This window comes from Halodesulfovibrio sp., assembly GCF_025210605.1.
Taxonomy (GTDB): Bacteria; Desulfobacterota; Desulfovibrionia; order Desulfovibrionales; family Desulfovibrionaceae; genus Halodesulfovibrio.
Window position 1 is genome coordinate 1 of record NZ_JAOARI010000032.1, and the last position, 115,343, is coordinate 115,343.

At 43.6% G+C, this 115,343-nt stretch carries 106 protein-coding genes and 3 tRNA genes (1 of these 109 running past the window's edge); 52 read left to right on the forward strand and 57 right to left on the reverse strand.

From position 1 onward, the window contains the following. Positions 1–127: 127 nt before the first annotated feature. The 5 genes from N4A56_RS12265 to N4A56_RS12285 all read right to left on the reverse strand — a co-directional run bounded on the left by N4A56_RS12265 (position 128) and on the right by N4A56_RS12285 (position 5,636). Positions 128–685 (reverse strand): BON domain-containing protein, encoded by a 558-nt coding sequence (locus tag N4A56_RS12265; protein WP_295547673.1) that lies wholly within the window; start codon positions 683–685, stop codon positions 128–130. A gap of 24 nt (positions 686–709) precedes the next feature. Then, entirely contained in the window at positions 710–1,924 is a 1,215-nt protein-coding gene (locus N4A56_RS12270) for a replication-associated recombination protein A (RefSeq protein ID WP_295547675.1), read from the reverse strand. Between the two features lie 13 nt (positions 1,925–1,937). After that, on the reverse strand, positions 1,938–2,669 hold the full coding sequence (locus N4A56_RS12275; protein WP_295547677.1) for a 16S rRNA (uracil(1498)-N(3))-methyltransferase: 732 nt from the start codon (positions 2,667–2,669) through the stop codon (positions 1,938–1,940). 94 nt (positions 2,670–2,763) lie between these two features. Next, a complete protein-coding gene (gcvT, locus tag N4A56_RS12280; RefSeq protein WP_295547679.1) occupies positions 2,764–3,852 on the reverse strand; it encodes a glycine cleavage system aminomethyltransferase GcvT in 1,089 nt (362 codons plus the stop codon). Between the two features lie 50 nt (positions 3,853–3,902). After that, a complete protein-coding gene (locus N4A56_RS12285; protein WP_293669638.1) occupies positions 3,903–5,636 on the reverse strand; it encodes a hypothetical protein in 1,734 nt (577 codons plus the stop codon). Between the two features lie 326 nt (positions 5,637–5,962). On the opposite strand from N4A56_RS12285, the gene N4A56_RS12290 reads away from it, so the two are divergent. The 3 genes from N4A56_RS12290 to N4A56_RS12300 are packed head-to-tail and all read left to right on the forward strand — an operon-like array spanning position 5,963 to position 8,859. Beyond that, positions 5,963–7,018, forward strand: a complete 1,056-nt coding sequence (locus tag N4A56_RS12290; protein ID WP_293669637.1) for a GAF domain-containing protein — start codon at positions 5,963–5,965, stop codon at positions 7,016–7,018. After that, a complete protein-coding gene (locus tag N4A56_RS12295; protein WP_293669636.1) occupies positions 7,019–8,041 on the forward strand; it encodes a rod shape-determining protein in 1,023 nt (340 codons plus the stop codon). It begins immediately after the preceding gene. A 44-nt stretch (positions 8,042–8,085) separates the two neighbouring features. After that, positions 8,086–8,859, forward strand: a complete 774-nt coding sequence (locus N4A56_RS12300; RefSeq protein WP_295547683.1) for an inositol monophosphatase family protein — start codon at positions 8,086–8,088, stop codon at positions 8,857–8,859. Between the two features lie 18 nt (positions 8,860–8,877). On the opposite strand, the gene N4A56_RS12305 is transcribed toward N4A56_RS12300, so the two are convergent. Then, positions 8,878–9,429, reverse strand: coding sequence for an NUDIX domain-containing protein (locus tag N4A56_RS12305; protein WP_295547686.1), 552 nt, complete (start codon positions 9,427–9,429; stop codon positions 8,878–8,880). Here N4A56_RS12305 and rimI point away from each other — a divergent pair. The 4 genes from rimI to N4A56_RS12325 all read left to right on the forward strand — a co-directional run bounded on the left by rimI (position 9,419) and on the right by N4A56_RS12325 (position 11,169). Continuing rightward, a complete protein-coding gene (gene rimI, locus N4A56_RS12310) occupies positions 9,419–9,922 on the forward strand; it encodes a ribosomal protein S18-alanine N-acetyltransferase (protein ID WP_293669632.1) in 504 nt (167 codons plus the stop codon). The genes N4A56_RS12305 and rimI overlap by 11 nt on opposite strands. A 17-nt stretch (positions 9,923–9,939) precedes the next feature. Beyond that, positions 9,940–10,689: a triose-phosphate isomerase gene (gene tpiA, locus N4A56_RS12315; RefSeq protein WP_295547689.1), complete on the forward strand. Its 750-nt coding sequence runs from the start codon at positions 9,940–9,942 to the stop codon at positions 10,687–10,689. A 40-nt stretch (positions 10,690–10,729) separates the two neighbouring features. Next, positions 10,730–11,032, forward strand: a complete 303-nt coding sequence (secG, locus tag N4A56_RS12320; RefSeq protein ID WP_293669629.1) for a preprotein translocase subunit SecG — start codon at positions 10,730–10,732, stop codon at positions 11,030–11,032. A 51-nt stretch (positions 11,033–11,083) separates the two neighbouring features. Beyond that, positions 11,084–11,169, forward strand: a tRNA-Leu gene (locus N4A56_RS12325). A 124-nt stretch (positions 11,170–11,293) separates the two neighbouring features. On the opposite strand, the gene N4A56_RS12330 is transcribed toward N4A56_RS12325, so the two are convergent. Further along, positions 11,294–12,598, reverse strand: coding sequence for a phenylacetate--CoA ligase (locus N4A56_RS12330; protein WP_293669628.1), 1,305 nt, complete (start codon positions 12,596–12,598; stop codon positions 11,294–11,296). Positions 12,599–13,035: 437 nt separating this feature from the next. On the opposite strand from N4A56_RS12330, the gene rsfS reads away from it, so the two are divergent. From rsfS to N4A56_RS12345, 3 genes are read left to right on the forward strand one after another with little or no spacing between them, the layout of a single operon-like run. Then, positions 13,036–13,419, forward strand: a complete 384-nt coding sequence (gene rsfS, locus N4A56_RS12335; RefSeq protein WP_293669627.1) for a ribosome silencing factor — start codon at positions 13,036–13,038, stop codon at positions 13,417–13,419. A gap of 11 nt (positions 13,420–13,430) precedes the next feature. Next, on the forward strand, positions 13,431–14,963 hold the full coding sequence (gene gpmI / locus N4A56_RS12340) for a 2,3-bisphosphoglycerate-independent phosphoglycerate mutase (protein WP_293669625.1): 1,533 nt from the start codon (positions 13,431–13,433) through the stop codon (positions 14,961–14,963). Positions 14,964–14,965: 2 nt separating this feature from the next. Next, positions 14,966–15,208, forward strand: a complete 243-nt coding sequence (locus N4A56_RS12345; RefSeq protein ID WP_295547694.1) for a hypothetical protein — start codon at positions 14,966–14,968, stop codon at positions 15,206–15,208. A 75-nt stretch (positions 15,209–15,283) separates the two neighbouring features. On the opposite strand, the gene N4A56_RS12350 is transcribed toward N4A56_RS12345, so the two are convergent. Continuing rightward, positions 15,284–15,709, reverse strand: a complete 426-nt coding sequence (locus tag N4A56_RS12350) for a hypothetical protein (protein ID WP_295547696.1) — start codon at positions 15,707–15,709, stop codon at positions 15,284–15,286. Between the two features lie 507 nt (positions 15,710–16,216). On the opposite strand from N4A56_RS12350, the gene N4A56_RS12355 reads away from it, so the two are divergent. Next, positions 16,217–17,701: a sodium-dependent transporter gene (locus N4A56_RS12355; protein WP_295547697.1), complete on the forward strand. Its 1,485-nt coding sequence runs from the start codon at positions 16,217–16,219 to the stop codon at positions 17,699–17,701. 22 nt (positions 17,702–17,723) lie between these two features. Next, positions 17,724–17,825, forward strand: a complete 102-nt coding sequence (locus N4A56_RS12360) for a MetS family NSS transporter small subunit (protein ID WP_293669619.1) — start codon at positions 17,724–17,726, stop codon at positions 17,823–17,825. Between the two features lie 244 nt (positions 17,826–18,069). Here N4A56_RS12360 and rho read toward each other — a convergent pair whose 3' ends face one another. The 15 genes from rho to N4A56_RS12435 all read right to left on the reverse strand — a co-directional run bounded on the left by rho (position 18,070) and on the right by N4A56_RS12435 (position 31,639). Further along, entirely contained in the window at positions 18,070–19,494 is a 1,425-nt protein-coding gene (gene rho, locus N4A56_RS12365) for a transcription termination factor Rho (RefSeq protein ID WP_293669617.1), read from the reverse strand. A gap of 215 nt (positions 19,495–19,709) precedes the next feature. Beyond that, complete coding sequence (locus N4A56_RS12370) at positions 19,710–20,219, reverse strand: CarD family transcriptional regulator (RefSeq protein WP_293669616.1); 510 nt, start codon at positions 20,217–20,219, stop codon at positions 19,710–19,712. A 96-nt stretch (positions 20,220–20,315) separates the two neighbouring features. Next, a complete protein-coding gene (gene pth / locus N4A56_RS12375) occupies positions 20,316–20,921 on the reverse strand; it encodes an aminoacyl-tRNA hydrolase (protein WP_293669615.1) in 606 nt (201 codons plus the stop codon). An 82-nt stretch (positions 20,922–21,003) separates the two neighbouring features. Further along, positions 21,004–21,588, reverse strand: coding sequence for a 50S ribosomal protein L25 (locus N4A56_RS12380; RefSeq protein WP_293669614.1), 585 nt, complete (start codon positions 21,586–21,588; stop codon positions 21,004–21,006). Between the two features lie 57 nt (positions 21,589–21,645). Next, entirely contained in the window at positions 21,646–22,593 is a 948-nt protein-coding gene (locus tag N4A56_RS12385; protein ID WP_293669612.1) for a ribose-phosphate pyrophosphokinase, read from the reverse strand. 41 nt (positions 22,594–22,634) lie between these two features. Then, positions 22,635–22,710, reverse strand: a tRNA-Gln gene (locus N4A56_RS12390). Between the two features lie 4 nt (positions 22,711–22,714). Then, positions 22,715–23,599 (reverse strand): 4-(cytidine 5'-diphospho)-2-C-methyl-D-erythritol kinase, encoded by an 885-nt coding sequence (ispE, locus tag N4A56_RS12395; RefSeq protein ID WP_295547702.1) that lies wholly within the window; start codon positions 23,597–23,599, stop codon positions 22,715–22,717. 1 nt (position 23,600) lies between these two features. Further along, positions 23,601–24,140 (reverse strand): ATP-dependent protease subunit HslV, encoded by a 540-nt coding sequence (hslV, locus tag N4A56_RS12400; protein ID WP_293669608.1) that lies wholly within the window; start codon positions 24,138–24,140, stop codon positions 23,601–23,603. A 99-nt stretch (positions 24,141–24,239) separates the two neighbouring features. Beyond that, the gene (locus tag N4A56_RS12405) at positions 24,240–25,703 is read right to left on the reverse strand and encodes a M48 family metallopeptidase (protein WP_295547704.1); all 1,464 of its coding nucleotides are present in this window, start codon (positions 25,701–25,703) and stop codon (positions 24,240–24,242) included. A 2-nt stretch (positions 25,704–25,705) separates the two neighbouring features. After that, on the reverse strand, positions 25,706–27,163 hold the full coding sequence (cysS, locus tag N4A56_RS12410) for a cysteine--tRNA ligase (protein ID WP_295547705.1): 1,458 nt from the start codon (positions 27,161–27,163) through the stop codon (positions 25,706–25,708). A gap of 16 nt (positions 27,164–27,179) precedes the next feature. Beyond that, positions 27,180–27,614, reverse strand: coding sequence for a ribose 5-phosphate isomerase B (gene rpiB / locus N4A56_RS12415; RefSeq protein WP_293669602.1), 435 nt, complete (start codon positions 27,612–27,614; stop codon positions 27,180–27,182). Positions 27,615–27,650: 36 nt separating this feature from the next. Next, positions 27,651–27,959, reverse strand: a complete 309-nt coding sequence (locus tag N4A56_RS12420; RefSeq protein ID WP_293669600.1) for a hypothetical protein — start codon at positions 27,957–27,959, stop codon at positions 27,651–27,653. 91 nt (positions 27,960–28,050) lie between these two features. After that, positions 28,051–28,854, reverse strand: a complete 804-nt coding sequence (locus N4A56_RS12425; protein ID WP_295547706.1) for a hypothetical protein — start codon at positions 28,852–28,854, stop codon at positions 28,051–28,053. Then, positions 28,855–30,531, reverse strand: a complete 1,677-nt coding sequence (locus tag N4A56_RS12430; protein ID WP_295547707.1) for a tetratricopeptide repeat protein — start codon at positions 30,529–30,531, stop codon at positions 28,855–28,857. A 46-nt stretch (positions 30,532–30,577) separates the two neighbouring features. Then, positions 30,578–31,639, reverse strand: a complete 1,062-nt coding sequence (locus tag N4A56_RS12435; protein WP_293669595.1) for an RNA polymerase factor sigma-32 — start codon at positions 31,637–31,639, stop codon at positions 30,578–30,580. Between the two features lie 227 nt (positions 31,640–31,866). Between N4A56_RS12435 and N4A56_RS12440 the strand changes: the two genes are divergently transcribed. From N4A56_RS12440 to N4A56_RS12475, 8 genes are all read left to right on the forward strand, one after another. After that, positions 31,867–34,281, forward strand: coding sequence for a homocysteine S-methyltransferase family protein (locus tag N4A56_RS12440; RefSeq protein WP_295547708.1), 2,415 nt, complete (start codon positions 31,867–31,869; stop codon positions 34,279–34,281). A 5-nt stretch (positions 34,282–34,286) separates the two neighbouring features. Then, positions 34,287–34,778: a redoxin domain-containing protein gene (locus N4A56_RS12445; protein ID WP_295547709.1), complete on the forward strand. Its 492-nt coding sequence runs from the start codon at positions 34,287–34,289 to the stop codon at positions 34,776–34,778. Beyond that, complete coding sequence (locus N4A56_RS12450) at positions 34,778–35,269, forward strand: N-acetyltransferase (protein WP_293669590.1); 492 nt, start codon at positions 34,778–34,780, stop codon at positions 35,267–35,269. The genes N4A56_RS12445 and N4A56_RS12450 overlap by 1 nt, the downstream gene beginning before the upstream one ends. Continuing rightward, entirely contained in the window at positions 35,269–35,799 is a 531-nt protein-coding gene (hpt, locus tag N4A56_RS12455) for a hypoxanthine phosphoribosyltransferase (protein ID WP_293669588.1), read from the forward strand. The genes N4A56_RS12450 and hpt overlap by 1 nt, the downstream gene beginning before the upstream one ends. Positions 35,800–35,829: 30 nt before the next feature. After that, the gene (locus N4A56_RS12460) at positions 35,830–36,642 is read left to right on the forward strand and encodes a DUF3426 domain-containing protein (protein ID WP_295547710.1); all 813 of its coding nucleotides are present in this window, start codon (positions 35,830–35,832) and stop codon (positions 36,640–36,642) included. Positions 36,643–36,648: 6 nt separating this feature from the next. After that, positions 36,649–37,998 carry a DNA repair protein RadA gene (gene radA / locus N4A56_RS12465; protein ID WP_295547712.1) on the forward strand — a complete coding sequence of 450 codons (1,350 nt, stop codon included), beginning with the start codon at positions 36,649–36,651 and terminating at the stop codon, positions 37,996–37,998. Positions 37,999–38,155: 157 nt separating this feature from the next. Beyond that, positions 38,156–39,979, forward strand: a complete 1,824-nt coding sequence (locus N4A56_RS12470; protein ID WP_295547714.1) for a chemotaxis protein CheW — start codon at positions 38,156–38,158, stop codon at positions 39,977–39,979. Positions 39,980–40,321: 342 nt separating this feature from the next. Beyond that, positions 40,322–40,972, forward strand: a complete 651-nt coding sequence (locus tag N4A56_RS12475) for an NAD(P)/FAD-dependent oxidoreductase (protein ID WP_293669583.1) — start codon at positions 40,322–40,324, stop codon at positions 40,970–40,972. Between the two features lie 58 nt (positions 40,973–41,030). On the opposite strand, the gene N4A56_RS12480 is transcribed toward N4A56_RS12475, so the two are convergent. Continuing rightward, positions 41,031–41,372 carry a DUF190 domain-containing protein gene (locus N4A56_RS12480; protein ID WP_293669581.1) on the reverse strand — a complete coding sequence of 114 codons (342 nt, stop codon included), beginning with the start codon at positions 41,370–41,372 and terminating at the stop codon, positions 41,031–41,033. A gap of 9 nt (positions 41,373–41,381) precedes the next feature. After that, the gene (locus N4A56_RS12485; RefSeq protein ID WP_293669580.1) at positions 41,382–41,756 is read right to left on the reverse strand and encodes a CrcB family protein; all 375 of its coding nucleotides are present in this window, start codon (positions 41,754–41,756) and stop codon (positions 41,382–41,384) included. A gap of 44 nt (positions 41,757–41,800) precedes the next feature. Between N4A56_RS12485 and N4A56_RS12490 the strand changes: the two genes are divergently transcribed. The 4 genes from N4A56_RS12490 (at position 41,801) to aat (ending at position 45,910) form a co-directional block, all read left to right on the forward strand. Beyond that, a complete protein-coding gene (locus N4A56_RS12490) occupies positions 41,801–42,400 on the forward strand; it encodes a class IV adenylate cyclase (protein ID WP_295547715.1) in 600 nt (199 codons plus the stop codon). Positions 42,401–42,478: 78 nt separating this feature from the next. After that, a complete protein-coding gene (locus N4A56_RS12495) occupies positions 42,479–42,790 on the forward strand; it encodes an ATP-dependent Clp protease adaptor ClpS (RefSeq protein ID WP_293669577.1) in 312 nt (103 codons plus the stop codon). Position 42,791: 1 nt separating this feature from the next. Further along, positions 42,792–45,077, forward strand: coding sequence for an ATP-dependent Clp protease ATP-binding subunit ClpA (gene clpA / locus N4A56_RS12500; protein ID WP_295547716.1), 2,286 nt, complete (start codon positions 42,792–42,794; stop codon positions 45,075–45,077). A 128-nt stretch (positions 45,078–45,205) separates the two neighbouring features. Continuing rightward, entirely contained in the window at positions 45,206–45,910 is a 705-nt protein-coding gene (aat, locus tag N4A56_RS12505; protein WP_295547719.1) for a leucyl/phenylalanyl-tRNA--protein transferase, read from the forward strand. Positions 45,911–46,067: 157 nt separating this feature from the next. On the opposite strand, the gene N4A56_RS12510 is transcribed toward aat, so the two are convergent. Then, positions 46,068–46,559: a hypothetical protein gene (locus tag N4A56_RS12510; protein WP_293669572.1), complete on the reverse strand. Its 492-nt coding sequence runs from the start codon at positions 46,557–46,559 to the stop codon at positions 46,068–46,070. A 165-nt stretch (positions 46,560–46,724) separates the two neighbouring features. Here N4A56_RS12510 and uvrB point away from each other — a divergent pair, with 165 nt between their 5' ends. The 5 genes from uvrB to N4A56_RS12535 all read left to right on the forward strand — a co-directional run bounded on the left by uvrB (position 46,725) and on the right by N4A56_RS12535 (position 55,082). Next, positions 46,725–48,743 (forward strand): excinuclease ABC subunit UvrB, encoded by a 2,019-nt coding sequence (uvrB, locus tag N4A56_RS12515; protein WP_293669570.1) that lies wholly within the window; start codon positions 46,725–46,727, stop codon positions 48,741–48,743. Positions 48,744–48,757: 14 nt separating this feature from the next. Then, complete coding sequence (locus N4A56_RS12520; RefSeq protein WP_293669569.1) at positions 48,758–49,804, forward strand: TrkA family potassium uptake protein; 1,047 nt, start codon at positions 48,758–48,760, stop codon at positions 49,802–49,804. A 386-nt stretch (positions 49,805–50,190) separates the two neighbouring features. Next, a complete protein-coding gene (gene ligA, locus N4A56_RS12525) occupies positions 50,191–52,560 on the forward strand; it encodes an NAD-dependent DNA ligase LigA (protein WP_295547721.1) in 2,370 nt (789 codons plus the stop codon). Positions 52,561–52,647: 87 nt separating this feature from the next. Then, a complete protein-coding gene (dapB, locus tag N4A56_RS12530) occupies positions 52,648–53,433 on the forward strand; it encodes a 4-hydroxy-tetrahydrodipicolinate reductase (protein WP_295547724.1) in 786 nt (261 codons plus the stop codon). After that, the gene (locus N4A56_RS12535; protein ID WP_295547727.1) at positions 53,433–55,082 is read left to right on the forward strand and encodes an NAD+ synthase; all 1,650 of its coding nucleotides are present in this window, start codon (positions 53,433–53,435) and stop codon (positions 55,080–55,082) included. Before dapB ends, N4A56_RS12535 begins: the two co-directional genes overlap by 1 nt. 122 nt (positions 55,083–55,204) lie before the next feature. On the opposite strand, the gene N4A56_RS12540 is transcribed toward N4A56_RS12535, so the two are convergent. From N4A56_RS12540 to bcp, 5 genes are all read right to left on the reverse strand, one after another. Continuing rightward, a complete protein-coding gene (locus N4A56_RS12540) occupies positions 55,205–57,127 on the reverse strand; it encodes a molybdopterin-dependent oxidoreductase (protein WP_295547731.1) in 1,923 nt (640 codons plus the stop codon). A 167-nt stretch (positions 57,128–57,294) separates the two neighbouring features. After that, positions 57,295–57,723, reverse strand: coding sequence for an ACT domain-containing protein (locus N4A56_RS12545; protein WP_293669560.1), 429 nt, complete (start codon positions 57,721–57,723; stop codon positions 57,295–57,297). Positions 57,724–57,980: 257 nt separating this feature from the next. After that, positions 57,981–58,481 carry a phage holin family protein gene (locus N4A56_RS12550; protein ID WP_295547732.1) on the reverse strand — a complete coding sequence of 167 codons (501 nt, stop codon included), beginning with the start codon at positions 58,479–58,481 and terminating at the stop codon, positions 57,981–57,983. Between the two features lie 94 nt (positions 58,482–58,575). Next, positions 58,576–59,619 carry an AI-2E family transporter gene (locus tag N4A56_RS12555; RefSeq protein WP_293669557.1) on the reverse strand — a complete coding sequence of 348 codons (1,044 nt, stop codon included), beginning with the start codon at positions 59,617–59,619 and terminating at the stop codon, positions 58,576–58,578. A 154-nt stretch (positions 59,620–59,773) separates the two neighbouring features. Next, positions 59,774–60,250: a thioredoxin-dependent thiol peroxidase gene (gene bcp / locus N4A56_RS12560; protein WP_295547735.1), complete on the reverse strand. Its 477-nt coding sequence runs from the start codon at positions 60,248–60,250 to the stop codon at positions 59,774–59,776. A 191-nt stretch (positions 60,251–60,441) separates the two neighbouring features. On the opposite strand from bcp, the gene N4A56_RS12565 reads away from it, so the two are divergent. Beyond that, on the forward strand, positions 60,442–61,698 hold the full coding sequence (locus N4A56_RS12565) for a histidine-type phosphatase (protein ID WP_295547738.1): 1,257 nt from the start codon (positions 60,442–60,444) through the stop codon (positions 61,696–61,698). Positions 61,699–62,007: 309 nt separating this feature from the next. Here the strand turns inward: N4A56_RS12565 and N4A56_RS12570 are convergent, their stop codons facing one another. The 3 genes from N4A56_RS12570 to N4A56_RS12580 all read right to left on the reverse strand — a co-directional run bounded on the left by N4A56_RS12570 (position 62,008) and on the right by N4A56_RS12580 (position 64,611). Beyond that, entirely contained in the window at positions 62,008–62,370 is a 363-nt protein-coding gene (locus N4A56_RS12570) for a hypothetical protein (RefSeq protein WP_295547741.1), read from the reverse strand. A 187-nt stretch (positions 62,371–62,557) separates the two neighbouring features. Next, positions 62,558–63,874: a M23 family metallopeptidase gene (locus N4A56_RS12575; RefSeq protein ID WP_293669551.1), complete on the reverse strand. Its 1,317-nt coding sequence runs from the start codon at positions 63,872–63,874 to the stop codon at positions 62,558–62,560. 311 nt (positions 63,875–64,185) lie between these two features. Next, positions 64,186–64,611 (reverse strand): CBS domain-containing protein, encoded by a 426-nt coding sequence (locus N4A56_RS12580; protein ID WP_293669550.1) that lies wholly within the window; start codon positions 64,609–64,611, stop codon positions 64,186–64,188. A 181-nt stretch (positions 64,612–64,792) separates the two neighbouring features. Between N4A56_RS12580 and N4A56_RS12585 the strand changes: the two genes are divergently transcribed. From N4A56_RS12585 to N4A56_RS12650, 14 genes are all read left to right on the forward strand, one after another. Beyond that, positions 64,793–65,437 carry a protein-L-isoaspartate(D-aspartate) O-methyltransferase gene (locus N4A56_RS12585; RefSeq protein ID WP_293669548.1) on the forward strand — a complete coding sequence of 215 codons (645 nt, stop codon included), beginning with the start codon at positions 64,793–64,795 and terminating at the stop codon, positions 65,435–65,437. A gap of 4 nt (positions 65,438–65,441) precedes the next feature. Beyond that, positions 65,442–66,026: a VTT domain-containing protein gene (locus N4A56_RS12590; RefSeq protein WP_293669547.1), complete on the forward strand. Its 585-nt coding sequence runs from the start codon at positions 65,442–65,444 to the stop codon at positions 66,024–66,026. A 78-nt stretch (positions 66,027–66,104) separates the two neighbouring features. Next, positions 66,105–67,007 (forward strand): Mrp/NBP35 family ATP-binding protein, encoded by a 903-nt coding sequence (locus N4A56_RS12595; protein WP_293669545.1) that lies wholly within the window; start codon positions 66,105–66,107, stop codon positions 67,005–67,007. 234 nt (positions 67,008–67,241) lie between these two features. After that, positions 67,242–67,796, forward strand: coding sequence for a CDP-diacylglycerol--glycerol-3-phosphate 3-phosphatidyltransferase (gene pgsA, locus N4A56_RS12600; RefSeq protein WP_295547748.1), 555 nt, complete (start codon positions 67,242–67,244; stop codon positions 67,794–67,796). A gap of 66 nt (positions 67,797–67,862) precedes the next feature. Beyond that, positions 67,863–68,135 carry a hypothetical protein gene (locus N4A56_RS12605; RefSeq protein ID WP_293669541.1) on the forward strand — a complete coding sequence of 91 codons (273 nt, stop codon included), beginning with the start codon at positions 67,863–67,865 and terminating at the stop codon, positions 68,133–68,135. A 2-nt stretch (positions 68,136–68,137) separates the two neighbouring features. Beyond that, positions 68,138–68,449 carry a septum formation initiator family protein gene (locus tag N4A56_RS12610; protein WP_293669540.1) on the forward strand — a complete coding sequence of 104 codons (312 nt, stop codon included), beginning with the start codon at positions 68,138–68,140 and terminating at the stop codon, positions 68,447–68,449. Further along, a complete protein-coding gene (locus tag N4A56_RS12615; RefSeq protein ID WP_293669538.1) occupies positions 68,446–69,351 on the forward strand; it encodes a hypothetical protein in 906 nt (301 codons plus the stop codon). Before N4A56_RS12610 ends, N4A56_RS12615 begins: the two co-directional genes overlap by 4 nt. Positions 69,352–69,374: 23 nt before the next feature. Then, positions 69,375–70,148, forward strand: coding sequence for a hypothetical protein (locus N4A56_RS12620; RefSeq protein ID WP_293669536.1), 774 nt, complete (start codon positions 69,375–69,377; stop codon positions 70,146–70,148). 276 nt (positions 70,149–70,424) lie between these two features. Then, positions 70,425–71,447, forward strand: coding sequence for a class 1 fructose-bisphosphatase (fbp, locus tag N4A56_RS12625; RefSeq protein WP_295547752.1), 1,023 nt, complete (start codon positions 70,425–70,427; stop codon positions 71,445–71,447). Positions 71,448–71,481: 34 nt separating this feature from the next. After that, positions 71,482–72,567 (forward strand): tRNA (adenosine(37)-N6)-threonylcarbamoyltransferase complex transferase subunit TsaD, encoded by a 1,086-nt coding sequence (tsaD, locus tag N4A56_RS12630; RefSeq protein WP_295547755.1) that lies wholly within the window; start codon positions 71,482–71,484, stop codon positions 72,565–72,567. Between the two features lie 164 nt (positions 72,568–72,731). Beyond that, a complete protein-coding gene (trxA, locus tag N4A56_RS12635; protein ID WP_020001787.1) occupies positions 72,732–73,055 on the forward strand; it encodes a thioredoxin in 324 nt (107 codons plus the stop codon). Next, the gene (gene trxB / locus N4A56_RS12640) at positions 73,055–73,978 is read left to right on the forward strand and encodes a thioredoxin-disulfide reductase (RefSeq protein ID WP_293669528.1); all 924 of its coding nucleotides are present in this window, start codon (positions 73,055–73,057) and stop codon (positions 73,976–73,978) included. Before trxA ends, trxB begins: the two co-directional genes overlap by 1 nt. Beyond that, positions 73,971–74,702 carry an outer membrane protein assembly factor BamD gene (locus N4A56_RS12645; protein WP_295547760.1) on the forward strand — a complete coding sequence of 244 codons (732 nt, stop codon included), beginning with the start codon at positions 73,971–73,973 and terminating at the stop codon, positions 74,700–74,702. The genes trxB and N4A56_RS12645 overlap by 8 nt, the downstream gene beginning before the upstream one ends. Positions 74,703–75,026: 324 nt before the next feature. Next, complete coding sequence (locus N4A56_RS12650) at positions 75,027–75,359, forward strand: multidrug efflux SMR transporter (RefSeq protein WP_293669524.1); 333 nt, start codon at positions 75,027–75,029, stop codon at positions 75,357–75,359. 412 nt (positions 75,360–75,771) lie between these two features. Here the strand turns inward: N4A56_RS12650 and N4A56_RS12655 are convergent. The 11 genes from N4A56_RS12655 to N4A56_RS12705 all read right to left on the reverse strand — a co-directional run bounded on the left by N4A56_RS12655 (position 75,772) and on the right by N4A56_RS12705 (position 87,732). Then, a tRNA-Gln gene (locus N4A56_RS12655) sits at positions 75,772–75,847 on the reverse strand. A 552-nt stretch (positions 75,848–76,399) separates the two neighbouring features. After that, complete coding sequence (locus N4A56_RS12660; protein WP_295547761.1) at positions 76,400–77,050, reverse strand: S24 family peptidase; 651 nt, start codon at positions 77,048–77,050, stop codon at positions 76,400–76,402. A gap of 282 nt (positions 77,051–77,332) precedes the next feature. Continuing rightward, positions 77,333–77,776, reverse strand: coding sequence for a hypothetical protein (locus N4A56_RS12665; RefSeq protein ID WP_295547763.1), 444 nt, complete (start codon positions 77,774–77,776; stop codon positions 77,333–77,335). Continuing rightward, complete coding sequence (mutS, locus tag N4A56_RS12670; RefSeq protein WP_295547765.1) at positions 77,763–80,474, reverse strand: DNA mismatch repair protein MutS; 2,712 nt, start codon at positions 80,472–80,474, stop codon at positions 77,763–77,765. Before mutS ends, N4A56_RS12665 begins: the two co-directional genes overlap by 14 nt. A gap of 134 nt (positions 80,475–80,608) precedes the next feature. Then, complete coding sequence (locus N4A56_RS12675) at positions 80,609–81,700, reverse strand: tetratricopeptide repeat protein (RefSeq protein WP_295547768.1); 1,092 nt, start codon at positions 81,698–81,700, stop codon at positions 80,609–80,611. Between the two features lie 29 nt (positions 81,701–81,729). Beyond that, positions 81,730–82,104, reverse strand: a complete 375-nt coding sequence (locus N4A56_RS12680; RefSeq protein ID WP_293669517.1) for a LapA family protein — start codon at positions 82,102–82,104, stop codon at positions 81,730–81,732. 22 nt (positions 82,105–82,126) lie between these two features. After that, positions 82,127–82,612 (reverse strand): HIT domain-containing protein, encoded by a 486-nt coding sequence (locus N4A56_RS12685; RefSeq protein WP_293669515.1) that lies wholly within the window; start codon positions 82,610–82,612, stop codon positions 82,127–82,129. Between the two features lie 8 nt (positions 82,613–82,620). Then, positions 82,621–83,100, reverse strand: a complete 480-nt coding sequence (locus tag N4A56_RS12690) for a TIGR00725 family protein (protein ID WP_295547772.1) — start codon at positions 83,098–83,100, stop codon at positions 82,621–82,623. Between the two features lie 142 nt (positions 83,101–83,242). Then, entirely contained in the window at positions 83,243–85,915 is a 2,673-nt protein-coding gene (locus tag N4A56_RS12695; RefSeq protein ID WP_295547774.1) for a DHH family phosphoesterase, read from the reverse strand. A gap of 2 nt (positions 85,916–85,917) precedes the next feature. Further along, on the reverse strand, positions 85,918–86,835 hold the full coding sequence (xerD, locus tag N4A56_RS12700) for a site-specific tyrosine recombinase XerD (RefSeq protein ID WP_293669510.1): 918 nt from the start codon (positions 86,833–86,835) through the stop codon (positions 85,918–85,920). 15 nt (positions 86,836–86,850) lie between these two features. After that, complete coding sequence (locus tag N4A56_RS12705; protein ID WP_295547776.1) at positions 86,851–87,732, reverse strand: sulfite exporter TauE/SafE family protein; 882 nt, start codon at positions 87,730–87,732, stop codon at positions 86,851–86,853. Between the two features lie 264 nt (positions 87,733–87,996). On the opposite strand from N4A56_RS12705, the gene N4A56_RS12710 reads away from it, so the two are divergent. The 4 genes from N4A56_RS12710 (at position 87,997) to N4A56_RS12725 (ending at position 91,733) form a co-directional block, all read left to right on the forward strand. Further along, a complete protein-coding gene (locus N4A56_RS12710; protein ID WP_295547778.1) occupies positions 87,997–89,553 on the forward strand; it encodes a methyl-accepting chemotaxis protein in 1,557 nt (518 codons plus the stop codon). 206 nt (positions 89,554–89,759) lie between these two features. Further along, the gene (locus tag N4A56_RS12715; RefSeq protein WP_293669505.1) at positions 89,760–90,926 is read left to right on the forward strand and encodes an LL-diaminopimelate aminotransferase; all 1,167 of its coding nucleotides are present in this window, start codon (positions 89,760–89,762) and stop codon (positions 90,924–90,926) included. 8 nt (positions 90,927–90,934) lie between these two features. Further along, positions 90,935–91,411, forward strand: a complete 477-nt coding sequence (gene folK, locus N4A56_RS12720) for a 2-amino-4-hydroxy-6-hydroxymethyldihydropteridine diphosphokinase (protein ID WP_295547922.1) — start codon at positions 90,935–90,937, stop codon at positions 91,409–91,411. Between the two features lie 22 nt (positions 91,412–91,433). Beyond that, positions 91,434–91,733: a transcriptional regulator gene (locus N4A56_RS12725; protein ID WP_293669504.1), complete on the forward strand. Its 300-nt coding sequence runs from the start codon at positions 91,434–91,436 to the stop codon at positions 91,731–91,733. An 843-nt stretch (positions 91,734–92,576) separates the two neighbouring features. On the opposite strand, the gene N4A56_RS12730 is transcribed toward N4A56_RS12725, so the two are convergent. The 3 genes from N4A56_RS12730 to N4A56_RS12740 are packed head-to-tail and all read right to left on the reverse strand — an operon-like array spanning position 92,577 to position 95,896. Continuing rightward, positions 92,577–93,488, reverse strand: a complete 912-nt coding sequence (locus N4A56_RS12730) for a lysophospholipid acyltransferase family protein (RefSeq protein ID WP_366519920.1) — start codon at positions 93,486–93,488, stop codon at positions 92,577–92,579. Between the two features lie 9 nt (positions 93,489–93,497). Then, positions 93,498–94,130, reverse strand: coding sequence for a lysophospholipid acyltransferase family protein (locus N4A56_RS12735; RefSeq protein WP_295547782.1), 633 nt, complete (start codon positions 94,128–94,130; stop codon positions 93,498–93,500). After that, a complete protein-coding gene (locus tag N4A56_RS12740) occupies positions 94,130–95,896 on the reverse strand; it encodes an ABC transporter transmembrane domain-containing protein (RefSeq protein ID WP_293669501.1) in 1,767 nt (588 codons plus the stop codon). Before N4A56_RS12740 ends, N4A56_RS12735 begins: the two co-directional genes overlap by 1 nt. Before the next feature lie 122 nt (positions 95,897–96,018). Here N4A56_RS12740 and yedF point away from each other — a divergent pair, with 122 nt between their 5' ends. Both yedF and N4A56_RS12750 read left to right on the forward strand, forming a co-directional pair. Continuing rightward, positions 96,019–96,621, forward strand: coding sequence for a sulfurtransferase-like selenium metabolism protein YedF (gene yedF, locus N4A56_RS12745; protein ID WP_293669499.1), 603 nt, complete (start codon positions 96,019–96,021; stop codon positions 96,619–96,621). A gap of 3 nt (positions 96,622–96,624) precedes the next feature. Then, positions 96,625–98,388: a pseudouridine synthase gene (locus N4A56_RS12750; protein WP_295547786.1), complete on the forward strand. Its 1,764-nt coding sequence runs from the start codon at positions 96,625–96,627 to the stop codon at positions 98,386–98,388. Between the two features lie 37 nt (positions 98,389–98,425). On the opposite strand, the gene lolA is transcribed toward N4A56_RS12750, so the two are convergent. From lolA to N4A56_RS12770, 4 genes are all read right to left on the reverse strand, one after another. Beyond that, positions 98,426–99,052 carry an outer membrane lipoprotein chaperone LolA gene (gene lolA / locus N4A56_RS12755; protein ID WP_295547788.1) on the reverse strand — a complete coding sequence of 209 codons (627 nt, stop codon included), beginning with the start codon at positions 99,050–99,052 and terminating at the stop codon, positions 98,426–98,428. Positions 99,053–99,067: 15 nt separating this feature from the next. Next, complete coding sequence (locus N4A56_RS12760) at positions 99,068–101,416, reverse strand: DNA translocase FtsK (protein WP_295547926.1); 2,349 nt, start codon at positions 101,414–101,416, stop codon at positions 99,068–99,070. A gap of 261 nt (positions 101,417–101,677) precedes the next feature. Then, on the reverse strand, positions 101,678–102,241 hold the full coding sequence (gene efp, locus N4A56_RS12765; protein ID WP_293669496.1) for an elongation factor P: 564 nt from the start codon (positions 102,239–102,241) through the stop codon (positions 101,678–101,680). Positions 102,242–102,284: 43 nt separating this feature from the next. Continuing rightward, on the reverse strand, positions 102,285–102,740 hold the full coding sequence (locus N4A56_RS12770) for a type II 3-dehydroquinate dehydratase (RefSeq protein ID WP_293669495.1): 456 nt from the start codon (positions 102,738–102,740) through the stop codon (positions 102,285–102,287). 133 nt (positions 102,741–102,873) lie between these two features. On the opposite strand from N4A56_RS12770, the gene yihA reads away from it, so the two are divergent. After that, positions 102,874–103,605 carry a ribosome biogenesis GTP-binding protein YihA/YsxC gene (gene yihA / locus N4A56_RS12775; RefSeq protein ID WP_293669493.1) on the forward strand — a complete coding sequence of 244 codons (732 nt, stop codon included), beginning with the start codon at positions 102,874–102,876 and terminating at the stop codon, positions 103,603–103,605. Between the two features lie 509 nt (positions 103,606–104,114). Here the strand turns inward: yihA and N4A56_RS12780 are convergent. The 3 genes from N4A56_RS12780 to N4A56_RS12790 all read right to left on the reverse strand — a co-directional run bounded on the left by N4A56_RS12780 (position 104,115) and on the right by N4A56_RS12790 (position 112,553). Next, the gene (locus N4A56_RS12780) at positions 104,115–107,690 is read right to left on the reverse strand and encodes a PEP/pyruvate-binding domain-containing protein (RefSeq protein WP_295547792.1); all 3,576 of its coding nucleotides are present in this window, start codon (positions 107,688–107,690) and stop codon (positions 104,115–104,117) included. 206 nt (positions 107,691–107,896) lie between these two features. Continuing rightward, a complete protein-coding gene (locus N4A56_RS12785; protein WP_293669489.1) occupies positions 107,897–111,601 on the reverse strand; it encodes a pyruvate carboxylase in 3,705 nt (1,234 codons plus the stop codon). Between the two features lie 61 nt (positions 111,602–111,662). Then, complete coding sequence (locus N4A56_RS12790; RefSeq protein WP_295547794.1) at positions 111,663–112,553, reverse strand: biotin--[acetyl-CoA-carboxylase] ligase; 891 nt, start codon at positions 112,551–112,553, stop codon at positions 111,663–111,665. 72 nt (positions 112,554–112,625) lie between these two features. On the opposite strand from N4A56_RS12790, the gene N4A56_RS12795 reads away from it, so the two are divergent. After that, on the forward strand, positions 112,626–113,744 hold the full coding sequence (locus tag N4A56_RS12795) for an HD domain-containing protein (protein ID WP_295547795.1): 1,119 nt from the start codon (positions 112,626–112,628) through the stop codon (positions 113,742–113,744). Positions 113,745–113,793: 49 nt separating this feature from the next. Here N4A56_RS12795 and N4A56_RS12800 read toward each other — a convergent pair whose 3' ends face one another. Further along, a complete protein-coding gene (locus tag N4A56_RS12800) occupies positions 113,794–114,708 on the reverse strand; it encodes a manganese-dependent inorganic pyrophosphatase (protein WP_295547796.1) in 915 nt (304 codons plus the stop codon). Positions 114,709–114,844: 136 nt separating this feature from the next. Then, positions 114,845–115,343: the 3' portion of a PTS sugar transporter subunit IIC gene (locus tag N4A56_RS12805; RefSeq protein WP_366519924.1), read on the reverse strand. The gene runs 176 nt beyond the window's last position; only the last 499 of its 675 coding nucleotides appear in the window; the start codon falls outside the window, past its right edge; its stop codon occupies positions 114,845–114,847.

The window sequence follows — 115,343 nt, forward strand, 5'->3', positions numbered from 1 at the left end:
ACATATATAATACAGAACGTCCTCACCTGAGCTTACAGATGAAGACGCCTGGATACGTACATCAAAAATGGCTGCAAGACATTCGTCCTACAGCCATCTAGATAACCTTATTACCCGTCAACTTATTCTAGGACGGGACATGCACTTGGATATATGAAGTGACGGAGCGAACCTTCGGGACGGCTCGTGCGTGTTCGAGAATTTTTTGCTTTTCTTTGTTTGAAGTGACAATGCCAGTGAGAACGATATTGCATTGTACAACATCAATAGAGACGTTCGTAGACCAAACATCTTTATCAGCGATCAGATCTTTGCTGAGTTGGGCGCTCATGGCTAAATTGTCCGTTGTGCCACAGAAGTCTTGATCGTTTTTAAGAAGCAAATACGGAACAACACTGGTTACGCCTTCGACATTTCGTGCGATGGAAGTGACGACATTTCGCTGTGCGAGAGAGTCAACCTCTCCAATTACGTACACTTTTCTGTTGTATGTGTTTACTGAAATGTCGAGAGCGTTGACTTCGTCGCTTCTAACTAATTTTTTAATGACTGTTGCAGTAATGACAGTATCTGAATACTGCTCGCCTATGTTGCGTTCATCTACAGCAGCGTTGTACACTGCACACCCTGAAAGAGTATAGCAAAGTGCAATAATTGCTGTGACGCAGAGTAGCTTCTTTAGCATGTGTGTCTCCTGATGCTAAGGGAATTAACGGAAGCTTTTTTGGGCACGAGCAAGCCATGCAGTCAGGCGGGGTTCAACTCCTTGTTCACGCTGTTGGTAAAATCTGCGACCTACAAGGTCGTCAGGAAGGTACTGCTGGGGAACGTACCCTTCTGGATAGTTGTGAGGATAAAGGTACCCCTTACCGTATCCCCATTCCTTTTGAAGTTTAGTAGATGGATTGCGTAAGTGCAGTGGCACGGGTTTGCGCCCGTTTGCTCGTATCTCTTTTGCAGCTGCCAAGTATGCTGCATAGGTCGAATTGCTCTTAGGTGCAAGCGACAAATAGATGACTGTTTCAGCCATCGGAATGAAGCCTTCCGGCATCCCAACAAACTCAACTGCTTGTTGACAGGCGACCGCCATTGGCAATGCATTCGGATCTGCAAGTCCTACGTCTTCAGAAGCAGAAAGGATGAGTCGGCGACACACAAACCGAGGATCCTCTCCGCCTTCCAGCAGGCTGGCAAGGTAATAAAGCGCAGCATCAACATCACTACCGCGGATAGACTTAATCATGGCAGAAGCAAGCTCGTAGTGACTGTCTCCATTTTTGTCATGACGTGCTATCACATCCGGCAAGGCGGCTTTTAGTTGATCCGGCTCCCGCGCTTCTGGTGGAAGCTGTGTAATATATTCGACAAGGTTAAGCATTGTGCGGGCATCGCCATGTGCAATGCCTGCAACCATCTCATATACTGTTTCATCTAATTCAACACCGCATGCTTCAGCCCCTTTTTTTGCCAGTGACTGAAGTGAAATGTTTGATAGCGGCTTGAGCTTTAGCGTATGCAATCTTGATAACAGCTGTCGTGTAACGCTGAAAGATGGGTTTTCCGTTGTTGTGGCAATAAGTGTTATTTCGCCTGATTCCAAAATCGGGAGAAAAAAATCTTGTTGTGCTTTTGAGAAGCGGTGAAGCTCGTCCAAAACAAGTACTTCAACACCTTTAAGAGATTTTCGAAGTTGGGTTAGACCTGCTTCTGGTGCACTGACACGCAACCATTTTAAGCCGGTATGTTGAGCCAGCAACAATGCAAGAGTTGACTTGCCGCACCCCGGAGGACCGAACAGCAATAAACTAGGAAGTCTGCTTGCTTTGGTTAACGCAGTAATACGTGCTGAAAGGTGCTCTTGTCCTGAAAAGTCGTCAAAGGAACTAGGACGAATTTTGTCTGCAAGAGGTTGTTTAGCCTCCATAGACATCTCCTTGCTAACGTGCAGCATTGTTTACTTCACCTTTCCACCAAGCGAGACCGAGACAGAGCAGGGCAGCTGTCTCCCATCGCAAAATTCTTTTTCCGAGGCTTACTGGTTGAGCGCCTTGTTCCCTAAAATATGAAGCTTCTGAGTCTGAAAAACCACCTTCGGGTCCAATGATGAACAAAGTTTTTCCGGAAAGTTCGAGCTGTTCAGAAGAGAGGACGTCAGAGGGTGACTGTCCTTCCCATAACATGAAAATGTTATCGAACTCATCGGCACACTTCATGAGACCTTTGGCACCATCAGGAAATGTAGCAAGTTCTGGAATCCACGGGTTTCCGCATTGTTTTGCGCCAGCAAGCATTTGCCCTTCCCAGCCTTCTTTTACTTCAGCCGGAACTTTTGATTGGGAGCGGTCTGCTTGCCAGAACCAAAGTCCGCCAGCGCCAAATTCGACTGCTTTTTCAAAAATCCATCCTCTGCGGACAGATTTTCCCCAACCTATTGCAACATAGTGTTGGGCGTCCGGCTTAGGGTGCTGTGTAACTTCCTGCTGCTCAAGGGAAACTGCCTGCTTTGTCATTTCTGTAATGGCAAAAATACCTTCGCGACCTTTTCCGTCTAGCAAACGGACGGTGTCGCCGACGCGCATTCGCAACACTTTAATAGCGTGCTTTGCTTCTTGACCTTCGAGCAAGCAATTGGTGTCCCATTTATCTGTTTCAAGAAAAAATGTTTTCATGAATTATCTATCTCATTATTGATGTAATACGTAAGGCAATAAAAAAGGGGGAAGCAGCGTGGCTTCCCCCTTAATTTATTCAGTTGGATGCAGCTTAGTCAACAAGCTTCATGCGTGCTGTACCACCTTTATAGAATGGAAGCTCAGCCTTAGTAGCTTCCAGAGATGTACGTGTACCTTTAACAAGGAATTTTTCGTTTTCTGCTGCTTCATTTGTAACATATGCCAGCGCAACGGAATGTCCGACACTTGGGCAGTAAGAACCACTGGTTACTCTGCCAACCTCAGTGCCATCTTCCAATGTGACAACGTCATCATGACGTGCAGAACGACGACCCGGAATGGATAGGGCGATAAGCAATTCGGTGCCTTCGCGATCTTTGCCTTTGCCGATGTAATCAGCTTCGGAGCGAAGCATCCACGCCATACCGGCAGCAGAAGGGGAGTGCTTTGTATCTAAATCTTGACCATACAGTGGAAGTCCCACTTCGAGGCGCAGTGTATCGCGTGCCCCGAGTCCTGCCGGTTCAACTTCTTCTTGAGCATTCAATGCTTCCCAGAGTGCAAGAGCGTTTTCGGAAGGGAGGTAGAATTCGTAACCGAGTTCGCCAGTGTAACCTGTACGGCTAATAATGAGCGGTTGCCCTTTAAAATCAACAGTACGGAAGTTGAAGTATTTTAAGTCACGCAGGGAGCTATCAAATACTTTTTCCAGCACTTCGTATGCCTTAGGGCCTTGGAGGTCTATTTTGGCGGTTTGTTCAGACATATCTTCCAAAGTAAGATGCTCAGGAAGGTGCTTTTTAATCCAGTTAAAATCGCTTTCGATGCATGCCGCGTTAACAACAAGCATGTACTCATCTTCTTCAAGGCAGTAGACGATAAGGTCGTCACGGATTCCGCCTTCTTCATTAAGCAAAAAGCCGTATCCACATTTGCCGGGAACTAGTTTTTCCAGATTATGTGTGACGATTTTTGAAAGAGCTTCACGCGCTCCATCACCAACAAGACCAAATTCTCCCATATGGCAAATATCATAGATAGATGCCTGCTCACGGCAATGGGTATGCTCTGCGATAATACCGGTGTACTGGATTGGCATTTCCCATCCGGCAAAAGGTGCCATTTTGGCACCAGCAGCTTTATGCCAAGCTGTAAGCGGGGTTTGTAAAAGTTCAGACACAGCATGTCCTCCCTGACTGGTTAAAATGTTGTTGGTTGTGGTTGTGACTATTATGGGCGGAAACCCATAATAGATTTTTTTCGAGATTTGCGGATTGCTTTGATATCGTCAAGTAAAGAGACAATTTTACCGTATTCTTTTTTTATCCCAAGTCCGTATTCGGACAGCTCGTCATCTTTTTTCATGATGTACTTACGGCAGAGATAACGGTCATTTAAAATTAACTCTGTGGTGTTGACCATGGAAGCAACCAGCTCTTCGAAATATATGGCTATGTCGAATTTTAATTCTTGAAGAATTTTGACAACCTGCTGAACCATCTCCGCATACGGGATTTTTTCGCCCTTGATTTTGCGTTTTTTCAGCCGTTCAAGAATCATGACTTTTCGAGCTTGCTGTATGTAGTTGTAGCGTAGCTGTACCTCTTGGTAGAGGTCTTTGTATTTGTCAAAAGCTTCTTCGTTGTCAGGATCAAGCAAGTACCCATCAAGGACTTTGATGACATTTGCATAGAATTCATCAGAATAGCTTATGATGCGACGCTGGTGCTTGGTGAGCCATGAATACAAAAATTTAAGGCGCTTTTCTTCGGTGTCTGTGTTTTCGACAAGTTCACTGCGCTTGTATGTGATGTGTCCAATGTATTCGCCGCGGACAATATCGTTGAGGCGCAGGATCATATTGGTGGTGTCTTTGATGATATTAAGATCATCAATAGATCGCCCTGTAATCGGGTGAATGACCTCTTGCTTTGCAACGGAAAGTGCACGTTCTTGTCGGACGTTGTCAGGGTTAAATTTGTGTTGTGTGTATGTGACACGCAAAATAACAACATGACGTTTTCTGTCGACAAAAAATCCGCCTTCTTCGAGTTGTCTGATGACTTCAGATTGATCCTCATCAACTTGAACAAGCGCTATTTTTTCTACAGTAGGGTAGTTTCTCTTTTTCGTTGCGGAGGATATCGTCGTGATAACTCTGTCTGTTTGTCCAAGCACCCGAACCATGAATTTTTCGCCAGCTTTGTGCAGGCGGCGTGAGAACAGCGCGCTGGAAGTTCTTCGTTCTGAGCAAATAGTAAAGCCGTAAAGCTCCATCAGATACTGGTATACAAATAGTCTGTTATGTTCGTATTTCTGGTGATTCCCGACTTCAAATTTTTTGGCTCGCAACCCGAAGCGTTTGATTTCTGGGTCAAGGTCGGAAGGAAAAGAGCCGTAAACACCCGCAAGGTGGTAGTACCCTGAAGAGTCCAAAGCCAGAACATGAGCCCTGTCCATCTCTAGTATATAAGGAAGAAGCTGCGGGTAGTAATCGAGGACAGATGTATCAACCTTACCGAATTCATGCTTGAAGCTGTCATGCATTTTTCGGGGAATACGATTTTGAATGGTTTCTACATTCTGGGCAATTGTGCAATTTTCTAACGGGCAGGCGTAGCCGTCTGCTTTGAATGTAACATCCATTAACGAATGGAGGATATCGAACTGGAAAATTTCAGAGAAATATTGGAGCTCTCGTTCAAATGCGACCAAAGAAAATCCGGGAAGATCTTTGTATTCAAAAAAGTCACTCTCAAAAGAGGGGAGTAGTTCTCCGCGTTCAACAAGCGGATAATCGTCGTTTTCAAAAAAAGGACGCAAAAGACATTGCGTAATCTGTACTGCATCAAGAAATTCTTTTAACTCAGGAAGAGTTTTGATGCTAATAGGTTCGCTGAATGAAAAAGTGTCTTTCCATGGTAACCCGCATTTGCGGAAGGCATCTTTCCAGTGTTTTGGCATCGGCAGTTGGGCTTGCTGTTGTTAAAAAAAGTAAATCAACTGTTTCGACAATGGTTCAAGTTGGTTGATCGTTATTACATACTATTTTTTTTTCTAAAAAAACTCTAGCATTTCGTAGAAAAAAACCTGTGCTCTCATTACTTGGCGTGGTGGTAAAAAAATGATAATGAATTTCGAGGGCTTTATCATTAGATTGAGCTGTATGGGCTGGCTGCTAAATTGCTGGCTGTTTATATTCTATACACAGAAAACGTTATAGAATGTTGCGACGTATTTTTTACATTTAGTTGCGTCGCAAACCACAATTTTTGACTGGGTTATATTGGATGAATACAACCGCTTGTTATGAAAGAATTTTAGGCATTATTTGTAGTGTCTTTGATGCATACTCCGCTGTACTGATTATGCCAGATCGCACCGGTAATTACTTCTCTATTGCCAGCAGCTTTAGTCTTGGTGATATGGTAAATACAGACGAGACTTTTTCTGCTGGAACAGGAAAAGGGCTGGTTGGGTGGATCATTAGCAATGGAGAACCCATGCTGGTCAATGATTTTGATACCAGACAGTACAACCTTGGCTACTACTCGCAAAACGAAGAGACTAAAATTAAAGCCTTTATGGGTGTGCCGTTGAAAAATGGCGCAGGTGTGTTGTGTTTGGACAGCAAGCGCCAATATTCATTTTCAAGTAAGGATCAAAAGATCCTGCAATTGTTTGGTGAACTTGTTTACGAATTTCACACTCGTTCATTTGTTGTGGAAGAGCAAGTTACCTTATCGCAACAGTATCACTGCTTACAGGTTATATATTCTTTACGTAAGCATCTTAAAAAGTGGGATTCTTTTTTATCCAAGTTTCTGATTCTTCTTTCAGATACATCCGGTTTTGAATATTGCAGCCTTGCGACAAGGGATGAGGCTGGAAACAACTATCATATTGAGGGAGAAAACTACCAGCTGCCGCAAAACGATGCGGATAATATTCCATACGGTAGCGGACTGGTAGGTTGGGTGTTTAAAAATAGCACGCCTTTTTTTGTTGAAGGCGGTAAAGCTGCAAGCCAGACTTCTCCATTGTACGGAAAGAGAAAGGGTGTGCCGCATTTTGTTAGCGTTATTTGTATTCCGCTTGAAATCGGTGGTATGACTCGTGGTGTTTTAACACTTGCGAGTGAGACTTCTAAAGTTATTCCTGACGAGTTGAAGAGCTTCTGTCAGATGGCTTCGGAGCATCTTTCCTTATTTTTGGAGAATTTGTATTTACGAAGCAAGTTGTATGAGGCGCACAGACAGGTTGATGATCTGCAACGTGCGGCAGCATACGAACATGAAAATGAATCAAGCTTTTCATTTTCATCTAAGTCCCAAAAGAGGGAATAAATGCTAGGAAAACTTTTGAGCATGTTCGGAAAAGATCTGGCTATGGATCTTGGAACTGCTAATACGCTTCTGTACACACGAAAAGACGGAGTCGTACTTAATGAGCCGTCTGTTGTTGCTATTGATGTAGAACGCAACAGTGTACTTGCTGTCGGGGGTGAAGCGAAAGAATTTCTTGGTAGAACTCCTCAACGTATCCGTGCAATTCGTCCAATGAAGGACGGGGTGATTGCGGATTTTGAGGTTACCAAGCAAATGATTGCGTATTTTATTAAAAAGGTAATTACTGGATTTAGTCTGGTAAAACCCAGTATTGTTATTTGTGTGCCAACAGGTATTACTCAAGTTGAAAAGCGTGCGGTAATCGAATCTGCCCAGCAGGCAGGTGCACGGGATGTTAAATTAGTTGAAGAGCCTATGGCGGCTGCTATTGGCGCTTCCCGTCCTATTTATGAGCCTGTTGGAACAATGGTTGTAGACATTGGTGGTGGCACAACAGAGGTTGCCATTATCTCATTGTCTGCAATTGCCTATGCTGAATCTGTTCGAGTTGCAGGGGACGCGCTTGATGCTGCCATTCAAAGATATTTTCAAGATGAGTTCCAGCTTCTCATAGGAGAAAATCAGGCAGAGAAGGTCAAAATGACAATCGGCTCTGCTTTCCCTTTACCTGAACCATTAGTGATGACTGTTCCGGGAAAGGATATTGTTTCAGGCACTCCAGCATCTGTAGAAGTTAATGACACTGAGATTCGGATGGCGCTTAGTGAGTCTGTAAAGTCAATTGTGTACGCAGTACGCAAAGCGCTGGAAAAAACTCCTCCTGAGCTGGCAGGCGATATTGCAGAATCCGGCTTGCTGCTGGCAGGTGGTGGTGCGCTTCTTCAAGGCTTCAGAGACCTTATCGCGCAGGAAACAGGACTGAATGTTGTGGTTGATGAAGATCCGTTGACTACGGTTGTCCGAGGTGCTGGTAGAACGCTGGAAGATCGGGCTGTATTTTCAGATGTCTACATAAACTAACTTACTAAGGCGGTCATAGACCGCCTTTTATCGTGGAAATTGCAATGGATTTACAAGAGTTGTTACCGCAAGTTCGTGCTGCTGTTATCGAATCTGGTGATCTTATCAAGGATGCGTGGGATAAACCGCGTAACGTTCGCTATAAAGGACGTATTGACCTTGTAACGGAAACAGATGTTGCAGTAGAGCATGACCTGAAAGATCGTCTTGCAAAGATTCTTCCTGAAGCCAGCTTTTTGGCTGAAGAAAGTGCTGCTGATGCGCCGTTGAATGATTTGACGTGGGTGATAGACCCGATTGACGGTACAACAAACTTTATGCATCAAGTTCCACTTGTTTGTACTTCCGTTGGGTTATGGCGTAATGGTCGCATCGTGATGGGTATTATTAATGCACCGATTATGAATGAGTGCTTCTATGCCATTTCAGGAGGCGGAGCATGGTGTAATGATAAGCAAATTTTTGTTACACGCACCGACCAGCTAGAACAGTCACTTATTGCTACTGGTTTTCCTTACACAATAACGGAAGATGCTGATGAAATTACAGACCGTCTGCGCCGCGTGTTGAAGGCATCTCAGGGAGTGCGACGTTTGGGTGCTGCGGCGCTTGATCTTGCATACCTTGCTGCTGGTCGGTTTGACGCTTTTTATGAAAAAGGGCTGAAGCCGTGGGATACCGCAGCTGGTTGGCTACTTGTGAACGAGGCGGGCGGCAAGGTCTCTGAATATGATGCTTCTGTAGATTTTTCTTTGTATTCAAAGTCTCTTTTGGCAAGCAATACGCTTTTACATGCTCAAATGTCAGCACTTATGTAAAAGAATGGTCGTGACTTGCTACGTACCAAAAATGATATTGCAACGCACTGCCCATTCGAGAACAGGTGTGAGTGTATCTGGAAAATGATCGTAGAGTGATTGAAGCTCTTCTGCATCAACAAAAAGACCGTCTTGCACTTCATCGGGATTTGGTGAGAGAGGGCGGTTGCCAATATCGGCAGAATAGAGTGATATCCAGAGAGTTGCATCCTCTATTTGCTCTTCTTGAGATTTTTGGTAGTGCAGCGCAACTGCTGACAGGTTGAGTTCCTTTTGCAGGACGCGTTCTGCGGCTGCTTCAAGTGCCTCATTGACCCCAACGTGTGTAGCGGCTGAAATATCCCATTTCCCCGGTGCTAACGCCTTGCTATTCGAGCGTCTTTGCAAGAATACTTTTCCTTGTTTATTGTAAATGAGTACAAATACAGATTTCATCGCAAGGCGTTGGCTATGCGCTGTGGCAGAGGGCATAACCAACAGTGGTTTGCCTGAGCTGTCTACTACTTCAATATGACTTCCGCGAGATGAATTGTCGTCTTCGGAATAATGTGGATACGTAATGTCTGACATATTTACTACAATAGGACCGCTAGAAGCTGACGGATATATATTTTTCCGTTTAGAAAAAAAAGATAGCGCAGAAGTGGCGGCTTTGGAAAAAAAGTGTTTTTCTACGCCATGGACAGAAAAAGAGTTTAGCTTGGCATTCGATCAGAAGATTTTTGAAGTCTTTGGATTAAAAAAAAATGACAAGCTGGTAGCCTACATAGCCATGTACCATACCGCGGATGAGTTGGAAATCTTAAACATAGCTACCGACCCAGAACACAGAAGAAATGGTGCAGGAAAACGGTTACTTGCTCTTATGCTTTGCATTGGGCAAAAATTAGGTATACAACAGGCATTTCTAGAAGTCCGCAGAACCAATTTTCCTGCCATCAGTCTTTATGAACAGATGTGCTTTTCTCAAATTGGGGTGCGAAAAAAATATTATAAAGATACTGGTGAAGACGCGTTGGTATATCAATGTACACTGGCGGATCTCTCCGGTAGTCATTGCTAAGTAAGGAGCAAAGACCCATGAAAAAGCTTATGGCTGCAAACTGGAAAATGTTTAAAACTGCTCAGGAAGCCAAAGATACTTCTGCTGAACTTGTTAAGCTTGTAGGCGACCTCTCTGACGATAGAGAAGTTGTTATATTCCCTCCTTTTACTGCGCTGCATGCTGCTGGCGAAGTTTTTTCTAAAAGCGAAGGCTACTCTTTTGGTGGACAGAATGTTTGTGCAGCTCTTGAAGGCGCTTTTACCGGCGAAATCTCTCCAGTGATGCTTAAAGATGCTGGTTGTACTTGGGTACTTACCGGTCATTCCGAACGTCGTGCTCTTTTTGGTGAAACAAGTGAGCAGGTTGGCGAAAAAACCACTTTTGCACTTAATAATGATCTGAATGTTTGCCTCTGCATCGGTGAGACTCTTGAAGAGCGTGAAGCAGGCAAACTGGAAGCTGTAATTGCAGAACAGCTTGAAAAAGGTCTTGCAACTATTCCAGATGTTCCAGCAGAGCGCCTTGCTATTGCATACGAGCCAGTATGGGCTATTGGTACCGGTAAAGTTGCTGGTCCAGAAGAGATTTTAGAAGCACATGCGATTGTTCGTGCTAAACTTCTTGATATTTTGAAAGAAAAAGCTAATACTACCCGCGTTCTTTATGGCGGAAGTGTAAAGCCTGAAAACGCTACTCAAATCATTTCACTTGACAATGTTGATGGTGTATTGGTAGGAGGCGCTTCCTTGAAGGCTGAAAGCTTCAGCAAAATTGTTACTGCTTAACAACCGATTCGGATTGATATAGCTCTTAGGAGGACGTTTCGTGGAAACCTTGATTCTGACCCTGCACGTTGTGGTCTGTCTTGCACTTATTTTGCTTGTTCTTTTACAGGCTGGTAAAGAAGGCATGGGTGTTATCTTTGGCGGCGGCAACCAGTCTGCTTTTGGCGGCGCTGGTGCAGGCGGTCTTCTTGTGAAAGTTACTGCAACTCTTGCAGCTATTTTCTTCATCACTTCTTTGAGCTACAACTACATTGCTGGTGATCATGTGTCTAAAGAATCTAGCATTATGGACATTCAGATCGAACAGAAAGCTCAGCCTAGCCCTGACCAGACAGAAAAATAAATAATAAAGCGCGGTAACGCGCTCCTCAGTAACGTATACGTTACATTATGTGCCCAGGTGGTGGAATTGGTAGACACGCTATCTTGAGGGGGTAGTGGGCCACGCCCGTGGGAGTTCGAGTCTCCCCCTGGGCACCATGAATAGTAAGGGATCATAGAAATTATTTCTGTGATCCCTTTTTTGTATGAGTTGTCTCAACTAGCAGTTGGTTTAAGGCATGAAAAAAAGCCCGCTAGGCGGGCTTCTTTTTGTTGGAATTTTCTATTCTTTGTCGCGCAAGTCAAAAACTCGTTTAGCTTTGCCTTGTGAGCGTTCGATTGACCGTGGTTCAACAAGACGAACCTTGCTGGAAACCCCGAGGAATTCTTTGATTGTTTTTTGAATACGCATTTCAATCCGCTGAAGATTTTTAATAGCGTCAGAGAAGAGCGATTCGTCGATTTCAACTTGAACTTCCACGGTGTCAAGATTGCCGTCGCGCTTAACAATAATCTGGTAGTGAGGGGATGCACCTTCGGTTTCCAGAATGATGGATTCAATCTGGGAAGGGAACACGTTAACGCCACGGATGATGAGCATATCATCACTTCGTCCGGTAATGCGGTTCATACGCACGTGAGTTCGTCCACATTTACACGGGGTGTAGTTAAGAGAAGTGATGTCACGCGTTCTGTAGCGAATGAGCGGGATGCCTTCTTTCGTCAGCGTTGTGATAACAAGTTCGCCCGTTTCGCCTTCAGGGAGCTGTTCTCCTGTCACCGGATCAATGATTTCAGGAAGGAAATGATCTTCGAAAATGTGCATGCCATCTTTGGCAACGGCACATTCTATGGATACACCAGGTCCCATAATTTCTGAGAGACCGTAAATGTTCACAGCATCAATTCCCATTTTGTCCTGCAAATCCTTGCGCATTTCCTCTGTCCAAGGTTCTGCACCGAAAATGCCGACGCGAAGTGGAAGATCGCGCATATCGACACCAGCCTGTTTGGCTGCTTCATGCAACACAAGCCCGTAAGACGGGGTGCTGCATATTACAGTTGCTCCAAAATCTTCCATAAGTGATACTTGTCGTTTGGTACCACCGCCGGAAATTGGGATAACAGTAGCGCCAAGGCGTTCTGCACCGTAATGGACGCCAAGCCCGCCTGTGAACAGACCGTAGCCGTATGAGTTGTGAATAAAGTCACTTCGGGTTGCACCTGCTGCCATAAATGAGCGTGCCATTAGCTCTGCCCAGTTATTTACATCGCGCTGAGTGTACCCCACGACAGTTGCTTTACCTGTGGTTCCGCTGGAGGCATGGAGGCGGACAATATTCTCTTTTGGAACAGCAAAAAGTCCAAATGGGTAGTTGTCACGTAAATCCTGCTTCTCAGTAAACGGGAGCTTGGACAAATCGTTGAGGCTTTTGATATCGGCAGGAGTAATTCCTGCCTTAATAAACTGTTCGCGATAGTGAGGAACATTAGCGTATACTCGTTCACAGAGATTCTGTAATCGACGTAACTGAATTGCTTCTAACTCTTCGCGAGGCAGTGTTTCTTGCTCAACATTAAAAATCATACATGACTCCTGATACAATAAGAATAAAATAACTACACGCTTCAGGACACGTAGTTACGGAACGTGCCGTAGTTTTTTTGTTTCCTGAATTTTTTGGACTAGCCAGAATGCTGACTATATATATGTGTAAACATGACAGATGCACCAAAATTGGGAGTCGGGTCAAGTCTGTTTCGCAAAAATGTTATTTTTAATCTAAATTCTCTGAATCTAGTTAATTGCCTACAGACCATAAATAACGTAGGTAGGTGCAGGATTTTATGTTTGGTAAATTTGGATAGTTGTTTCTGCTGACTTTACCACAAGAAAGCGTATATTTTTTGTGTAGCTGCACAGGCGCTGCATGAAGATTTAAATTATAAGTATTGCTGTGCTCTGCTTGCTGACCTGTTCTCACCCGCATCAGCAACTGTAGCCTTTAACGAGTGGATTAAAAAATGATTGGAAAAATTGAAAAAAAATACAGCACTGTTTCTTCTCAGGAAAAGGTCGCTAAGATTATTGAATGGCTTGAAGCCAAGAAGGCTACAAATGTAGTTGTGCTTGACCTTGAAGGTGTTAACTCTTTTACTGATGCAGTTGTTATTGCAACAGCAAAATCTGTGCGTCAGGCTAAAGCGTTAGCAGATGAGGTCTCCATGCGTGCTAAAGGCGAAAACTACGAACATATGCGCGTAGAGGGCAAAGAGAACGCACAGTGGGTTCTCGTTGATCTGAACGATGTTATTGTTAACATTTTCCAGGAAGACGTACGCGATTCTTTCAATCTGGAAAGCCTTTGGGCAGACGCTAAAGTTTTATATAAATCAGAAGCTGAATAGGAATATACACCATGACACCAACCCTTTTGCTGATTCTTGATGGCTGGGGCATTGCACCAGCTGGCGAAGGAAACGCAATTTCTCTTGCAAATACACCAAATCTTGACCGCTTAGTTGCCGATTACCCTACGTCCCGCCTCGCATGTTCTGGTCGTGCAGTTGGACTTCCAGAAGGGTTTATGGGGAACTCTGAAGTTGGGCACATGAACATCGGTGCTGGGCGAGTAGTGTACCAAGATATGACGCTTATTGATGTTGCACTTGAAGAAAACAAATTTCAGAAAAATCTTGTTCTGAATGATGTAATGACATCTGCAAAAGCAAAGGGTGGCACTGTTCACTTGATGGGGCTTGTTTCTGATGGTGGCGTTCATAGTCATATCCGGCACCTGATCGCATTGATTGAAATGGCAAAAGCTGTTGCTGTTGATGTGTGTGTGCACGTATTCCTCGATGGTCGTGACACTTCTCCTACAAGTGGATTGGATTTTGTAAAACAGCTTCAAAGTGCAATTGAGCGTATCGGCGCAGGACGCATTGCCTCTATTTCTGGTCGCTACTATGCGATGGATCGAGATAAGCGCTGGGATCGCAACCAGCTGGCATGGGATTGTTTTGTACACGGTAAAGGTAATGTTGCTACCGATCCATTGAAGGTTATTCAGGAATCTTACGACAACGATATTACTGATGAATTTTTTGTGCCGACATCTATTATTGAAGAAGGCGGCGAGCCTACTTCGATTAAAGATGGTGATTCTGTGTTCATGTTTAACTTTAGAGCAGACCGCATGCGTCAAATTGCGCAGGCAATGTGTTCTGAAGATTTTGCTGAATTTAATCGCGGCGAGTTTCCAAAACTGTCTGCGCTTGCATCCATGACTTCCTATGAAAAATCTTTCGGTCTGCCAGTAGCTTTTGCGAAAGATGATTGTCCGGATCCGTTAGGTGAGATTGTTGCGAAGCAGGGTGTAAAGCAGTTGCGTATTGCGGAAACAGAAAAGTATGCTCACGTAACATATTTCTTTAACTGCGGACGTGAAGAGCCTTTTGAGAATGAAGACCGCGAGCTTATCAGCTCTCCACGTGATGTTGCTACATATGACTTGAAGCCGCAGATGAGTGTTGAAGAAGTAACTGACAAGCTTGTCACTGCTATCAATTCAAAAGAGTACTCAATGATTGTGTGTAACTTTGCTAACCTCGATATGGTTGGACACACAGGTATTATTGATGCTGCAATTAAGGCATGTGAAGCTGTAGATACGTGTGTTGGCAAGGTGCTTGATGCTGTTCGCATGAGTGGTGGCAGGGCGCTTGTTACTGCCGACCATGGTAACGCAGAAGAACTGCGTAACGCTGAAGGCAAAACTCACACAGCGCATACTACAAACCCAGTTCCTCTTGTTGTGTTTGATGAAAACAAGGCTTGGGAGCTTCGTGAAGAAGGCATCTTGGGTGACATTGCTCCAACAATTCTCGATATGTGGGATATTGAACAGCCTGCTGCCATGAATGGAAAAAGCCTTATTAGTAAGGACTAAGCATGAGTAATTCACAGAAGCCGATTGCTCCGGTTAAGCCAGTGGGAATGGAAGTAATTTTCTTTTACCCATGTCCTCATTGTGGGCGTAAGGTACCGCTTATAGGTGCTGTACGACCATCAATTGAGCGTTGTGATGCGTGCGAGAAGCTTTTCCCGATCGTGCCAGTTGATAGCCGTACTCTTCAATACCTTAAAATTTCATTGGCTGACGGTGGGGCTGCAATTGACCCTGACTTTATGTAACCAGCCTTTGCAATAAATAAAAAAAGCGGAGCCTATTTTTAGGCTCCGCTTTTTTTATTAGTATACTCTGGAAAACTACTTTTTGGCGCTGTTGTATGCGTCAGCAATTCTGTCTTTAATGTATGCGCGCATTTCGGCGTCGTCTTCGTCGAGGTTGAAGCAGCATGCGTCTTCTCCCATTAGCCCGCCCGGAACCCAGTCGCCAACTTCATCGGCATCGTTAATCATGTCTGCGTAGAAGCAAACAGAAAGCCAACGGTCAGCTGGGTCGTCATCAATGATGTCTACAAGAACAAAAAGATCACGCTCAGTTTGGTTGCTGTGCTTAGCACGCAAAGAATAGCTTACACCAGGTCTGCCCTTAAAGGAGAGACTGATTCCTTCAAAAGAAAGCAGTAAGTCTTTGTATTCAGTAAAAGCTGCCTTGGTGTTGGCTTCAGATTCAGTCCAGTCTGCAAGAAGGGCATCAAGCTCTTCACGATGAGAATTATCAGTAAACATACATCTCTCCTGAATAGAGTGTCGTGAAAGTAATACTAAAAGCACTGAAAGTTCTCACGAGAGGGGCAACCTGTCAATACTGAGCACCTACTCAAAACATAAACTTATACCCTGTAATGTGAGTGAATTAAGCAATGCTTTTCGGTATATAAAATCTACATTTTAGTTAAACGTCAGAATAGGTATACCAACTTTTTTATTATACCTGAAAATATTGATATAAATGAAAAAACAATATGTTAATGAGCAAATATTCAATTTTGGCAAATTCGGTTGAACAATTCTGTAAGAAAAGTGTAGACATTTTTGTGATCTGGACGTACTTCGGACGTAACGAATGGGAAGGTGAACAACGAGAACAGGTTGCATTTTTACAAATTTGAGATTTAGCATCCCGACGATTCCATTAAAATATCGTCTGTTGCTTCTGTATTCTTCAAATTGTAATGTTAAATCTGCTGAAAGTTGCAGTCGCCGATATGAGTCAAAATTAGTCGAGGTGTTGTTATGGAAAATCGTGAACAGTGGGGGTCCCGTGCGGGATTCATTCTTGCTGCTGTAGGTTCTGCTATTGGTTTGGGTAACATTTGGCGTTTTCCGTACATGGCGTACGAAAACGGTGGTGGCGCATTTTTTATTCCGTACATTTTTGCGCTGCTGACCGCAGGTATTCCATTTATGATTATGGAATTTGGTCTTGGACATAAATATAAAGGTTCAGCACCAAAGGTTCTCGCTGCGGTTAACGCAAAATATGAATGGCTCGGATGGGTGCAGATTGTCATCGCCGCAATTATTGCAGTGTACTACGCAGCCGTAATCGGTTGGACTATCAACTACCTTGGATTCGCTTTTGACGGCGCTTGGGGTGCTGATACTAAAGGATTTTTCTTTGGTGAGTACCTTGGACTTACCTCTTCTCCAACAGAGCTTGGTGGAATTCGCTGGCCTATTTTTGGCGCTTGTGCCTTAACATGGGGCTTAACATGGCTTGCTTGTAACTCCGGTATTCGCGGTGGTATTGAGCGTGCTTGTAAGGTGTTGATTCCACTTCTTTTTGCGCTTGTGCTGGTATTTATTGGCCGTGTTATTACACTTCCAGGTGCAACTGTTGGACTTGATTTTCTTTTCACTCCAGATTTTTCTAAGCTTACAGACTTTAGTGTTTGGGCGGCTGCATATGGTCAGATCTTCTTCTCTTTGTCTATCGGCTTTGGAATCATGATCGCCTACTCAAGCTACCTGCCTAAAAATGCAGATATTTGTAACAACGCAGCAATGACTGTATTTATTAACTGTGGCTTCTCCATGCTTGCAGGTATCATGATATTCTCTGTACTTGGCAGCATGGCACATTCCACAGGACAGGCTGTTTCTGATGTTGCTGGTGCGGGTGTAGGGCTTGCTTTTATCACTATTCCAGCTGCAATCAACACAATGCCAGCACCGTTGTTCTTTGGTACTATCTTCTTCCTGTGTCTTACAATGGCTGGTGTTAGCTCACATATCTCTATTGTAGAAGCTGTTACTTCGGCTGTTATTGATAAGCTCGGCGCATCTCGTCAGAAAGTTGTAACCGCACTTTGCATCATTGGTTTTTCTTTGACTGCTGTGTTTACAACAGGCGCAGGCTTGTTGATTCTCGACATCGTTGACCACTTTATTAATAACATCTGCTTACTCTTTGCAGCGCTCGTAGAAATTGTGCTCCTGAGTTGGGTTATCGGACTCGATGAAGTTCGCAACGATGTTAACGTACATTCAGACTTTTCTGTTGGTAAGCTGTGGGCATTCAGTCTTCGTATCATCACAGTTCTTGTTCTTGGCTACTCATTACTTTCCAGCCTTTACAACAAGATCACTGTTCCTTACGGCGGCTACCCAATGTCCGACCTCGTGATGTTTGGTTGGTCTATTCTGCCTCTCGCAATTGCGGTTGCAGTATTCCTTCAAAAACGTGAGTCTCACAAACAGTTTCAGCATTATTCTTAATAGAGCGTAAGGAGAATATATTATGACTACTTCAGCAATTATCATGATGGCAATTGGATTGGGCGTAACTTGGGGCGGCGCAGCATGCTGTATCTCCCTTGCAATTCGCAAGCGTGAAATCTAGTTCTCAGTTTGTAATATACGTTGAAAAGACGCTGTCTATGAAAGATGGCGTCTTTTTTTATGTGCAATAACTGAAAATTAGTGAGGTAATAGGCATTGACATAAGGTGAACTTAAAAGGTTTTTCTGGGAACTGGGAACTGGGAACTGGGAACTGGGAACTGGGAACTGGGAACTGGGAACTGATGATTGGGCACAAAAAAACCTCGCAGAGCGAGGTTTTTTATAAGTAGTGTAAACTGGTTCTTATTTATTCATAGAAATGAAGAACTCGTTATTACTTTTGGTTTTGCGCATTTTGTCGAGCAAGAAGTCCATGCTATCAATAGTAGACATAGGAGCAAGAATTTTGCGCAGAATCCAAATTTTATTAAGCATTTCTGTACCCAAGAGTAAATCTTCTTTACGAGTACCAGTGCGATTGATGTCAATTGCAGGGAAGACACGTTTTTCAGCAAGGTGGCGATCAAGATAGATATCAAGGTTGCCAGTGCCTTTAAATTCTTCGAAAATAACCTCGTCCATGCGGGAGCCAGTATCAATGAGAGCAGTAGCTATAATGGTTAAGCTGCCGCCTTCTTCAAGGTTACGAGCTGCACCAAAGAAACGCTTAGGGCGCTGCAATGCATTAGCATCAAGACCACCAGAAAGAACTCGACCTGAGGATGGGGTAACCGCGTTGTATGCACGTCCAAGGCGTGTGATGGAATCGAGCAGGATAACAACATCTTTACCACGTTCTACAAGACGCTTAGCTTTTTCTTGTACCATTTCAGCCACTTGAACATGTCGCTGTGGTGGTTCATCGAAAGTAGAACTGATTACTTCTGCATTCTTTACAGTGCGCTCCATATCAGTCACTTCTTCAGGGCGTTCATCAATAAGTAAAATGATGAGACAGACATCGGGGTTATTAGCGTTAATAGAGTTTGCTAATGACTGAAGAAGGATAGTTTTACCTGTACGTGGAGGCGCAACGATCAGACCGCGTTGTCCACAGCCGATAGGAGCCATAAGGTCAATGACTCTGCCGGAGAGATTTTCTTTTCCATTTTCCATTACGAGCTGACGCTCTGGATAAATAGGAGTGAGGTTGTCAAAGAGGACAAGATTGCGGGATTTTTCAGGAGGCTCAAAACCAATTTCGTTCACTCTGAGTAGAGCAAAGTAACGTTCGCCTTCTTTAGGCGGCCTGATTTGACCTGAAACTACGTCACCTTTTCGCAGACCAAAGCGTCTAATTTGAGAAGGGGAAACGTAAATGTCATCCGGCCCAGGCATGTAACTATACATTGGTGAGCGTAAGAAACCAAAACCATCAGGAAGAATTTCGAGAACGCCCTCGCCAAAAATGGCTCCATTCTGTGCTGCACATTTTTGAAGCAAAGCAAAAATAAGCTCTTGCTTACGCATGTTGCTTGGGTTTTCAATTTCGTACTCTTTTGCAAGTTCCATCAGCGCTGCTGCGGGCTTACGTTTGAGTTCCGAAAGATTGAGACCTTCGCTTGGGTCAGCATTTGGATCTGGAGTAAATTGAGGAGCTTGAGATCTTCTTGTTTTTTCACCACGAGGAGCAGCAGGACTTCTGCGTTTTCGAGTTGTAGACCGTGTGGATGTTGTCCGACGTGGTCTTTCCTGCTTCGCTTCTTCGACGTCTTTTTTAGTTGCCATATAGACTCAAAGGAATGGTTTAATTTGAATAGAACATGTACGTGCGTACATAGAGAAGCTATGATACATAGCCGATGACATAGTTAGGAAATGTTTAATACGCCCCCCGAGGAAGGACAATGATTTGAGCAATGCCAAAGAGGGGGACTGAAGAAAAAGTGTAACGTATAGTTAAGAAAATAGCGTATCAGAAAAAAAATGACAAGAACGAGTGACTATTTTTTTTCTTGTGCAGCAATTACATCTGCAAACATTTCTTCGATTTGTTCTTGAACAGCTTCCTGAGTAGTGTCGGTTGCATGGGCAATCTCAAGAGTGATAAGTCCCATTGCCTGTTCCAGAAGACGACGTTCGCCGAATGACAACTCTTTATCTTTTCCGATGAGGAGCAGTTCTTTGAGAACGTATGCAACGTCTTCGAGAGCACCACTTTTAAGCTTGTCGGAATATTCGCGGTAGCGACGGTTCCAGTTTTGCCCTGTGTAGCCGGTAAATCCTGAGCGGTCGTCAAGAGATTTGAGCAGTTCCAGTCCCTCTTCATGGGTACACAAAGGACGTAACACGTTGCTAGCGGTCATTACTGGTACCATGAGGGTCACGTTGTTGCTCAGTATACGGATGAAGTAGAATTCAGCCTCGGTACCGCCTACAGTCTGAGTCTCGATTCTTTCTACTTTGCCTACACCCTGAGCTGGGTATACTACTAATTGATCCTGAGCGAACACAGCGATTCTCCTTGCAATATCTGCGTTACATCGTGAAACGCGAATCACACTCTAACGCAATACGCATTAAGAGTCTATGGTTATCTAATCGAAGAATTAGGGAAGCTTAAAGGCGTTAGTTATTTTGACTGCTTCGTCAAAACCTGATGAAACAAACGCTTCAATACCTTTTCTTGCACCCTCAAGAACCATTTCGACATTCTCTGTTTCTGCTTTAGTAAAACGGTTGAGAACGTAGTTTGAAACAGAACCATGTTCGGGCTTGCCGATTCCAAGTCGCATGCGGTTGAAGTTACGGCTACCAAGATGTTGTTCTATTGAGCGTAATCCGTTGTGACCAGCATGGCCGCCACCGATTTTGAATTTCATCCGACCAAGTGGCAGGTCGAGTTCGTCATGCAGTACAACAACCTGTTCGGGGGAAATGTCGAAGTATTTACAGGCATGACCGACGGCTTCGCCAGAAAGGTTCATGTAGGTCATTGGCTTAATGACAAGCCAAAAATCGCGGGATGTGCCGATTCTGCATTTCCATGCATCATATTTTTTCTTTCCAATGGAAAGGGGAGAGCATGCATCGGGCGTAAAACGCTGTGCATCTTCCAGCAGGTGGTCTGCAACCATGAAGCCGAGGTTATGGCGGGTATTAGTGTATTCTTTACCCGGATTTCCCAAGCCGACGATTACTCCGGAAATATTCATAGCTATCCTGTTGTGTGAATCGAATAAAAAGGAAATGGCCCCATGCCGAAGCGTGAGGCCAACGATTTCACTAGGAATTCGCTTAATCTTCTGCTTCTTCTGCTTTTGCAGAACCCCGACCTGGTACTACTGCGAGTACTTTAAAGTCGTTATCGTAGTAAGCAGTTACGTTTTCAGGAAGCTCAATTTCGCTAACTTTGAGAGAAGTGTGGATGTCAAAGTCAGTAACATCAACAACAACTTCGTTAGGAATATCAGCTGCTTTAGCAGCTACTGTAATTACCTGACGGTATTCTTCAAGACGACCACCAAGTTTTACGCCTTTAGAAGAACCAGTAACGCGAACCGGAATTTTGATGCGGATTTCTTTGTCTGCATCAACACCGTAGAAGTCAACATGCTGGAGACGGTTTTTGAACGGATGACGTTCAAGTTTCCAGATGAGACATTCTTTTACTTCGCCTTCGATATCGAGAGAGATAACATTGGTAAGGCCTGCTTTTTCGTACAGTTTTACGAGTGGCATTTCATCCATTTTTACAGGGATGTTTTCACCGGTAGTGCTGTAAAAGATACCAGGAACTTTGCCTGCTACACGAAGCTGACGGTTAGCGCCTTTACCAAGACCTTCACGTTTTTCAACGGAAAAAGTAATTTTATCTGACATTTAATAACTCCTTTGAGGTTCCACCACGAGGTTTTTCACTCGCTGCAGATACGTTCTTTATACAAAAAGAACGCTGACGGAGGATTCCGTGTGGATATTATGAATTGCTTTCGCAAGAAGACCTGCAATAGAAAGGACTTCGAGCTTATCGCACTGATTAATTTTGTCGCCGAGCTCAATAGTATCGGTAACAAAAACTTTTGTGAAATCTGAATTACAAAGACGTTCAATAGCTGGACCGGAAAGAACAGGGTGAGTGGTACAAGCCATAACTTCTTTGGCACCGTTGTTCATAAGAACGCCCGCTGCTGCACACATGGTGCCTGCGGTATCGATCATATCATCAACAACGATGGCGATTTTATCTTTTACGTCACCGATAACGTGCATAGCTTGAGCCTGATTTGGCTTGTCACGACGTTTATCAATGATTGCGAGACCAGCGTTGAGACGTTTAGCGTAAGCACGCGCACGTTCAACACCGCCAGCATCAGGAGAAACCAATACGATTTCACCTTTTTCACTCTGGATGCCACGAAGACGATCAAGCATTACTGGAGCAGCGTAGAGGTTGTCTACTGGAGCATCAAAGAAGCCCTGAATCTGACCAGCGTGAAGATCTACGGTTACAAGGCGGTCCATACCTGCAGTAGTCAGGAAGTCCGCGACAACTTTAGCACTGATAGGCGCACGAGGAGCTACTTTGCGATCCTGACGTGCGTATCCGTAGTAAGGAACAACTGCAGTCACACGGCCGACGCTTGCGCGTTTAAGAGCGTCAAGCATAAGGCAAAGCTGCATGAGGTTGTCGTTAACAGGTGCAGACGTAGACATAACAACAAAAACGTCGTCGCCTCGTACATTTGCACCGATCTCGATGCGGCATTCGCCATCGCTGAAAGTTTCACAAAGGGTTGGAGTAAGCTCGCAGCCTAAGTGGCTACAGATTGCTTCTGCCAACGCAGGATTGGAAGAGCCGGTGAGGATTTTTAGATCGCCGTTCATGGTACCATATTGGGGTTATAGTTTGTTACCTGTAAAGTAGATGGCTGGGACGGCAGGACTCGAACCCGCGGATGTCGGGACCAAAACCCGATGCCTTACCAACTTGGCTACGTCCCAGTATTTACAGGTGGTGGAGATATGTGGCAACGCCTTCAGCCTGTAAGGCTGTTGCAGCACGTTTAGCCTGTTCCATCTCTCGATACAAAGCAAAGATGCTAGAACCGCTTCCACTCATGACAGCGCCTTCAGCGCCAAAGCTCATAAGTTTTTCTTTGTACGCCCGCAGCTTCGGAAAGGCCGAGTATACCACCACTTCAAAACTATTAAAAAGCCACAAGGCACGAGAGGAGTGCTTTCTATCTTTTGATGTGGTACTTGTCAAGATTTCTTTCGGATTATTGTCAGCATTGTTGCCAAGTATTGTTTTATCCCATGCATCAAACGCCCAAGGGGTAGATATGCTGATTTCCGGACAAATAAGCACAAGTGAGTATCCAGCGAGTGAAATATTTGATGGTGATAATATGTCACCTATGCCCGTTGCATGTGCAGGAACGTTGTTCAGAAAGAAGGGAACATCTGCTCCGATAGTTACTGCAAGAGTATTTAAACTTTCTGGCGTGAGTTTGTTCGGGCTATATTTATTAAGATAGTTTAGCATGACAGCAGCGTCGGAGCTGCCACCACCTAATCCTGCACCATCAGGTATGCCTTTTTCTACAGCAACGTTGAGGTCAGGCCTCCATCCTGTTGCAGCAGCATATTTTTCCCAGCTTTTGTATATAATGTTTTTTTCCGTGGGGATGGAAATAGCAGGACACCTGAGGTTAAGACCGGTGTTTGCGGGCGCTTTGGCAATAGTTATGGTGTCATATGGTTCCGGTAGGGGAAAGAAGAGGGTATCAAGTTCATGATACCCGTTCTCCCGAACACCAGTAATTTCTAAGTGCAAGTTTATTTTGCACCCCGCACGCAGCATGACTGATTCTGGTTGTGCTAAAGACATGTTAGGCGGTGATTGTTTCAACCGTGAGGTTATCGTTGGTAAATACACAAATTTCTGAAGCAATTGCCATGGCGTTTCGACAAACGTCTTCAGCGCCCATGTCGCTGTGACGTTTCATACCACGCGCTGCTGCAAGAGCGTATGCTCCGCCGCTGCCAATCGCCGCAATATTGTCATCAGGCTCGATCACATCGCCGTTACCGCTGATAATGAAAACATATTCTGCGTCTGCAACAATAAGCATAGCTTCAAGTTTGCGCAGGTACTTGTCAGAGCGCCAGTCTTTTGCCATTTCGACAGATGCACGCAAAAGGTTGCCGCCAAACTCTTCAAGCTTAGCTTCGCAACGTTCAAATAATGTAAAAGCGTCTGCTGTAGCACCGGCAAAGCCAGCGATAACTTTTTCGCGGTAAATGCGGCGTACTTTGCGCGCCTGATGCTTCATAACAATAGATTGACCAAGTGTTACCTGCCCGTCACCAGCCATTGCAACACCGTTAGCGTCTTTTACTGCCAGAATTGTTGTTCCACGAAGTTCCATAACTAGTCCTTATATTATGCTTGTCGAATATGAATCGAAGTTATTCAGAAAGAGTAGGGTACGTTTTTGCCCTTAAATTTAACGGCAAAAAGAAAATGATTATTGCCAGTATGCAGCTCGTTCGTCGCGCTGTTTTTTTATCAGCTTAATTGAATCTGTCTGCTTCTGATTAGTAGCAAGTGCTTCGGCTTTTTTGATATGATATGCTGTTTTCTTAGCGTCGTTGCGGTACAAGGCACTGTAAGCAAGGTGGAGATGTCCGCTAAATTGATCGCCATTTTGACCGAGCATTTTGCCATAAAAAAAGTGTACTTCAGAATCTTCAGGAAGTGTTTTTAATATTTTTTGGTAGTAGTTGGCAGCCGCGTCTGCATCACCTTTGTCATTGAGGAGGCGCGCATAGAAAAAAAGTGTCATGAGATCCTCAGGATTTCTGACGGCGGCTTTTTGAAGTAAGAAAATAGCTTTGTTGGTATCGCCCTTAGTGTAATGGAACCTACCTGCTTCTCGGAGAATCAGATAGTCTTTCGGAGCTCCTTTCAGGGCTTTTTCAAAGTGTGCAGCAGCTTCTTTTACCTTGTTAACTCTGGCAGCAGCAATTCCTAACCCCATATAAATAAGAGGTGTTTTTTCTTGTTTAGAAAAGTAGGCAAGCGCAATGTTAGGATCAGTATACTGTGAACGCACCAGCGTCTGTACACGCCTAAATCGTTCATCATCTTCTGGGCGGTTTTGAAGCTCTTGCGGTAGAGAAGCAACACGGTCAGCAAGGTAATCTTGGCGTTCTTCTACGGCAGGGTGAGTCGACATGTAGGTCGGCATATTAGAACCGGATTCCCATTTGCGTCGGCGGATTTTTTCAAAGCTGCTTGCTAATCCGATAGGATTGTAACCTGCCTCAGTGAGGTAGATAAGTCCCATTTGGTCAGCTTCACGTTCGTCATCCCTGCTGTAACTAAGTAAGGCAGCTTGGCTCGCAGCCATAGAGCCAGTGATGAGTCCACTGGTAATGTCGGACCCTGCACCTGTGGTTGCACCAAGTACAGCCCCAGCGAGCATTCCCACAAGGCTCATAATCTGTACTTTTTGTGATTTCTCAATGCGTTTAGCAATGTGGCGTTGTGTAATGTGAGCAAGTTCGTGAGAAAGAACACCAGCCAGTTCAGACTCATGTTCAAGCTCCAGCAGCATTGCTGTGTTAACAAACACATATCCACCCGGAACCGCAAATGCGTTCAGGGTGTCATCTACGACAACATTAATTTCAAATGGGAATGGCTGAGGAGGAATATTTTTTTTGATTCTATCGAGAAGACCCCTGACGTAAGAAACAATCTCTGGGTCTTCAATAATCGGCATTCGAGACTTAACAAGAACGCTGAATTTTTTGCCAAGCTCAACTTCATCCTTTACACCAAAATTACCGAACGTATCCATAATATTGGCTTTTGCAAGATGAACAGGCGGAAGAAGAACAATAAGCACTGCAACAAAAGCGCACAAAAGATTTTTCCAAAATGGAGTGGATTGTATTGTTTGATAATGTTGCAGTGCTTTTTTCATAATTATAGTACGTCCCATACTGGGCCGGTAGGTGTATCTCGTACATCTACGCCCAGATCGGTAAGTTTTCCTCTAATGGTGTCGGCAGCTTCGAAGTCTTTGTTTTTGCGAGCTTCGAGGCGCTGCACCATGAGTTCTTCAATAGCATCAATAGAGATGTTTTTGCGTGTAGCACGTTTGACCTTAAGCTCATGCAAGAAAGATTCTGCATCAAGACCGAACAGACCGAGGATTTCGCTCCATTTTGTAAGATCAGTCGTAAAGCGTTCGAACAAGGTTTTAGCACCTTCGCTTTTACGCATGCCTTTATCTTCCATTATGCGGTTCATAAGACGAACGATACTGAAAATATGACCAGTTGCACCGGCGGTGTTCATATCGTCAGCCATAGCAGCGTCAAATGCCGCACTCTGGTCTTCGTATTCTTTTACAACATCTTCCGGCAGAGCTGCTTTGCTCCACTTGGATTTGTTGAGTTCATTCGATACAGCCAGCTTGGTTTCATAAATGCGTTTGATGCTTTTTTCTGCATCATCCATGGCAACAAAACTAAAGTCAATCGGGCTGCGGTAGTGCTTTGTCAGCAAGAAGAATCGCAGAACTTCTGGAAGGTACGATTCCAGAATATCACGAATGGTTTTGAAGTTGCCAAGAGATTTGGACATCTTCTCAGAGTCAATTTGTACAAAACCGTTGTGAACCCAGTAACGAGCCATTTCTGTTTCGTTTGCAGCTTCACTCTGTGCAATTTCATTTTCATGATGCGGGAAAATAAGGTCTAATCCGCCGCCGTGGATGTCCAGCGGCTGTGGCATGTGACGATGGCTCATAGCTGAACATTCAATATGCCAGCCCGGACGACCTGCGCCCCAAGGGCTTTCCCAAGAAGGCTCTCCCGGTTTTGCGCTTTTCCACAGAGCAAAATCAAGCGGATCTTCTTTTTCATCATCAGGAGCAATGCGTGCGCCGGAGCGCATATCATCAACATCGCGTCCAGAAAGTTTGCCGTAGTCCTTAAACTCGCGGACACGGAAGTAAACATCGCCAGATGGCGTTGAGTAGGCTTTGCCTTTTGCGATAAGTTTCTCACACATTGTGACCATGTCATCAATGTGTTCTGTACATTTTGGCTCAAGGTCAGCGCGTAGAATATTAAGTGTATCCATGTCTTCGTAGAATGTCTGGATGTACTTTTCTGCAACTTCCTTGCTGGTTAAACCTTCTTCGTTGGCGCGTTTAATGATTTTATCATCAACGTCAGTGAAGTTACGCGCGAACAAAACGTCAAGACCAGTGCTGCGAAGGTAACGAACGAGAACATCAAATACCACTGCGGATCGGGCATGACCAATATGGCAAAGATCGTACGCGGTGATGCCGCATACATACATATTTACTTTGCCTTCGGTAAGAGGAGTAAAAGTCTCTTTCTTATGTGTCAGAGTATTGTAAAGCTGCATGGTCGTAGGTTTCCTTCTACGCTTTGTCGAATTGGTCAATACGGCGCTGGTGACGACCGCCTTCAAATTCGGTTTCGAGGAAAAGTTCAGCAAGGTTTACGGCAACACCTGGACCGGTAACTCGTTCGCCAAGACAGAGTACGTTTGCGTTGTTGTGCTGGCGGGTGAGGCGTGCGTGGAACTCGTTAGTGGCAAGAGCTGCACGAATGCCCGGAATACGGTTGGCAGCCATAGACATACCGATGCCGGTTCCACAAATGAGAATACCCAGTGCATCTTCTTCAAGAACCTTTGCACACACTTTTTCGGCGTACATCGGGTAGTCTGTGCTTTCGGTAGAGTAACAGCCCAGATCTTCGACATCGTATCCCTTTTTAGTAAGGTATTCTACGATGACAACTTTAAGAGAAAAGCCACCATGATCCGCGCCGATAAATACTTTTTTAGACATTGTTACCTCTATGTTACTGACGGCGTGTTTGCCGATTTATGCGTCTTGGTTATGTACTTCTTTGAGTCGTGCAATTTCTTCTTTAAGAAAAGCAATTTGCTTTGCAGCGCTGGTCATTTCAAAAGAAGGAACTGCAGGTTTCTCTTCATTTTCTTCAAGGTGGTATGATGTCACCTTGCCGAGAGCTGCATACTCTTGCTCCAAGCGCTTTTCAAGTTGCTTTATCTCAAAAGAATGAAGAATGTCAGAAAACATGCGTTTTATGTTCTGCTTCCAAACGGTCAGACCAAAGCAAAGGTTTGCAAAGATAGATTTCTCTTTTTCAGGTGCGGAAGTGTCAGACATGATTTCCTCGTGTAGTTTTCAATGCCTAAGCATTGTTATGTTCTTTTACCGTTGCCCTGCCAGCGTCGACAGTAAAAAGTCATACAATAGATTACTGCATTGGTGTAACTTTTGTGTCCGGGGGCAACGTAAGCTCTAAGGCTTTTTGCGTAAAACGTGTTGCCGGTTTCGTGCGGTCTTTAATTAAAAATAATGCACTGCGTTCAGTTCCGGCAATCACTCTAATTTTGTCAGGTAATCCATTATCATAATTTTCAAAAGAAATAGACATGGACTTGTCTTTTCGCTCCCAGACAATAGGATGTCCCTGTTTATTTAAGACAAGAACTCCGTTCGTCAACTTTGGTGACGAACTTCTGTTACTCTGTCCAGAGAATGTATACGCAATATTGGTATCACTCTCAACGTAGGCAGTGTCGTAGACTGCTGGGAATAATTTTGTATAATTTCCACGGAGTAAAGCAACAATGTCTTGAACAGATATTGGCACAGATAACCCCAGTCGTACAAATAATTCCTGACCGGAGTTTGAGTACACTGCGCGTTTGTTGTCCGGTTCATAAATAATAGAACGTGAACTGCTGACGCGCAAACCGGCTATAACTGAGCCGAATGGGCCTAGAATATCAATACGGACAGGGTCGTTACCGTTACCCCATATGCGAAGTGAGGCACGGCTACTGGAATCTGGTGTTTTAAAGCGGAATGATGTGCTGAGGCTGAAAGGATCACTGGGATTTCTGCTTTCTGCTGCTGCACGGTACGTAGCCCATACTTGCTCTGCCTCTATTTGCGATGCCTGCTGGTCTATGCGTATCTGTGGTGCATGTTGTGCACAAGCGCTTAAAAACAATAAACAAAAAACTACAGATGCTAGACGAAGCAGTTTTTTCATTTATAAGTCCTTGAGTTTTTTTCGGATCAACGCAGGATTGCTGTGGCTTTTCAAAGCTTTTTTGTAGCCCTTTCTGGCTTCGGCTTTATTGCCTCGCTGTTTGGCAATGTCACCGTAATGTTCCAAAATGGTTGGATCATTTGTACCAAGAGTTACGGCTTGTGTAATATATGTCCATGCGTTTTTGTAGTCTTCACGTAAAAAATAAACCCACGCTAACGAATCAAGAATATATGGCTGTCCCGGTGCAAGAGTGGCAGCGGTGCGAACCAAAACTAACGCGCGATCTAAATCTTTTCCCATTTCGGCAAGAGTATAGCCGACAAAGTTGAGTGCTTTAAAGTATTCAGGGTCGCGGCTGATTACTTCTTCCATGACTTCAAGGGCGCGTGTCTGATTGCCCATAGCGTGGTAGATAGAACCTTTGGTAAACAATAATTCTTGATCGTTCGGCCAGATAGCAAGGGCAGAGTTTACAGTTTTCAAAGCATCTGCTTGTCGCTTTGCTGCCATAAGCAGTTCTGTTTCGAGCTCAAGTAAAAAACGGCTTTGAGGGTCGCGTTCACGCGCAGATTGTACCAAGCCTATGGCTTCATCCGTTTTTCCGAGTTGGTATAAAATTCGACTTCGGAATTCTAAGCTTTTTATCCAGCTAGGGTGATTTTGTGGAATATTATTAAGTAGTTTAAGTGCCTTGTTTAAATCTTTTTCGTATTCGAAAGCGATAAGAGCAAGGTGGAAGAAAACTTCTACTGGATGATTGTTTTCCGCAAATGGTTCCAGCATTGTTTGGGCTTCTTTATAGAACCCCTCGCTGATAAAGATAGTTGCGGCTTCAATTGTGAATTCCTTAGAAGTAGGTCCAATTTGCACAAGCTCAAGAGCCTTTGCAGGGTGGTTCAATTTCAGGTTCAAATTGATAAGGCGCAACCAGCTGACCTCATTTGAAGTGTCTACTGTAATGAGCTGCTCATATGCTTGCTCTGCAAGCACGTAATCTTGTTTTAACTCATAGAGTCTTGCCAGCTCTGACCATGCTTCAAGCAAAGTGGCTTTCTGTTCTGTTGCAGTTATAAGCTCTTTTTCAGCATCATCATATTTTTTCAGCTGAATAAGTGCTTTTGCAAGATAGAGGCGAGTGACAGGTGTGCGTAGGGACTCGGCACTTTCGCGGAACGCGTCAACTGCTTCTGGGAATTTCCCGCTATCAAAATAGAGTAGACCAATAGCGCGAATAGCGTCGTCGGATTGTGGGTTCGCTTCTAAATAGGTTCGGAGAACTCCGACGGCTTTTTCCAGTTTGTTTTCAAGTCGATATGATTCTGCTTTAAGCAGCACGAGCTGAAAATTCTTTGGAAAGTTTTTGATACCTTGTGTGGCTATTTTTCGTCCGGTAATCGGCTTGTTTGTGCGAAGGTAAAAATTAACAGCCTCAAGATACACTTCAATTGGCGGCGATAGCTTGAGAAGATTGGATAACGCATCCTCGGCGCTGCTGTGGTCGTTTTGTCTTGTAGCTTCTTCAAACAGTAAATAGTGATAGGTGGTTGCAGCTTCTTTGTTAAGTACGTGAGGCAATGCAGCCTGCGGTTCAGGCATGTTTGCAGCACATCCGGAGACGAGCAGTGCGCAGCAGGACACGATAACAGAACGTAGGCGTTTGTTATTTGTACGCATAATAAAAATCCATATTTGGGATAGAAGTTTGGGGTTGTAAGTACCCCTAGCGCTGAATCCAATCTTTGGAAAAATCTTTAATTTCCTTAAATAAATGATCGCGAATCTTTTGCAGCAACCGCGCTTCAATTTGCCTGACTCGTTCTCTGGTTATTCCAAATTGTTCACCAATCTCTCGCAGCGTGACTGGATCATCGGATAATAACCGTTTGTGCAAAATCTCAAGTTCTTTTTCGTTAAATGTGTGTTCAATCTGATTAATTTTTTGTGTCAGCATTTCCGCCATCTGGTGGTCGGAAAGAACATCTTCAATACCCGGACCAAGCGCAGGAAGAAAGTCCATGCGAGTTGCCCCGCCTGCGTCATCACCAACAGGAATGTTCAATGACATGTCAGAAGCGTCGAGCCGTTGCTCCATTTCCACAACTTGCTCTTCTGATACATTAAGCTTCTTCGACAATGTTGCAGCGTCAGGGTCGAACCCCTGAGAAATAAGGCGCTGACGTTCTTTATTCAAATTGTAAAAAAGTTTTCGCTGCGCCTGTGTTGTTCCAACTTTGACAAGTCTCCAGTTATCCATAATAAATTTAAGGATATACGCTTTAATCCAAAAGGATGCATAATAGGAAAATTTAATGCCCTTGTCAGGGTCGAATTTGTTTACAGCTCGCATTAGACCAACGTTTCCTTCCTGAATAAGGTCAAGAACGTTTTGCATCCAACGACGTTGGAAGTCCATTGCGATTTTTACAACGAGACGAAGGTGGGAGGAAACAAGACGGAAGGCTGCATCAGAATCATTATGCTCCTGAACACGTTTGGCAAGTTCAAATTCTTCATCTGGTTTAAGCATTGGAAATTTGCTGATTTCACGCAAATACATGCTTAAAGAATCAGTAGACCGTGTTCGCGCTGTGGCACTTTTATCAACAAATACCGGTAGGGTATCAACTACTTCTTTTTCGCTTTCGTCTTCGTCAGAAATATCGATAACAGGATCAATATCTAAGTTTTCCTCGTTGTCGGAGTCTTCTACATCAAGAAGTTCGACGTCAGCAACTGTTGTCTCTTTGAGGGAATTCTTAGTGTTATTTGTAGATTTGGTCATAATCCTGTTTTTATCTTTTACCCTTATAGCTTGGCATAGACCTTGTTTGTGGCAAGTATCTACGTCTGGTTAACCGTGTGAATGCGTGCTATTTACCAATAACAAAGCATATAGTTTTTGTTTGTTCTTTTCAATGTTTTTCAGTAGAGCAATACTTTCTTTACATAGTGTTCTAGCGTCCTGTGTGGCGATTATTATACCCTTTGGATATGTTTTAGGAGTTGTTTGTGGCTGATTTTCGTAGTGCCTTATCTTCTGGTGAGTTTATATTTTTCGATGGTGCAATGGGAACAATGCTGCAAGCACGCGGGTTGACTGCCGGTGTAAGTCCGGAAGTCTGGTGTATGTCAAACCCTGAGGTGTTACAGGGTGTGCATTGTGACTATGCCCGTGCCGGTGCCACTGTTCTTACCACAAATACGTTCGGTGGAACTTCGTTCAAGTTGCCGGAAGGTATGGATGTTGTTGGTTTCAACCGTGAAATGGCTGCTGCGGCAAAGCGCGCCGCTGTAGAATCCGGTCGAGAAGTGTATGTGGCTGGCAGTGTCGGACCAACTGGACATTTTTTGCGCCCGCTGGGTGATCTTGAATTTTCTGAATTGGTTGATGCGTACAAAGACCAGATCACAGGGCTGGTTGAGGGCGGCATCGATCTTGTTATTTGTGAAACTCACTTTGATGTAGCAGAGCTTCGTGCGGCAGTGGTTGCTGTGCGTGAAGTCTGTGATCTTCCCGTGGGTGCATCCATGACGTTTGAAAACGGCATGTCATTAACCGGTTCCTCCCCTGAAGTTTTTGTCGAAACCATGCTTAACATGGGTGTCGATTTTGTTGCAACCAACTGTAGTGCAGGACCTGAGCAGATGGTCTCTGTTGTTCAGGAGATGCTTGATTATTCAACTGTGCCTGTGTTGGTCATGCCTAATGCTGGTCTCCCAGAACTGGATGAAGACGGCAGTACAGTATTCCGCCTCGATCCTGAGTCATTCGCAACACAAACTAAAGTGTTTGCTGAAATGGGTGCGCGCTGCCTTGGCGGCTGTTGCGGCACTACCCCTGAACATATCTCAGCGCTCGCCGCGGCAGTGGCAGATTTGACTGCAAAACCAGTTCTTCGTGAAACTGATTGCTTCTGTCTGACATCCCGTTCTCAAGCTGTTCGTTTTGGCATCACATCACCTACACGTATTATTGGTGAGCGCATAAACCCTACAGGGAAAAAACAGCTTATTGCAGAATTACAGAGTGGGCAGCTTACCTCTGCTTTGATGTTTGCACAGGAGCAATTGGACTGTGGCGCGCCTGTGCTTGACGTGAACGTAGGTGCTCCAATGGTTGATGAGACAGAAATTTTACCGGAATTACTCGGTAAACTTGTTTCACAATTCCCCGTACCATTGTCCATTGACTCATCCAATATGGATGCTGTTGAAGCTGCCTTAAAGGTATATCCTGCTTCTTCACTGGTGAACTCTATCAGTGGTGAAGAAGGGCGTCTCGACCGCCTTGGGCCTTTGTGCAAAAAATATGGTGCGCCTTTTATTATGCTGCCGTTGACAGGCAGTAAGCTCCCTGTTGCTGCTAAAGACCGTATAGCAATCATTGATGACATGTTAGAAAAAATCGACGCGCTCGACATTCCGCGGCGTCTTGTTATCGTTGATGTGCTTGCACTTGCAGTATCTTCTAAACCAGAAGCTGCGTTGGCTTGCTTGGACACAGTAGAGTACTGTACAAAGCTTGGTTTGCCGACCACTATCGGGCTTTCCAATATTTCATTCGGCTTACCGGCAAGACCGTTGCTCAACGGTACATTCCTTGCCATGGCTGTGGCTAAAGGGTTAAGTTCCTGCATCGCACACCCTGGCAACCCGCAGATTTGTGAGACATTGGCTGCAGCTGAAGTGTTGATGGGACGTGACGAAAATGCGGCAAGCTTTATTGCCGGTTTCACTGAGTGGAAATCTGGCGCAGGTACTGTCGTTGCTGGTGGTTCTGTTTCCAGCAGTGCAGCAACAACTGTTTTTGATGCGGTTGTTAAGGGTGATAAAGACGCCGTTATCGGTCTGATTAAAAAAGAATTAGAAAATAATATCGAGCCGTTTGAAGTTGTTAACGGAATGCTTATTCCGGCTATCACAGAAGTAGGGATGAAGTATGAGCGTAAAGAGTACTTCTTACCCCAACTGCTTCGTTCGGCTGAAACTATGCAGCATGGCTTTTCTTTGCTGCGTCCGCTGCTTGAAAAAGATGCCGCGGCAACTGTTCGTCCAAAAGTAATAATGGCAACAGTTGAAGGTGATATTCATGATATCGGGAAAAATATTGTTTGCTTAATGCTGGGTAACCACGGGTTTGATGTGGTTGACCTTGGCAAAGACGTGAAAGCAGAAACCATTGTTGATGCAGCTGAAGAACACGGTGCAAAGATTATTGGTCTTTCTGCGTTAATGACGACGACTATGGTACGCATGGAAGATACACTAGAATTACTCAAAGAACGTGGCATGGATGATGTGAAGGTAATGATCGGCGGCGCGGTGGTAACAGCTGCGTTTGCAGACACTATCGGCGCACATGGCTATTCTGAAGATGCTGTATCTGCTGTACGAGTCGCCCAATCTTTCTTAGAGGAGAGTTAGTCAGTATGAAATCTATTAAATCCGTAATGCGCGTTGTACTGTTGTGCATGGCTGTTGCTATTGTTTTTGGGGTACAGTCTGCTAAGGCTGAGCCGCTCAAGGTTGTTGATACTCCAGAAGTTATAAAGCTCATCAACAGTGGTAAGGGAAAAGTTACAGTTGTGAACTTCTGGGCATCGTGGTGCCCGCCTTGCCGTGACGAAATTCCGGATTTAAAGAAAACTCGTGCTGCTTTTTCTGAAGATCAATTGTTGCTGGTAGGCGTTTCTGTCGATGAAAATGCTAAGTCAGCAGAAGAGGCTGTGGCTGATTTTACAATAAATTACCCTGTAGTACTTGCAAAGCCGGATGTGTACGAAGCCTTTGGTATTCAATCTATTCCTCGGCTTTTGATATATAACCCTAAGGGTGACCTTATTATAGATCATGTAGGACCTGTGGCTTTTGAAGAGCTCAAAAAGGTCATTGATGAAGTTTTAAAGGAAAACGCTAAATAATGCCTGAACCGTTTATTCGCAAAGCACGGATGCAGGATGTGAAGAGAATTCACCACCTGCTGATGACGTGTTCTACTCAAGGACTCCTTCTTCCTCGTTCTTTAACACAGTTGTACAATTGCCTGCGGGAATTCAACGTTCTTGACCCCGGTGATGGGGGAGAGATTATCGGTTGTTGTGCTCTTTCTATTGTATGGGAAGGGCTGGCAGAAATTCGTTCTTTAGCAGTGGATGAAAATGCCCGTCGCGGCGGGTATGGTCGTAAACTTGTCGAGGAATGTTTAGATGAAGCTCGCACATTAGGTATTTACAAAATCTTCACTCTCACCTATCAAGATGCCTTTTTTCGGAAGCAAGGCTTCGTAGAAGTGTCGAAGGAAGTACTGCCGCAAAAGATTTGGGCAGACTGTGTTAATTGTCCAAAATTCCCAGAGTGTGACGAAATAGCCATGCTCTTAGAGATACAACCAGATGATTCTGGAGAGAGTTAATGGAAATCAAGGAACTTAAAGTAGTTTATAGCGAAGAACAGATTCAGGAACGTGTTAAAGAGCTTGCAGCGCAGATTAACAAAGACTTTGAAGGTGAAGACCTTGTAGTTGTTTGTGTGCTGAAGGGCGCATTCATGTTTTTCTCTGATTTATTAAAGCATCTCACTGTTAAGCCCGAAATAGATTTTGTGCGTTGTGCAAGTTACGGCAACAACACAACTAGCTCTAAAACAGTATCTTTTACGAAAGACCTCGAAATTTCTATCGAAGGCAAGCATGTTCTCATCGTAGAAGATATTGTTGATACCGGTCATACAATTACTTTCCTCATGTCTCAGCTTAAAGCTCGTGGTGCAAAGTCTCTTAAACTTGCTTCCGTCGTGGAAAAACTCGAGCGTCGCGAAACAGAAGTTGTTGTGGATTACCCCGGCTTTATTCTGGAAAAAGGATTCATTGTCGGATATGGAATGGACTACGCCGAAAAGTATCGTGAGTTGGGAGCTATTTACGAAGCCACTGTAATCGACTAACGGTTTTTGAAAATGTAATTGGGAAGCGTTATGCATATTACCTGTCCAAATTGTTCTACAAAGTTTAGTCTTCCAGACGAAATGTTTAAAGATGGAGCGCAAGCTCGTTGCACAGTGTGTGATGAGGTGTTTCCGCTTATTCAAACATCTGATGAAGACGTCGCAGTAGAATTACAAAAAGAAATATCCTTATCTGACCAAGCTGAAGCAAAAGAGACCAGCGCTCCAGAGGAGAGCTATGATGCTCTTATCGGAGACGAGGGTACATTTGGGCTTGGAGATAAACCAAAAAAGAAAAAATCCGGCAATGGCTGTCTGATCTTTTTCTTGACTCTTCTTTTGCTTGGCGGTGCTGCTGCCGGAGCATGGTATTTAGCACCTGAGCTTGTGAGAAGCTTCTTGCCAAAAGAAGAAGTTGCAAAAGAAGCTCCTGTCAGTGCTGTGAATGATGTTTCCCGAATATCACTCAAAAATATTAGTCAATATTACATAACAAACGAAAAGATCGGTCAGATATTTGTTATCGAAGGTGATGCGGAAAACCGCTTTGGTGTTCCTAAGGAACTTATCAAGGTGGAAGCAACACTGTATGATGCTAATAATGCCGCAATTGCCAGCAAAAAACAGCTTGCAGGTTCTAGTGTGTCTTTATTCCAGCTCCAAGTTTTGGCTGTGGAAGAGCTGGCTGACGCACTGAATAACAAAGTTGAAATTTTGACAAACAATACCAACGTAATGCCTGCTAGATCTGTTCACTTTATGGTTGTTTTCTATGACCCTCCTAAAGGTGTTGCAGAGTTTGGCGTGAAGGTAATTGAAGCTCAAAATCCGCCTGTTCAGTAGTTTGTTGTGAAAACTCGCGAAATATATATTTGTTCTGCTTGTGGCGCTTCAGCCGCACAATGGCGTGGACAATGTTCGAATTGCAAGGAGTGGAATACTCTTGAGGCTCGCACCGTATCCAAGGAGCAAGCTAAAAGGCGTGGTTCCACTCCTTTAGTCTCATCTGGTTCTGCCATTATACCGCTAAAGGATGTGAAAGAAGACGACCATACCCCTTTTGAAACTGGTATGGCAGAACTTGACCGCATCCTTGGTTCTGGGCTTGTTCCGGGTGCGGCGTTGCTAATCGGTGGTGAACCGGGCATTGGCAAGTCGACGTTACTGCTGCAAGTAGCGGGAAGCGTTGCGGCGGCTGGTCGAAGTGTCTTGTATGTCTCTGGTGAGGAGTCGCTTGGGCAATTGCGTGCCCGCGCCGCTCGTCTTGATGCTTTGGATGAGAATCTTACGGCAATTTCTACTTCAAAACTGGATGATGTTTTGCCTGCGCTTGAATCATCCAATCCACCAGATTTATTGATTGTTGATTCAGTGCAGACTGTTTCTTCTTTGCGTGTGGAAGGTTTGCCGGGCAGCGTGACACAGGTTCGTGCTGTATCCATTGAGCTTATTGAAACATGCAAGCGCGTGGGAACGTCATTATTGCTTGTAGGGCATGTGACGAAAGATGGTCAGCTCGCTGGGCCTAAGCTTCTTGAGCACATGGTTGATACAGTTATTTCCATCGAAGGTGACCGTAGGCAGCGGTATCGTATCATGCGTGTGATGAAAAACCGTTTTGGTCCCAATCAGGAACTTATTGTTTTTGAAATGGTGCAAGATGGAATGCAGATTGTTGATGACCCTTCAACATATTTTCTTGGAGCGCGTGATCCGCAATTGTCCGGCACTGCTGTTGTTATGGCTGTTGACGGGCAACGACCATTTGCTGTTGAGGTACAGGCGCTTGTCAGCCGTAGTTATCTTTCAATTCCACGCCGTACAGGGCTTGGCTTTGATGTGAACAGGCTGCACTTATTGCTGGCTGTTCTGGAAAAAAGGCTACGCCTCAACTTTGCAGAAGTTGATATTTATGCAAAAGTCGGCGGCGGTATGAAATTACAAGATCCTGGAATGGATTTGGCTTTGATTGCTGCTGTGCTTTCATCTTTTTATGACCGTCCACTTCCACCTAAATCTGTGTTGTGGGGCGAGGTTGACTTGAATGGACAGGTTCGTCCTGTCGCATCTCAGGACATTAGGCATCGACAGGCGGCTAGACTTGGATATCGTCCTATATTATGTCCAGAAACAGAGCCGGAAACGGGACTGCGTACAATTGTGCAGTTGCAGGAAGCTCTTTTTAGTAAGAATGGATAGAAGAGTGCGCGGGTGGTAGTGCCCTTTGATGTTTAGGATGCAGCAATGCACCAAAACCTCTTTGAGAGTTTTGGTGTTTTTTTTGCCGCTTTTTTTGACGTATTATACTGCGTTAGTGCCAGATGGCTTTTGATTCGATAATAAAGGTTGTTAAACAATGGTAGACAGTGTGCGTATGCAGAGTGATGGTGTTAAGCACCACGCTAATATTTCAGGAAGTGCTCAGGCGGTTTCTGATAGTCGACTGTGCGCGCTCGTCTATATTCGACTTAAGCTACAATCGGATCTTGCCAGTGACACTCCTGCTTCTTTGTTTGCTGCACAGCAAGAGCAGGGTACTATTTTTTATCTTCCAGAATTAACAGCACTTCCTAGCCTTGATGAATATACAGTAGGTGCTCGTTATCTTCAGTATCATGTGTTAATTCAGTCGCCTGACCTTGATGGAACACAAAAGCAATCTTCGCTGTTCGATTCGTTAGGAGAATCAGAATCAGAGTTGCTTGGCGTTATAAAGAATGAGCATAGCAAAGATGCGACTGAGATTTTTTCTCAATATTTTCTATCAACAGCAGGCAGGGGACAAGCAGCGTTCGAGGTGGTAGCAGACGGGCTAAAGGGACTGCTGCAACCCATGTTAACATCGCCTGAATTAGAAGTTATACTGCCTGATGTTAGTACAGAAGATACTGCTTCAAAGCCTGAATCACTTCCTGCACCAGATGTTGTTCCTCAAGAACAGCAAAGTGAAATGTTGCCTGCTCATGATATTGATATCATGGCTGATTTTGTAGCTCCTAGCCATATAGAAAAACAGAAGAGCGGGGTTTCTCTTTCTACTGAAGATTATTTTGAATCAATGTCGTTAGATGTAGATTCGGGAACTTCGATGCTTGCGGGTGATCTGATTGAAACACTCGTTGGTGTTGAACGTCCTTTTTCTGATTTTGAAAAAGCTACCTTTACCACGTCATCCGGCTTTGCAGCACAAGAGGCTAAGCTCGACAAGCTGATATCCCGTGTGAGTGAATTATCGGGGATGCAGTCTCAGTTATATGACTATGCAGTGCAGTCAGAGGATGATCTTTTACGTAGTATGGCGGATGAATTTGACCGCCTGTACTGTGTGTTGCGTGATTCCGCACTCGAGTTGAGAATGACGCCGCTAGAGCCTTTGCTGATTTCTATGAAAGAATGGCTTGAGGATAACATTCAGGCGACTGGGAAACAACTGCTGTGCTCTGTGGAAGGGCAAGACGTACAAGTCGATACTGTTATTGCCGAATCTGTCTGTGATGCTCTTGCTGCGTACTTTTCAGATTGCCTTCCGCTTTTTTTATCTGCACATCCCACTATACAACTTGCATTGAGCGTTGAGTACTCTGGCGCAGACGTCCTGCTCGTGATTAATTATTCAGGAAATGATTTGGATTCTGCTGAGCAGAATGTATTTCTCCCAGATGCGCTGTTACGCTTGCAGGAAGAGCTTCTTGCTTTGCATGGAGGCATGTCGGTTGCGTGTGGTGAGAACGGCAAATCCAGTCTGAATTTAAGCTTCCCCGTAACGCAGGCAATGATTGAAGGGCTTGTAGTGCAATGCGGTGATGAGCAATACATTGTGCCAATGAACCAAGTGGCAGAATGTGTTGATTGCAGCCCTCGCATGGGGGTAGAAGTCAGAGAGCGCACAGTTCTTATTGGCGGTGAAGCTGTTCCGTATGTACGCCTGCGTGACTATGTCGAGCTTGAGGGGCGCGGAGATCATGAGCAGTGCATTGTTATCCAGTCACTTTCTGGTACGTTTGGTCTGATCGTAGATGGGATAGCAGGAGAGCTGCAAGCCGCGGTAAAACCTTTAGGGGTGTTGTATCAGCACATTGAGATGATCTCGGGTGTTACTGTTAAACCTGACGGCATTCCTTGTCTCGTGCTTAATTTGCAATATATGCAAACGGTGGCAGAAGATTTACTAGGCACATAACCATGCAAGTTGTGCGTCCAAACAAAAAATGTAAAATTTCACTTTTTACATTTTTTCAAAGAAAAATATTAAAAAGCAAGCAGTTATCTGTTTGCTTTTCTTTTTTTACGAACGAATGTTAATAATATGCGATATGTAGCATGGTATAACGTGCTAAAAAGTAATTATATTTTTTTTAACCAATTTCTTTGGCTGTTGTATACGCAGTTCAGTTTTTTGATAAACATAGACACTGAGTTATCAGTAGTGTAAAAGCCCACCATAACAACAGTGGTAAAAAAATCTTTTAAAGCAATCTGATAATCATTTTATAATAAAAATAACTATTAAGAGGTACGCGAGATGACAACTCCTGATGGTGCAATTTTACAGCGCGACAAGCAGACCTATGCAATCGTTCCACGTACTCCGGCAGGCATGCTTACTCCAGACGTTCTGGAGACTATTGCATATGTCTGTCGTAAGTACGAAGTACCAATTATTAAGATTACTTCAGGTCAGCGCATGGCTCTTGTTGGTATGAAAGAAGAGCAAGTTGAACCTATTTGGGAAGAACTTAAATGGAAGGTTGGACGAGCAACTGAGCTTTGCGTTCATTATGTTCAGGCATGCCCAGGTACAGCTGTCTGTAAGCTCGGCGTTCAGGATTCCCTCGGTTTCGGTTTAGAAATCGAAGAGTCCATGTACGGCAAGCCTTTCCCTGCAAAAGTTAAGTTTGGTATTTCCGGCTGTCCAATGTGCTGTGGCGAAAGCCGTGTGCGTGATATTGGACTTATTGGTACAAAAAAAGGCTGGGAAGTTATTGTAGGTGGCAACTCCGGTCCTCGTCCACGTATCGGTGATACTCTCGCTAAAGATCTCACTCAGGAAGAAGCTCAGGCTCTTATTGAAAAGTTCCTCGACTACTACCGTGAGAATTCCGGCAAACGTGTCCGTATTTCCAAGTTTGTGGAAAAAATGGGTATCGATGCAATTAAAGAAGCTGTGTTATAGTATTATATAAACTAAAAAGCTCAAAGAGATGCAGTTATTGCAGGTCTTTGAGCTTTTTTTATGCCCTTTTTTCGGCTGTAGGAATAACTGTTACGTCTTCTTGTAGAATAAGTGCTTCGGGAGCAAATTGTCTTAATTTGGGAATAAAGCTTTGAATATTCTCTTTTGTGTCGATAATTTGTATAAGAAGGGGGAGGTCTTCGGAAATGCGCAACACTCCCATAGAGTGTATTTTCTTGTCGCGTCCGTAGCTGTAAAGCCCGCGGAAGACAGAAAGTCCAGCTAAGCTTGCGTGTTGTGCCTGTTCCATGATGACTTCATGCAAGTTTTTTCCTTCAAATTGATCTTTTTCACTGATGTAAATGCTCAATCGTTGTGCGGTACCTTGCAGTGTATGCATAGTATTCTCCTACAGAAGTCTGCCAAGCGTAAGTCCAAATTTAAGAAGAATGACTCCTGTGATAATTTGTCCTGCAACATTCAAAAGAAAGTAAAGCCATTGTGCTGAATCGAGCAATGCAGCTGATTCGAAGATGAATGTCGAGAATGTCGTAAATGCGCCCATGAAGCCGGTAAGTATAATTGTTCGTGCTTCTGTTGAAAGAAAGAGTCTATCTTGTGCATATGCCCAGATGAGACCAAACAGAAAACAACCGATGATGTTAACGAGGTATGTGCCGATAGGAAACGTTATGTTTATAGCACGTTGAAATACTCCAGAGAGTAAATAACGGCTTAAACTGCCTAATCCTCCTGCACAGAATAATAGAATGATCTTTGTCATGCTGTTTCCTTAGATGATGGTAACAAAAAATCTGGAAGTATTATATGGCGTTCGAAATTGAACTTAAATTTATACATATTAACCAAGTGTTGCTGCGCGAAAAACTATCAGCACTCGGCGGCTTATGTAAAGGAAGACATCTGGAACGTAACGTAGTGTTTGATACGCCGCTACGAGAAATGAAAAGTGCCGATAAGCTGCTGCGTCTGCGTGCGAAGCAATGGAAGGATAAAGAAGAAGCAGTTTTGACATTGAAGCTTCCACCGGAAGGTGACGTGCCTGCCGATGTGAAAATATACGACGAGCGTGAAACAAAAGTTGAGAGCTTTGACGGAACGTATGGTATCCTCGAAGGGCTTGGGTATGAAGGAGCCTTTCGTTATGATAAAATGCGTGAAGAGTGGATTTTTGAAAATGTTGAAATATGCCTCGATGAGTTGTCATTTGACACAGTTGTAGAACTGGAAGGTTCTCGTGACGATATTTTTGCGGTAGCGGCAACGTTGTCTTTACCGCTGGAGCAGTCTTCTACAGCGACATATCATGATCTGCACAGAGCGTATCGTGAAAGAGAAAATCTTGCTCCGCAGGATAGTTTTTATTTTACAGATGAAGAATGTCAGCAGTTGCTGAAAACCCTATAGGGTTGCAGTACTCGGGAGTGGCTTGTTGTCATTATCCGTAGCGGCATTAACAATACTATTACATGTAATGGATTCATTATGGCTGAACATCATAGACCTGATTTTGATTCTGATATTCTGCTTGAAGAAAAGCTTAAAGAGCCTCGGAAATTCCGTGTGCTTATGCATAATGATGACTATACCACAATGGATTTTGTCATTTTAATTCTTGTTGAAGTGTTTCGTAAAACGACTCAGCAGGCTACACAGATTATGCTGAGTATTCACGAAAAAGGCACAGGAGAATGCGGTGTGTATACCGCAGAAGTTGCGGAAACTAAAATTGCAATAGTCCGTGCAAGAGCGAAGGAAGCTGGATATCCTCTAAAATGCTCAATGGAGGAAGTGTAATATGCTGAGTATGCATTTAGAACAGGCTATCGCGAATGCTGTACATGAAGTACAAGAACGCAATCATGAATTTTTGACCCTTGAGCACCTCCTTTATGGGATTGCACAGGAAGATCAGGGGTACTTTATTTTGGAACAAGCTGGTGCGGATGTTCCTTCTCTGTTGAATCGAGTAGAAGTTTTTTTCGCATCACATCTTGAACCGTTACCGGAAGATGTTCCAACAGAGATTATCCGCACAATAAGCGTGCAACGTGTATTGCAGCGTGCTGCTATGCAAATGCAGTCCTCTGGTCGTGAGGTTGTTGAAATTGGTGACGTGCTGGCATCAATCTATGAGGAAGAAGATTCCTATGCCCTGTACTTCCTTCGCCATATGGAAGTAACCCGTCTGGACATTCTCGAAGTAGTTTCACATGAGATGGATGGCGGAGAGTGGGCTATGATGGGCGAAGAAGCGGCAAATGAATCCCGTACCGACTCCCTTTCAGAATTTTGTGTGAATCTAACAGAGAAAGCAAAGCAAGGCGAGATTGACCCGCTTATCGGGAGAAAGGCGGAACTGGAACGCACAATTCAAGTTCTTGCCCGTCGTCGCAAAAACAACCCGTTGTTTGTCGGGGAGCCGGGGGTAGGTAAAACTGCGCTTGCGGAAGGGCTTGCTGTCCGTATTATTGATGGCAATGTTCCTGAAAGTTTCCATGACGCACACATTTATGCACTCGATATGGGATCACTCCTTGCGGGTACAAAGTATCGTGGTGATTTTGAATCTCGTTTGAAAGGCGTTATTCAAGATCTTAAAAAGATAGAAGGAGCAATCCTTTTTATTGACGAAATTCATACTATTGTTGGTGCAGGTGCGACAACGGGCGGCTCTATGGACGCTTCAAATATTCTTAAGCCTGTTCTTGCCAGCGGTGGAATTAAATGCATTGGTTCCACAACGTATGAAGAGTATAAAAACCATTTTGAAAAAGATCGTGCACTTTCACGCCGATTCCAGAAAATTGATGTTCCGGAACCGACTAATGATGAATGTATGGCAATTTTGAAAGGATTAAAGCCATACTATGAAGAGCATCATGGTGTTCGCTACAGTCAGCCTGCTATAAAAGCTGCTGTAACGCTGTCAGCACGGTACATAACTGAGCGTTTTCTGCCAGACAAAGCTATTGATGTCATTGACGAAGCCGGAGCCGCGTATCGTCTGCATGGAACACACCGTAAAAGCAATACCATTACAGCAAACGATATTGAGCGTGTTGTAGCAAAAATGGCGCGGATTCCTGAGCAGCGTGTATCTACAGGCGATAAGCAAAAACTTTCCGGTCTTGTGGATGATCTTAAAGCACAAGTGTTCGGACAGGACAAGGCTGTAGATATAGTCGGTAAAGCTATTTTACGAAGCCGTGCAGGGCTGGGTAGAGATGACCGTCCAACAGGATCATTTTTATTCTATGGTCCTACTGGTGTTGGTAAAACCGAGCTTGCACGTCAGCTTGCAAGCCAGCTTGGTGTCCAATTTCTTAGATATGACATGAGTGAATATATGGAGAAACATGCTGTTTCCCGTTTGATCGGAGCGCCTCCGGGATATGTTGGCTTCGATCAGGGCGGACAGCTGACAGACTCAGTCCGTAAACACCCTCATGCTGTTGTCTTGCTTGATGAAATTGAAAAAGCACATCCAGACATTTTCAATATTCTCTTGCAGGTGATGGACTATGCAACGTTGACGGACAACTCTGGTCGTAAAGCAGATTTCCGTAATGTTATCATCATAATGACATCAAATGCCGGTGCTCGTGAGATGGCAGCAAAGTCTATCGGTTTTGGTTCTCAGGGTGAAATGGATGTGGCACAGCGCGGGCTTAAAGCCGTAGAGCGTACTTTCAGTCCAGAATTCAGAAACCGCCTTGATGCAATGGTTCCGTTCCACGGGCTTGCAGAGTCCATTATGGAACAGATTGTAGACAAGTTTGTGGCTGAATTGGAAGACATGCTTAAATCTAAACGGGTGAAGATTTCTTTAACAGATGCGGCGCGTAAGCGTTTGGCTGTTAAAGGATATGACAACGCCTTTGGTGCCCGCCCGATGCGCAGAGTTATACGAACAGGGCTTGAGGATGCCATTGCGCATGAAGTACTGTTTGGTGACCTGCAAAAAGGCGGGGTCGCAACAGTTGATGTTAAAGATGAGAAAGCGCCGCAGAGTGCAGAAGACCTTGGTTTGAGTATGACCTTTGTGCCCTTGAGTGCAAAGAGTACAAAAAAGAAAAAATAAGACTCTACCTGAACAAAGCTTCAAGGGCAGGCGGGGCTTGTCCCCCTTGCCCTTTTTCTATGGAGCTGTGTTGTATTTCCCATTTTTAAAGAGCAAACGTGATTGCGCTGGGCAGTCTCTATATAATTATGACAGTTTATTTATTATCAGAAGAAGATGTTTCCTTTCCAAATCCTGCATTGGCAGACCAAGAAGGTTTGCTTGCCGTTGGCGGCGACTTGCGCATGGAAAGACTTGTTAATGGTTATGCTAACGGTATCTTCCCTTGGTATGACGATGATTCTCCAATCCTTTGGTGGTCACCAGATCCGCGGTTTGTCCTGTATCCTCAAAATCTGCATATTCCTCGCAGCCTTCGGCGTGTTCTCAACTCCCGCAAATTCACCGTAAAGATAGATACTGCTTTTGAAGAAGTAATGCGCAACTGCGCTATGTCACAGCGTCCTGACGAGGAAGGTACGTGGATTGTTGAAGAGATGATTGAAGCCTATTGTGCACTAAATGAAGCAGGATTGGCGCATTCAATTGAAACATGGCGCGACGATACGCTTGTGGGTGGATTGTACGGCGTATCACTGGGAAAGGTTTTTTACGGTGAGTCCATGTTCTTTAAAGAGTCTGACGCTTCTAAGGTTGCTCTTGTATGGTTAGCTAGACTGCTCGTTGCGGCGGGGTTTGAGATGATTGACTGCCAGCAAGTAACAGACAACCTTGAGCGTTTTGGGGCTGTGGCTATATCGCGTGAAGAATTTTTAGATACACTTCATAACGCGCTGGATGCCCCTACAATTCAAGGGCAATGGACATTTCCAGAGGATTTTTTCCCGTTGTAAGAAAATCGCAGGTTCAGCTATAATTGCGAGCATGCCTGCTGTAGCATTGTAGGAAGCCGTGCAAGGGGGAACTATGCACGGCTGTTTTTTAGCAAGAGCTTGTTTGAATGGTACTGCCCTTTGCTATATTGGGTGTAATAGCATGGCAAAGGGGCTATCATATAATGTTAGGTTCGTGCTGATCTAAATCATAAAATCCTGTAAAGTTAAATTGTAGCGGGTAATTAGGCATATCGTGGAACCGAATGAACCCCATGCTTTTGCCTTCTGGGATGGATGCAAGAGGCATAGTTCCCAGTGGAACGGGGAAAGTGAGCGGCGCGGAAGAAACAGCTAGAAGTCGTGTGTGATATCGTTGTTCGAGATATTCAATTATGGCATCACGTTCTTCTTTGGTAAAACTTTCAAGTACCATACGCTTTGTGTCTTCAAGCGTGCCAGTAAGATGCGGTTCGAGTCGGTATTTTTCTCTATCCGTATCGATGCATTTGAGCAGGATGGGGGCTTGTAGTTCTTTTTCAGGGATGTCAGAACGGAAAAGATGTGCTTCTACGTTTTTGCGTCCCTTGAAGCTGCGAATGATAATAGAAATGGTGTAGACTCGATTGATAGGTTCATTGCCGAGAGCTGGTACTATTTCTTTTTGCATGTGGCTCCTCCGCGAAAAGTGGAATTCTCAATTATTGTGCATGATAGGCAATTGTGTGTGCTGCCGCAACTAAGTGATTAATTTTTCATAGTGTTACGAAATCGCTCTGCTAATGGTGGTTAGTGGAACGTTATAACGTTGTAGAGTTGAGTATAAGAGGAAATAATGCAGGATAAGCTGTTTACATTAGAAACTTCATTTTCTCCGCAGGGTGACCAGCCTCAAGCAATTGAAGAGCTGACAACAAACTTGGAGCAAGGCGTACAGGATCAAATTTTGCTTGGTGTTACCGGCTCTGGTAAAACTTTTACCGTGGCGCAGACCATTGCCCGTGCGCAGCGTCCTGCTCTTATTCTTGCCCCTAACAAAACATTAGCAGCGCAGTTGTATAATGAATTTAAAGAGCTGTTTCCGCATAATGCTGTGGAATATTTTGTAAGCTATTATGATTACTATCAGCCGGAAGCTTATGTTCCGTCATCAGACACATATATCGAAAAAGATTCATCCATTAATGATAATATTGATAAGTTGCGCCACGCTGCCACACATGCGTTGCTAACGAGACGTGATGTTATCATCATTGCGTCCGTATCCTGTATATATGGTCTTGGTTCTCCAGAGTACTATGCCAAGCTGGTTATCCCCGTAGAAGTAGGGCAAGCCCTGTCTATGGATGAAATTATTACGCGCTTGGTAGAAGTTCAGTATGAACGTAATGACTACGATTTCCACCGTGGTACATTCAGGGTGCGGGGCGATGTGCTGGAGATTATTCCGGCATATCATCATGAAAAAGCACTACGCATTGAATTTTTTGGTGATGACATAGATGCAATCCACGAAATAGATCCTATCACAGGTAATATTCTTGGACAGGTTGGAAAGACTGTCATTTACCCAGCCAGTCACTACGTATCTGATAAAGACAACTTGAAGCGTGCTGTGTCCGATATACGTGATGAGCTTCAAGTGCGTCTGACAGAGTTTAATTCAGGGAATAAGCTGGTTGAAGCGCAGCGTTTAGAGCAGCGTACAATGCTGGATCTCGAAATGATAGAAGAGATGGGGTACTGTACCGGTATTGAAAACTACTCACGGCATTTAGACTCTCGTAAAGAGGGCGAACCACCAGCATGTTTGCTTGACTACTTCCCTAAAGATTTCCTGCTGTTCATTGATGAAAGCCATATTACTGTGTCACAAGTTGGCGCAATGTATAAAGGTGACCGTTCGCGTAAAAGCACGCTTGTAGATTTCGGTTTCCGCCTTCCTTCTGCTTTGGATAACCGCCCGCTTGAATTTAATGAATTCTTAGAGCGCATAGGTCAAACTGTATATGTCTCAGCAACACCGGGTAAATGGGAATTAGAACGTACCCAAGGACTTGTTGTTGAACAGATTATTCGTCCGACAGGTCTTATTGACCCACAGCTTGAAGTACGCCCAACCAAAGGGCAGATGGATGATTTGCTGGGAGAATGTAAAGCCCGTATTGCTAAGAATGAACGAGTGCTCATTACAACCCTGACTAAGCGTATGGCGGAAGACTTAACGGAATACTTTAAGAGTATGGGAGTTAACACCCGTTACTTGCACTCAGATATTGACGCTTTGGAGCGTATGGCAATTATTCAAGCGTTACGTAAAAAAGAGTGTGACGTGCTGGTTGGGATCAATTTATTGCGAGAAGGTCTTGATATTCCGGAAGTTTCTTTGGTAGCTATATTAGATGCGGACAAAGAAGGGTTCTTGCGTTCTGTCGGGTCATTAATTCAGACATTTGGTCGTGCTGCCCGTAATGCGAGCGGTAAAGTTATTATGTATGCCGATGTTGTTACGCGAAGCATGAAAGCGGCAATGGGTGAGACAGACCGTAGGCGCGAAAAACAGGTTGCGTTTAACGAAGAGCACGGCATTGTTCCGCAGACCATTATGAAGCGGATTGATACACCGTTCGACTCTATTGCCTCAACTGCTTCAGAAGCAGAGAAAGAGAAAAAAGGTCGTAAAGGTATATCAATTGCGCCAGAGATTGAACATGATCCAAAGAAACTTGCAAAGATGATCGCTAAACTGGAACGTGAAATGCGCGAAGCAGCCAAAGAACTAGAGTTTGAAAAAGCTGCTGAATTGCGAGATCAAATTCATGTCCTTCGGGAGCGTCTTTTAGAAACAGGCTAATACTGGGGAAGTGCATGAGGTTGTTTTCCAAATCGTTTATTGTCCGACTCATCAAGCTCCGTAACCAGATGGGAGTCTTCTGGCCGCTTATGGTCAGTCAGCTTTCTATAGCTGGTGTAGTCGTGCTGGCAGTCTACGGCTATATGGAGCTTGAAGGCTGGTCGATGTCTGATTCCATTTATATGGTAATCATTACCCTTTCTACAGTGGGCTTTGGGGAAGTTCAGCCTCTATCCAGTGAAGGACGAATGCTGACTTCGTTTCTTATTTTGGCTGGTGTGGGTAACTTTGCCTTTATTCTTGGTGCGTTTTCCCAGTTGCTAGTGGAAGGAAAGTTTTTTCATTTTATCGGGAGCCGTAGAGTGGTTAAAACAATCAGCAAGCTCAAAGGACATTGTGTTGTTTGTGGGTATGGTCGCATTGGTTCTGTTGTAGTTGATGAGATTATAGCAGAAGCGCAGGACGTTGTAGTTATTGAGCATGATCCAGAAGCGGTTAAAAATCTTCAGGAAGAGGGGATTCTTTATATTGAAGGAGATGCGACCTCTGATGAAGTTTTAATGCAGTCCGGCATTGCAAACGCGAAAAATCTTATTACAGCGCTGTCAGAAGATGCTGCAAACGTATATGTTGTCCTGAGTGCCCGGCAGATGAACCAGAATTTGAATATTGTTTCAAGAGCCAGTACTCCGCAGCGCGTAAGTAAGTTGAAACAGGCGGGAGCAGATTCGGTTATTCTTCCGAACCATATAGGTGGACTCCGTCTTGCGCAGTCTGTGCTTCGACCGACTGTGACTAGTTTTATGGAGCTTGCGTACGGAAGAAGCACTATGGCTATTCAAATGGAAGAACTCACAATCAGTGCAGATTCTCCGCTTGTGGGTAAAGACCTTATTCAGTCTGAGCTTCGTCCTAAATTTAATCTTATTGTTATCGCTATTAAAAAAGATAATCAGGACATGATATTTAACCCGGAAGGGCGCACGGTTCTTGAAGCGGGTAACACGATTATTGCCGTAGGCGCTCAGGAGCAGCTTGAAGAGTTTGCACAGCTGCTGTGATCCTATTTATAAACCAGAGGGATACGTGTTTTTCGAAGCCAGTTTCGACGTCTGTTTATATATATAAACAGGCGTCGAAAAGAGCATTTTGTATGCCGTGATTAGTAAATTTGTGTTTACCCAATATTTATGAGTGTAGAATATTATGGTATGTCACCATATTCTACACTCTTTTTTTGTGTGCGAAACTGTATGAAAGTGCGGTGATTGGTACTACAAAGGGTAGACAAGAAAGGGTAAGGAAAGTATCCAGCGGGTCTTAAAAACAATCAGTCGCAGATGCGCCATATTGCCACTGCGGCGTGAGTAAAAATTTCGTAAACAAGCTGCTCGGTTTTATCTGTGTTTTTATGCAGAAAAACAGCATTGATAAAGTAAGGTGTCGTATGTCTGATTCTACCACGTTATCTCTTTCTGAAGCGCAAAAGCGAGTACCCCAACTCCGAGAGGAGTTAGAGCATCATAGCTATTTATATTATGTTCAGGACGCGCCTGAAATTACAGATGCTGAATATGATGTTCTGTTTCGGGAATTGAAAGGGCTTGAAGAAGCATACCCCGAATTGCTTACACCAGACTCCCCGACAATGAAGATCGGGGGTGAAGTTCTTCCAAGCTTACAATCGCAAGATCATAGCCTGCGTATGTACAGCTTGGACAACGCATTTAATGCAGAAGACTTTCTAGCCTTTGTGGATCGCATTAAACGTCATCAGGCAGAAGCAGACTTGTCTTTTTGGATTGATCCTAAAATGGATGGTCTCGCAATGGAGATCATTTATGAGAATGGCTCTTTTTCTGTTGCCCTGACAAGGGGAGATGGAACTTCTGGTGAGGTTGTAACTCATACAGTAAGAACTATTAAAAATGTGCCGCTACGTTTACGTGGGGACAATATCCCGACTCGTCTCGAAGTACGAGGTGAAGTTGTCATTCGACGAGATGCTTTTGCACAGTTGAATGAGACACAACGTAAGTACGGTAAAAAGACGTTTGCTAATCCGCGTAACGCTGCGGCGGGGTCTGTTCGTCAGTTAGATTCTTCTGTTGCGGCTGCTCGTCCTCTTATGTTTCTTGCCTATGGTATAGGTATTGTCGAATGGGAAGATGGAAGTCAGCCATGGGAAACACAGCAAGCTATCATAAATGGCTTGTCTGATCTTGGCTTTACTGTTCCGCCTGATGCGCAGCTTTGCGAAAGTCCGGCAGACGTTACTGCACTCTTTGAGCAACTGGGTGAAAAACGCGATTCATTGCCATTTGAAATTGACGGGATGGTTGCCAAGATAAATGATCTCGAATTGCAACGCGCGCTTGGTTTTACTGCTCGTTTTCCTCGATGGGCGATTGCATTTAAATTTCCTGCGCAACAAGCTGTTACCAGACTTGAGTCAATTGCTATTCAAGTTGGGCGAACTGGGGTGTTAACTCCTGTGGCTGTTCTAGAGCCTGTTGAAGTTGGCGGTGTTGTTGTATCCCGTGCAACGTTGCATAACGAAGATGAGATTCAGGCAAAAGGTCTTATGGAAGGGGATATGGTTATCGTTCAGCGTGCTGGCGATGTTATTCCTGAAGTAGTCCGCGCTCTGGTAGAAAAACGTGATGGTTCTGAAAAAGAGTTTGTCTTCCCGAAACAGTGCCCTGTGTGCCACTCTGAAGCAGTGCGTGAAGAAGGTGAAGCTGCATGGCGCTGTATCAACGTAACGTGCCCTGCGGTTGTTAAGCGTTCAATTGTACATTTTGTTTCAAAGGCTGGGCTTGATATTCAAGGCGTCGGTAAAAGCTGGGTTGAGAAGCTTGTAGACAAAGGGTTGGTTAAAGACCCTGTAGACCTTTTTGAAGTGAAGCGTCTTGATCTCATGCAATTTGAAGGTATGGGACCTGTTTCTGCGCAAAAGTTTGTTGCTGCACTTGCTGAAGCAAAGAAAGCCGCACCTCTGTCCCGATTTATATGTGCACTTGGAATTCGGCACGTTGGAGAACAGACCGGTAAAGTACTGGCGAAAACATATAGTGATTTGGATGCACTTGCTCTTGCTAATGTAACAGAGCTTCAAGGGCTTCCAGATGTTGGAGCAGAGATTGCTGAGTCTATAGTCGACTTTTTTGATAATGACGCAAACAAAGCAATGCTTGAGCGCTTTAAGGCTATAGGGTTGAATCCTCGGCAAGAGGAAACCGCGGTAATAGACGAGGAGCATCCTCTCGCAGGTAAAACAGTTGTATTTACAGGCTCCCTCACAACAAAACGTGCTGATGCTAAAAAGATGGCAGAAAGCGTAGGGGCGAAAGCTGTAGGAAGTGTTTCTAAAAAACTGGATTACCTTATTGCAGGAGAAAAAGCCGGAAGTAAGCTTGCAAAGGCAGAGCAACTCGGGATAAAAATTTTGACGGAAGATGAATTTTTAGCAATGTATAAGAATGAATCTTCAGAAACTGTGGACTCTGATGCTGTGGCGGCAGCGGATGAGACTCCTTCAACTGTCGTAGAACCTCTTCGGGCAACAGATGAAGCTTTGGCTACTGTAGATAAAGAGAATGTAGAGACTGTTGCGGCGGAGATTGCTGCTGAGCCTGCTCTTTCTGAAAGCGAGAACCAAACCGGACAGGGCTTAGATGGGCTTGGACAGAAATACGCTACGGTTGCTGAATCTACAAAAAATGAAAGTGTTGTTGAAAAGCAAGCTACAGACAAGAAGGGTGGAACAAAAAAGAAAAAACAATCAGCAGAGTCGCAACATAGTTTGTTTGGCTAAAGGCTGATTGTCTTCCGTATTCATTTTGCTTTGAATTAAGGCATAAGTCTGAGGGAAGAATAACCGTCGTACATTCGGAGGAATGACATGAGTGTATCTATAGTTGTAATGGGTGCTAATGGTCGTATGGGTGCTACTATTGCGCGGATGGCACAGGATAGCGATAAGTTTGTGCTTGCTGCTGTTGTTGAGCGTGCAGGGCATGAAGAGCGGCTTGACTATTGGGGCTGTGAAGTCTCAAACGATCTTGATGCTGTTCTCGGTAAGCTTGATAATACGAAGACCGTTGTGATTGACTTCACTATTCCTGCGGCTAGTTTAGTAAATGCTAAAATTGCCGCACAGCATACTACTCCGATTGTAATGGGAACTACTGGTTTTACAAACGAAGAGCGTGCTCAGCTTGAAGAACTGGCTAAAACATCTCCTATGTTTTGGGCACCAAATACAAGTGTTGGCGTATATGCTCTTACACAAATTTTACCAGAGCTTATCAAGATTCTCGGTGAAGACTATGATCTTGAAATGGTTGAGTTACATCATAACAAAAAGAAAGATTCTCCAAGCGGTACAGCAATGCGTCTTGCAGAATGCCTTGCAGAAGCCAAAAAATGGGATTTGGATGCCGTTGCCAACTATCACCGTGAAGGTATGATAGGTGAACGTCCTAAAGAGGAAATCGGTATTCAAACTATTCGCGGTGGAGACGTTGTAGGCGTACATACCGTATATGCAATGGGACCGGGTGAACGTATTGAAGTGACTCATCATGCTCATTCTCGTGAAACTTTTGCATCCGGTGCTCTTCGTGCTGCATTATGGCTTGCTGGTCGTGAGGCTGGAAAACTTTATTCTATGTCGGATATTATCTAATGAAAGTAGCGCTTCTTCAACTGAACCCTGTTGTGGGTGATGTTTCTGGCAATATAAAAAAGATTGTCGAGGCAGTAAAAAAAGCTGCAAAAGACGGAGCACAGCTTTGTGTGACTCCAGAATTGTCTGTATGTGGATATCCTCCGCGAGATTTATTATTGCGTGAGGATTTTATCGATGGCTGTCAGAATTCTTTAAAGGAACTGGCTGCGCAGTTAAAGGATTTGCCGCCTACGTTGGTCGGTGTTCCAATCCACAATCCAGATAGTGTGGGTAAGCCTGTTTTTAATGCTGCTGCCTTGTTGGCAGATGGAGTGTATTCCATCGTTGCGCATAAAACGTTGCTCCCAACCTACGACGTTTTTGATGAAAACAGATATTTCGAGCAAGGAAAGCTACGTGGGCTTGTGACAATTAATGGACGCAAAGTCGGCGTGACTATTTGTGAAGATATCTGGAACGATAAATCGTACTGGAAAAAACGCAGACATTACACGCAGGACCCGCTGGCAGGGCTTGTTGAAGATGGCGCAGAGATGATTATCAATCTATCCGCCTCTCCGTTTACCTTAGGTAAACAGTTTGTACGTGAAGAAATGCTTTCGTTTATGGTTCGTCATTATGAGTTCCCGTTTTTATATGTCAACCAGATTGGCGGCAATGATGATCTCATCTTTGCAGGGAAAAGCCTTGCATATGCCGCAGATGGAACTCTCATAGGGAAAGGAAAGTCTTTTGAAGAAGATGTACTACTCGTTGATATTGAAGAGAAAACAGGTCGGGTAGAGCAAGATGATGCAAGCGACGAAGCACAGGCATGGAATGCACTGGTTCTTGGAACCCGTGACTATGTTCGTAAATGCGGTTTTAAAAAAGTCGTGCTTGGTCTTTCCGGCGGAGTAGACTCTGCTCTTACAGCGGCAGTTGCGGCGGAGGCTCTCGGTTCTGAGAATGTAATTGGTGTCCTTATGCCTTCACCATATTCCAGTCAGGGAAGCATTGACGATTCTCTCGACCTTGCAAAGCGCCTCGGAATCCATACTGAGACAATTGAGATTGAACCGATGTTGTCGGCGTTTCTAGGTTCTCTTAACCCCGTGTTTGATGGTGTAGACACTGATGTAACAGAAGAAAACCTTCAGGCGCGTATTCGTGGTAATTTGCTTATGGCAATGTCAAATAAGTTTGGCGCATTGTTGCTCACAACAGGCAACAAGTCCGAGTTAGCTGTCGGATACTGCACTATCTATGGTGACATGGCTGGTGGTCTTGCCGTGATTGCTGATGTTCCAAAAACTCTTGTTTGGAATGTTTGTCGCTGGGTAAATAAGAATTACGGTGAAAAGATTCCTGTTGAGATTATTGAAAAAGCCCCTTCAGCAGAATTGCGTCCAGATCAGAAAGATTCAGATTCTCTTCCTGAATATGAAGAGCTTGATGCAATTCTCCGTAAGTACATTGATGAACGTTTGAGCAAAGAAGCTATTATTTCGCAGGGGCATGCTCGAGAAGACGTCGAACGGGTGCTCTGGCTTTTGAAAATATCTGAGTTTAAACGCAGGCAGGCAGCCCCGGGATTGCGTATTACAGATCGAGCCTTTGGCACTGGCTGGAGAATGCCAGTAGCAAGCCGCGTTACTCTTCCATAACGCTGTGTTACGTTAGTTCTTATTCTAAGATGCTCTCGTAATAACTTTAGCTGTTGTGAGCCTTTTTTAGGACGAGACAATAATAAATGAAAAAGCGTGAGTCGTGTGACTTACGCTTTTTTTTAAAGTAATGCTTGAAGTTTTACTTTCTGACTGTAGAAGGCTGCATTTTGCCCAAGGTCAGTAATGTGCGGTTCTATGATGGCGTTTGCGCAACGATTGAACATCATCCACCCACCACGGCGAATGATTACAGCTTCTGGATGTACAGAGGTGTCTGCGATTGCCTGCACTTGGATTTTCCCAATTGGAGAAATTAATTCAGCTTCGCTCTCTGCTGTAACACTGTATCGAGCTAATGTTGCTGGGTGTACATATGCTTTAAGCAAGGTTTGCTGTTCTTCAGCAGGGATTTGAGAGTGTTCATAATCCTTGTTGATTAACGACTGAAGAGAAAGAGGGTAATTTTCGTCATGTGTTGGTTCATCGTGTAATATGGAATCAGGCAGACGGTATTTACCATCAGCATGCGCAAACTGCATGTCTTTAAAGGCAATCTGTGGGTGGTTTGTAGGTAAGAAACCTTGTTTTCGGATTGTTTCGAGCGGATTTGCGGTAAGGCTGGTAATAGATTCTGTATTAAGAGCTTGCGTTAAAATATCATCTTTAGCTGGCAGGTGAATAGCCAGACGGTCTGCAAGGGCGTGGATAACGTCGTACCCTGATCGTGCCTCGCCTTTTGGCTCAAAAACTTTGGCGCTGTATTGAATGAAGTTGTGATAGTATGAGCCGAATACATCTTCCCGCTCATGGATGAGTGCACACGGCAAAATAATATCTGCGCGTTTTGCAGTGTCGTTCATGAACGCATCAACAACTACGACCATACCAATGGTTCGGAACGCCTTTGCAATTTTCTTTGCATCCGGTGCTTGGTTGACGGCGTTTGAGCCGTCGCACCACAGAAATTCTATATCCCCAGCTTCGAGTATTTCATCTGCAAGGTTGGGTAATAAAAGTGTCCGTGCATTGCTGCCCCCTGAACGCCAGCTAGAATCAAAATTTCTGGTCGTGCTGAACCCGCCATAGCTACCAGCCCCTTTTTTACCGACATTTCCAGAAAGCATACATAGCGCGTTGATGTAGCGTACATTTTCTCCACCATAACGGTAGCGTTGTAATCCCCAACCAATGATATTGGAAATAGCAACATCCTCTTTGCTAAAGAGCTCTGTGAGCATTTCCAGTTCGTGAGGTTCAACTCCACATGCTTCAAGGAGATTCTTTTCATCAAGGGTTTTGATGAAAGCCACAAACTCAGAGCCGTTGGATGTCCGTTCAAGAATATGATTGGAGATTTGCTCATCAACCAGCCGTTTTAGTATAGCCGCAGCAAGAAAGCGGTCTGTTCCTGGTCGAATCTGAATGTGGGTGTCGCTAATGTGGATGCGCTTTCCTTCTTCCGGTGACATTGGAGACACGCTTATCATTTTAATATTTCTGCTACGTGCGTCTTTTAAAAGAGTCGCGGTGTGTACGGAAGAGCGTAAGACATCACGCCCCCAGTTTATGATGCAGTCGGCATTAAGGAGTTCTGTGACGTTGTTTTGATCCATTTCACCAAAGTCGAGTGTACATGCTTCAACGATGGCATTATCACACAAGGCTCCATGTGTAGCTGATGCTCCAAGCTGTTTAAAAAAGTATCGGCTGGCATCGGCAAGAATTCCACGAAAGCCATAGCCTCGTAAGTGGAGCATGCGTTCGGGAGTTGCCCTAAGAGATTCAATTTTATCTGTGATTGCATCAAGTGCTGTTTCCCATGAAACAGGGATGAAGTCAGATCCTTGGCGCATAAGTGGGGTGGTAATACGGTCTGGGGATGCTATACGAGAAAGAGCATGCTTGGCTTTTTTACATGTATACCCCTGTGTCACGGGATGCGCAGGGTTACCTTTTATTGAGTAATTTCCATGTTCATCAGTGGTTATGATGGTAGAGCAACTGTCAGGACAGTCTAACGTACATGCAGATATGTATTCCATTTATACTCTCCTTTGGAGCTTGTTCTACATTTTTTAAAATCAACTTATAGCTTGGTATTGTTGTGTTTTTGTGACGCTAATGTTGTTTTGGAGGTATGAGTCGAACATGGCTACAAAACAAAAAAAGCCGGAGTAATCCGGCTTTTTTACTGCTGACAAAATGTCAATTAAGAATGCAACGTGGTGCCGGGGATAATAGGAATATTATTTTGTGATAAAATTTCTACAGCCTGATCTGTTTTGTCAAAACGGAAGATTAATGTGGCGTTGGTGCTACCAGGAAGAACAAATGCGTACATGTATTCAACGTTGATTCCATTATTACCAAGAGTATCGAGGATATAGTTTAAGCCGCCCGGCTTGTCTTCTACTTCAACTGCGACAACGTTGGTTTTGCCTACGGTGAAGCCTTTGTCTTTTAACACGGATTTTGCTTTTTCACTATTATCTACGATAAGGCGCAAAATTCCAAAGTCCGTTGTGTCAGCGAGTGAAAGGGCACGAATATTAATTTCATTCGTTGCCAGTGTGTTAGTTACTTCTGCAAGGCGTCCGGCCTTGTTTTCCAGAAAAACGGATATTTGTTCTACTTTCATGAGGATTGCCCCTTATTGTCTTCAGATACATAGATATAGACAATGTTTCTACCATTTGAAGTTGTGGTGGGCAATATTTAATACAACTTTGTCATAAATTTGCAGCTCCCTATGAGGGTGAAAGGCAGATGTACGTTTCGATTGCTGAGTGCTCTTCCAGTGTATTGATAGCAATGAATGATATTTTTGAGATTCTATGTGTTATTTTGAGCTCTTGTATTAGAGAATGACTTGTTATGGGTATAAATCTTGTTGAATCAACTTTGTTTTTTTTCTTTATGCTTTTTGACGACAAAGGCGAGGAAGCTCAATATTGGCGTTATACTGCCAATAAGCTCTCCTGAGCTGCTGATAACAGTTGCAATGCTGTCGTGTGTGCGCTTTATGTCTGTTGTTACACGATTTATTTCTGTTTTAATTTCGTTAACATCAGAATTAAATTCGCCATAGACCATCTCGCGAATTTCTTTAAGCATTTTTTCTTGTTCAGTGTTGCGGCTGGATCGATTGGATATAAGTACAAAGAGTAGAGCAAGAAAGCCGTCTACCAATGCTACAATTAAAGCTGCATTTGCATAGCCAAAAGGTACTGCTAATGCTTGATATCCCGCAAAAGTAAGCATTCCCAAAGCTAGCAGGGCAAAAAGTAATGCAACTATTTTACAAGCTGCCTGAGCTGCTATTCGCTTTGCTTGTATACGGAGCAATGCCATTTCTGACCGGATGAGAAGTTGAAATCTGTTCATTGAATCATTCATGCAATTCCCTTTATTTTTTGGTAAGTACGTGCAGGAAATCGGTCGGTACAACGAGCAGAACGGTTGTATTTTTTAGCGTAACTTTTCTAAGAAGCTATTCTTCTTCTGAGGGAGGTTGTGGTGCGGGCGCTAGTAATATTGCCAGCCATCGCGTTTGTGGATGCGCTTCTGCCCCGTATTTAATAACCATAGTGAGCGGGATAGAAAGCAGCATTCCAGCGGAACCGAGTAGCCAACCCCAGAAGAGTAATGATAAAAAAACAGTCAAGGTTGATAAACCGACTCTATTTCCTAGAATAGCTGGTTCAACCATATTGCCAATTACTATATTAACAATCAGATAAATACTTATAACTGCGAAAACTTCTACAGCGCCAAATTGAAGACCTGCCAGCAAAACGGCAGGTGCAGCTGCTATTATCGAACCAATATTTGGGATAAAATTAAGTGCAAAAGCAAGAAATCCCCATAAGGAAGCAAAATTAAGCCCAACAATACTCAAGCCAACTGTTATAAGAATACCTGTTGCAATGCTGGTTAGCGCTTTGATGGAAATGTATTGTTTAGTGCTTTTGATAACATACCGGTATTTATCAAGCAGCTCGCCACCATTGTTGTTGTCTATCGCTTGGATTTTTAGTGGAAGGTTTCGTGCTTCAATGAGCATAAACAGCACGGTGAACATAATGAGTGTGATGTTGCTCAAAGCGCTTCCAAGACCAGAAATAAATGAATTTGCGAAGCTTAAAACAAGATCTGGGTTAAGTGTATCCGAAATTCCCGAATCAGACATGTCTATGCCGTGGGAATTTAGCCATTCAATTGTACGTGAAACCATGCCTGATACTTGTGATTGATATTCTGGCAGAGATCGACTGAATTGGGAGATTGTTTTGCCCAGCAGCAGAGCAGTTCCGGCTTCAAAAAATAGGGTGACTATAATAACAATTCCTACTGAGAAAAATGTAGAAAGTCCTCCCCGTCTGAGAAAGTCAATGGGAACGGTGATGATGATGGCAATGAAAATGGAAAGTAGTAAAGGAATAACAATGCTTTGTGCGGATCGTGCTGCAAAGAGAATAAGCAGGGTGCAAGCAAGAGTTATGATAGTACTTTGTAATCTTGATGGTGAATGCATACACTCTCCTGAAGTGAGTATCAAAACGTGATATGATACCGGAATTGTATCGCAGATAGTACATAAAAACTATGTGATGATAACTAGATAAGAATGTTTGTTCAGTGCCGTGTGGTGCTAAAAAAAGAGTGGAGTTTTAAGCTCCACTCTTTTTTTATTCTGGATGTGTCTTCAGGTATTCAAGCACAACCTGAGCATGGTCTGCTGTTTTGAATTTATTGAAAACTTTTTCGATTTTTCCATCTTTTCCGATGATAAAACTTATGCGGTGGATGCCGTCATATACTTTTCCCATAAATTTTTTTTCTCCCCAAACTCCAAAATTTTCTGCAATTTCGTGGTTCTCGTCAGAAAGCAGTGAGAAGGCGAGCAGCTGCTTTTTAGAAAATCTTTCTAAACGAGAAACTGGGTCTGGGCTGATTCCAAGAATCGCAACTCCCATGGAGTCAAATGCATCGAGGTTGTCCCGCAACCCCTGTGCTTGTTTGATTCAGCCAGGGGTAGAGGCTTTGGGGTAAAAGTAGACAAGAACTCGCTCTTTTCCAGAAAATTCAGAAATACAGATATCTTCACCAGATTGATTGGTAAGGCAAAAATCTGGTGCAGGGTCACCTACTTTAAGTGTGTTCATGGTATCTCCTTGCCGTTTGTAACGCGTTTTGATTCGCAAAAAACTTCGAAAAAAAGTTTGAAGAAATGTACCTCACCTCTAGTTATATAGGGCAACAACGCTCCTTTGTATGATACCATGAAAACATTCGTAACTCCGTACTCGTGGTTAGAAACTACGGTTAGAGAGAACATCAAAAAAGTGATTTAAATATGTCTGCAAAAAAAGTTAAAAAAATTGTTGTGTTGATGCGTCACGGCATACGTGCACCTAATCAGACTATGGAAAAATTGGCTGAATGGTCACATCGCAGTTGGCCAATTTGGCCGGTTCCTCCCGGCTTTTTAACAGGAAGAGGAAGAGAGTTGATGGTGGCGTTTTGGCGACAGTACGAGTTGTATGAGCCTTACAAGTCATTGCTCGGAGAAGAAGGGCACTGTTTGACGCTAGATGATATCTTTATTCATGCCGACATTGATGAACGCACGCAGACAAGTGCGGCTGCTTTCGCTTCCGCTATATCTCCAGCGTGTCCTCCGCCATATTTTGTCACTACGGACAAAAAAATTGACCCTGTTTTTCATCCTGTCAGTGGAACAATTTGTAATGCTTCTCGAAAGAAAGACGAAAGCGATATTGTTACTATTGTAGAGACGTCATTTAGCAAGTTGGCAGATGAATTTTCTCCTCAGCTTGAATTTGTGACAGAGTTGTTAGGAGCAATGTCGCAGGGTACTTGCAAGGAGTATGGCATTGAGAAGAGTTGCGAATTGAGAGACCTACCTCCGCGTGTAAATTTCGCGAACAGCGGGCGGACTGTGAATTTACGCGGTGCTCTTGGAATAAAAGCAACTCTTATTCAGAACTGGTTACTCGAAAGTGCTCAATGGCCAGACAGATATCCGGGTTGGGGAGAGATCACCCCTGATATTCTTTCACAGTTGCTTGTCGCACGAGCTGCCATTTTTAATAGCCTGAATAGGGCGGCGCCGTATGCCCGCGATCGAGGCAGCGCTATATTAAGCGCTATGGCAGACTCTCTTTTAGGAAGACACTTTGACCCGCATGCAAATAATGCCAAATGTGTAGTGTACATGGGGCACGATACCAATATTGCACACGTAGCTGAACTGTTAGGGCTGGAATGGGATTTAGAGAACTTTGCCTACAATGACATCCCGCCTGCGAGTTTTGTTCAATTTATTCTTTGGGAAAAGCAGACGGGAGAAGATGTTATTACTGCTGAGTTTGTAGCGCAGCCGTTAGAAGTTATGCACAGTGTGTGTCCGGAAAATATTCGTGCTGGGGTGATTGTTAAGCAACTAGAATTTAACCCCGCTCCGAGTGAGAGGTTAGACTCCAGAGCCTTCGAATATTCAAGAGAAAAGTTTGCTAAGGTTGTGTCCGAAGTAATTAATCAAGACTGCATTCCGCATGCCCGTGCTTTGAAAAAGGGAACAATGAAATAAATATTTATTTTACAAGTTAACATAATCGCATGGGCTGAAAAAAGCACCTGACTTTAAATTTATCGAAATTAATACAAGTTCGTTACTTCCGTAACGGCAATTGCAACAAAAAGAAGATGACTGAAGGGCAATTCTATACGCAACTGCCAAGTGAAAATGAATTCATGTTGAAATAGAATTAAGGTGTTGCTTTGTATATAGAAAATAAAGTGGCGAAAAAATTACATTCGAAAAGTAAAAAAGAAGGCAGAAAAAAGAGCTTCAATTCGAAAATGAATTGAAGCTCTTTTTATGCATCATAGTGGCAGGTTATTTATTGTTGAAAAACAATTTACTCATAGAATCAATTGTCATTAGGACAGATTGAACTACAATTTCTAATTCATCGTGGCTAATGTTTTTCCAATGTAAGCCACAGATTATTGTGATGACGTTGTCGGTGTGTGGTTGAATATGTTCCAAGACTTTTTCGACAAGTACATATTCTTTATGGTTCGGTATTGTTGCCATTTGGTTTTGCCGACAGTTGTTGGCATCCAGATAGCTTGTCAGCGTTGCCCCAATATGGGGTTTTTCTCCTCCATAGATTGCGATTGTAATATCCGAACCCATAGGGATAAAAATAACTTCAATTTGAGAATCTCTTATAGATTGAATCGTTTGCTTAATCATATGGATTTTGCTTTTAGTAATGATTTTGCAGCTAAGCTTGGCTGAGACTTTGTCGATAGCGTGAGGTTCAAAAACTCCAAGTAAGAAGTTTGTTAACGCTTCGGTAAGCCGTTAAAAAAATGACAGCGAAACGTATGCATAAAAATAGCCCATACGGTGATCGCATGGGCTATTTTGTGAACAAGGATTAGTCAAAATTGAGCTTGTCTGTAATGTTATACTGAATCCAACGGTGATCGAACCATTCAATCGGAGTTACTGGAATACCCGACACGATGACGCCGAAGTGGAGATGATCTCCGCCGGACATGCCAGTTGAACCAGAAATACCGAGGATGTCGCCTTGGTTTACAACTGATCCGACCGTTGTTCTGATTTCAGTCATATGTGCATACAAAGTTTGTAAGCCGAGTCCGTGGTCTATAATAACTACGTTTCCGTAGATCCCAAGGTTACCTGCAAAGACAACGGTTCCTTTGTTAGCAGCAGGAATAGGGGATTGTTTACGTGATGCAAGGTCAAGCCCCAAATGGGTCTGCTGATCTATGACTTCGCCGTTGTACATGTAGCTTCTGCGATCACCAAACCCAGCGCGTGTGGCAGAGTTAGGGAAACGTAAGAATTTACCCTGCCATAAAATAGAAGAAGAAGTCTGGCGACCTATTTTGACAAGCGAATCACGATTTTTCTTACGGATTTGTCTGTTAACGATGAGGAAACGTTCAAGGTTCGTCGTTGCTTGCGGAGTGTCTTTGGCAAACGCGGACATTTGAGAGTTAAGGAACCTATCGCTTAATCGAATTTTATCGTGACGGAATTTTCGAGAAAGTGGATTAATGGAGAATGGCTGGTCATATACGTTGCCAGCAATATCCATTGCGTAAGCTGTAGGATTAAAATCTTTTTTATCTATGCTTTGTGGGAATGCAAAGAAGCTGATGTATGTTCCATCCGCCTGTTTATACCCAGGAAAGAACATATCGTTTACTTTCACGCCGGAAGTATTGACTGGCTCAGAGATGGTATACGCGATAACACCGGTGCCACCTTGCCAAATGTTTGGCGGAAGTGATTTTACGGTAATGCTAGGTGGGGTGTTATCCATTCGCATTACAACAATTTTACGTGTGGTGTTTCCTTTGCCGAATGCAGCTAATGAGGTATCCGTTGCTGTAATCAGCATTTCAAAAGAACCGTCAGAAACGGCTGCATTTGCGAGAGGAACGCTGAGAGTAATAGATTTTTTTCCTTGTGGAAAATTGGTGGCATATAATGGTATTGTTTTAGAATTCTTGCGAACTGCAATAGATAAATTCTTTAAATTTGATGTAACATCATGCAAGGATAAAGTGACAGTACTATTTTTATTGACTCGAGCATTCTCTTTATCAACAGCAATTATAGGACCTTGCTGGTCTTTGAACAACAGCCATCCTAAAATAGCTCCGCTGCAAATAAATGATAAGAATATAATGAAAAAGAAGGTTTTTTTAAGGCTCGCCATGGGCAGTCCCTTGTACAACGTTAATGTGGTGGAATAAGATACTATAAAATATTTGACCTAAGACAGGTTTTTTTGCTTGGTGCATTTGCAGCTTTACACGTATGAAAGCGTGCGTCGACTATATGGTTATTGATAACCCTGACTCAAAAAATAGATTATTTCATGAGAGTTGTGAATATGCCGACGTTGGTGGGCACCTGATGGTCGCACTCAATAAAGTGGAAAAAAGCACAGCAGCCGATGTGACATTACCCAGATACGCGTAATCTCACAAGTCAAACTATCGACTGCCGTATTAATTGTACGCTTTTTTATGTATCCAAAGCATCCATGAGATCTATGGTCAGACGTAAGAAGTCTGCTTCTGTTATTATCCCAACCAGCCTGTCTTTTTCCACGACAGGTAAACAGCCGTACTTATGGTTGAGAAGAAGTTCCGCCGCATCACGAAGGCTTGCGTCTGGTGCAACAACAAAGACATCAGTTCGCATTATTTCGGAAACAGGAATTGCGGCTTCTATTTCGTCTTGAACGTCTTTCTCAACGTCAGCAAGTTTCGACAGCGTTGATGATAAGATGTCTCTGTGTGTTATAATTCCTAAAAAAATATTGCCGCTTTCAACCACTGGGATATGGCGAATGCGTGCAAGTTCCATTAAGGATTTAGCCGCCATGAGAGAATCGGACTCTTTGAGCGTGAACAGATTTGTGGACATCAGGTCTTGTACATGCAGCATAGTGTTCTCCGTTTTTTCAAAATTTTCACAATGTTCATATGGTGTTGCAGAGTATTAAACCGTCGTATGACGGTTGACTTGTGCAGAAAAATCTGCTTCTCAAACCAAACAGATATGGTATTTAGTGTAACGTTTGGTTGTTTTTCTGACCATGACTATTTCACGTTAAAGGAATCTTATTTTGCCGTACGACTTAAAGCGTAACAGAGAGAGGATGGTTCGCGAGCAACTTGAAAAGCGAAACATCACTGACCAAAACGTGCTGCGGGCTATGCGTACCGTTCCACGGCATAAGTTTGTGCAGGATGCCATGAGGCTTAATGCATATGACGATAATGCGTTGCCTATCGGGTATGGGCAGACTATCTCTCAACCTTATATTGTAGGGCTTATGTCTGAAGCGCTTGAGGCAACAGAAGGAATGAGTGTGCTTGAAATTGGCACTGGTTCCGGCTATCAAGCTGCTGTACTTCACGCGATGGGGCTTCATGTCTACTCTGTAGAGCGAATTAAGGAATTGCATACAGCAGCAATTACCCTTTTCGCTGAGCTGGGGTACACCTCAACGCAATTTAAACTTGATGACGGTACGTTAGGGTGGCCGGAGAAGGCTCCGTTTGACCGTATTATTGTGACAGCCGGAGGGCCGGAAATACCGAAGCCGCTTGTTGACCAGTTGGCTGACCCCGGAGTTCTTGTTTTACCGGTTGGACGGGCAAAGCGAACACAGCAGCTTGTGCGAATCCGAAAAAATAACGGTGACATCACGTTAGAAAAGCTTGGCAGCGTTGCCTTTGTTGATCTTGTTGGTGCACACGGATGGTAATTGAATGAAAATGATGGCTAGGTTGATGGACTGGGTTTCCAGATCTGCAATATCTCCTAAAGCAAAGTGGACATTAGCTTTTATAGCGTTTACCGAGTCCATAATTGTTCCGCTTCCTCCAGATCTGCTTTTAATTCCAATGGCGCTTACACAGCGCAAAAAAGCTTTTTATTTTGCAACAATCTGTACCATATTTTCTGTACTGGGTGGAGCGGTAGGCTACTATATAGGCTATCATTTCATGGATTACGTAGGCATGCCGATAGTTCGCTTTTATCACCTGTCGGATGAATATGTTCGCATTAAAGAATGGTACGACACATACAACGCATGGGCAGTAGCAGCAGCGGGGCTTACGCCAATTCCCTACAAGCTTTGTACGCTTTCTGCTGGTGCTTTTAAGGTTCATTTCGGCATATTTATGATTGCGTCAGTGTTCAGCCGCAGTTTGCGATTCTTCGCCATTGCAGCCTTAATTTACGTGTTTGGCGAGCGCGCCCGATATTTTTTAGAGAAACGGTTTGATCTGGTCTTGATTGTAACTTTGGTACTCGGAATAGCCGGTTTTCTCGTAATAAAATTGTTATAATGACATATTGGTCTGCCCGATAGCTTGACTGATTGAGTAGACTGCTTATGTAGTCATTAAATATAAGGAGTTACAAACATGTCTTCTTGCAGTGGCTGCTCCTCTTCGAAGGAACTTACTCCGGGGAAAGAGATTCCAGCTAGCCCAAAAAAGAATATTCAGGACGAAATGATTAACTGTACGCTGGATAAAATCCGTCACAAGTTATTCATTATGAGCGGTAAAGGTGGAGTGGGAAAAAGCTCTGTTACCGTAAACACTGCAACAGCTCTTGCTGCGAAAGGATTTAAAGTAGGTATTCTGGACGTTGATATTCACGGTCCAAGTATCCCTGGTCTTCTCGGTGTTAAAGATACAGGTCTCGAATCTGATCGCGGTGGTTTGTTGCATCCGGCTAAAGTTAATGAGAATCTGTATGTTGTGTCTATGGATTCTTTGCTGAAAGATAAAGACACAGCAGTGCTCTGGCGTGGACCTAAAAAAACTGCGGCTATTCGACAGTTTGTTTCCGACGTCAACTGGGGTGATCTTGATTTTCTGCTTATCGATTCCCCTCCGGGCACTGGTGATGAGCACATGACCGTACTCAAAACTATCCCGGATGCTACCTCTGTTGTTGTTACAACTCCGCAGGAAGTCTCTCTTGCAGACGTTCGTAAGGCTGTTAACTTCCTTCAGTATGCAAAAGCCAGTGTGCTCGGTGTAGTTGAAAACATGAGCGGTCTTGCATGTCCACACTGTGGTGAAGAAATCGAACTGTTTAAAAAAGGCGGCGGTAAAAAGCTTGCTGAAAAATATGGTCTCGAATTTCTTGGCGGTATTCCGCTCGATCCAGCTACAGTAGTAGCGGCAGACCGAGGCGTTCCTGTTGTTATGCTTGAAGAGGATACTGCTGCAAAACGCGGTTTCCAGAATCTTGCAGATAATATTGTAAAAGCGCTGGACTGTAGTCTCGAATCTGTTTCTTCAGATAACTCATAGCGTTTATCCCAGTATTTACTCGGGATTGGCAGGCATTGAGTTGATTTTTGCCGTGCTATATGAAAAAACCATGACGAATTTGTCATGGTTTTTTTGTAAAATACAAAAAAATACTTCAAATAACTCTAGATGCTATCAATATATTATAATTTGGTGTCTTGGCAGTCTTTGCACCTCGTATGAACTGTGGTACACAGCGTTATCTTGAAAAAACCAGCTAGAGGTAGAGCACACATGTTTAATTTGGCGAACAAGATTACCATGTTTAGGATTTTGTTGGTTCCGTTTGTAGTAGTACTACTGTACTTCCCAAGCAAGACCACATGCTTACTTGCATTTTTACTTTTTTCTCTTGCATCGATATCTGATTTAATAGATGGATTCGTTGCACGCCGTGAAGGCATGGTGACAAGTTTTGGCAAATTTCTTGATCCACTTGCAGATAAGTTGTTGATTTCATCAGTGCTTATTATGCTTGTGGAACTTGGTTGGGCACCAGCGTGGGTGGTGATTACTATCATCTGTAGAGAACTTATCGTAACAGGGTTACGCGCAATGGCTTCTGATGAAGGCATTGTTATTGCCGCAGATAAGTACGGTAAAATGAAAACGGTAATGCAAATGCTTGCACTTTCACCTATGATTATTCACTACCCGTTGTTCGGGTATGATGTTGCCGTTGTTGGTGAAATACTTCTTTACATTGCACTTATCCTGACGGTATTTTCTGGGGGCAACTATCTTGTTGGCTTCTACAGAAATTGGTTGCAGCAGGACAATAAAAAGTAACATTTGCTGCTGAGACAATATGGCAAAAAGTACATTCCTTTTATGTCAGACTCGCAAGGAAACTACATGAAAGAACTTGAAGAATTGAAAAGCAGGTTGCGTAATTGCCTGCATACAATTCTTGAGCTGGAACCTGATCTTGATGACATAGAGTTAAGTCATGATTTGCGCGATGAATTCAGTATGTTAAAAATGCTGATTGAGCGAATCAATGAGATGGAACTGGTTGAAGATGATGTTGTCCGCATCGAATCTGCAACAGCAAACTTTTTAGAAGAGCTGCAGTTCCCTATGTCACATGTAAAGGTCACTGCTGAAAAGCGACGTTTTTTACAGTAACTATGTTAGTAAAACGAATTCTGTTGGCGTTATCCGTACTGCTTAACCTTGCCCTTATTACTTACTTGTTTGTAGGTGACAATGGGCTTGGGAATTATCAGGCGCTTAAAGCCGATACATACGCTTTTACACAACAGCAAAACAAGCTTGATGAAAAAGCGTATCAGTTAAGTCATGAAATACGACTGTTGCAGAGCGACTCTGAGTATATTGAGAAAATTATCAGAGCTCGCCTTGGTTTTGTTAAGAGTAACGAGATATTGTATATTTTTCCTGATAGCAAAATAAAGATTCCTGTTGGAGTGCGTGAATGATTCAAGCAAAAATTAAGTGGTATAAGGAAGTGTTGGAACTCGATCCTGGTTCTAAGGTGTTCTTTCCACTTGCGCGACTCCTTGTAAAAGAAAAGGATCTTATAGAAGCCGTTTCTGTTCTGAAATCAGGTTTAGAACGGCATCCTGAGCATTTTGAAGCTCGGCTGCTGTTGCTGAATTGTTTAGAACGGGTTGAAGATTTTGAGCAGATTGATTCAGAACTAGGGGCTCTTGGAGAAATCCTTAAGCGATATCCCAAGTTTTGGAAAATTTGGGCAGGGCTGCTTTCTGCGGAACCCGGTTCTCAAGATGCTGCCCTTGCTATGACCTTTCTTGCTGCTGCGTTTGAAGAAGCTCCAATCACTTGGCGTGATGTTATAGATAGAGGGCTTCAGGCTTGTCTGGAAGAAAACGCTGAAAATTATCTGGCTTGTCGCCCTGAACCGGCAAAACAAGCTGCTCCTTCTCCAGAGAGCGTGGCTAGCGAAGAACCTGCGGTAGAAGAGTTTGTGGAAATGGCAGTACCAAGTGCTTCACCGCATGAAACTTCTCAATTAAAAAGCTTAGCAGAATTGGAAGGTGAGATTCCGCTGATACGCAAACAGGAGACTGCGTTTGACGGCACCATGGAAGGGGGAGAATCCATTTCAGAGCGCACCTTATCTATGGCGCGTATTTTAGCAGATCAGGGTGATCTGAAAGGGGCTCTTGAGATCTGTGATGAACTCACAGAGCAAGTAACAAGCAGAGAAGAATTAGAAAAAATTACAGAGCTTCGATCAGATATTCTGGATGCACGAAATAACTCTGCACCAGAAAAGGCTGATACTGCAACAAGCAAAGATAGAATAGTTCATACGCTTGAAGCGCTTGCAGAACGTTTGGAAGCCCGGGCTTCGTAGTTTTTTAGTTTCAGGAGATTGTATTGCGTTATTCATTGAGATGTGGTGTTGCGTTGTGCGCGCTGCTGGTGTTGGTAACTGGCTGTAAGCAAAGTGTAAATAATACTTGGCGCGAAACTAAAGGGTATTACAACGCCTATGTGAACACCCCTGCTGAACTCAAGTTTGATAAAGTAGACGTTATGACAGTCGAGGAAAATTTGGCTGTTATGTACACCCCGATTGGGGAAGAGCTTGAACAGTTTGTGCGTACGATTGACGCAAAAGATGTTCTTCCAGATATTGCGTGGATTGATAGTACCATGAAGCGCTTTCCGTGGCTTTCAGGTATTGCTGTTGTAAATATTGAGGGCAAAGTGCTTATGCAGCGTCCAACTGTCAGCATGAAGCCTTTGAATGTTGCACCGCTTCTTGAAGAAGATAAAAATTATGGATTCCGCAAATTACGTGGCTTTGTAGATGAAACTCCACTTGGCAATGAAGCATATGTAGCTATGCCGTTTTTTGTGGATAATGAAATGCGTGGATTAGTTGTGGCGCATTTTGATGCTCGCAACCTCGTAGAACTTTCGCCAAATCCAGAAAATCTTGTTGTTATAGCAAATCAAAAAGTGCTGTGGAGTGGAAAATACCAGTTTGAAAAGACTCCATTTGCGCAAATTGACTGGAAGCAAATGCTTGGTGAAGACAGCTACGGCGTTTTTGAAGAAAGTGGTACATCATACACTTGGCTTGTTCAGTATATCGGCAACATCCCAATGGTGTTTGGAACTGCGACAGATCAAGCTGCTAGTTAACGCATCTTATTGCATAGATGAATGACTTTACAATAAACAGTTTGACTCTATGGTGCATTATGCATAGAGCAAACAGCTTCATGAATAATTAGTAAGAAAAGGGTACCTGCATTGATTTTTTCAGTGCAGGTACTCGTTTTATGTCAGAAACCTGCTGGTAGAATATATAAAGTTGGTTCGGACCAGCTGCATTATATTTACGGGTAATTGACAAAACCTAGTTCCATTGTACTATGAATGAATTAACTTTTATTCATAGATAGTTAGGAGTACACCATGCGCCAAGTAACCGTTACAGAACATCTTTTATTGCATCAAACCAAAACTCCTGATGCATCTGGTAAATTTACTGCACTATTTTATGACCTCATTTTGGCGGCAAAAACCATTTCTAAAACGATGAACAAAGCAGGGTTGCTCGATATTCTCGGAGCAACTGGCGAAATCAATGTTCAGGGTGAACAGGTTCAGAAACTGGATGCATATGCTAACCGTGTTCTCATCCACCGCATGGAACGCACCGGTGTATTATGTGCAATTGCCTCTGAAGAGAATGCAGACTTTTTGCGTATTCCTGCGCAGTACAAGCAGGGAGAATATATCCTAATATTCGATCCACTTGATGGCTCTTCCAATGTAGATGTTAACGTAAACGTCGGTACTATTTTTTCAATTTTACGCCGCAAATCCCCATCCAATAATGATGTAACACTTGGTGATATCTTGCAGAGTGGTGTTGAGCAGGTTGCCGCGGGGTATTTCCTGTATGGTCCTTCTACCATGCTTGTATACTCTACTGGTGATGGCGTGCATGGCTTTACGCTTGATCCTAGTGTTGGTGAGTTTTTGCTTTCCCACCCAGACCTGCGTATTCCAGAACAAGGTAAAGTGTACTCTGTAAACGAAGGCTATTACCAGTACTGGGATGATGCAACTCGCGAGGTTATCGAGTACTTTAAAGGTGATGCCAACCCGCTTGGTAAGCCATACTCCGCGCGCTACATTGGTTCCCTTGTTGCAGATTTTCATAGAGGTTTGCTCAACGGTGGTATTTATATGTACCCTGTGGACAATCGCAACCCGGGGAAAGCTAAAGGGAAGCTACGCTATTTATGTGAAGCATCTCCTCTTGCATATATTGCAGAGCAGGCTGGTGGTGCTGCGACAAACGGAACTAAGCGTATTTTAGAATTGCAGCCGGAAGAGCTGCACGAACGAGTACCACTCTTCATTGGATCTAAAAATGACGTTGAAGCTGTGGCAGAAATTTATAACAAAAGACGTAGCACAGCTGAATAGCTGGTAGTGATGATACGGACTATGGAATAGTTGTATGTTAACGTTAGGTATTGAGTCCTCGTGTGATGAAACCGCATTTGCACTTGTTCAGGACGGAAAACTGCTCGATAGTGTTATTTCGACACAAATAGATATTCATGCATTATTTGGTGGTGTAGTTCCAGAGATTGCATCCCGCGAACATTACCGTCTGATAGGGCATTTATACGATTCTTTACTTGCCAAAACTGGGATTGATGCAGAACAAATAGATAATGTTGCAGTATCAAGAGGTCCCGGCTTGCTCGGAAGCTTGCTGGTTGGTGTCGGCTTTGCCAAAGGGCTTGTGGCTGGTACAACAAAGAAGCTGATTGGTGTTAACCACCTGCATGCACATTTGCTTGCCGCAGGATTAGAACAGGACATTGAGTTTCCTGCATTGGGGCTGCTGGTATCCGGCGGACACACCCAAATATTCCTCATCCGCGCAGCTGATGATTTTGTTGAACTAGGTAAGACTCTTGATGATGCCGCAGGTGAGGCTTTTGATAAGGTCGCAAAGATGTTGAATATGCCATATCCGGGAGGCAAGTACATTGACCAGTTGGGCAAACTTGCAGAGCCGGATACGAAACGATTTACACGACCATACCTTGACAATACAAATCTAAACTTTAGTTTCAGTGGGTTAAAGACCGCATTGAATTTGTATATTGAAGCTCATTCACACTTAAAGCTTCCGAGCTTGAATGATGTAGGTGAGTTGTTCAATGGAAACCGTGATGTAGCAGAGCTTGCTGAACTTTGCGCATCTTTCAACTTTACGGTTGCGGATACGTTACGGGTTAAAATGCAACGTGCCATTACCCAGCGAAAAGAAGCTGGGGATGCGGTTAAGAGCATAATTGTTGCCGGTGGAGTTGCTGCAAACAGTATGATTCGCGAAACGATGGCGGAAGTGGCAGAAAAAAATAAACTTACGTTCACGTTGCCTTCGTTTGCTTTGTGCACTGATAACGCTTCAATGGTTGCGTATATGGGTGAACAACTGGTTGCAAAAGGGTACTCTCACGGGCTGGATTTAGACGCTATCCCTCGTGGTAGAAAGATTCCGCAGGACTATCTGCATAGTTTGTGTTAGAAATTGAAGAGTGAGCGAGAAAAATTGACTCACTCTTGACACTGCCTTACAGGCTTACTAATTGTAGTTTTCAGTAAATACAACCTCCTGTAGATATTTGCTGAGTTCTGAACGCAATGACCGTCTGGTCAATTTTTTAATGTTTAGTAAAAAAGGAGCGAACAATGGCTGCTCAAGTAACAGATAGCAATTTTGAAGCTGAAATTCTCGAATCTAAGATTCCTGCTCTGGTGGACTTCTGGGCTCCTTGGTGTGGCCCTTGCCGTGCTATGGGACCAGTAATCGACGAGCTTGCTGCTGAATATGAAGGCCAGGTTCGTATCGTAAAAATGAATGTTGATGAAAACCCTGGTACTCCAAGCAAGTATGGCATTCGTGCTATTCCTACCATCATCCTTTTCAAAGATGGTGAAGTGCTCGAGCAAGTAACCGGCGCAGTTTCTAAAAGCAGCATTCAAGATATGATTACCAAGAAGGCTCTTGGCTAATGAAAAAATACGATTGCTTTGTAATCGGGGGCGGTCCGGCTGGAATGACGGCCGCCCTTTATCTTCTTAGGTCGGGGGTAACAGTGGCGATGGCTGAAAAGCTGACGCCCGGCGGACAAGTTCTGCAGACCGAGGAAGTAGAGAATTACCCGGGCTTTCCTAAAGGCATTAAAGGCTATGAACTCGCAGATGTTTTTGCAGAGCATCTTGAGGGATACGAGTTGGATCGCTACACAGAGCCGGTAACCTCTCTCCAGCATGCACATGGCGCGAATAAACTGAAAGTGGGCGATCAAGAAATTATTGCTCGTTCCATCATTATTTGCACTGGTGCCCGTTACAAAAAGCTTGGTCTCCCCAATGAAGAATTTTTGACAGGCAAAGGCGTATCTTATTGCGCTTTATGTGACGGTAACTTTTTTAGAAACCAGACTGTTGCTGTTGTCGGTGGCGGAAACTCCGCTTTGGAGGAGTCTCTTTATCTGGCAAAGCTGGTTAAAAAGTTGTATCTCATTCACAGACGTGAAGGCTTCCGTGCTGCAAAGTACTATCAGGATAAAATTAAAGCTTCTCCAGTTATCGAAATTGTTAAAAACACCATTGTTAAAGAATTGCATGGTGAAAATGGGTTAACTGGAGTTCTTGTAAAAAATTTGAAAACAGAAAAAGAGGAAGTAGTTCCTGTTGATGGTCTGTTTGTTTTTGTTGGCTATGAGCCAAACAAAGAATTGCTGCCGGAAGGTTTGCAAACAGATGAGATAGGTTTTATTTTGACCGATATTGAAATGCGCACCAACTTGCCGGGTATTTTTGCTGCCGGTGATTGCAGGGCAAAACAATGTCGACAGGTTACAACTGCTGTTGGTGATGGTGCCACAGCAGCCAACTCCGCTTTCCTCTATTTGGAACAACTCAATGCGTAGAAAGTTTCTTCGTTTTTTAGCCATTCTTCCACTGCTCAGTGTTTTGTCTGGCTGTGGTATTATTGACTATTTTTATCTTCCACCACCTGAGGATACTGCTCAGGAAATATTTGAAGCTGGCAACGATGCCATGCGTGATAAAAATTACGCACAGGCTAAAGAGTATTTCACAACTCTCAAAGATAAATATCCGTTCAGCCCATATGCCGTGGAAGCAGAACTTTCTTTGGCGGATGCGTACTTCCTTGATGCAGATTATCTGTTGGCAGTGGATGCATACAAGGAATTTGAATCATTGCATCCGCGTCATAAAGCGATTCCGTACGTATTGTTCCAGATCGGAAAGGCGCACATGGATAGCTTTGTTTCAATCGACCGTCCGCAAGACAACGTTGCAGAAGCATATGAGTATCTTACTCGTCTTAAAGAGTCATATCCGGGGACGGAGTATGCAGAAAAAGCTACTGCATTGATGCAGGAAGCTAGAAAGCTTATGGCGGCGCATGAAGTCTATGTTGCAGATTTTTACTGGCGGCGCGAAAGCTACGGTTCTGCATACGAACGTTATAAGTTTGTACTTGAGAACTTTAAGGACGTTCCTGACTTCCAAGAGTACGTAAAAGAACGTGCTCGACTTTCCTACCTTAAAAAGGCTGAACAAGAGGCAGAGCTTCTTCGTAAAGACCGTGAAGGTTCTTGGAAAGATTATTTCGAATGGCTGTAATAAGTCGTTAGTGATTTCAAATAAACTCCCGCATGGCAGTGTCATGCGGGAGTTTTTGTTTGTAGTTGAGTAGAGAGAAAAGTGCTTACTGATGATTAAGGAATGTAAGGCGCGAGAGTGCGTTACCTTTGTTTTTGAATCCTATTTTTTGCTGCTGTTTTTCTGAGCCAGAGGACGCAACGTCCCTAAAGATAAGACATCTTGTCTAATTATAAATATTCTAATACAACTCTCGCTTAGGTAAGATGCCCTTGAAGCGAGAACGTGTATCGACGTGTGAGTTTCAACTTCTTCGACTCAAACTATAATCTGTGAAAAAATATTATGACAGCTTACGCAAATCTTCTTGCAGCAATTGTGCTAGAAGTTATAGCAACTAGTGCCTTAAAGGCGTCAAACGGTTTTGCAAAGTTGGGACCAAGCCTTATTGTTATCGTTGGATATGTCGCTAGTTTTTATCTTTTTTCTATGGTGCTTAAAACAATGTCTGTAGGTGTGGCATACGCTATATGGTGTGGATTAGGCATTGTTTTGGTCACATTAGTTAGTATTTTTTTGTATGACCAAGTTCCAGATCTTCCAGCTGTTTTGGGAATGTTCTTAATCCTTCTGGGTGTATGTGTGATTAACTACTTTTCAAAAACTATTATGCACTAAATTAGGTATATTTCCCTATTTAGAAGTAGATAAGAGGTTATCCAGTTTATGGGTAACCTCTTTGTTTTTGATAACCCAAAAGACAAACAAGTGTGGGGCGGTTTGTTACATTCATTTTGGAGTAGCTGGTCGCAATCTAATCTGAATAGGGTAGACTCCAATAATAGCTGAGTATTTTGAGAGGGGGAGATTTAAAGTTCGAACCGGACAACGTAATTGTCGCTCAATACTCCTGCTCGTTGTAAGTGTGTTTAACAGTTTCTTTGGTGGAAGCTTGTTTCAGGACGAGACAGTTTTTCCATAATAAGTTCATTTGCAGTGAGCTTTTTAGGACGGGACAGTGCAAATAAAAAAAGCCATCGATTTGATCGATGGCTTTTTTTATCTTGAACTCTCAAGATGAATTGTTGTTTGGCTGGGACGGCAGGACTCGAACCCGCGGATGTCGGGACCAAAACCCGATGCCTTACCAACTTGGCTACGTCCCAGCAGCAGCAACAAGAGCGTGTATAGTGAGGAGCTTGTGTTTCGTCAAGCAGAAAATTTATTTTTTTTATATTTAATTTCAAATTACATGAAAAATTGGAACCCTAATTGAATTGTTTTACTTAATGTTCAATGTATTTGTTTGAAATAAATAACTTTTTAAATCGATCTGCTGAGAACAGGATTTTATGTGATGTAAATAAATTTTTCACTGATATTTTAGCAAGTTCTACAGCAGATACTCATTTGTTTAGCGTAGCGCATCTATATGCAGAGGCTTGTGGCAATGTGGACATATAATTTGTGGATGATGACTTTTTGAATCAAGCACTGTGTATGTCCATAACCCAGATTGTTTCACATAGTTAACCAAAAGAACAAATCCACAAGTACAAAATCTTTTTTGCATGACAGCCTCTTTGTTTATAAAAGTTAACAGGGTTTGCCAAATAATTTTGAGATAAGCTGGCAAGGTGAAATTTAGAGATGTTGCTAGAGATGCGAATTGATGACGTGTTGCTTGTTTCAATCGTACCACTAGGGTTTTGTTGAAATTAGTAGTCTCTAGAAGACCAAACTATTTTCCCGATAATGCGGAAGGACAGTAGTTCATCCCCTTGCAGTTCGATTGGTGAGTATGCTGAATTGTCACTTGTAAGGGTAACGTTATGCTGCGTTGTGAGAACTCGTTTAATCATAATGGAATCCTCAATGCCGACTGCATAAATTGTGTTTGGATGAATCGTCGTTTGCGACTGGTCGACAAGAACAGTATCGCCTTGGCAGATAAACGGCTCCATGCTGTCACCAGTTACATCCATAAGTACCATTGCTGAAGGAGTACCCTTTTTTTCTAGCCATGACTGCTTGAAAATATGTTCTTCAATGGGAGTAGCTTCTATTTCAAAAGAGCCTCCGCCTGCACATAGTCTTGCATACACCTTCGGAACTGTGCAGGTGGCTGTGTGTTCTTGCACGAAGGAGGTGGGCACTACCTCCGGCTTCCCAACACCAAATTCGAGCCAATCGGCAGAAAGTTGAAAAGAACGCGATAGTGCCAGAACCCATTTTTGTGGAATAGAATTTCTTCGCTTAGCTTGTGTGATAGCAGAGCGATTTACGCCAAGGGCTTTTGCCAAATCGTGTTGCGTCGCAATTGAAGTCGCTTGCCGGACGCGAGTAAAAAAGACTTCAAATTCAATCATAGTTCTCTCAAGGCACTAGGATACGTTTTTATCATTATCATTTTTGAATCTGCTATGAGTGACAGATTTGTTTTGATGTATTGTTCTATCTTATAAGAAGGAAAAGCTACATATATCTTTTTGAATACAATTTAAAACTATCTGTAAACAAAGCCCTTTCAGCTTGTGTTGATATATATAAACACAAGCTGAAAGGGGATCAATGAGAAAAAGTACAAATACAAGTTGTGACAAAAAAGCGCCCTGTTGAGGGCGCTTTTTTAAATTGCTGTAGATTGCTGACTAAGGCATTTCTATAAAGTATTCTTTCGAAACAGCATCAGGCATACCGAAGTATTTGCTTTTGGCTGTAACCTTCATACGGTAGAGCGAAGAAATTTGAGTAGGGCAGATGCTGGTCTTAAATTGTCCGCTGTTACTGATAAGCCCCAATTCCCCCGGTGAGAAAATAAATTCTTCATCTGATTGGAAAGGACAGCCTGGGCAGTCTGCCTCTTCGCCTGCTTTCTGTAATTCGATGAGAATTTCATCAATGTTCGTCATATTGCCAGAGAGCTTGCCGTTTACGTTTATGCACGGTGGTTGTACAGATGTTTCTATGGAACTCCATTTAAAATAATCTGAAGAGCTAGCTGGTGTCGGATCACTTTTAAAGCCACAACCAGCGACGGCTATAACTAATACACAGGCTGCCATTACACTGGTAAGGCGCTTAATTGGCGTCATTTTGTTCTCCCCACAAGAGTTTCCACTCTGTAAGTTGTTTTAAAGCATCCATTGGAGTCATGTTGTCAGTATCAAGGTCTTTCAAAGCTGTAAGCAAAGGGTGGTCGACAGGCTCTGTGCTTACAGGTGGAGTTTTTGCAGCTTTATTTTTTACCGGAGTTTCCGGCATACCAGGTAGCAGACTTGCCATGGCTGTTGCTTGTGTTTGGCTGGAGCCTTGAGAGTTGCTTTCAAGTAACGCAAGAATCTCCTTTGCCCTTTTTACAACATTAGCAGGTACTCCTGCAAGGTTCGCAACTTCAATGCCATAGCTTCTGTCAGAAGGTCCCGGCACAAGACGGCGAAGAAAAACAATTTCACCGCCCCATTCTTTAATGGCGATATTCATGTTGTGGACTCCGGCAATTTTTCCTTCAAGTCCAGTAAGTTCGTGGTAGTGAGTCGCAAATAATGTCCGGATACCTTTCGACTTGCGGCACAACTCCTCAACAACAGCCCAAGCTAAAGAAAGCCCATCGAATGTTGAGGTTCCACGCCCGATTTCATCAAGGATAATTAAGCTCCGTTTTGTCGCCTGTCGTAAGATCCTCGCTGTTTCCATCATTTCTACCATGAACGTGGATTGTCCCTGAGCAAGATTGTCAGATGCTCCGACACGAGAAAATATTCTATCTGCAATGCCGATAGTTGCTTCCCGCGCAGGGACATACGAACCCATTTGCGCCAGAATGCAAATGATTGCCATTTGCCTGAGCACGGTAGATTTACCAGCCATGTTGGGACCGGTGATGAGAAGGAGTTTACGCTTGTCGTCCACTCGCAGATCGTTAGGAATAAAGTTGGAACTTCCTTGCACAGCTTCTACAACAGGATGCCGACCATCTTTAATTGAAATGTGGGTTTCATTATGCAAAGCAGGGCGTGCCCAATTCCATTTGCGTGCAGCTTCTGCCAGACTTTGCCAGTAATCTAATCCTGCGAGTAAATCTGCCATAAACAGCAGACGGGAGCGGGCTTCCGCCATAGTATCTCGCATTTTCTGGAAAAGTTTGTATTCAAGACTCTTACGCTTGTCCGTCGCGGCAAGGAGTTTTTCTTCCAGCTCTTTAAGCTTTGGGGTTGAATAGCGTTCTGAGTTTGCGAGAGTCTGACGGCGTACAAAATAGTCAGGCACGTTTGCAACGGAGCCTTTTGGCACATCAAAAAAGTATCCAAACACACGGTTGTATTTCAGCTTCATTTTTTGAATGCCGGTAGCTTCCTGTTCGGACTGAAGCAATTCCTCAAGTTTGGATTCTCCATGTTCGCTCAACTCTATAAGCTCATTGAGTTCGTTATGGAATCCATGCTTGAAAAGACCTCCCTCGGTAATGAGGTTCGGTGGATTATCCACAAATGCTTTGTCGAGCAGTTCGTGATAATCAGCAAGGTCATCCCAATGTTTGAGTAATTTAGTGAGCCACGGCGGGAGCGTTAGCTGTTGTTCCTCGTCCATGGTAGTATAGTCGGAACCTGCCTGAACTTTTGACAGTACTTCGCGTACAGTAGGCAACGTGCCGATGCTTTGTCGTAGTGCAACAAAATCTTTAGGCGCAGCGCGGTTTAACTGGATACGGGTGCTGAGGCGTTCAAGGTCGTATACCAGATCAAGTGCGGTACGGATTTCTTTGCGCAAATTGTCGTTAACGAAAAAGTATTCAACCGCATTTTGCGTTTCAATGATTGATGTAATGTCGCGCCACGGATGCCGCATTCGTTCCGCTAAAAGGCGACCACCCATTGGCGTAAGTGTGTGATCTAAAACTTGCCAGAGGGTTCCGAGTCCCTTTCTGCCATCAAGAGTTTTGAACAACTCTAGATTGCGCTCGGTAATGTCATCTAAGATAAGATGCTTAGAAAGATTCAGTGGCTTGAATCTGGAAAGATGTGTCAACTCGCTTTTTTGTGTTTGCTTGAGATATGTGAGCAGAGCACCACATGATCTTACAAGCTCGTTGCTTTTTTCAAGCCCTAATGCACCTAGCTCAGCGATGTTTTGGGAGGCTAAAATCTTTTCGGTGCTGCGTTTCAAATCAAAGAAAGCTTTCACCGGCTTTTTAAGAACAATCGTTTCTGTAAGAGCAAACGATGGAGGCGGGGTAAGCTCTTCTGGAATAATGAGTTCGCGTGGTCCCATTTTTTGTGCCCACTGCCATAGGTCAGCTTGCTTTTTCAGCTGCATTCCTGACCAGTCACCAGTGGAGTAATCGACCCATGCAAGCCCACCTTGATTGTTTTTGGCATCCCAGTACAGGGCACCAAGGAAGTTATGTCCTTTTGCAATCAGGTTTACATCTTCCACCACAGTGCCGGGAGTCAAAATGCGCTTAACTTCTCGTTTTACAAGTCCTTTCGCTTCGCGAGGGTCTTCAACTTGCTCGCAAATTGCAACGTTGTGCCCCTTAGCTAAAATTTTAGGCAAGTACGTTTCTACAGCGTGATACGGTACGCCGCACATTGGAATGCGAAATTCGGAGTTAGAATTGCTTCTACTCGTAAGAGTGATTTGAAGATCGCGTGCGGCAATTTCTGCATCTTCGAAGAAAAGCTCGTAAAAATCTCCCATGCGGTAGAACAGGAGGCATTGTGGGTATTGATCTTTGATGTGGAGATACTGCTCCAGCATCGGGGTCAATTTTGGAGGACGATTTGCAGTCATATGTATTTAGGTGTCTGATTGTTAACGTGACAGGGCGGCATGGTACCGTTTTGTTATCTGCTTATATAAAGGTAAAAAATGGCGTTGCCCAGAGACAACGCCATTTTCTGAAACATGTATAATTATCCGCCGGATTAGTCCTGAAGATAAATTCTGAATGCCGCGGTGTGCCAATTTCGACACTTGGGGCAGCTGTAAAATGTTTCGAAGCGCCGTATGCCACAGTGGCTGCATACAAAACGCTTAACATTACCAATTTGATTTACAAAGAAGCCAAGCTGGTTTTTGAACACTGGCGATAGGGGCTGCTCGTTCATTGCAAAACTTAAAAGCTCCATGCGGGCTGCCCAAAAATTAGGATTCAGCACCATGGTTTTAGCAAGCCATGCATTTGCCTCTTCAATATTTCCATCATAGAGATAGAAACGTGCACAGTAGTACTGGAGGATAATATCCGGTTCTTGCGTATCGAGAGCTTCAACCACTATGTTGCATAGCTTAGTGGCAAAGTCATCGCCGCAAGAAGCTGCATATTCATCAAGAGACGTATAGATATGTTCGAGCAACAAGAAACGCATACTCGGAGTAATGCTGGCTAATCCATCCTTTAAAATAGAACTGCACTTGCGGTGTTCGCACTTTTGAGCAGCAAGTGTGAATCTGGCAATCCATGCTTCAACAGAGCCTTTATATATTCGAAGTGCTTTGTTGAAAGCTTTTTTTGCTTCATTTTCACGACCAAGTGCTAGTAACTCTTCTCCATGCATAACCATATAGTGGGATTGCCCAATCTTGTGACCGAGTTTTCCGTATAGTTTTGAAGCATCAATAAAGTTACCAACTTCTGCATACAAAACAGCGAGAGATTGAAGGATCTCTTCTGTGTCACCAGCAAGTTTTCTTGCACGTTCAAAGGATTGTAAGGCTCTGTCCATAAAGCCGCCACGACGGTAGTCATGACCGAGTTCAAGAAAAGCTCGAACTCTAAATTCCTCATTAAGTCCGGGACGCGCAATAAGATTGTTACGCAGTTGTACGGCTCGCTCAATATCACCCTGAGTGCGGTACAGGTTACCAAGTGCTATGTAAATCTCGACTGCGTCGGGGTCATTGCGGACTGCTCTTGACAGTTCCGCGATAGTTTCTTTGGTATCACGTTCACCGTGTGGTGTTTCGAGCGTAGCAAAAACAGGTTTCCGTTTAGTGGGAATCAATCGACTCAGCATGGACATCAGCTGTCCTCCGTAAGTTGCGCTTACGCCTCAGTGTCTTTTTCCGGGGTACCTTCAGATTCAGGCTCAATCTCAGGCAGATTTGCTTTTTCATCAAGAGGGTTTGTGCGAAGAGCATTTACTTCTTTTTCAAGTTTTTTAACTTGCTTGCGTGCTTTGCGAACGGCGGAACCGAGACGAACACGTTCGAGCATGAAGAAGAAAGTAACAGCAAAGGCACCAAAAACAAAAGCACCCAGAATGAGAAAGTAGATTGGAAGTGGAATGGTTTCCCAAGATTTGTACAGCAGATCAATCTTCAGAGTGATAACCTGAGACAGTTCTGCTGTATTCTGCTGGAAGAAAACCATACAGAGGAAGAATACAACAACAAGCAAAAGCACCTTAATAAAACGCATAGACTACTCCTTATTACACACCCTACGGCAGGGCATCAAAATGAGGTTTCAATTTAGCATAAGTTCCCTGAAGATGTTCAGAGATAAGCCGTACATCAGCAAACGTTGCCATAAATGACGAATCACCATCCCAACGTGGAACGATGTGATAATGAAGATGTTCACGAATGCCAGCACCTGCGGAAGTGCCAAGATTGAGACCGATGTTGATCCCAGTAGGGTTAAATGTTTTTTTGACAATAGTGGTGGACAGTTGCAGCAAGTCCATCAATTCGTGTGTCACATTTGCAGCAAGTTTGGTGATGCAATTCGTATGTTCATACGGCATTACCATAATGTGACCCACGTTATATGGATATTTATTCATGATGATGAAGTTCTTTTCGCCTCTGTAAAGGATGAGGCGTTCTTCATCTTCGTCTGTGTGTTCAGGAATGCAAAATACACATGTATCGGGTTTGGGACCCAAAATGTAGTCAATGCGCCAAGGCGCCCACATATGTTGCATGTTATGTCCTAATTGCTTTCAAAATGAGTCGGGAAAAGGCGTATAACTGTTGCAATGGCTTCTTTTGCAGAAGCAACAGGGATAACCCCGTCTAAATTGTTCCAGCGTCCTATAGAAATAATTGTTTTGCCGGTTTTCATAGCCAGCGCAATTTCGGATAGCGTTCCCCATTCTCCATCAACTGCTATAACAGCGGCTGCATTACCTACAACAAGCGCATTTCGCATATTGCCAAGCCCCGTTGCTATAGGAACAGTGACAAAGGGGTTTGCTGCTGTAAGTTCGGCTCCCGGCAATATCCCGATACTGACGCCATTTCCGTCATAAGAGCCTTTGCAGGCAGCTTCCATAGCACCGCCTAGTCCTCCACATACAATCTCATATCCGTGTTGTGCAAGCAACAAGCCTATGTCATACGCAGTTTTGCATATGGACTTTGAGCCAGTACCTGAACCAATAATTGCGATGCGTGGGCGGTATTGTTGCATGATTAATGGTTGCTTCCTATCATTATTACCCCTTGCCGATTTACACGGGAAGCGGCGGAAGAGCAAGATTAAGGTTGCAAAAAGAGTATGCAAATTGTTGTAGTTAGTAGATTAAATCACCGTTTTTATCGCTAACTGTCTATTATTGCCTATTTTTTAACGCGCGATATGCAAAATCAAGTTGTTCTTGTCGTGTTGATATTTTTTCATCCAGTTTAGCAAAAAGAGTCTCTCTAAGCACCTCTCCATATGCTGGTCCTGGTGTAAATCCTAGCAAGTGTAAATCTTTGCCAGATATTTCCAATGTCGTACTTCGTAAGTACGCTAAAAAATATGAAATGTCTTTTTTAACTGTTTCAAACTTTGTGCGTGCCATCATATAGAGCACACCTTCAAGTGGAATAGGTGTGAGCGTTTTATACAGCTGGCTGTTTTTTTTCGGATGCGCTCTGTTAAGAATATTAATTGTTGATTTAACCGTAGCGCGTAATTCCATGAATTCAGAGTGCTGGCTAGAGGTAAGGTGAAGCCGTTCTATGACTTCTTCTACAGACTCAGCGTCAGATGCTGAAGTAAGCCCGAGCAAATAAATTATCCATGTTTCCGGATACGGTTTTGTGTACAGCATCCGATACCACTCTAAAACTTTTTCAATCTCTCTTAGCAGCGCATTTTTAGTTGGGGTCAGTTTCAATGTCGGGTGAATTGCTTCAAGAACTCCGAATTCGTGCATTCGTACTAATGATTGATGTGGGCTGATTTCGTCAAAAATCAATTGCAGTTCATGAAAAATACGTGAGCCGCTTAATTTCGTAACCAGTTTGAGCTGAAGAGCGTTTTTGATGAGCTTTGTCGTCTGTGGACCGATAGTAAATTCAAATCGAGTTTCAAACCGGATAGCGCGCAAAATGCGCGTAGGGTCTTCCACAAAACTCAACGAGTGGAGTACGCGAATAACTTTATCGCGAATATCTTTTTGCGCTCCGAAGAAATCTATGAGTTTCCCGAATTTATTATGGCTGAGCTGAATAGCGAGTGCATTGATCGTAAAATCTCTGCGGTATAAGTCCATCTTAATAGATGAAAGTTCCACCGTCGGCAGTGAAGCAGGCTGTTCATAATACTCCAGCCGTGCTGTGGCGACATCAAGCCGTTCTTCTTCTCCTGCTGCGTTATTGTAAATGATGATGGCGGTTTTAAACTTGGTATGCTGACGTACACGTCCGCCAAGCTTTTTTGCAAGCTTTTGGGCGAAGGCAATGCCATCGCCTTCAACAACTAAATCAAGATCAAGATTCTTACGTCCCAGCAACAAGTCGCGGACAAATCCACCGACAACATAGACCGCAACGTTTAATCGGTTGCCCATTTCTCCGGCCATAGATAGCAGCTCAAAATGATGTTCTGGGAGACGTTCTCTCAGGAGTGAGCGTACATTGCGTTCTTTCGTTTTGTCCGTAAAAAGCTTGTCGGGTACGCGGGAAGGCTCTTCAACTAACGTGTTTATAAGGTCTGTGCGGGTGATGACACCCATAAGCCGTGTGTCGATGACAACCGGAACCAACCGTTGCCGTTTGCCGACAATAATTTCCATCACTGGGTATAAATCGTCATCAGGTGTTACTGTTTGAAACTTTTTGTGCATGTAGGTACTTGCAGGTGCTGAACCTAACCCGTGTGAACAGGCGCGAACCGCTGTCTGGTATTCGAGATAACCGCTGACAACCGGATTTTGTTTACTTTCAAGCAGCGGAATTGCCTTCAGACCGAAGCGGTTCATGATTGCTTCTGCACTGCACATAGAAACAGTCTCGTATTCAAATATAGCAGGCGCGGTCATATGATCGCGCACAGTTTTTTCATGGTGAATCGAAGAGTAGAGCAGACCGAAAAGCTCGTCTTTGACTTCTGACAGTGGCTTATTTTTTATAGAAGCCGATGCCGCAAAATTATGTCCACCGCCACCTAAAGACTGGCAAATTTGTCCAACATTTACGGAGTGTATTTTGCTTCGTGCAACAACTTGTACCCGATCATTCATGCGGCATAGTGCAAATAGAACTTTGACTTGCTGCATGTCGATCATTTTATGTGCAAGTAACGCAAAATCTCGTACATAGTGAGGCACTGAGGTTTCAGCTATGACAACAGGAATACCGTTAATGTCGTGTGTTGTGGCAGATTCCAGCAGGCTGTTGAGAATAGATATTTGTTCAACAGTAAGCTCACGGGTTGTAAGCTCGGATATTGTGTTTAAATCCATGCCTTTTGATCGCAACCAGCCGCCCGCCTCAAAATCTTCTTCCGTCGTTGAATTGAAGGTAAAAGCGCCGGTATCTTCGTAAATGCCCAGCCCTAGCATTGTTGCTTCTTCCGGTGATAGTGAAATATTTTTTTCTTTTATCAGCAGGGTGATGATGGTCGTAGCAGAACCCCATGCCTTAACCGCAGAGAACGTGGCTGTAAGGTCATCATCCGAGTCTGGATGGTGGTCGTAAAGGTGAATTTCTAGATCAGGATTTTCTAATGCCGGAGCAACGTGATCTATTCGGCTGCGCTGCCTTGTATCCACAATGACAAGTGTTCTAACCGTAGAAAAATCAATGTCTTTCGCATTTTTGAAATTAAAAAGGTATGTTGCGCTTTCGATAAAGAAATTACGAAGGTTTGATTCTTGCGAACCCGGAAAAACGAGTACGGCATCGTCATAAAGTTTGCTTGCGGCGACGATTGCAGCAAGGCAGTCAAAGTCTGCATTAGCGTGACCGGTAATGAGGACAGGAGCCGGAATAAGTGGTTTAGGAATAGCGTTCACACTTACATCCTTGAACGGGGGTGGAATTGCTTGTGGATTTTACGGAGTCTGTCAGCTTGAACATGGGTGTATATTTCGGTGGCAGAAATGTCCGTATGTCCGAGCAGCAATTGTACTGTACGCAAGTCTGCACCGCCATCAAGAAGATGCGTTGCAAATGAGTGCCTGAATGTATGCGGGGAGACACTTTTATGCACTTCTGCCTTGAGCACATAGCGTTGAACTAATTTCCATATTGCTTGCCGTGTCAAACCTTTACCGGAGCGGTTGAGAAAAACAAAATTTTCAATTGGCGCAAAGTGTGGTCGCCAGTCACGCATATAAAGTTGTAAAACCTGCATAGCGGCATTGTGCATTGGTACAATGCGATCTTTTGAACCCTTACCGTGTACGCGTAGCAAGCCACTTTGTAAGTCAAGGTCAATCGGTTTTAATGTGACGCATTCAGTCACACGGAGACCGGAAGCATAGAGCAGTTCGAGTATTGCACGGTCACGGAACCCGAGCTTTTTTGTCGTATCCGGTTGTTCAAGTATCACTTTAACTTCTTCAACAGAAAGGACATCTGGCAGCGTTTTAGGAAGCTTAGGATTTTCCAGATATTGCACTGGGTTGGCATTAAGGTAGCTCTCATCAAAACAGTACCGGAAAAAGCCGCGTAGCGCGGATAAGTGTCGGGCAAGGCTACGGCTATTCAACCCGCCTCTACGAAGATGCATTATATAGAGGAAAATAGACTGATCTGTAACATCTTCAATTCGATATTCTTTTTCTTCCAAAAAGAGTAGAAAGCTACGTAGATCAGTTTCGTATGATGTAAGAGTATTTTCAGATAACCCACGGGTAACAAGAAGGAACTGCAAGTAACTGTCAATATAAGGATGACTGACAGGAAGAGCTTCATGAGGTTGCGTATTCATTATGGGTACTCGTAATTAAAAAAAATATTCAAAAATATATTTACCAGATGTTATTAGAATAAAAAGCATAAGGATTATTTTCAACGTATTAGCAGGCACGTACTTTTGACACATTGCACCAAAGTACATTCCGCCTACTCCTCCAATCCCAAACAAAATGCCTAAAAAATAGTCAGGCGCAATAGTTTGTGATGGGTATAGGAAAGCAAGCACCTGATAGATTCCGACTCCTGCAATGGATGTTACAAAAGTGCCCATGAGGCATGCACCGGCAATTGTGTAAACAGGAAGCCCAAAAAACGTTATAAAAAACGGTGCAATAATAGCGCCGCCGCCTATACCATAAATTCCTCCTACAATACCTACCATAAAGGTAAGTAAAAAAATACCGATAGTAGAGGCAGAGAACGTTTTCGTACCAAAAGTATATGAGATTCGTTTTATGGAAAATTCTACTATTTTTGTTTCGCCGACAATTTGTTGCGGCTGAACCTGTGTTTTCTTGAATTTCACTGAACTGAAAAGCCTGTATCCTATGTAAAGCAATACGCACCCGACAAACAGCTTAAAGTCTTTAGTGTCTGGCAAGTAGGCAACGCGAATAATGGCTCCAATAGCAACTCCAGGAAGAGTTCCCGCAATAACAGCCCATGTGAGCGGCCACACCATTCTACCTTCGCGCATGTAACGCAAGACACCACTCGGGATAGCAATAATATTAAATAATTGATTTGTCGCGCTTACTGATGGACTTGTGTATCCGAGCACAGACATTTGAAAAGGAAGAAGTAAGAATGCGCCAGAGAGCCCGCTCATCGAAGTAAAGAAGGATATAACAAAAGCTACTGCTGGTGGAATCAACGGATGTACTTCAATTCCGGCAATTGGAAACAACATATCTACTCCGTCGCGTGTCTAAAGGGTAATACGATACTAGCTTTGCTATAGACATGCTACACTACAGACTAACATGCCCGCAACACATAGAATGTGTGTTTATGCTATATCTTCATGCAGTGCTTTATTATGTCGATAAAGGCAGGAATACATTTCTTTTGTATAAATTTAAAAATTACTATAACGTTTTCTACTAGAGCGGTATAGTTTCGGGATTCAGAGTCTTAATTTTGACGTAAGTAAATTCAGTAAGGAATAATTCGCATGTGGAATTCAAAAAAGATTCAATATCTCGCAATTGGCGGAATATTTTTCGAACTCGTGTTTAGCATTTTTTTGTATTTTGAAAGCGGTTCCACCTCGCTCGCGTTTGTTGCATCGACACTCGTTATTATCAGTGTGTTGGCTTCAGTGTTCTTTGGGGTAGCAGGAACGGAACAGAATGATAAAAATGTGCAAAAATATATTACTGCCATTTTAAATGAACAATTCGACGCCGTTCCGCCAGACTGTTTGGCGCATAATACTACTTTTTTACTCGTCGATAAACTTATTCAAGAGCTCAAACGAAAAAAAGGAGTTCTGTTAGGCGTTATTAATGGGTTACCTGTACCATATCTTCTGGTTGATACAGAAGAAAGAGCGCTTTTTACTAACCAAGAATGTATGGATATGCTGGAGATTGATGAATCTCCAGAATCACAGTTAGGCAATACCCTTGGTGAAATTTTTTATAATGACAGAACGCGTGAAACCGCGGTTGGGCAATCAATAGCAACTGGAAAAATATTCAAAAATTTAGAAGTTACTATTAAGGGTCACAAAGGCGGAGAATGTCACGTTCTTGCGAATGTTTTTCCGTTGTATGATCTTGACGGAGTTTGTGTTGGCGGGCTTTGCCTGTATCTGAACATGACAAAATTAAAACAGCAGGAAGAAAATCTGCTTAGGCAGCATGAGCTTATTGCCGCAGCCGCTGAAAAAGTGTCTGTTATCACAGAACGGTTGACCACATCATGCGCAGAAATTTCTACACAGGTTGAAGAATCTCATCAGTTGTCCATTACACAGCAAAATGGAACAACAGATGTTGCAACAGCAATGGAACAAATGAATGCTTCAGTAATAGATGTTGCTCATAGTGCTACTGAAGCTTCTGAATTAGCTGAATCAACACGCGGAAGCGCGGTTCAAGGCGTAGAGGTTGTGCAGCAAGCTCAGGATGTTATCGCAAAAGTGCATGAGCACTCTACAGAGTTGCAGAGCGACATGCACGAGCTTGGCAAGCACGCTGAATCAATCGGTGAGATCATTGACGTAATTAATGATATCGCCGATCAGACAAACCTGCTGGCTCTGAATGCTGCTATTGAAGCAGCCCGTGCCGGAGATGCTGGTAGAGGGTTTGCGGTTGTTGCTGATGAAGTACGAAAGCTTGCGGAAAAAACAATGCAGGCGACCACAGAAGTTGGCAGAACTATTGATGCTATTCAAATGAGCGCTGAAAAGTCTATTACCTCTACAGTTTCTGTTTCTGATGCAATTGATGAAAATACTCGTCTTTCAGCAGATTCTGCGAAGGTGCTCGACACTATTGTGTCTATGGCAAATACCACCGCAGATAGAGTGCGCGAAATTGCTTCTGCTACAGTAGAGCAATCTTCAGCCAGTGATCAAATTTCATCGGCTGCAATGCAGATCAACGGTCTAGCAAACAAGAACACGGCAGCTATGCATGAATCTGCAAACGCTGTGAATGAAGTTTCGCTGCTTGCAGCAGAGCTGATGACTCTTGTGAACGAATTGCGCAATATCAAGTAATATTGTGATAATTTTTATGAGATCTGGAAGGAGTTCAGGCTAAATTGCCCCGTGTAACGGGTTTGTTGACCGAGAATTTATCTCAATGTATATAGTTATGAACGCAACAGCGTTTTTTCTATGATTAAGTAAGGAACAGGGCTTATGGCAGAGCCCTTTTTTCCCGACCGGTAACGGGATATATACCCTAAGGAGAATGCAAAGCTATGGCAGAGTTCAAGCTTGCTGACCGTTTGGCCGCAGTGCCACCATATCTGTTTGCACAGATAGACAAAGTTAAGGCTGAAGTAGCCGCTCGTGGTGTTGATATTATTAGTCTTGGAATTGGCGATCCAGACACTCCGACACCTCAATTTGTTCTTGATGCCATGCGCACAGCGCTGGATGACGCGGCAAACCATCAATACCCTTCATATGTTGGCATGAAAGAGTACCGTACCGCGGTTTCTGATTGGTACAAAACTCGTTTTGATGTTGACCTTGATCCAGATAATGAAGTGGTAAGCCTTATTGGCTCTAAAGAGGGTATTGCGCACTTCCCGCTGGCGTTTGTGAACCCAGGAGATCTTGTTCTTGTTTGTACCCCGAACTATCCGGTGTACGGCATTGCAACAGAATTTGCCGGTGGTACAGTGCAATACGTACCGCTGTTAGAAGATAATTCTTTCCTTCCTGATCTTGATGCTATTGATGAAGCTACTTGGGAAAAAGCTAAAGCTATCTTTATCAACTACCCGAACAACCCGACTGCTGCCACAGCAGACGAAGCTTTCTACAAGAAGCTTATCGGGTTAGCTAAAGCATACAATGTTATTATTGTTGCGGATGCAGCTTACACAGAAATTTACTATGACGATAACAACAAACCTCTTTCTATTCTTGAAGTAGAAGGGGGTAAAGATGTTGCTATTGAGTTCAACTCACTCTCAAAGCCTTATAACATGACTGGCTGGCGTGTGGGTATGGCTTGTGGTAACGAGCAGCTCATTCATGGGCTTGGTAAAATTAAAGAAAACGTAGACTCTGGTATTTTCCAAGCTGTACAGCTTGCAGGTATTGCGGCGCTTCGAGATGGCGAGCCTTTTGTAGCTGGTCTGCGTGATATGTACAGAGAGCGTCGTGACCTTGTTGTGAACGCGCTGCACAAAGCTGGCATTAAATGCAATGTGCCAGATGCAACTTTTTATGTTTGGTCACATGTTCCAGACGGATTCACTTCTTCTGAATTTGTTACCAAAGTTCTGGAAGAGACTGGTGTAGTACTTACCCCTGGTAACGGTTTCGGTGCTCCGGGCGAAGGGTACTTCCGTATATCTCTTACAGTAAATAATGAGCGTCTCGAGGAGGCGGTATCTCGTATTCAGAAACTGTAGTTGCATTTATCTGCCTTGGCTCAAATATGGGCGATACAGATTTGCATCTCGCAAACGCCATAGCTGAAATTGATTCTTTAGATGGGGTACGTGTAACGAAAAGTTCTTCAATTTTTCGAACGGAGCCTCAGTTAAAAAAAGATCAGGCATGGTTTGCAAATCAGGTTGTATCCGTCGAGTGTTCAGAGTATGTAACTGCTCATGACCTTTTGAACAGCTTGCTGGAGATTGAAAACACACTTGGCAGAGTTCGCGAAGAACGTTTTGGTCCTCGTGTGATTGATTTAGATGTATTGCTGTTCGGCAATGAAGTAATTGAATCGGAAGACCTTATTGTACCGCATCCGCGAATGACGGAAAGGGCATTTGTGCTTGTTCCGTTACAAGAGATTGCGCCGCAGTTACATTTTCCAGACGGTAGAGGGCTTGAAGAGGTTCTCGGCATGCTGGAATACAAGGTAGATGCTAATCAGATCTGGCAATAATTTATCGCAAGGGAGATCTCGCGTGATTAAATGGGTAGTTCTTTTAGTTTGTGGCTGGCTGCTTTTTAAGCTGGTTACAAATGACAATAAGAAAAAAGCAGATAAAAAACAGAAAGACATGGAAAAAAAAGTTGCAACTGGTGACATGGTAAAAGATCCAGTCTGTGGCGCATTTGTTTCTTTGGATCAGGATATTCGTATCCGTGATGGAGAAACAATCCATCGTTTTTGTAGCTACGAATGTAGAGACAAGTTTTTAGCCCGTCTTGAAGAATCAGGTCGAGCGATCTCCAAAGAAAGTAAAGAAGAGCCAGCTGATTAGTTGAATAGCTATAGAAGCAATGAGCCGGAAACTGTAATGGTTTCCGGCTTTTTTTGTGTCATATGACTGGCTATGGAAATTTATGAATTGTGTTCCTTTTTGACCATTGAAGTGCGTTTACGCTGAAGGGACATTTTCGGAAGTGGCTTGCAGTAGAAAATATGTATTGCAGAGAAAGTTTGAACCGTGATGAGCTTAGCTGAGTTAACCTAAGGATTGCGTTTTGATCGTAGTAGAAATGAATTGTGGCATGTCTTTTTAATATCTCTGAAAGCTGGGCGAACAGTATAATGAAAATTAAAGCGTTGATGGTTAGATCTCCAAAGCAGGAGAGACGGTAATTTTTCAGCATAATTTCATGTCTCATAATGTATATTATGTTAACTTTAATATAAAAATACGCTAAATATTCAATATGTTAACGATTTGTGGATTTCTGTGAAACATACGTTATGAAGCTCTTTTTTGTGTATCGCTCAAATTTGCGTTTTAAGGCTTGTTTTCGAAAAATAAGGGATATGGCTACGATTTTAAAAAAAAGATGTGTCTACGGGCGGCTCTATGCTGCTTATTTGCCAGAATAAAAGACTGTATTTCCTGTTATTTCAAGGTGTTCTGGCTTTTATAGCTCATTTAAAACTGATTGGATGGGATCTTTAGGGCTAAACAACGCTAGAAAAGCACTTTTTTACTGTTTGTAATGAGAACATAAAAAAAAATTTCGACAGCCTTCGGCTGAAATGAAGAGACAATTCCCTTCTATCTTCTTGATAAGATAAAAAAGAAGAGCTTCTGAGTATTCAAAAGCTCTTCTTTTTGGTTTTGTAACGTTATGGTAAGAGATTAGCTCATTGTACGTGGTAAAATAAAATCGCCAGCCTTCGGCTGGGTCTTCCAGCGTTTGTGCATCCAAAACCATTGTTCCGGATATTTACGGACAATTCGTTCTACAGCATCTGTATAAAATCTCGTAATTTGCTGAAGCTTTTCTTCACGAGTACCTTCAAGGGTTTCAGTATCAAGCGCTGGTTCTATAATAAATGTATATCCGCCCTGCTCATTTCGAACAAGAAATGCAGGAAGCACAACTGCTTTTCCTCGTAAAGCCAAAAAAGCCGGTCCAGAATTTACGGCGGCAGTTTCACCTAAAAAGTCAGTAAAAATAGCCTCTTTGCGTTTAGTGTTATGGTCAACCAAAAAAGCCGCTATTCCTTTCTTTTTAAGTGATCGCAGCACACCGAATACAGCGTTGCGGTGCGAAAGAACTGCTGCACCGCGCCCACCTCGTAACTTGAAAATCAGTTCGTTGAGGTCTTTATTTTTATTGGTTCGAACTACTACAAGAGGTTGTGCTCTGTGTTCGATTGTCCCTATTTCACCCAAAAGCCCTGCCAAAACCTCCCATGCACCCATGTGGGCAGTGGTTGCAATGATCGGTGAGTTTGTTTCAACAAACGTTCTAAAGGCATTTTCAGGATCTTGAATTACGAGATCGTCGATGAATTGCTTATTAACTTTGGGGACAAGAAAAATTTCTAAAAAAGATCGACAGTTATGGATAAAACTTTTTTTGCCGATTTCAGTTGCTTTTTCCGAACTGACATTGAGGTGACGCTGAATAGCCTCGATGGCAAGTTTTCTTCGTTTAGGCAGGCAGGTCCACATGACTGTCCCTAATGCACTGCCCAATACTTTTGAACTGTGGACAGTCATTTTTGTGCCCACTGTGTAAATTGCTGAATATATTGGCTTCACAACACACCCTTAAAGTAATGCTTTAAGTTTATCTTCTAATCGCTGCCGTTCTTTTTCAAGATACTCATCGCTTAATTTCCCTTCTTCAAGGTCATATGGCTCACCAAAGATGATTTTGACCTTTGAAAATGGCAACGGTATCTGGAACTTGTCCCAAGCTTTTTGGAAAATATAGGAATTTTCCATTGCTATCCGAATTGGAACAATTTTAGCGTTACTTCTGTGGGCAATAAAAATTGCACCTTCTTTAGCCTCGTGCCGCGGACCTCTTGGTCCGTCTACCGTAATGCAGCCTAGGTGCTTTGAGGTTCTCATAGTTTTAGCAACTCGCAGCAATGCCTTGACTCCACCGCGGGAACTGGAACCTCTGCTTGTAAGAAGTCCTAGTTTTTCAAGAACCTGTGCAAGGATTTCACCATCGGAACTTTGACTGACGACTGCAATAATTTCTAGTTGGCGGCGTGCATGCATCAGTGGAAAAAGTTCATCATGCCAAAGGCAAGTGACCATAGGAGTTCCAGCATCCCATAATTCATCAAGCCGTTCTCGCCCTACTTCTTCATACTTAAGCGTTTTGCACCATATTTTATAAAGGTGATAAATTGCAGTAGAAATAAGCGGGATAGGTACAGGGATTTTCACTAAGCAAGCTCCTCATGGCTTTCAAACTGCAATGTATACAGTCGTTGGTACAGCATGCTGTTTGCAAGCAAAGATTCGTGAGTGCCCTCGTCTACTACTTCTCCATTTTTCATTACTAAAATTCTATCAGCAGAAATAATTGTAGAAAGGCGGTGCGCAATAACAAGGCTGGTGCGGTCTTTCATCAAGTTTTCCAGTGCCTTCTGAACAACTTTTTCTGATTCTGAATCCAGCGCACTTGTAGCTTCATCAAGAATGAGTAAAGGAGCATTTTTTAATAAAGCTCGTGCAATGGTAAGACGCTGTTTCTGCCCACCAGAAAGACGAACGCCGCGTTCACCTACGACTGTGTCGTAGCCATCAGGGAATTCGGTAATAAAGTCATGCGCAAAAGCAGCCTTTGCTGCTTCTTCAATAGCTTCTCTACTACTGTTTTCAGATGAATAAGCAATGTTGTCAGCAATTGACGTATCGAACAAAAATGCATCTTGTGAAACTATTGCAACATTTTTTCGTAATGATTTAAGAGTGAGGCTGCGTGAATCTACACCATTAATTAAAATACGTCCTTGCTGCTGTTCGTAGAATCGTGGCACAAGATTGACAAATGTTGTTTTGCCAGCACCACTTGGTCCTACAATTGCAACTTTTTCGCCTTCTTTAATGGTGATATTAATATCCTTAAGAGCGGGCTGTCCGGTTTCATCGTAGCTGAACGTAACATCTTCAAAAGCTACTTCGTGGACACCATCGATTTGTTGTGTGCCGTCTTGCTCTACAACAATATCTGGCGAATCGAGAATTTCGAAAACACGCTCCGCGCCTGCAAGGGCTTTTTGAAGTGAGTTGTTTGCAGAAGTTAATTCTTTTACCGGGTCGTACAACATTATAAGTGCAGCAACGAAGGAAAAGAATGTGCCAGCAGTTTGCTCACCGGCAATAACCTGAGAGCCGCCGTACCAAATAACAAGCCCGATGCCGAGTGCACCAATCAGCTCCATAATTGGAGAAGACATTTGCCCGACAATGGTTTGCTTAAGGGCTAAACGAGCAATTCGGCTATTTTCAACGCGAAAACCGGCTTTCTCCCCTTCTTCGTTTGCAAATGCTTTAACAACACGAATGCCGCTGAATTTTTCCTGAAGAAAAATAGTCATTGCAGAAATAAGTACCTGATTTTTTTTACCAAGTTTTCTAAGCTTTCTGCCAAAGTGAATAAATGGGAATAAAGCCAGCGGTAAAACTAGCACAGCCCACGTTGCAAGGTAGGAATCTTGATAGAAAACAACAAAAAGTAATCCTATCATAGTCAAAAATTGACGTATCCCTTTGATAACGGCAGGAAGGCTACCGCGAATTTCTGCCACGTCGTTAACAACGCGGGACATAAGCATGCCGACCTGTTGTTCTTCGTAAAATTTGAGTGGTAGACAAATTATTTTATCGAATAATTCGTTACGCAGCTTTTCAAGAACTTTCAAACCACAATATGTCATAAAGTAGTTCTGCGAGTAACGCCCTGCGCCTTTTGCCAGAACCAAGATGAAATATGCAAATGGAATCAGCAACAAGTAGTCGCTGTTTTTATTGATAAAAATATCATCAAGGGCGGGCTTGATAAGATATGCTGATGCGCCAGTAGTCGCCGCGACTACTGCCATTGCGATAAGCGAAATGAGGATAGATAACTTGTATGGTACAAAATATCTAAGAGTACGTTTTAGAAGTTTTGCGCTGTTTTTCGGCAGTTTTTTGAATTTTGCCATGAGTTGGGTTTCTCCCCGCTGAACTTGTATTTGGATTTTCAATAGTTTTTTGCAAACTATATTGTTTTTTTCGATTTGACGACTTGCGAGTCTGCGTATCTATTAGTATGAGGAGGCTCGCAATGAGTAATACTGAATTAAATTGTCTTTCCCTGTCCTGCCCTCAGCCTGTTATCCAGTGCAAAAATTTGATCGAACAAGAAGCGCCATCAGTTTTCACTATATTAGTTGATAATGATGCTGCAAAAGATAACGTAGTACGGTTCCTTTCTTCGAAGGGATATTCTGCAAAGTCAGACCAAATTGACGGTGGTTGGCGAATTCTTGCAACCGCATCGGATGCTCAGCCATGTGAAATTCTCACAGATGAAGAGCTAAGTTCAGTAGACAGCAGTATATGCGTTTTTATCACTTCTGCCACTGTCGGCACAGGTGATGATGTGCTTGGTGCTAAGTTAATGAAGAACTTCTTAGCTACGTTGCCAGAACTTGGCAAGTCTTTGTGGCGGATTGTAATGGTCAATGGTGCTGTTACCCTCGCCGTAGAGGATAGTCATGTTTTGGAAGAATTAAAAGCCCTCGAAGCAGCTGGTGTAGATATTTTAGTTTGCGGAACTTGCCTTGAGCATTTTGGCATTCTGGATAAAAAGGCTGTGGGTGAAACTACAAATATGCTGGACATCGTAACCAGCATGCAGGTAGCTGCAAAAGTTATACGACCATAATATATGTCAGAAAAGAATAATAAATTTTCGTCTCATAAGACTGAAGACCGACGTAGAAGTCGGACTGGCTTTGGTGATCGTTCCGAGCGAACCCCATCAGGAAGCAATGAAGAACGCCAGCATGATGCTGATACCACAAAAAAGCGTAGTTCACGTTCCTATTTTGATAGCAACGGAAACTACAAAGGTCGCCCTATCGATGATGGGGATGGCAATGGTAGACGCAATACATATAACGATTTGCCGTCTCGTTCTCGATCTGGACGCGGTGGTTACCGTCGCGATGACAGACGTGATCGCAATGAATCTCCTCGCAATCGTCATGATCGTTCAGGTTCTGAAGGTCGCCCACAGCGTAGTGGTTACCAAGGAAGACCTGTAGAACGTACTGAAAATAAACGAAACCGTTTTGAAGAAAAGTCAGACCGTTCTGATTTTCGTCGAAGTGATCGCAGCTCTCGTGGCGGTGATCGTCACCGAGATTCTCGCTGTGATGGTTCACCGGATTCCCGAGGACGTTTTGAGTCTCGTGAACGTGGAGAACGTCGTGATCGCAGTGATTCATGGGGGCGCTCTGATCGTGCTGGTTCATCAGATTTTGAGCGTCGTCCAAAACGTAGCGGTTATCAAGGGCGCCCTGTAGAGCGCGATGAGAATAAGCAAAAACATTTTGGTGAAAAGTCTGATCGTTCTAGTTTCCGCCGAAATGACCGTAATTCTCGTGGTGGTGATCGACATAGAGACAGCCGCCGTGATGACTCACGTAATTCGAACGGACGTTTTGAATCTCGTGACCAGAATCAAAATCGTAGAAATAATGTGCGGTCTACTCGTTCGCAGCAAGGTAAACGCGATGGAACTGAAGCATTCAGCAAACGTCCAATGCGTTATAACCCGAGCGAAAAGGGTGAATCGCAAAACAGCCGTTCTGAATCACGCGGCAAGGTGACTAACAACCGCCCTTCCCGTCCAGAAAAAAAGCCGTTTGTTCCAGCTAAACCTAGCGTACCAAACCTTAATGAGCCATTGCGTATTAATAAGGCGTTGGCTTTTGCAGGGATTTGCTCACGCCGTGCTGCTGATGATCTTATTGCTCAGGGCGTGGTTTTTGTTAATGGTAAGAAAGTTGAAGAGCCTGGTGTAAAAATTATACCAGCATCTGATGTGTTAGAAGTCAATGCAGAACGGGTTATGTTTAACACAGAAAAAGCAGAGCCGTTATATGTACTGCTTCATAAGCCTGTGCAAACTGTATGTACTGCAAATGACCCAGAAGGACGCCCTACTGTTCTTGATATTCTTCCCCAAGAATTTAAGGAAAAGCGTATCTTCCCAGTAGGTCGGCTAGACTTCTTTTCGACTGGTCTTTTGTTGCTTACTAACGATGGCGAATTAACTCACAGACTTACCCACCCCAAATGGCACCAGAACAAGGTCTACCGTGTCCGTGTTCGAGGTGATGTCTCTGAGCAAGTTTTAGATACATTCCGCAAAGGAATGACACTGGAAGAAGGTGAAAAGCTTGCACCAGTTGAGTGTAAAATACTCGCTCATGATGAAGGTAACACTCGTGTTGAGATGGTGCTCACTCAGGGGATTAATCGACAGATTCGTCGAATGTTCCGTGATGTTGGGATGACTATTTTAAATCTTCATCGTGTTAAGCTTGGACCAATTGAACTCGGCGAACTTGCTAAAGGCGAAAGTCGTGAGTTAACGCAGGAAGAACTAGCAATGCTTTATAAAGCAACTGGCTTGAATAAATAAGTAAATAAAAAAAACGAGTGGTTTCCCACTCGTTTTTTTATTTTTTTGTATTGTCTTCCACATCTACTCCTTTAGGCGGAGTAAAGTCAAAGACGGAATCATTTACTGCTTTATCAAACTGAACATTTTTAAACGTGATGTCGTTTATGTTTCCGTAAAAATCAATAATGCGCAGTCTTGTGATAACGCCGGTCGATTCATCTAACCAGAGTTCGGCCTCTGTCAGATTGGCTGTTGGCTCTTTAGGAAGAAGTATGTAACTTCCATTCTCTTCTTCGACGTAAAAATCGTTATCAACTTTTGAATCACCGAGCAGAAAACGTAAGGCATTTTGACTTTCGTCTGCGAGATCTCGCGGATATTTGTAGACAACTTCTTCGTCTTCAAGATAATTCCAAACTGCATTTTTATTAACAATAAGCAATTCTTTTGATGGCTTACTTGTTACCCAGCGAACTAACTGCGGACGTTTAATAGTAAAATGTCCTGTTCGAACATTTTTGCTGCCGCTGTCTTTATGAATAAGGGTTTGGACGAAATCAGCAGTAATAGTCTGCGCTTTACCATATGTTTTAGTGAGAGACTCAAGCCCTGCATGTGCACTGCTTGAAAATATGAATAAAAAACAGATAGCTACTATGTACGTGGTGATGTTTCGATTCATATATTTTTCCTATAATTAGCCGGTTGGTTGTTCTTTTTTTGCTAGAACTGTGCGTGGTTTACTGCCATCTGCGGGACCAACAATTCCATCTTGCTCCATTTGTTCAACAAAACGAGCGGCTTTGTTAAATCCAATTCGGAACCGACGCTGAATAAGAGAGATAGATGCCTTGCCGTTTTCTATAACAAAGGCAACACATTCTCCATATAAAGGATCATCAGCTGCGCCGTTTCCACCATTTGCCCCGCCATTCATTGAGCCGGAAACATTTCCGGTTCCTTCAGATGCCCATTCAACAAAGTCAACTTTGTATGCTGGCGGCATTTGTTTTTTCCAGTGAGAAACAACAGAAGTTACATCATCGTCACTTACAAATGCACCATGCATTCGGGTAAGCCGTCCGCCTCCCGGTTTGAACAGCATATCACCTTTTCCTAATAAATGCTCTGCGCCGACAGTATCAAGAATTGTTCGGGAATCGTGTTTGCCAGTAACCTGAAATGATATTCGACAAGGGAAGTTTGCCTTGATTAATCCGGTAACTACATCAACGCTTGGTCGCTGTGTTGCCAGAATGAGGTGGATACCTGCGGCACGGGCAAGTTGAGCTAGACGAACAATACTTGTTTCAACTTCTTTTGCAGCTGTGAGCATAAGGTCTGCAAGTTCATCAATTATGATGACCATGTATGGGATAGCTTGCAGGTCAGCGAGATTTTCTGGTTTATCATCACCCATTTGCTTTAGCTTTGTATTATAACTTACAATGTTTCGCACTCCCATGCGCGACATCGCTTCGTAGCGCTTATCCATTTCATGCACTGCCCAGTCAAGTGCATTTTTAGCTTGGGACATATCCGTAACAACTGGGTGAACCAAGTGTGGTAAATCTGCATATACTGCAAGCTCGATTCGCTTTGGATCGATAAGCAAAAGTTGTAATGATTCAGGGGTTGTCTTGAATAAAAGACTCATGAGCACAGAGTTGATGAACACACTTTTACCTTGACCGGTAGCACCTGCTACAAGCAGGTGAGGCATTTTTGCAAGGTCAGAAGTGAATGGAATTCCTGAAATGTCTTTACCAATAGCGAGAGTCAGTGGGTCCTTTGAGCTGACGAATGCATCTGAAGCAAACAGTTCTTTTAAAGAAACAAGCTCTCGAATTTCATTTGGGATTTCAATGCCGACAGTATCTTTGCCCGGAATTGGAGCCTGAATGCGAACAGATACAGCACTCAAAGCCATTGCAATGTCGTTTGACAGGTTAGCAATTTTGCTTACTTTTACCCCTGGTGCTGGTTTAACTTCAAACATGGTAACAACGGGACCAGGGGTGATGCGCTGTAATTCACCATGAACATTGAAGTCCTCCAGACATTCCATGACAAGGCGCCCTTTGGTTTCCAGTACTTCACGTGGGGTTGTTTCAATTTCATCATCGTTATTGGTGAATAGATCAAGTACCGGCAATGAAACTTTTTTATTTTTCTTGCTGTTAGTGCGCTTCACTTCTGGGAAATCCAGTTCTCCCTCGAAAGGATTTCCATCACCAATAAGCGAAGCCTCTTCGTCTGTTGCTTTGATTGGTTCGTCAATAATAACAGAACTGAACTCTCCTGAAGATGAGTCATCCATTGATGCAATCTCGTCCCAAATTTCTGGAGAAGTGTTTTCTTCGGGAATATCAAGTGCGGGCAATGCCTTCTTTGCCTTATCTGTTTTTTTGCTAAACAGTGCACGGCGTGGCTTCTTTTGAGAAGTAATTTCGACGAGTTTTTTTGATTTTGCTTTTTTAACAGGCTTAGGTGCTTTAGGCAGTTGTGGTAGCTCAAAATTATTACAATTTTTTTTGAGCCAAGCGAACATTCCTGCCCACGTACCACCCATGACAAGTTGAACTGCACACAGTGTGACAAAAATCCAAAGCAAGGTGCTGCCTATTGGTCGCAGGTAATACCAGCTGACTCCAAAAAGAACATCTCCCAGCAGTCCACCGCCTTGAATTTCACCGACAGTCATTGGAACAGCGGAACTCAGAGAACAAAAGCTGATGCCGAACAGCAAAAGCCCAGTCCACCGCCACCATTCAAGACAAATTTTTGCAAAAAAACAGCGGACGCCGGATGCAACAAACCCGAGAGCCAAAAAATATGACGCAAGACCAAGCATATCGACAAGAATCCCTGAAAGATATGCTCCGAATAGCCCTGCGGCATTATTAATAGATTTAGGCGAACTTACGATATGGTTGAGGCTTGGGTCAGCCTGACTGAAAGTTATCAGGCTAATAGTAAGCAATATGCCCCAGAACGTGATGAATAAAGCAAAAAGTTCGCGAGTTATACGTTGCGTATTCGTAATACCATCCTCCAATAGAGTGATACCATCAAATGAATCATAAAAAAGTTACGACAGACTGAGACACTCTAACCAGCTTGTTTGTCTACAATCTGACAGTCATTTCTATACTGTAGTCATATTATGGTCTGCAATCAACAGCATATTTTTTCAAACTGTTGATATGAACAACTTTTTTCAATTGTTAAATGGTATCAATAAAATAAAAAAACGCGCTTCAACTGAAGCGCGTTTTTAGTATCAGATTGGTGCAGCAACCTGAAATTATGAATTTTCACGACCAAGATATTCGCGGGTACGTGTATCAATTTTAATTTTATCACCAATATTGATGAATAAAGGAACGTTTACTTCAAGACCAGTTTCGATTGTTGCTGGTTTTGTTACGTTAGATACTGTATCACCCTTAGCGCCCGGCTCTGTGTGTGTAACTTCAAAGATTAAAGCTGCTGGTAATTCCAAAGAAAGTGGATCACCATTGTAGAGCATTACTTTAACTTCCTGACCGTCTTTGAGGAAGTTTTCTGCGCCCGCTGATTTCTCTGTACTCATGTAGTGCTGCTCGTAAGAGCTAAGGTCCATAAGCACAAGGTTGTCGCCTTCCATGTAGAGGTACTGCATTGCAGAGTGCTCGATATCTGGACGACCCACTTTTTCGCCGGAACGGAATGTGTTGTCAACTACACGACCTGTAAGGAGGTTGCGCAGTTTGGTGCGAATCATAGCACCGCCTTTGCCCGGTTTGAAATGCTGGAATTCAACAATTTCATATGGAGTGCCGTCTAAAAGAATTTTAAGACCGCGTTTGAAATCAGTAGTTGAGTACATGTGTCCTCCAAGTAGCTCCGATATATGACCGGAAAATTAAACTCTAATATTCAAGGTGCTGAAACAAGGCTTGCACTGCAAGCGCATAGCTCATCATGCCGAAACCGGCAATAGCACCAATTACGTGACGACCAATTAAACTTTTCTGCCGTAACGGTTCTGAGCGAGCAAGTACATTACTCAAATGCACTTCTACCACCGGCAGTTCAATCCAGGCTAAGCAGTCGGCTAAGGCAAGACTTGTATGAGTGTACGCTCCGGCATTAAACACGATACCGTCAATGCCTTCTTCTCTTGCCTGTTCAATACGGTCGATCAATTTGCCTTCTGAATTATTTTGATAAAGTTCTAGGGAAACGCTTTGGGAATTTTTTCCAAGAACTTGTTGAACAAGTTCAGGCAAAATATCCATAGTGTTGTTGCCATAGATTTCCGGTTGTCGCTTTCCTAGTGCTCCTAAATTGGGACCATTAAGAATCAAAAATTTGTAACCGGCCATGCGTACTCCCTTTGTCTTTACACATTGCTGTTATACCATTAGGAATGGTGGAAACAAACGGGTAATATTTTCCAAAGCGCGGCTTGTTGTCAAGCTCGGCGTTGCCTTTATTCACTATTACCAAAGGCTATTCATGCAACCAAATCTTATTTTAGAAGACACAATATATACGCTGGAACAACTTCAAGAAATTGATGTTCCACAAATTGCTCTTGCTGGACGTTCTAATGTTGGTAAATCTTCTCTTATCAACGCGTTGGCTGGACGTAAAAATCTTGCACGTATCAGTTCTACTCCGGGAAAGACTCAGTCAATTAACTTTTACAAAGTAGACCCGTGGCAATATTATTTGGTAGATCTCCCAGGGTATGGCTATGCTAAGGTTTCCAAAGCAGACCGTCAAAAATGGGCAGAACTTATTAACCAATATCTTATTTCGACTCCGGGACTTAAAGCGCTTGCTGTTCTTATCGACAGTCGTGTTCCACCACAACAGATTGATATCGAGTTGACAAGCTATGCTCGCCAAATTGATCTTCCACTTATTCCGATTCTTACAAAGGGAGATAAATGCAAGCAGCGTGAGCGCGATGCCAAGCAGAATGAGTGGGCTAAAATTCTTGGTGGAATTAAGCCTATCATCTCTTCTGCTTCATCCGGCTTAGGACTTGATAGAATTTGGCACGCTTTTTCTGAACATGCGATGGAGCCGGAAGAGTTTGCACGAATCGACGCCGAAGTAAAAAAAGCTAAGGCAGAAAAAAAGGCTCTTCGTGCTGCGCGCGCAGAAAAACGTGGAGCAGCAAAGCCGAAAACAAAATCAAAGAAAGCTGCACCTGCTAAAAAGAAAAAGAAGAAAAAATAGCGACAGTTAACTGACTGCTCAAAATTGCTACGTTGCTTTGCGTTGGAATGCAAGAACTATTCAAGTGAGTCTGTAGATTACAGGCTCACTTTTTATTTTGCATCATTTCTATTAAGTAGGGTTACACGCTTTTTCATACTATTTAGTGCTTTTTTTCAGTAAAAGTATGCATAAAAAGAACAATTTTGTAACAAAAAGCATTGTATTGCGCTTTCAACCGCTAAAAAATGAAAAATATTTTTTCAGAAAAAATGCACTGCAACTAAAACGGCTACGATAGGCGTTTTTAGAGACAGTGTGCTTTGCGTGACTTTTTATACGGATTATTTTTTTTAACCTCTTAAATTAGAAAATTGTAAAACTTTTTTCATGCGATAGAATGAAATTTTCGGTTGGCTTCAGTATCAGTGCTAAACTGAATTACTCTAAAAATTGTCAAATATTATCCAGATCAGAAAAGGGCGCATGCAGTATACATGCGCCCCACTCTTCATTTCTGAATCAAGCTTCTACCATTTTGCTTTGCGCTGTGCTTCAAGAGCAATTGCTTGTTCTTCAAAGTTTGCAAAACCAGCCTGATGCAATGCATCAAGAACTGTTTCTTTCCAATTCCAGCCAGCGTAAATTACAGGCTTATGGAACTTAGCCCGGAACAGTTCAAGTTCCTGACGGTAGAATTTCTCTTTTGGTGTTTCGATAGATTCGCGAAGCTGCTCGTGCAAGCGTGCTATCTCACCTTCGTACCAGTCGAGAATATCTTGGGCGTTTTTGTATTTCTTGAGAATATGTCCGTATCCATTTTCGTTTAAGAGCATACGAATTTTTTCAAGATACTTGTCGCCAAGCCACTGACCAAGTTGTTCGGTTTTAATGTTTTCTTGCTCAACAGCTGCCATATCGATTTTTGTCTGGAAGTACGTGTCTGGAACTACAGACGCTGAGACAATACCGGCGATAGCGACAAGACCGCGAAGTACTGTGCTGTTGGAAACACCCTGTCCGCAGAAGCCGACTTTTTTCCCGTATTTTTGTCCAGTGAAAATGGTGCAAAGGATTGCCCAGACAACAGCCGGATCTTCTTCATCGTAGATATGTGAAAGACTTGCGTTGTCACGGTCTGTTGCCAGAACCATTTGCGTCATGTCATTCGAACCAATTGAGAATCCATCGAATTCTTGGATAAACTGTTTTGCAAGAATCGCGTTGCTTGGAATTTCTGACATGAGGATAATTTTAAGACCATCCTCACCACGCTTGAGTTTATGCACCTGCTCGAGATAACGGCGCATTGCTCTACCCTCTTCGAGAGTACGAACAAATGGGAGCATAATCTGCAAGTTTGTTCCACCATAAACACCACGGGCAAGCTTGAATGCTTCAATTTCCCAGTCATGAAGATTACGGGAAACACCGCGGTAACCGAGCATCGGGTTATCTTCGAAATGTTCAAACAATGAGCCGCCAAGAAGGTTGCGGTATTCATTAGATTTGAAATCAGTGGTTCGGTAGATAATATCTTTTCCGTAGAATGCCATTGCAAACAACGCCAAACCTTGCGCAAGCGTTTGAACGTAATGTTCTTTACCGGAACGATATCCACGGGTTTTAATTATTGTGCGAATTTTTTCCGGAATGTTGCGCATGTCGCGGATTTCTTTCTCTAAACCAGAGGTCAGAGCAACTTCAACACGAACCTGTTTAACTTTCTGAATTACATCCATAACAACAGGGTCAGCAGCAGCTTTGGTTGTAAGCGCTTTCACTGATGCATCAATTTCTGCACGACGACGAGTTGTTTCAGGATCTTTTCCGGTAAGCTTCATTAATTCATCGGAGAAGCCCATAACAGCGGAAATGTGGTCTTCGAGATTTTCAGAAGTCTTGAGGATATCAAACCGACGCGTTGCGGTTTCCATGTAGGCATCAAGCTTATGATCGAGTTCGCGCATACGACGGTGCACAGCAAGAACTTCATCTGTACCACGAGGCTGCTCGTTTTCGGTAAGCTTTTCAATTTCTTCAGAAAGTCCAGTCAAGTGCCCAACATATTCGCGGAGGTTAAAGTCAACTCCAACGATACCCAAGGCGAGCTGTTCACGAAGAACTTTGGTCAAGTTGCTTTCAAGCTCATGCACTTTATCGGCAACAACTCTTTCAAGTTCGCCAGAATCATATGCTTCGAGCGCTTTCGGGTGAATCGAAATGTTGCCGAGCATAAATTCAGCACGAAGTAAGCCAACCTCGAAATCGGTTACATTTCTGAGTCTTGAAAGGAACAGTGATTGACCGACATCAGCGAGAATAAGACCAACTTTAGTTTTAGTCTCTGGAAGAGTGGCAAGATTCATTTCGCCACCAACTTCTTTCAATGGAAGAAGACCGCGATACGCTTTGCCGCGTGTGCCATCAACAGTAATTTCTTCACCATCAAGGTTACGAAGTACCTCAAGGCGCTGAATACCAATGATCGCAGGAATTCCAAGTTCTCGTGAAGTAATCGCAGCGTGACTGGTGTCACCACCTACGTCTGCTAGAATTGAAGAGGCAATACGCATGCCTGGAACCATGTCTGGGTCGGTTCGCTCGGCTGCAAGGATATCGCCTTTGTTGATTTTATTTAATTCAAGCGCTGAACGAAGGTACTTAACTCGTCCCTGCCCCGCACCGCGTGATGCGCCGTTACCTTCTAAAATAACTTCGGCATTAGCGGCTGCTTTTTCGTCTACTTCAAGACGGCGCATGAAAATAGTGTCGGGATGCAGCTCGAATTCTTCATTCCAACGCGTTTCAGGTCGTGCCTGAACAAACCAAAGCCTGTCGGCATCGTCGATACAAAATTCTGTATCCATGATCATGCCGCCATACGCGATGGAAATACCGCGAACACCGCGAGCTACTTCTTCAGCTTGAGCAAGTGAAAGTGACCAGCGGAAAGCTTCGAGGTCTGGAACGTCCACCATCTTGGTGCCGCCCTTGGTTTCGTAGACAATTTTTTTGTCTTTGCAACCCATTTGACGGATAACAACCTCTTGTTTGTCATCACGCTGGAACACATAGAATTTATCAGGTGTAACCATGCCGCCTACGACGGCTTCACCCAGACCATAGCTAGCATCTATGGAAACAAGGTCTTTTCTGTCAGTGCCGCGGCAACCTGTTGCAGTATCAGCGGAAAATGCTGTACCGGAAATTACAGGATTAATCATGCGCATTACACAAACAGAAAGGGAGGTGTTTTCAATCGCCCATTCTTCTTTTGCTTTAATTGCAATAGTTTCGTCGCCAGTTGCTTCTGCACGCGCCATTGCATCCAGAATCGCTTCACGACGATAAGTCATTGAGCGAAGGTTATAAGCAGATGCACAATCCCAATGGTATGCTTCAACGCACCTGTTTTCGCCAACGATGTTCAAGTATGTATCCTGAAGACCTGCAAATGCTTTTTTGCGTGAGTCTTCACCTGCAGCTGATGAGCGAACCGCTACCGGAACGTCCTCAAGCCCTGCTTCTTTGCAGATTGCGTTGTACGCATCTTTTACGCAACCGGTTACACTGTCAGGTAAAGTAACAGAAAGGATACCAGCCTGAACTAAAACTGAACGTTTACGGAGTTGGTCAATGCCTTCTGGGGAAGTCGCAAAGCCCTCGACAACGTTATTAACAAATGTTCTAGTTTTGAGAGTGGTTTGTGTTCCCTGTGCTTCTGCTTCAGCGCGAATCTCTTTAGCAATATTTCGCACAAATTTTTGCAGAAATTCAGGGTCCTTATTGATTTCAGGGTCATTCCAGTCAATTCGATTGTACTCTTTGTCAACCATGGAGCGAACAAGTGAAGCGTTCACTTTAGTTTCATCCATGAGCTGGTGGAAGGCTATGGAAGAGATTGCACGAAATTGCGGAGCCCGAATACCGTCAACCTGACTAATAATAGCGGTGTTGTAGTTTTTACCACCAACAAGAAGCTCTGCTTCTTCGCCAATGGCTACAATGTCTGCACCAGTAAGAACCATTTTCTTTTGAAGTTCTTTAATCTTAGTCGTTTGTGCTTTAACACTCTTGGAATCGTCAGCCTTTTTCTTGGCCATCAGTCTTTCCTCCTGGAAGGACTTATCACTTTAAAAAACCGGAAACTATAACTTATAGAGTAAAACTCTACACCCAACGTTAGAATTAGATTTTACTAAACAACTTTTTTTATAGGCATTACCTACACGGTGGTTATTTAATGGAGAGCCCCACACGGGGCTCTCCACATTCTCTAATCCTTACTCATGCTATGCATGAGACCCATCTACGCTTCCAGTTTTTCACCACAGAAGTGGCAGTAAGCCATACCTTCTATGGAGAGCGGCTTCTGGCAAGCCTTGTTGCTACAACGGCGCGGGATCGGAGCCAGCTCAATGAGCAAGTCGCCCTCTTTAACAGGAACCATCATTTTGGTTTCCTTGTAATCAGCAGTTTTCAGTACACGCTTAACCATAGCATTTGCCGGACTGAGTACCGCTTTTTCCTGTTTCATAATCGAAACGTTAAAGAGTTCCTCACCCTTTTTAACAATATCTCCGGGGTTAACGTACATAATCCAGAGATCACCGTTGGATGGTGCTGCTACGTGAAGTGGGTTGCTCGGATCCGCTTTTTCGGTTCCGGCGCTTTCCGCTTCTTGTGGTGCTGCAACCTGAACATCATAACTCATGATATCAGAATCCAACACATACCGCACAATACATTTTCCATCTGGTGCTGGTGCTGAAATGTGCAAGATAGTCATGGAATGCGGTTTTGCATTATCATCTACAAAATGCAGTTCCCTACCTGTTTCCAGACCTTCAAACCAAACGTCAAGCGGTACGTTATTCGGGTTGCCGAAATCACGTTTGAATCGAACTGTTTTAAGTGCATCTGCCGGATGGTTGAGGAACATGATAAACTCCTCATCCGTTGGCTTACGACGCATTTGACTGATAAAGTCAACTTCTTCGGCGGCAAAATCAATATCTTCTAAAGAAAGCAGTGGAGATTCTTCAGTGCGTTTTTGAATTGCCTGCATCCATTCTGATCTGAATGCACTCTGGTATACCCAATCCGCTGGGAAACCAAGTGGAAGTTTGCCGAATTTACCAAGAAGCAGATCACGGAAGGCATCGTTACTATCCTGATAAATAGCAAGACGCGCTTCTTTCATTTCTTCGCTTAGCTCACTTTCGTCATACTTAGTCACATGCTCTAATACTTCGAGCAAGTAGCGTACTTCTTCTTCGCCGCCACGCTTATAAGCGTTGGTTACCGCAAGAAACGCTGTATTCCAAGTAATTTGTGACCCCGGTGTTACATCATGGTAGCGTACTACCTTGCGTGTACCAGCGAGGAATTTAAGCATGTAAGGAAGGAGGTGAATGTATCCCTGCTTTAAAGCACCTTCCTGCGAAGAAGATGTTGCACCGCCAGGCATTGCATGATGCACAACATCATGGTCGATGCCTTGGAAGAATGGTGCGGTGTATTTATCGTAATATGGCATGATCTGCTTGAGAACAAAGTTGCACTCGCGGATCATATCCTTATTAAGATTGGTTTTAAGACCAAGCTCTTCTTCCAGATATGCAGCAGTAGAAAGCACTTCACCCTGCCCGTACCAGCGTACAGCAGCACCGATACCTGTATCGACGATATGTGCGCCTGCTTTGGCAGCAGCACCTACTGTCGGTACAAATAATCCATCGGTGTAGTGTCTGTGGTAGTGCGTAACAAGGGTTGGCCATTGCTTGCGAATAGCAGTGATAAGCTCAGTCATAAAGCGTGGTGGGCAAACGCCAGCCATATCTTTAAGACCAAGGATAATCATTTCGGAAGCTTTTCTAGTGCTTACTCCAGCAACATCAGCCACCATAGCCAAAATAGCCTCAGTTACCTGTAAGTAGTGTTTAACATCAAACCCTTTTGCCCACGAAAGTGAAATAGCAGGTTCGAACACCACCTCTTTACGGTTGAGTGCAACTTCAGCAAATGGACGCATGTTTTCAACATGGTTCAGGAAGTCAAAGCATCTGATAACATCGTAATGATCGCAAATCATTTCGCCCGTTGATCGCATAAGATTCTTTGGCTGTGGTTTGTAGCCAAGAACATTCGTTGAACGAATGAGAATCTGCTTCAGCGTTTTTGGGGCGAATTTGTTCCACTTCTCTGCTTCGGTGAATGGGTAGGTCATGTTTGCTAGCATGGCAACATGGAAGTGTGCACCACCACCGTTTTCGATAGAGAAGAATCCGCAGTTATCAAGATATGAACCGATCATTTCGTCTTCAGCAAGACGGAACCGGTTGCCACTGTTAGATTGTGTAATATCACGAGGTGTTGTGTCACAGAAATGCACGTAGTCTGTGTCACGCACAAAATCTAACAGAGCTTTGCGGTCACCCTGAGGGTATGCAGGAGCTGCTTTTAAGATTTTAGAACTGATTTTAGGAAGTACAGGATTAAACGCACCTATGCGAGGTGTATCTTTAGACCGGTATTCACCTAATTGTACATGTGGGTTTGACCCCTTGGCAGAAATTTCTGCAATCAGTTTAGATATACGCTCAGCTTCAGGAGCTAAGTCAGTGTAGCAAAGCAGCTCTGGAGTATCGCCGATGAAATTAGTGGTAAAGTCGCCCTGTCTAAATTTAGGGTGACGGATAACCTGCTTGAAGAACGGAATGGTCGTTTTCAGTCCGCCAATTGCGTATTCATTAAGAGCACGCTCCATTGTCCCCAGAACTTTTTTCCAACCGCGACCATGAGAAATCAGCAGTGCACCTGCGGAGTCGTAGTTAGATGGAAAATCGTAACCAGCTGACAAGTTGGAATCAATGCGGATCCCAGGACCACCAGGAGAAATGTATCGTGATACAACACCACAGTTAGGTGCAAAGTCGTCCTGTGGATCTTCGCAGTTAATGCGGAGCTGCATTGCCATTTGTGATGGAGGGCATTCTTCTTCTGTGAAGCGAAGTTCTGCTCCAAAGGCGACAGCAATTTGTTCTTCCACAAGGTCAATGCCGTAACGAACTTCGGTAATGCCGTGTTCAACCTGAAGGCGTGTATTAACCTCAATAAGGTAAGGCTCGCCATCAGGAGTTACAAGAAATTCAACTGTAGCAAGAGAATCGTATGAAACAGCTTTAATAAGATTGCGTGAGTATTCTTTAAGGCGGTTGCGTAATTCTGGAGTGATAAGATCAGAAGGTGATGGAGTAATTTCTACAAGCTTCTGATGGTTACGCTGAATACTACAATCGCGTTCGTCGAACGCAAATACATTTCCGTACTTGTCACCAATTACCTGAATTTCGATATGGCGCGCGGATGCTAAAAACTTCTCGATGTAAAGGCGTGGGTTACCGAAAGATGCCTGCGCCATAGTCGACGCTTTAACAAAAGCACTTTCCAGTTCTTCCTGATTCTGAATCAAGAAGATACCACGACCACCGCCGCCGCCTTCTGCTTTAAGCATAATTGGAAAGCCAATTTCTTCGCAGAACTTGCGTGCGGTTGGGATATCAACAGATCCTTCAGAGCCTGGTACAATAGGTACACCTAATTTTTTCGCAAGAGCACGTACTTGTACTTTGTTGCCAAGCAGGTTCATAGACTCTGCTGTGGAGCCAATGAAGATAATACCTTCTTCGGCACACCTAGTCGGGAATTTATGATCTTCTGAGGCAAAGCCCCATCCCGGGTGAATAGCAACTACGCCGCGCTTTTTTGCCAGACTGATGATTCTGTCAATATCAAGATATGCTCGTGGGTCAGAGCCCAATAAAAGAAGTTCTTGAGCGGCTGATGCGGCAGGAGACGTTTTATCAATATCCGTAGCTGTCATTACAGCCACAGCATCAAAGCGCTCACGAATTGAGCGACAGATACGACGGGCAGGAATGCCCCTGTTGGCAACCAGAATTGGCTTGCCTTTCACTTCTTCCATAATTTCTTTAAACGTCTTAATTGCCATTCAATCCTCGTTATGCAGTGTCGGTGACATTTTGCAAAAAATAACCCATCTGGTGAGCTAGTCACGGGTGGAGGGAAATACTACCGGAATGAATAATCTTCTCTCCATCTTGCTGATGGAGTCGAAGACCACCATCTTGAGAGATACCCATAATCCTGCCCGACCGATTGACTAGATCACTTCCGTGGATCCATACTTCTCGCCCCAGCCAAGCAAGTTGCTTTTCAACACTCGAAATTAATTTCGTGGTAGTATACTGAACAACCTGTGCGTTGTAGCAAAAATGCATGTAGTCTACAAGTGTCTGCCACACCTGCAATATCGGCAGGGTTTGTTCTTTTTGGCACAAACAGCTTGCAGGTACTGCCCAATTGTTACGTAAAAGTTCCGTTGGCGGATAGGAATGCACATTAATTCCAATTCCTGCCATTAATATACCGGCACGCTCTTCCAGTAAGATTCCACCTACCTTTTTCTCGTCTACCATAATATCATTAGGCCACTTTATGCGTGAATTATAGCCAAGCTTTTGCAAAGCTCCTACTAATAAATAGCCTATCGCTAAGGAGCCTATTTCATTGGAAAAAAAACCTGTAGAAGGCAGTCGCATTGCAGCATAAATGTTACCTTCAGGAGAATTCCATGCGCGGCGTAGCTGTCCTCGACCGCTATTCTGGCGTAATCCCAGTACTGAGTCCCATTCGTTGAGCATTTGTTTTTCATTAAAAATGCGAGCAACATCTAAAGTAGAACTGCATTCTCCGCATAGGTATATGTCAGCAGGAAATTGTGGAAGTTCTGATTTAAATACATCAAAACCATTGTGTTGGGACTGAACCCATGAGCGCTCTTCTACTGTCTCCCATCCACTATGAGCTGTGACGAGTCGTTCAGGGGTTATTTTTGATGCAATATCTGGAATTTGATTATGTAATATAAAACACGTATGCATAACATGCCCGTAAAACTAGTGATTTGAATAAATATTTTTTAAAATAATCTTTGCATACAGTAGGACAAAGATATGACGTTTTATTTAGTAGGCGGCGCGGTTCGGGATATGTTACTTGGTATCCCCCCAAAAGAATATGACTTTGCATTTTCTGGAACCGTTGATAATTTTATAAGCTGCAATCCTTCAGCACGCAAGGCTGGAAATGACTTTGGAATTTGTATTTTGAACGGAATAGAGTACGCCCCGCTTAGAGGAGGCTCTATTGATGAAGACCTCACCTTTCGGGATCTTACAATTAATGCACTCGCGCTAGATGAGGATTCACGTATTTACTCTCTTCCGAGCACGTTACATGACCTGCAAAATAAAATACTTAAGCCTGCTTCTGAAACAGCATTTTTACAGGACCCTGTACGTGTTTTTCGTGTTGCACGTTTTGCAGCCGCCCTGCCTGAATTTTCAATTCATCCTGATACAATTACTCAAATGCAACGCGTTGCTGCCTCTGGAATGCTAGATAATCTCACACCAGAACGTGTTGGCACAGAGCTGTTGAAGGCTCTCCGTTGTTCTGAACCGGGTAGATTTTTTACAGTATTAAATGATGCAGGCTGCTTGAACCCTTGGTTTGCAGAACTCTCTCGCATGTCAGATATCCCCGCTGGTCCTGTTCAGTATCATTCTGCAGATTGTCTTACGCACATAGTGACAACTATAAATAAATGTCCCAACGATATTGTAACGAGGTACATGGCACTTTGTCATGACTTGGGAAAACAGGAAACAAAGCCAGAAATTTTACCGCAACACATTGGACATGAGAAGCGTGGTGTACAATTGGCTGAGAATCTTGGACAGCGTTTAAAGCTTTCGAATAATCTAGTGCGTGCAGGAGCCGTTGCTGCGCTTCAACACATGAAGGGGGGGCAGTATCTCTCACTGCGTAGTGGAACCAAGGTGGACTTGCTCTACTCTTTGCATCGCCAGCAAATATTGGAAAATTTCTTCATGCTGGTTGAGGCTGATTCTGGAAAAAATTATTTAGAGCAGGCGAAGGCAGATTTAGAAGTAATTCTATCAGTTGAATTACCTGCTAAAGATCAAAATTTAGGAGCGGAGTCTGGAAAAAGACTACGCGAACTCAGATGCATTGCGTTAAGTGAAACATTGCGCGGCATGAAGTCATAAAAAAAGCCCCGAAAAAAAATTCGGGGCTTTAAAATCGAAAGGCTACCTACTATTTGAAAGCTTTTTCAAAGTTAGGAACAACCTGTTTTTTACGGCTCATTACGCCGTCAAGCCATACGGATTCTTCGCCTGCAACGCCGAATGCTTTTTCAACAACGGAAGCGTCGTCAGAACAGATGAGCATTTCGGAACCTTCTTTCATGATGTCTGTAAGAAGAAGGAATACGGAATGACGACCGTCTGCTTTAACTTTAGCGATTTCTTCTTTAAGACCAGTTTTTACAGCGTCAAGAAGAGAGAGGTCAACAACTTCGAGCTGGCCAATACCAACTTTGTTGCCGTTCATGTCAAAGTCTTTGTAATCACGGAAAACAAGCTCTTCCATGGTTGCGCCGTCAACAGCAGATTTAACTTTGAACATTTCCATACCGAGTGCAGTTGTATCTGCTACGTCAGCCATTTTAGCGAGAGCTTCAACAGCAACTTTATCAGCGTCTGTGCAAGTTACAGACTTGAACATTACGGTATCGGAAAGGATAGCGCAGAGCATGCCGCCTGCGATGCCAGCAGGGATTTCAAGACCGTAGTGGTCGTAGAAACCTTTAATTGCAGTACAGCTACAACCTACAGGCCATACCCACATTTCGAGAGGGTTGGAAGTAGTGATATCGCCCAGTTTGTGGTGGTCGATTACGCCACAGATTTCAGCTTCGTCGATATCAGCAGGGAGCTGAGCTTTATCAGAAGTATCTACGAGCCATACTTTCTGACCTGCAACAGAAGTAACAACTTCTGGAGCTTCGAGACCGAATTTTTCAAGCACGAAAGCAGATTCAGGGGTAACTTCGCCCTGTGCTACAGCTTTAGCTTCGATGCCACGTTTATTGAGTGCATCCGCAACAGCGATTGCAGAAATGATAGAGTCAGTGTCAGGGTTCATATGTCCCATTACGAGTACTGCCATGGTAATTTCCTCCAGAAATTGTTGTAACGCGTTGTTCACGCCTATTTCCAAACTGAGTTTGTGACAGATAGCACAAACCAAATCGGCTGCCAAGTGGTTGTATGCTACTTAATCCATTTTTTTATAAAGCAGAACACTATAGATTAGTAATAAGCACTACAGCAAAGAGGAAAAAAAAGAAGGAATAGTAGGCACTGCGCACTCTCAGGGACAAAACACCACCAAGTGCAGCAAAGAACCACAAATAGCTCCATGAGACGCCTGGATACTCAATAATAGAGCCATATACGCTGTATGAAGCTGAGATAGTGCAAATTAGCACAAGCAGGTATAGGGCAAAGAAAATAAAGTTTGCAGCAACGGTTTGGAGCAAGGCTTTAGTGATAATTTTGTGTAAAAAAAGTTGCTCATCAATAACGTTTTCAGGTGTTGCGAGGGACAGGAGTTGGTTATGGTGAGTGTTATGGCGTTGCCGCAACGTTTGTTCAAGATAAGGACTTATCAACGCTGCTGGCATAGCAAGCATCATTGGGATGATGAGCTGTGATGGAGTTGTTAATGAAAAAAAACTGGCTGAGGCTAGTGTAGCCAACAGAGCAGCGGTTCCATTGGGCGGAATGTATGTGCCCACTGGA

What these genes read in the sequence shown, in the direction of transcription:
- N4A56_RS12290 (WP_293669637.1), top strand. Translation starts at nt 5,963, where the DNA reads ATGAATACAACCGCTTGTTATGAAAGAATTTTAGGCATTATTTGTAGT.
- N4A56_RS12360 (WP_293669619.1), top strand. Translation starts at nt 17,724, where the DNA reads ATGACTACTTCAGCAATTATCATGATGGCAATTGGATTGGGCGTAACT.
- N4A56_RS12350 (WP_295547696.1), bottom strand. Translation starts at nt 15,709, where the DNA reads ATGTTTACTGATAATTCTCATCGTGAAGAGCTTGATGCCCTTCTTGCA.
- N4A56_RS12545 (WP_293669560.1), bottom strand. Translation starts at nt 57,723, where the DNA reads ATGAAAGTAGAACAAATATCCGTTTTTCTGGAAAACAAGGCCGGACGC.
- N4A56_RS12485 (WP_293669580.1), bottom strand. Translation starts at nt 41,756, where the DNA reads ATGACAAAGATCATTCTATTATTCTGTGCAGGAGGATTAGGCAGTTTA.
- rho (WP_293669617.1), bottom strand. Translation starts at nt 19,494, where the DNA reads ATGGCAACTAAAAAAGACGTCGAAGAAGCGAAGCAGGAAAGACCACGT.
- N4A56_RS12435 (WP_293669595.1), bottom strand. Translation starts at nt 31,639, where the DNA reads ATGACCAAATCTACAAATAACACTAAGAATTCCCTCAAAGAGACAACA.
- N4A56_RS12685 (WP_293669515.1), bottom strand. Translation starts at nt 82,612, where the DNA reads ATGCAACATATGTGGGCGCCTTGGCGCATTGACTACATTTTGGGTCCC.
- N4A56_RS12665 (WP_295547763.1), bottom strand. Translation starts at nt 77,776, where the DNA reads ATGACGCCAATTAAGCGCCTTACCAGTGTAATGGCAGCCTGTGTATTA.
- N4A56_RS12345 (WP_295547694.1), top strand. Translation starts at nt 14,966, where the DNA reads ATGAGTAATTCACAGAAGCCGATTGCTCCGGTTAAGCCAGTGGGAATG.
- yihA (WP_293669493.1), top strand. Translation starts at nt 102,874, where the DNA reads ATGCAACCAAATCTTATTTTAGAAGACACAATATATACGCTGGAACAA.
- gpmI (WP_293669625.1), top strand. Translation starts at nt 13,431, where the DNA reads ATGACACCAACCCTTTTGCTGATTCTTGATGGCTGGGGCATTGCACCA.
- pth (WP_293669615.1), bottom strand. Translation starts at nt 20,921, where the DNA reads ATGAATATTTCCGGAGTAATCGTCGGCTTGGGAAATCCGGGTAAAGAA.
- N4A56_RS12750 (WP_295547786.1), top strand. Translation starts at nt 96,625, where the DNA reads ATGTCAGAAAAGAATAATAAATTTTCGTCTCATAAGACTGAAGACCGA.
- N4A56_RS12570 (WP_295547741.1), bottom strand. Translation starts at nt 62,370, where the DNA reads ATGATTAAGCAAACGATTCAATCTATAAGAGATTCTCAAATTGAAGTT.
- N4A56_RS12295 (WP_293669636.1), top strand. Translation starts at nt 7,019, where the DNA reads ATGCTAGGAAAACTTTTGAGCATGTTCGGAAAAGATCTGGCTATGGAT.
- N4A56_RS12790 (WP_295547794.1), bottom strand. Translation starts at nt 112,553, where the DNA reads ATGCATACGTGTTTTATATTACATAATCAAATTCCAGATATTGCATCA.
- N4A56_RS12565 (WP_295547738.1), top strand. Translation starts at nt 60,442, where the DNA reads ATGTCTGCAAAAAAAGTTAAAAAAATTGTTGTGTTGATGCGTCACGGC.
- N4A56_RS12645 (WP_295547760.1), top strand. Translation starts at nt 73,971, where the DNA reads ATGCGTAGAAAGTTTCTTCGTTTTTTAGCCATTCTTCCACTGCTCAGT.
- ispE (WP_295547702.1), bottom strand. Translation starts at nt 23,599, where the DNA reads ATGTCTTTAGCACAACCAGAATCAGTCATGCTGCGTGCGGGGTGCAAA.
- N4A56_RS12330 (WP_293669628.1), bottom strand. Translation starts at nt 12,598, where the DNA reads ATGATTTTTAATGTTGAGCAAGAAACACTGCCTCGCGAAGAGTTAGAA.
- N4A56_RS12460 (WP_295547710.1), top strand. Translation starts at nt 35,830, where the DNA reads ATGCATATTACCTGTCCAAATTGTTCTACAAAGTTTAGTCTTCCAGAC.
- N4A56_RS12605 (WP_293669541.1), top strand. Translation starts at nt 67,863, where the DNA reads ATGAAAGAACTTGAAGAATTGAAAAGCAGGTTGCGTAATTGCCTGCAT.
- N4A56_RS12490 (WP_295547715.1), top strand. Translation starts at nt 41,801, where the DNA reads ATGGCGTTCGAAATTGAACTTAAATTTATACATATTAACCAAGTGTTG.
- N4A56_RS12480 (WP_293669581.1), bottom strand. Translation starts at nt 41,372, where the DNA reads ATGCATACACTGCAAGGTACCGCACAACGATTGAGCATTTACATCAGT.
- N4A56_RS12420 (WP_293669600.1), bottom strand. Translation starts at nt 27,959, where the DNA reads ATGTCTGACACTTCCGCACCTGAAAAAGAGAAATCTATCTTTGCAAAC.
- N4A56_RS12520 (WP_293669569.1), top strand. Translation starts at nt 48,758, where the DNA reads ATGAGGTTGTTTTCCAAATCGTTTATTGTCCGACTCATCAAGCTCCGT.
- N4A56_RS12300 (WP_295547683.1), top strand. Translation starts at nt 8,086, where the DNA reads ATGGATTTACAAGAGTTGTTACCGCAAGTTCGTGCTGCTGTTATCGAA.
- yedF (WP_293669499.1), top strand. Translation starts at nt 96,019, where the DNA reads ATGAGTAATACTGAATTAAATTGTCTTTCCCTGTCCTGCCCTCAGCCT.
- N4A56_RS12575 (WP_293669551.1), bottom strand. Translation starts at nt 63,874, where the DNA reads ATGGCGAGCCTTAAAAAAACCTTCTTTTTCATTATATTCTTATCATTT.
- N4A56_RS12710 (WP_295547778.1), top strand. Translation starts at nt 87,997, where the DNA reads ATGTGGAATTCAAAAAAGATTCAATATCTCGCAATTGGCGGAATATTT.
- N4A56_RS12285 (WP_293669638.1), bottom strand. Translation starts at nt 5,636, where the DNA reads ATGCCAAAACACTGGAAAGATGCCTTCCGCAAATGCGGGTTACCATGG.
- N4A56_RS12680 (WP_293669517.1), bottom strand. Translation starts at nt 82,104, where the DNA reads ATGCGTTTTATTAAGGTGCTTTTGCTTGTTGTTGTATTCTTCCTCTGT.
- N4A56_RS12660 (WP_295547761.1), bottom strand. Translation starts at nt 77,050, where the DNA reads ATGATTGAATTTGAAGTCTTTTTTACTCGCGTCCGGCAAGCGACTTCA.
- N4A56_RS12555 (WP_293669557.1), bottom strand. Translation starts at nt 59,619, where the DNA reads ATGCATTCACCATCAAGATTACAAAGTACTATCATAACTCTTGCTTGC.
- N4A56_RS12650 (WP_293669524.1), top strand. Translation starts at nt 75,027, where the DNA reads ATGACAGCTTACGCAAATCTTCTTGCAGCAATTGTGCTAGAAGTTATA.
- aat (WP_295547719.1), top strand. Translation starts at nt 45,206, where the DNA reads ATGACAGTTTATTTATTATCAGAAGAAGATGTTTCCTTTCCAAATCCT.
- N4A56_RS12495 (WP_293669577.1), top strand. Translation starts at nt 42,479, where the DNA reads ATGGCTGAACATCATAGACCTGATTTTGATTCTGATATTCTGCTTGAA.
- xerD (WP_293669510.1), bottom strand. Translation starts at nt 86,835, where the DNA reads ATGAATACGCAACCTCATGAAGCTCTTCCTGTCAGTCATCCTTATATT.
- N4A56_RS12785 (WP_293669489.1), bottom strand. Translation starts at nt 111,601, where the DNA reads ATGGCAATTAAGACGTTTAAAGAAATTATGGAAGAAGTGAAAGGCAAG.
- N4A56_RS12580 (WP_293669550.1), bottom strand. Translation starts at nt 64,611, where the DNA reads ATGCTGCATGTACAAGACCTGATGTCCACAAATCTGTTCACGCTCAAA.
- N4A56_RS12615 (WP_293669538.1), top strand. Translation starts at nt 68,446, where the DNA reads ATGATTCAAGCAAAAATTAAGTGGTATAAGGAAGTGTTGGAACTCGAT.
- N4A56_RS12270 (WP_295547675.1), bottom strand. Translation starts at nt 1,924, where the DNA reads ATGGAGGCTAAACAACCTCTTGCAGACAAAATTCGTCCTAGTTCCTTT.
- N4A56_RS12595 (WP_293669545.1), top strand. Translation starts at nt 66,105, where the DNA reads ATGTCTTCTTGCAGTGGCTGCTCCTCTTCGAAGGAACTTACTCCGGGG.
- N4A56_RS12445 (WP_295547709.1), top strand. Translation starts at nt 34,287, where the DNA reads ATGAAATCTATTAAATCCGTAATGCGCGTTGTACTGTTGTGCATGGCT.
- tpiA (WP_295547689.1), top strand. Translation starts at nt 9,940, where the DNA reads ATGAAAAAGCTTATGGCTGCAAACTGGAAAATGTTTAAAACTGCTCAG.
- N4A56_RS12780 (WP_295547792.1), bottom strand. Translation starts at nt 107,690, where the DNA reads ATGGCCAAGAAAAAGGCTGACGATTCCAAGAGTGTTAAAGCACAAACG.
- N4A56_RS12590 (WP_293669547.1), top strand. Translation starts at nt 65,442, where the DNA reads ATGAAAATGATGGCTAGGTTGATGGACTGGGTTTCCAGATCTGCAATA.
- rpiB (WP_293669602.1), bottom strand. Translation starts at nt 27,614, where the DNA reads ATGTCTAAAAAAGTATTTATCGGCGCGGATCATGGTGGCTTTTCTCTT.
- tsaD (WP_295547755.1), top strand. Translation starts at nt 71,482, where the DNA reads ATGTTAACGTTAGGTATTGAGTCCTCGTGTGATGAAACCGCATTTGCA.
- hslV (WP_293669608.1), bottom strand. Translation starts at nt 24,140, where the DNA reads ATGGAACTTCGTGGAACAACAATTCTGGCAGTAAAAGACGCTAACGGT.
- clpA (WP_295547716.1), top strand. Translation starts at nt 42,792, where the DNA reads ATGCTGAGTATGCATTTAGAACAGGCTATCGCGAATGCTGTACATGAA.
- N4A56_RS12610 (WP_293669540.1), top strand. Translation starts at nt 68,138, where the DNA reads ATGTTAGTAAAACGAATTCTGTTGGCGTTATCCGTACTGCTTAACCTT.
- N4A56_RS12690 (WP_295547772.1), bottom strand. Translation starts at nt 83,100, where the DNA reads ATGCAACAATACCGCCCACGCATCGCAATTATTGGTTCAGGTACTGGC.
- dapB (WP_295547724.1), top strand. Translation starts at nt 52,648, where the DNA reads ATGAGTGTATCTATAGTTGTAATGGGTGCTAATGGTCGTATGGGTGCT.
- ligA (WP_295547721.1), top strand. Translation starts at nt 50,191, where the DNA reads ATGTCTGATTCTACCACGTTATCTCTTTCTGAAGCGCAAAAGCGAGTA.
- rsfS (WP_293669627.1), top strand. Translation starts at nt 13,036, where the DNA reads ATGATTGGAAAAATTGAAAAAAAATACAGCACTGTTTCTTCTCAGGAA.
- N4A56_RS12305 (WP_295547686.1), bottom strand. Translation starts at nt 9,429, where the DNA reads ATGTCAGACATTACGTATCCACATTATTCCGAAGACGACAATTCATCT.
- N4A56_RS12475 (WP_293669583.1), top strand. Translation starts at nt 40,322, where the DNA reads ATGACAACTCCTGATGGTGCAATTTTACAGCGCGACAAGCAGACCTAT.
- lolA (WP_295547788.1), bottom strand. Translation starts at nt 99,052, where the DNA reads ATGAATCGAAACATCACCACGTACATAGTAGCTATCTGTTTTTTATTC.
- hpt (WP_293669588.1), top strand. Translation starts at nt 35,269, where the DNA reads ATGGAAATCAAGGAACTTAAAGTAGTTTATAGCGAAGAACAGATTCAG.
- N4A56_RS12430 (WP_295547707.1), bottom strand. Translation starts at nt 30,531, where the DNA reads ATGCGTACAAATAACAAACGCCTACGTTCTGTTATCGTGTCCTGCTGC.
- N4A56_RS12380 (WP_293669614.1), bottom strand. Translation starts at nt 21,588, where the DNA reads ATGTCAGATAAAATTACTTTTTCCGTTGAAAAACGTGAAGGTCTTGGT.
- cysS (WP_295547705.1), bottom strand. Translation starts at nt 27,163, where the DNA reads ATGCAGCTTTACAATACTCTGACACATAAGAAAGAGACTTTTACTCCT.
- N4A56_RS12265 (WP_295547673.1), bottom strand. Translation starts at nt 685, where the DNA reads ATGCTAAAGAAGCTACTCTGCGTCACAGCAATTATTGCACTTTGCTAT.
- N4A56_RS12740 (WP_293669501.1), bottom strand. Translation starts at nt 95,896, where the DNA reads ATGGCAAAATTCAAAAAACTGCCGAAAAACAGCGCAAAACTTCTAAAA.
- N4A56_RS12550 (WP_295547732.1), bottom strand. Translation starts at nt 58,481, where the DNA reads ATGAATGATTCAATGAACAGATTTCAACTTCTCATCCGGTCAGAAATG.
- N4A56_RS12715 (WP_293669505.1), top strand. Translation starts at nt 89,760, where the DNA reads ATGGCAGAGTTCAAGCTTGCTGACCGTTTGGCCGCAGTGCCACCATAT.
- pgsA (WP_295547748.1), top strand. Translation starts at nt 67,242, where the DNA reads ATGTTTAATTTGGCGAACAAGATTACCATGTTTAGGATTTTGTTGGTT.
- N4A56_RS12405 (WP_295547704.1), bottom strand. Translation starts at nt 25,703, where the DNA reads ATGAAAAAAGCACTGCAACATTATCAAACAATACAATCCACTCCATTT.
- N4A56_RS12355 (WP_295547697.1), top strand. Translation starts at nt 16,217, where the DNA reads ATGGAAAATCGTGAACAGTGGGGGTCCCGTGCGGGATTCATTCTTGCT.
- N4A56_RS12385 (WP_293669612.1), bottom strand. Translation starts at nt 22,593, where the DNA reads ATGAACGGCGATCTAAAAATCCTCACCGGCTCTTCCAATCCTGCGTTG.
- N4A56_RS12675 (WP_295547768.1), bottom strand. Translation starts at nt 81,700, where the DNA reads ATGCTGAGTCGATTGATTCCCACTAAACGGAAACCTGTTTTTGCTACG.
- N4A56_RS12510 (WP_293669572.1), bottom strand. Translation starts at nt 46,559, where the DNA reads ATGCAAAAAGAAATAGTACCAGCTCTCGGCAATGAACCTATCAATCGA.
- N4A56_RS12795 (WP_295547795.1), top strand. Translation starts at nt 112,626, where the DNA reads ATGACGTTTTATTTAGTAGGCGGCGCGGTTCGGGATATGTTACTTGGT.
- uvrB (WP_293669570.1), top strand. Translation starts at nt 46,725, where the DNA reads ATGCAGGATAAGCTGTTTACATTAGAAACTTCATTTTCTCCGCAGGGT.
- N4A56_RS12705 (WP_295547776.1), bottom strand. Translation starts at nt 87,732, where the DNA reads ATGTTGTTTCCAATTGCCGGAATTGAAGTACATCCGTTGATTCCACCA.
- N4A56_RS12450 (WP_293669590.1), top strand. Translation starts at nt 34,778, where the DNA reads ATGCCTGAACCGTTTATTCGCAAAGCACGGATGCAGGATGTGAAGAGA.
- trxA (WP_020001787.1), top strand. Translation starts at nt 72,732, where the DNA reads ATGGCTGCTCAAGTAACAGATAGCAATTTTGAAGCTGAAATTCTCGAA.
- efp (WP_293669496.1), bottom strand. Translation starts at nt 102,241, where the DNA reads ATGTACTCAACTACTGATTTCAAACGCGGTCTTAAAATTCTTTTAGAC.
- fbp (WP_295547752.1), top strand. Translation starts at nt 70,425, where the DNA reads ATGCGCCAAGTAACCGTTACAGAACATCTTTTATTGCATCAAACCAAA.
- N4A56_RS12275 (WP_295547677.1), bottom strand. Translation starts at nt 2,669, where the DNA reads ATGAAAACATTTTTTCTTGAAACAGATAAATGGGACACCAATTGCTTG.
- N4A56_RS12535 (WP_295547727.1), top strand. Translation starts at nt 53,433, where the DNA reads ATGAAAGTAGCGCTTCTTCAACTGAACCCTGTTGTGGGTGATGTTTCT.
- trxB (WP_293669528.1), top strand. Translation starts at nt 73,055, where the DNA reads ATGAAAAAATACGATTGCTTTGTAATCGGGGGCGGTCCGGCTGGAATG.
- N4A56_RS12800 (WP_295547796.1), bottom strand. Translation starts at nt 114,708, where the DNA reads ATGGCAGTACTCGTAATGGGACATATGAACCCTGACACTGACTCTATC.
- N4A56_RS12425 (WP_295547706.1), bottom strand. Translation starts at nt 28,854, where the DNA reads ATGAAAAAACTGCTTCGTCTAGCATCTGTAGTTTTTTGTTTATTGTTT.
- rimI (WP_293669632.1), top strand. Translation starts at nt 9,419, where the DNA reads ATGTCTGACATATTTACTACAATAGGACCGCTAGAAGCTGACGGATAT.
- N4A56_RS12540 (WP_295547731.1), bottom strand. Translation starts at nt 57,127, where the DNA reads ATGGAATACATATCTGCATGTACGTTAGACTGTCCTGACAGTTGCTCT.
- mutS (WP_295547765.1), bottom strand. Translation starts at nt 80,474, where the DNA reads ATGACTGCAAATCGTCCTCCAAAATTGACCCCGATGCTGGAGCAGTAT.
- N4A56_RS12770 (WP_293669495.1), bottom strand. Translation starts at nt 102,740, where the DNA reads ATGGCCGGTTACAAATTTTTGATTCTTAATGGTCCCAATTTAGGAGCA.
- N4A56_RS12470 (WP_295547714.1), top strand. Translation starts at nt 38,156, where the DNA reads ATGGTAGACAGTGTGCGTATGCAGAGTGATGGTGTTAAGCACCACGCT.